Origin of the sequence: Providencia stuartii (genome assembly GCF_029277985.1) — a bacterium.
Taxonomy (GTDB): domain Bacteria; phylum Pseudomonadota; class Gammaproteobacteria; order Enterobacterales; family Enterobacteriaceae; genus Providencia; species Providencia zhejiangensis.
In genome coordinates, this window is the sequence record NZ_CP119546.1 from 634,386 (window position 1) to 749,728 (window position 115,343).

Consider the following 115,343-nt stretch of genomic DNA (forward strand, 5'->3'; position numbering starts at 1 on the left):
TCATCGAGTAAAGCAAGTAAGCTACTTCCTGCCACAGAGTGATCCTTAATTATCCAATTTAAGATGCATTTAATGTTAATTAGGCTGATATTGCGATAATTAGTTCATCTTTGGATAGGTAAATAAATCTGATTTGGAGAAAATTCATGAAAATGGTCAAACGGAATGTCGTGTCTTTTTAATTATGAATTTTTTATGACAATGGAACCTACTGATCAATTTTCTCTCTAATCATCTAACTTATCTGGTTTAGATTGATGTCGGATATTGTACTTTTAGTCAAATAATGACGGAAAGTGACCCATAGAGGCACTTTCGAATGGAATGGTTTAATAAGGTTATTACATGTCTTCTCAGCCGGTTTTGAGTATTGTTGTTGCCGTTTATAATGGTGAAAAATTTCTTCCTCATTTTTTTGATAGCTTGCTCGCGCAAAACTTAAGTCATTGGGAGCTGATCGTTGTTAATGATGGCTCCACAGATAACAGTGAAGAGGTGATACGCCAGTATCAAGCTAAATTCGCCTGCTTTAAATTACTCACACAAGAGAACCAAGGCGTTTCGGTGGCTCGTAATACAGGGATGGCTCAAGCTGTAGGGCAATACATCACTTTTCCTGACATTGATGATGAAATTAGCCCGAATATGTACGGTCGCCTGTTGGAAATCGCGCTCGCCGGCGATTTGGATGTAGCCACCTGTAATGGCACTTATATTTATACCAATGGAGACGCACCAAAGGCCATTTTCCCGCCTAATAAGGTTCCTTCTACTGGCATAATTAGTGGCCCAGAATGGCTAGAAATAGGCCTAAGTTCACGCAAGTTTTTGCATGTTACATGGTTAAATCTCTATCGTTTAGATTTAATCCGTCAACACAATTTCACGTTTGAACCTAAGCTACATCATCAGGATATTCCTTGGACGACGGAACTCTTGCTGGTGGCGAAGCGCGTTCAATTTATCAACGAACAGTATTATGAGTATTTAATTCATAACCAATCAGTTTCCCATTCCCTGACAGGGGATGAACGCTCTGTTCGCAAAATTAATACTTACTTGAAAATCATTGATATGTTACTCGACATATACAAGCGCTACCCAGAACAAGTCAAACAAGCCCCTTCCTGCTTGTGGCAAGTCGGTAAAGAAGGCCTCGGCATCACTCAAGCATTACTTTCCATTCAGTCACCTGAAATCCAACGTGATATGACACGGATGTTCTTTGAAAAAGGTTATTGGAACGTGATTTGGTCTCATGCAACGACGGTAAAATTAAAATGGCGGTTGATTCGTCGCTACAGCAAACTAAAAGCCATCGCTAAATAATTATTTAAAGGGGGATAGCGATATAAACTCCCCCTTGTCGATGCACTAACTTACTGATGAGACAAACGTTTTAGGGATTCAAAGAATAATTTCCATAAGCCATCATTATCTAATTGTGTCGCGACTTGTGTATGGCAATCACTGGGCAGTGGGTGTCGAAAATCAGTGACTGTCATGCCGGTGGTTAATGTGCCTTGTAGTTCAATATTCACAGGGGCTTTTTGCGTTTTAATTAATGTGGGATCAATAACATATGCAACAGCGCAGAGATCATGTACTGGCGCGTGCTGATTGGTACCACTGCGTTGACGATATCCGGCAGTGTAGAAGTTCAGCGAGTCCACGACAAACTGGCTGATTGGCGTATTGAGTGCGGCAATATCAGCCATGGTTTTATCCGTTGGTCTTGCTTGATGTGTTAAATCCAAACCAACCATAGTGAGGGGCCAGTGCTCATTAAACACAATGTGAGCAGCCTCAGGATCGATAGCGATATTAAATTCAGCAACCGCAGAACGGTTACCCGTATGATACCCACCTCCCATCAAAACAACTTCTTTGACGAGTTCAACGATTTCAGGCGCCTTTCTCACAGCAAGTGCAATGTTCGTTAGGCCACCAATAGGCACTAGAGTGATCGTTTTCGGTGGATGAGCTTTTAATGTTTCAATGATCAGATCCACGGCATGACGTTGATCAAGAGGAAGCGTCGATTCAGGAAGATGCGTGCCATCCAATCCACTTGTGCCGTGAACTTCGGGAGCATTTTGGATCTTGCGTACTAATGGGCGATGGCAGCCGGCAGCAATAGGAATGTGTTTAGCCCCCGCGAATTCTGTTATTGCTAAGGCGTTACGAGTGACTTTTTCTAACGTTTGATTACCCACGACAGTAGTGATAGCCAGTATATCGATATCAGGGTGTCCTAGGGCCAATAGGATTGCCATTGCATCATCATGGCCAGGATCACAATCTAAAATGATTTTCTTTTGTGTCATTTTCTCTCCTAAAGTCGGTAAGTCTACAGTGAATGGCGGATAAAATAATAAATCATAGTCTCAATAGCAGTAATTCAATAGGTTAGTCGTTTTAATTAAATGATTAACATAAAAAATTTAGGCGGGAAATTTTGTTGATACACCTAGAAATTATAGGGATAGAGATAAATAGTTGGTAACAAATTATTAATACTTTTGGACGATAGTGTGATTTAATTAACATATTAATAACAATAGAATTGAGTTGCTAGGGATAATATGGTTTTTATAGGCTTTGAGTTATGATTTTATCGCTTAGAGCTAATAGCTTATTAATAAGTTAATAACTTTGGAGGCAGAATGGAAAACTATCTGGATAAACTACCTGATGTGATTGATTCTGTTGCAACCAACCAGTTTTATCCCAATTTATTATCTTGGCTATCATCATTTATCGCCTTTGATAATGCGATTGTTTATTCCTTTGAAAAAAATGCCCCACCGCGTTTCCTTTCAAAAGTGGAAAAACGTAATAGTGATAGCGTAAACCGTATCTACCAGCGCGGCGCTTATCTTATGGATCCCTTCTATCAGGAGTTACAGAAAGGGGGCGGTTCACAAGTTTTAACATTACGGGAATTGGCTCCGAAAGGTTTCTATCATACAGATTATTATCTCAATTTTTACCGCAAAACGGGCTGGTGTGATGAAGCTGGGTTATTGCTAGAAATTACCCCAGATAGGCAGCTAGGTATCTTTTTTGGCAATGAAGATGAACCGTTTTTATCTGAAAAATCGACCCAAGCCCCCCTAAAAGAAGCTTTTGAAATCATTCGTAGTATGGCGAAACTGCATAAAGAAGTTTCACCGAATGATGTTTCTCATCATTATCGTTTAGCGGATATGCAGACTCATTTTGGTTTAACGCCAAGAGAGTGTGAAGTCGTTGAGTTGATCCTTGAAGGTAAAGGCTCCCCGCAAATTGCTGAATCGCTATTTATTAGCTTAGGTACGGTAAAAAACCATCGCAAAAACATTTATCAAAAGTTAGACATTCGTTCACAGGCTGAATTATTTAACTTGTTAATGAGCCATCATCATTATTCCTCTTATCGTCATCGTTTATGTTAAAAACTAGGCTCTAAATAGCACTAGATAATTTAAATTATTAATATCAAAACTAAACTTAATCAATTGATTTAAAAATATAAATATTGAATTTTTATTTTGTTGTTTATATCTAAATATTCTACCTGTGTCACAAATGTTAAATTGATGTTTCAAATGTCCCTAAAGGGCTATGTAAATGTTAATTCAAGGTTAAGATAATCAAGGTTATCGAAAGATACTAAACAGGGTATCCATTATGAATAACCAAGTAGAATCATTGACTTATTATGCTGCTACCAAAAAGTATGATCTCCGTTTTCCAACATTAAAAGAAGATCTTGATGTGGATGTCGTGATCATTGGTGGTGGGTTTTCCGGTATCCATACAGCGCTTGAGTTATGTGAAAAGGGCATTACTAATATTGCCATTTTAGAAGGGCGCTATTTGGGGTATGGCGGAACTGGGCGCAACGGCGGTCAAGTGATGGCAGGTATTGGCCATGATATTGATGCGATCAAAAAATATGTAGGGAAAGAAGGCTTAGAGACCATTTTTAAATTGAGCAATATGGGTGCAGGGATCATGCGCGACCGTATCGCTAAATATAATATTGATGCCGATTTTTGCAGTGGTTATGCCTATTTAGGTAGTAACAAACGCCAAGAAAAAACCCTACGTAGCTGGTTAAAAGATTTTAAAGCCGTTGATCCAGAGGAAGAAATTGAATTTTATGCAGGATCAGATCTGAAACAGATCATCGGTTCCGATGCCTACACTTGCGGTATAAAGCACATGGGCGGTGGTCATGTTCACTCGTTGAATCTGCTGTTAGGTGAAGCGAAGGCGGTTAGTGAAGTCTACGGTGCAAAAATTTTCGAAAACAGCCAAGTTCTTAATGTCGAATATGGGAACACCGTGACTGTGCGTACGGCAATGGGGACGGTGCGAGCTCAAAAAATGTTGTGGGCTTGTGACTCATTCCTTAACGGCCTTGAACCTACGATTTATCCAAAAACCATTAATACCTATGCTTATCAATTAATGACAGAAGAACTACCTGAAGAGTTAATTGAACGAATAAGTCCTATTCGTGGTGCTTATAGCGATATTCGTCCTGTCATTGATTACTATCGTGTGACCAAAGAAAACAGATTATTGTTTGGCAGTTCAACCCATTTCCTTGAGTACATTCCTTCTGATTTAAAAGCTTGGAATCGCAATTTGATGCTGAAAATTTTTCCATACTTGAAAGATGTCAAAATCGAATTGGCATGGGGTGGACCGATGGCATGTAGTGCTAACCTATTTCCACAAATAGGCTCATTGCCACAGCATAAAAACGTGTTTTATGCGCAAGGTTACTCAGGTTTTGGTGTAACACCGAGCCAGATCGTTTGTAAAGTGCTTGCTGAAGGCATGGTTGAAGGGTCAAGTCGTTATGACTTAATGAGTTCCATTCCTCATGCCAATATTATTGGTAAAGATAAACTTCGTAATGTCATTGTGTCATTGGCGAAAATTGCTCACCAAACTTCGGGTTACTGGCAAGGGCGCCGCTAATCTAAGTATTTCTGTATCATCTTGTTAATTTATAAAAAGGTAACGTCATGATTAGTCCATTATTACTAAATAAGCCACTACCAGAATTACTCAATATTGGCAGTGTTACGAACTTAGGCTCTGTCGTTGTTGAAGGTGACCCGCAAGCAAGCGTTGCGATGATTCATGGTGAACCAACAGATAATTTAACTTGCGGTATTTTCGCCTGTACCAAAGGTAAATTTAAAATGGTTTACCCATTTGATGAAATGGCTACCGTATACGAAGGTTCGGTTAAACTGACCGATGTAAAAACCGGAACAACTGTTGAATACCATAAAGGTGACTCTTGGTTTGCTGCTAAAGGCACTGAAGTCCTGTGGGAGATCACCGCTGAACGTTTTGTTAAGCATTACCTTGCTTGTGTAAATGCATAATTAACTTTTAAAGTGGAGTGATAACGATGAATAATTTAGCCCTATTACCGGAAGTAAGTGCGTTTTTACAACGCCAACATGGACATTTTATTAACGGCCAGCCAGTTTCCGGTGAGGAGGATGCCTTCTTTGACGTCGTTAACCCCGCCACAGAGCAAGTTATCGCTAAAGTGAAAGAAGGCACTAAGGCTGAAGTTGATAGTGCAATGGAAGCCGCTTATGCTGCTTTCCGCGGTGCTTGGGCGCAAACCACACCAATGGAAAGAGGTAATTGCCTAAATCGCTTAGCTGACTTGCTCGAAAAAAATCTTGAAGAGCTGGCTCAGCTTGAAAGTTTATGTTCAGGAAAAACCATTCAACTATCTCGTTTCCTTGAAATTGGCTCTTCTGCACAGTTTTTACGCTATTTCGCGGGTTGGGCAACCAAAATCAGCGGTGAAACACTGAATGTTTCTTTGCCGTCATTTAAAGGTGAACAATACCGAGCTTTCACGCAACGTGAGCCTGTTGGTGTGGTTGCAGGGATTATTCCATGGAACTTCTCTATTATGATTTCCATTTGGAAGCTGGCGGCGGCGCTGACTTGTGGCTGTACTATTGTGTTAAAGCCAAGTGAATTTACGCCATTAACGATGCTGAGAGTGGCTGAATTAGCCAAAGAAGCAGGCATTCCTGACGGTGTGATTAATATTATTAACGGTGGGGGACGTGAAGTTGGCCCAGCGTTGATTAGCCATCATTTATGTTCAAAAGTGACCTTTACTGGCTCTGTACCAACAGGCCTCGCTGTTGGTCGAGCTGCAATGGAAGGGAAGCTCACTCGTGTTACCTTAGAATTGGGTGGAAAAAATGGTGCAGCATTCCTCGCGGATTTGCCAGTTAACAAAATTGTTGATGGGATTATTGAAGCGGGATATTTAAACCAAGGACAAATTTGCGCGGCAGCTGAACGTTTTTATATTCCATCATCACTGATAGAAGAAGTGCTTGCTGAGTTAAAACAGCGTTTATCAACATTCAAAATTGGCTCTCCTTTAGATGAAACAACGGAAATGGGGCCTCTAGCTAATAAAGCGCATTATGAAAAGATTTTAGGCCTATTTGAAAAAGCTCGCCAAGAAGGTAATGAAATTATTTATGGTGGTCAGCCTATTGCTGGTACTGGTTACTTTGTACCACCAACGATTATTCGTGCAAATAGCCCTAATGATGCATTAATGAAAGAGGAAACATTTGGTCCAATTGGCACTTTCTTAAGCTATGACGATGAAGAAGAGCTAATTGAACAAATGAATAGTACACCATTTGGTTTAGCGGCAAGTCTGTGGACCAATGATCTCAGTAAGGCCATGCGAATGATTTCTCGTATCGAAGCCGGGACTGTTTGGGTCAATATGCATACGTTCCTTGATCCCGCAGTGCCCTTTGGCGGAGTCAAATCATCCGGCATTGGTCGCGAGTTTGGTAGTGCATTCATTGAATACTACACTGAATTGAAGTCAGTTATGGTACGTTATTGATTGTTAATGCTTTTATACTCAACACGTTTCTAATTAGGTAGGGGCAAAGGCTACATTGGGGTCATAAGTAGCGATTAGAATCGTGATTTAGAGTATTTTTATGTCGATTTTAGAGTGGTTAACCCAGCTTAGGCTGGGTTTTTTTTATCTCCCAAAAGTCAGGCGTAGATTTTCTAACATTAGCCTTAAAGGGAAGTTGAGACTCGGCTGGAGAAAACTATCAGTGGAGGTCGCTCATGAAAACCAGTGCTCCCTTAGCTTTTGTTATCTTTTCCTCTTGGTAACGTCGGTATCACAATCTCGCCAAGAGCGCCTGAACAACGTACATAACCCAGTGTTAGGTAGGGTACAGAATGCCCTTTAGATAGGTTAGAACGTTTTCTGATATTGATTGTGGGCCGATGCAAGATACCGTTTATCCATTCATTATTTTTAGTCTAAAGATAGATATCAAATCACCGTAAACTCATTTCAGTTTAAGTGCCACGTAAAAAAGCCACCTAGCAAGAGTGTGTTATCCGTGTGCAGGTAACCGATTTGAAGGTTATTTGTAACGGAATTCACTATTCACTCTCAAATGACCAACTCTCGATATGATTTTGCGTTGGTTTTTAGGGAACATTTTAAAATTAACACGAAAAGGGAGTTTACCTTTATTTACAAAAAGCCAATATGTGAGATACAAGATGTTTTAGTAGATAATGCTTTGGTGGTAGGGGTAAATAATCATAAAGACAATTAAAATGTTTATTTTTTAATTTTAAATATTATAAAAAACAATGGAACTCATTTTCGTTGTTTTTGCTTTTAATTATTTTATTTACGATAATGTTATTAAATTTGTTTTTATCTAAAAAATTATTTTGGCTAAAAACATGGAAAAGGAGTATGCGTATTTTTTAATGTTTTCATATGTAACAATTTATTTTAATAATGGCAGGTAAATATACGGATATTAATTTAATGGGATTATTAAAACATAAAGTAATCATTTAAAGTGTATTATCCGAAAAGTCTTTTTAATCATTTGCTTAGTTGTAAAAATCCAGTAGTTGTATTTATATTATTATTTAATTCACCGATCAAATGACGTCACTTGATAGATTTTGCCTATCGTAAGTGGTTTATTCGATCGAAATAAACTTCTTTAATCGAATATAGATAAGAGTTAGATTACATGCAAATAAAGAGTATTTAATTATCTAATGATTTATTTCTATTTAAGTTTTCATTTTTTTATTTTGATAAATACTTTCACTAGAGAGATTGTTTTATGGTTTCACAAGAAAAAGAACATTTTGGTGTGATTAACTCTGAAATTGGTGAGTTTATAAGAATGATTAGAATAAAAAAAGGGTTAACAGGTGCAGAGCTTGGTAAATTAATAGGTGTAAGTCAACAGCAAATATCACGGTATGAAAGAGGTTATAATACACTCTCATTATCAGATTTTACATTTATACTATCAGTGATGAATGTGTCATTGTTAGACTTTATTTCATATTCGTCATTCTTTAAGTCTGATGATTGTCATATAACGCCAAAAGATTATATGCTATGAAGTCATAGCCTATTTCTGTTTAAAGAATCTTTATAGCATAGGTGAAAGTTAAATTAAATTTAGCTGTATTGTCTTTCTAATATACCAAATTAACCTTTTAGCTTTATAGCTAATGGGGATGGACTTCGCTAATTTTTATGTATTAGAAAGTGTTTTATTTAAAACGCTTTCTAATACAGATATGTTTATCTGTGTTGAGTAATTAAATAGTCTTAATTTTATTATTCAATTTATAATTAAACTTAAAACATTGATAGGAAATAGTATGAAATTAAATAAAGCTATGGCTGTATTAGCAGCGGCTATGTTAACCACATCTTTCGCTTCACTTGCAGATGTTAACTCAGGAACCGTGACTTTTAAAGGTGAAGTTCGTGATACTCCTTGTAACCTAGATGCGGGCCAAGGCGGTACAGCAACGGTTGTTGATTTTGGCCAACTATCTCTAAGCCAATTAAATGCGGGCGATTCAAAATACAAAAATTTTGAATTGAACCTGAAAAATTGTTCTTTGACTTCTATTGACGATACAGATCCACAAAACCCAATCACAGTTACTAAGACTGCAACTATCACTTTTGATGGTGTTAGCAAAATTGCAGGTCAAAATCTTTTAGCAACATCAGGTAGCGCAGCAAACGTTGCAGTTGGTATCAAAGATATTACTTTTGGAACTCCTGCGGCACTGAACCTACGTGATGGTGATAATACATTGACTTATTCTGCTTTCGTTAAGAAGGCGGGTGCTAATGCTGTAACAGCAGGTGATTTCTCAACGATCTCTACTTTCGAAATCGCATACCAGTAAGTTATACAGGCTCCTTCACTATTAGGCGAAGGAGCCTATAATTTGAAAAATTAATACTATGAAAAGCTTGCTGATTATTACCCTGTTATTCTCACCTATTTTCAGTATGCCAGTCTTAGCTGCAATGAATTGGGGACAGGCAACAGTAAAAGGAGAGATACTCGCTTCTGGTTGCTCAATTCAATTGACGAGTAAAGACCAAATTATTGATTTTGGTGCCTATGCCTTAAGCAAGTTAGAAGAAAATAAGATAAAGAAACCATTTAAAATAATTTTAAAGAATTGCCAATTATCAAACTCTTACTTTAATGATGAAAAATCACCTGTACGAATAAAGTTTACGGGTCCAGCAACAAATAATTTTAATGGCTTTAAATTTAATGATGCCGATGGTTTAGCTATTTATATATTAAGTGGAAGCGATGTTGTTAAACCTAATCAATACTACCCAATTTATAACTTAAAAAGAATATCCGGGAAAACAAAATCGATTAATGAACAGCAACTAGACTTTTTATCTGAGGTTATTGTTGTTGATAAGCTAAAGCCTCAATTAGGAGAATTCTCAAGTATCATTACATTTGATATCGATTACTATTAATCTAATGAGTATTTATGATGTTATCAACAAAAGAAAAAATAACGATATTCATGGTATCGATGCTTTGTTTGACTAAAGTGTCTTACTCTGTAGAATTTAATACCGATATACTTGATAGCGAAGATAAAGCGAACATTGACGTCTCAAGATTTAAAAATCCTAATTTTATTCTACCGGGAACTTATTTCTTTAACATCATTATAAATAGTACTCAATTGACGCAGTCTACAGTTCCTATTCAAATTATTGGTGATAGTACAGATGCCTCGGTCAGTGATGTGTGCATTGATAAGTCATACATTAATAGCTTAGGTATTAAAGAAAAGTATATTGACCAATTAACCTATTGGAATGATGGGGCGTGCATTGATTTTTCGGCATTAAAAGGGGTCAGTGTCGTCCCTAATTTATCCGAAGGCACTGTGACGCTGAATATCCCACAATTATATCTCGAATATATGGATAATAACTGGTTACCCAAATCATTGTGGGATGAGGGTATCAGCGGGTTGTTATTAGATTATAATGCAAACTATCAATATAGTGATCGGGATAGCTTAAAGAATCAGATTGCTTCCATTAGTGGATATCTTGGCGCCAATATGGGTGCATGGCGCCTACGTAGTGAATACTATGGTAATTATCAAAAACAAAATTCCAATGGTAAAACATCGACAATACGTAATTTTTTATTTAATGCCATTTATTTATATAGAAACATAAAAGCCCTAGATTCAAAATTAGTGATTGGTGAGAGTACAACCCCCTCACAAATTCTAGAGCCAATTAAATTTACAGGATTATCCTTATTCACTAATGATTCTATGTTACCACCAAGGTTACGTGGATATGCACCAGAGATAACAGGTATAGCTAAAACGAATGCGCGAGTGGTCATTACACAACTCGGACGTGTCTTGTACGATGGAAATGTACCCGCTGGACCATTTAAGATTCAATCATTAAACAGTGGAACGCGTGGTGAGCTTAACGTAAAAATTATTGAGCAGGATGGTACTGAGCAACAATTTACAGTAAGTAGTTCGAATGTACCGTATTTAACGCGTCCGGGCACCACGCGATATAACGTATCTGCGGGGCAACCGACAAAAGTGGATCATTCGGTATATCGTGGTGTGTTCTTTTTTAGAGCAGAGGCTTCTCACGGTTTAAATAATAATTGGTCGTTAAACGGTGCAACAGATATTAGCCAAGGCTATCAACAGGTTTCATTAGGGGTTGGTCGCTTTATGAATCGGTTTGGTGCACTTTCGGTGAACATTACGCGTTCGTTCGCACAATTAGACCATGATAGTCCTTCAGGTAATTCATACAGTGTTAATTACTCGAAAACATTCGATGACTACGATATGGACTTAACTTTTGCAGGGTATCGATTTACGGATAGAAAATACTATACATTATCCCAATATTTAGACTTAAGAGATGATAGGGTTGTTGATAGCGAAAAAGAACGTTATCAAATAACGCTGTCTAAGCGCTTAGGTGAGTTTAATATAAATTTAAATTATCAATTGCAACAATATTGGGATAGAGGTCAAACTCATCAATATGGTCTTAATATAGGTAAAAGTATCAATCTTCCTTACTTAAAACTACAGGGAGGAAGTATTACATTGTCAGCAAATAGAAGCTATTATCAAAATAAATATGATGACCAAATTAGCTTAATGCTTTCTGTACCATTTGGTAAGCAGTTTTATACTTTTGATACAATGAAATATAACGATACTTATAATTCGCGTGTTTCAGTGTCTAATTTAACAGATGATAATGACTACTATAATATAAGTGCATCGACAAGCTACGGTAAAGATGCCAAAAAACAAAGTACACTTGCTGGAATGTATGATTTACCGACACGCTATGGATCTATCAATAGTAATATGTCTATCTCGGATAAAGGGGATAGTAGTTTAGGATTAGGGCTCAATGGTGGGGTGACATTGACGCAACATGGTGTAGCTTTACACAGTTCATCATATTCTTCTGCCTCAAGGCTAATGATAGACACAAATAATATTGCGGATGTTCCTTTAAATAATGGTACAACCGTGACGAATGGATTAGGTATTGGCGTTATTCCTAACATGACTAACTATTATAAAAATAGTTACAATGTGGATATGAGTAAATTACCCGATAATATTGAATCATCAAATACAATTTATGATATTGCATTAACGGAAGGCGCTATTGGATATAGAAAAATAAGTGCAGATAAAGGGTTTAAATTATTTGCAACGATTAAAATGTCTGATAACTCAGGGTCACCACCATTTGGTTCTCAGGTATTAAATGAAAAAGGGCGAGAGGTCGGAATTGTAAGTGATAATGGATTAGTTTGGTTAACAGCTGTTCAATCAGAAGAAAAGTTAAATATCAACTGGTCTAATCAAACACAATGTAGTACGACCTTACCAACCTTAGATAATGTAAATCAAATTATTTTAATTTGTGAGAAATAGAGAATTTTTATGAAATATAAATTATTGTTAATTCCACTATTATTTATAGCACATAACAGCATGGCCGCGGTTTCTCTTGATAGAACAAGAGCGATTGTAGAAGGGAGTTCTAATCCAGTTGTTATTAATATTGAGAATCAAAGTGATACTCTACCCTATTTAGCTCAGGCTTGGATTGATGATAAAAATGGTAATAAATTAACAACAGGGCCGTTAATTGCAACACCATTGGTTCAACGTTTGGAACCAAACGTCAAAAGTATGATTCGAATCTCGACGACGGATGTATCTAAGTTACCGAAAGATAGAGAGTCTGTTTATTACTTTAATTTAAGAGAGATCCCTCCTAAAAGTGATAAACCGAATGTGATGCAGGTCGCATTACAGTCAAGAATTAAATTATTCTATCGCCCAGAGGCAATTTTAGATAAGGCAAAAACCAATTGGGCTTTAGATTTAGAGTTACAATCTGTCAGTAATGGTTATGTGGTTAAAAATACATCACCTTTTTATTTGACCGTGATAGGCTTAGCCGGTGATAAAAATAAGTCAGAAAATGGCGCCTTTGATTCGTTTATGATCGAACCTTTTGGTTCTTATCAAGTCAAGACTGCTCATTTTCAAAAGCCTTATCTTACTTATATTAACGACTATGGCGGAAGACCAACAGTTTCATTTAACTGTAATGCATCTGTCTGTAAAGCTGATAAACAATAAATTTCAGAGCTAACAAAGTGAGAGTGCAATGAAGTATTTTTATTTAGTGTTTTACACTTTATTTATTTCATTTAGTAGCATGGCCACTCAGTATGAGGAAAATAATTATTTTCCTTCGAATGATGTGACATCTGCAATGAAGATGAATGAATTAAGTGGAAAACTGAATTTTAAAATAAGTTTAATGTACTCTCCGTGTGTCATTTTAGCTAATGAATATGTTGGAAGTTTCTTTTTTATTGAGTTAGATAAATGTTTGTTTAATGATAATAATATAAAAATTCCATTACAGGCAAAAGCGAAAGTGCTTGAAGGTAATCAGCAAGTGATGGCACCTCAGACGCTATTCTCGGGGAAAAATAATGTTTATCTACAGACTAAAAACATTAAGGGTAGAGCAGTGATTATGGAGCTAGACTATGATTAAAAAAATACTGGTCATATTACTTAGCTTGATGGTATCTCCCACTTTTGCCAGTGAATTGGTTATTAATTTTAATGGTAATTTAGTTGATAAGAAATGTGAAATTAAACAATCAGAGATAATAGTTCAATTTATACCTTATTCATTAGGCTATATTGAAGTCGGTGGCAATATCTCGGATAAAAAATCATTTTCAATTGAATTTCAAAATTGTACACCGACACTGATGAATAAGATTATAAAAATTTCATTAGATTCTACTAATGTCTATAGGCGAAATGGTGTTGATTATTTGAAAACGCAAGGTGGAACTGGTCTCATTGTCGGTCTAGAAAGCATGAGTGGAGAGCCTATATCATTTAATCAACCTTTAGAAGTACAGGTGACTAATGATAGTAAAGCAGAATTAGTTTTAAATGCTTTTTTAACTAAAGGTGATTTCGCTAAACCTGGCACTATTCATGGCACAGCAAGTGTTATGGTTAATTATAATTAATAAGAGGAAATAATATGATAAAGACAAGACGGTTACTCTTATTATTATTGTTTCTATCCAATTGGAGTCTTGCCGCTGATTTTAATAGCGGTCGTGCCGATGTCAGAATAAATATTAGTGCCACGATTGTTGCTCCGGTCTGTACCGTTTTAGGCAATAATAATCAATCACCCTTGTTTGTGAACTTTGATAACGTTGATTTTTCTGACGTAGAGAGTGGAACTGCTTATCAAGATATTCAACTTAAATATAGCTGCGCGGGTAGTTCAGTACCCGCTAATAAAGTGATGAACATATATTTATATCCGACAAAATATGGCACTTATACACAGGTAGGTAATAATGTCTTACGCACATCAAAGGAGGGATTAGGTATTTCGTTGACAAAAGAAAATACTAATCTTGATTTAAATAAATGGATCCCTTTTGGAAGTCATGAGCTAGAAGGCTCATTTATTCTTCGTGCATCGTTAATTACACCTGATAAATCACTATTAACTGAAGGTAGCTTTGACAGTACGGTGGCTATTTTGATGAGTTATTTATAAATCTGAATTAGGTCTTATGATGAAAAAAATTTTTTCTTTACTACCGGTCGTATTATTTGCTTTTTCAAATATTAGCTCCGCTGGAGACCCTGATGATTGGACTGTCATGGGATATAACGGCACTCAGTTTACCGCAAATACAACTTGGACGGGGGCTAATTTTAATGGTGTAAACTTAACGTTGAATGCCATTTTAAGTAGCTCTGGCGGAAGAATGACAGAATATGCTTGGGGGACTCGTGCCTGTGCTCCTTATGGTGGTTCTCCTAATTCAATTAACGTGCAGTATGTTATCGTACCCAATACCGTCAGGTATGTGGATCCTGTAACGCGGGAGGCATTTGATTTTAGAATTGTTTTACCTCAATCGTTGGGATCAATTTCGGGATATCCTAATACTCAATACGCCAAAATAGGTCAAAGTGCAGGTAATGTCGGGCGTGCAGTGTGCAATTCAGTACCTTATACGCCGATGGCTTTTAGTGGGCAAACGGCAGTAACGTTAATTAGTAATACAAATTTACCGATTAGAAATACACCGCATATTATTCAAGTGGATACAACTTTGTTTGGGGTAAGGAATCCGGAGGTACCTAGTAAATGGTTAAGTTCCGTTGCACTAATCCAGCCTAAAAACTCAGCAAGGTTAAACTTTTATGTCACAGTGGTGAATACTTGTCGAGTTGATAAAACGCAATTAGATTTTAATTTTGGTACATTACCTCAGTCATTAGCAGAAGGTAAAAATCTGACTAAAGCAATAACGGTGAGTTGTACTCATCCCGGTAATATTAAAGTGACTTACCGACCATCAAAACCCATTGATAGTGCTAATCCAACTCGTACTAGTTTAGATTTAGGTAATACGTCATCGGGTTGGTATGGTGAGTTATCCGTGGATAATAAAAAACAGTTGATTACCACTCTACAAGGCATTACAAATAAAACATTAGATATTGGTATGACATTAGGAAAAAATAGGGCTAATGCATCGGTAGGTAATATGAGTGGTGGTGGTGTATTAATCTTTGAGTATATTTAATTTGAATTGTGTTTGACGATGGTGAAAATCAAAGGATTGATTCTCACCATTTTTTATTGATATTAACATGTATAACGAGTCAGTATAAACGATATTTAATATATGCTTTTTTTATGATTCTCTTCATCTTTTGAGTTCACTCTCACCATTTTTAATTCTCAAAATCATAAACGCTAATAATAATGAAATTAATCGTTTGATTTCCTATATCAGCCTCGTAATTAATTAAATATTGATTGATTCTGTCTGTTCGATGAGTTCGTGAGTATGCGCCATGACTGAGTTGATAGAAAAACACAACTTATTTTATACGTATTTTGTTTGTTGAAATATTTTAGTTGTCCTCTTATGATGAACTATAATTTAAATAAAAGGATAAAGTTATTGAATGTGAAAATAAAATAAATCCGTATTTTCTCACTTGAATAGTGAGTTGAGAAACCGTGTTTCACGTCATCTATAAACGTTTAATAAAATGATTAAAGGTATAAGATGACCTCTGTTTTAAATATTCGATTGTTTTATTTTTGGGGATGTCGTTACTTATGATTAATGAATGAGTGAAGCCTTATTGGCGAAATGTTAGAGAGCGAGGGTATATGGAAACAGCCTTGAGCTTTGAAATCAGTGCTATGCCTAAAATAGATAATACATTAGAACGTTTGCTAAAAAATACTGAAGCGTTAACGCCCCTATTCTATACAGTGAATACTGAGATAGGTAAAACTGAATGGCGAGATACCTATAACACGTGTTGTCAATTAAAGAACCTTACTCATGTAAATGTTGTTCCTCATGTTGCGATTAATAATAAAGATGAATGTGAGTTATGTTTTATTATTGAAGAGTATTTAAAGAATGATATAACAGAATTGTTTGTCATTCGGGGTGATAGACACCGTTTTGATGAGAAACTCCCATTTAATTATGGCATAGAGCTTATTGATTTTATTCGGGGGCGATACCCTGAAGTAATGATAAAATCCAGTGTTTATCCTGATTATCACAAAGAAAGTATCACGCCTGAAAGGGAGATTGATTGGCTAAGAAAAAAATTGCAATTAGGCGTTACAGAGCTTATTAGTCAATTATGTTTGAATAAAAATGCATTTTCTTATATGAAAATGCAATTGGGGAATGATAGCCCTATTACGATATCAATGATGCCTATACTTAACTTTAGTTTTATCGAGTCGTTTTTGAAAAATAATGCGATCGATTATCCATTATGGATAAAGAAACACATAAGACCGAGTAATATTAATAACCATAGGGAATTTGGTATTCAGCTTACTCAATTTCTAATCGAAGAGTATATAAAAGAGAACAAGCGATTGCATTTTTTTACATTAAATAATGCAGAGATAGTCAAAAAGCTATTTGATAAATTGAGATGAGTTATCTGAATATCACTGACAGAGTGAACTACTTTTTCCAGCGAAATTAATATTGGTTTTATCCCGACAACCATAGGGGATGATAATCAGTTTTAATTTTATCCTTGTTAGGCTAATTCAGTATCAATGAGGGCATGATAATGTTAAAAGTCGATTACAATGCGTACCGTTCAATAAAAGGTTTTAATCGTAGAGTAAGGTTTTTAGTCATGCATTATACTGCTTTGAATTTTCAAGGTTCAGTTAATGCATTATCAGGAAATGCCGCTGTAAGTGCTCATTATTTAGTTCCCGACCCAACAGATAAAATGTATACAAATGCTGGATTTAAGGAGATGAGGGTCTTTAATTTAGTTGATGAAAATGAAAGAGCTTGGCACGCAGGCGTGAGTACATGGGCCGGTAGAACTAACTTGAACGATACTTCGATAGGTATTGAAATTGTCAATGAAGCTCAAGATAACAACGGGAATTTCCTTTTTCCGCCTTATAATGAAGTGCAGATTGAAGCAATCAAACAATTAGCATGCAATATTATCGAACGTTACCCTGATATTACTCCTACCAATATTGTCGGACATGCGGATATTGCACCTGATGGGCGTAAAAGTGATCCCGGTGCAGCGTTTCCTTGGAAACAACTTTATAATGCTGGAATTGGGGCTTGGTATGATGAGGCAACTAAATCTTGTTATATGCAGAAATATAACGGGGGATTACCAGCAAAAGCAGAAATTTTAGAGAAGCTAAAACGCTATGGGTATGACGTTTCAAAAGCGAATACAGATAATGGCTATAAAATGCTAATTCGCGCTTTTCAGCTTCACTTTAGACCAGAAAACTATGATGGTATTGCTGATGTTGAGACGGTTGCGATCCTTTATGCGCTAGTTGAAAAGTACTTCCCTTAATGTCATGGCGTTAGTTGAATAACAGGACTTTGCCTAATACTTCATTGAGTATGATTGTGAACGTATTTATTTAAGAATGAAATGCATTGGTGTTCAAGCCTATTTGCAGAGTAACGTAATTGGGGCGTTGCCAATGCATTTACTCCCATGTTGTATTATTAAATAAACAAATAATTGTGATGGTCAATGAATCAAATATATTGATTTTTCCATGAATTCATTAAGGGCTGTGTCTAAGCACTTACAGCATCTTTTCTTGGCGAATAATAAAACCGGATGAAACGAGTTCTGTACGGTTACTAACATTGGCTTTAGTGAAAATATTGCGTAAATGCGTTTTGACAGTAGATAGCGATACGCCAAGTTGTATGGCAATGCGCTTGTTACTTGCTCCTTCTCGTACTAAGTGAATGATTTCTTGTTCTTTCGGCGTATAAGAAACTAGCGAGTCAGGTAAAATATCAAATGTCATTAATTCAGCGACAGGTAGGATGGCGTTGAGTCGCATCACTTCTTGTTGTTGAAATGGCGTATCGCGTAAGACAGAAATGCCTGCAATAATTTTGTTTTTACGGCGAATAAATATTTCTGCCATGTCAGTGATGTTGTTGGGCTTCATGAAATCATTATAGAATTCTTGGCTTTGTTGTTTCATGTCCGGCGCCATTCTAACTAAACGCAGATCATCACCACGGAATTTATCAGGGTGTAACGGATCTAATTGATAAAAATGTTTCAAATAATCTTGATGCATACGAGAGCTGATCCCATAGAGCACATGGTTATCAGGTTGCCAAAGATCGTCCACCAAATAATAAACGGATGCTGAAACAGGAATAATATGAGCAATTGTGTTCAAGCAACAGTTAATCAATGTTCGCTGGTGGTAGCACAAAGAGGGTGTCTTCATCATATTCCCTTCCATAGTTGGTCCAATTATTATCATGCAATTAATTTTCGTTAACATAAAATAAACATGTTAATAACGTGAGCTTGATTACAATATTTGAACTTCATCGGTCATAAGCCAGTTCAACCAATTCGCCAATCAGTATATTTCGTTGATTGTTTATTAATATATTAATGAACACTCAGGTTGCTATTTATTGATATTTATTGGTTTATTCATTTTTGATGTCATTTACTCGGTACTTTTCGTATGTCTCCTCGAAATTATCCCTCCCTATGGGTATCGTCCTTTAGGACGATAGCGGCATGTTTATGCTTATTTCTATAGTTGCAATACAGTCACTCTATTTTTACAAAAAATTCACAATCTTGACTGCGTACTGAGAAAGAGAGGGAAGCAAAATGAATATGTCCTCAAAATTAACGTCACACATTGAAAAGGGGAAGGTGGGATTTCCAACCACTCTCGCTAGCTCTGTGGGCGTGATTATGGCAAGCCCTGTCATCTTAACGGTGACAAGCGGTTTCGGAATTGGTGGTGATACTTTTGCGCTAGCCGTGTTGCTGAGTTTTATCATGATGCAAGCCCAGTTGACGACATTTTCTGAAGCCGCGGCTATTTTGCCAACATCAGGTTCTGTTTACGATTATATTTCATGTGGTATGGGGCGTTTCTGGGCAATCACGGGGGCGTTATCGGCCTACTTGATTGTGCATGTCTTTGCAGGAACGGCTGAAACAATCTTGTCAGGGATCATGGCATTGGTGAATTTTGAGAGTCTCAATACCGTGATGGAAAGTAGTAATACATCTTGGATGGTTGGTGTCGGTTTAGTGATTACTTTTGGTTTGTTGAATGCATTTGGCATTGAAGCCTTTAGTAAAGTAGAAGTTGTTCTGACTTTTGCGATGTGGAGTACGTTGGTCATCTTTAGTATCAGCGGATTAATGATGCCTTTCCATGCTTCTGTTGAAGGGTGGTTTGGACTCGGTTTAAATGTTGCGGACCCGACATTAGTATTGAGCTTTGTTGGTATGGCAATGTTCATGTTTGTGGGTTGTGAGTTGGTGACACCAATGGCACCTGAAATTAAGAATTCAGCCAAAGTGATCCCTCGTGCTATGGCAACTGGATTATGTGGTGTCGCTTTCTGTATGTTCTTATTTGGTGCGGCCATGACTAATCAAGTTGAAAACGTTATTGTGGACCCTGCGAATAATATTAGTTTGTTAGAAACCCCAATGGCGATCCCTGCCTTTGCTGGTCAAGTCTTTGGTGATATTGGTAAATATTGGATTGGTATTGCGTTATTGTTAGCGGGTGGAGCAACGATTAATACCCTGATGGCGGCAGTGCCTCGTATTCTTTATGGTATGGCTCTTGATGGTGCATTACCGCGTATTTTTGCTTATCTGCACCCTCGTTTTAAGACACCGGTTTTTGGGATTTTGGTTGCGGTAATGATCCCTTGTTTACATACATTCGCAATTCAAGGTGATTTAGATAGGATCATTCCGCTCGTGCTAGCAGCCGTCTGTTCATGGGGAACCGCCTATTTATTAGTTACGATTTCGGTTATTTCACTGCGCATTCGTCGCCCTGATTTGCACCGTGCTTATCGTTCGCCGTTTTTCCCAATTCCACAAATTATTTCTAGTGTCGGGATTATTTTAGCGATCGTCTATATTACGCCACCAGGTATGAACAAGTCAGATGTGTATATTCCCTTTATTATTATGTTAGGGCTAACCGCAAGCTATGCTTTAATTTGGACCGTGTTTGTGCAAAAAGTGAATCCGTTTAAACCGGTTTCAGTTGAGCAGGTGTTATCCAGTACATTTACCGAAGAAGAGTTGAAGGGGGTGAAAGTTGAACCATTACGCAACCTCGCCTAAATGCTCTATTTGGCAACGTTTAAGTAAAAAACGTCTACCCGCTGGCTATCAACAAGGCTTAACACTGAATAGACTAGAGCGTGATATTTTACCGTATCAATGTGAATGGGGAGCTCCGGGGGAGCTCCTGATACATCCACACGGTGAACTGACTGTTCAAGTGACAGAACGCGTTAAAACGTTATTTATGGCTTTTATTGTATTTAGCCGCTTTTCTGTGACTGGGCATTGTGGTGAGGCTATCAATGCACAGATTTCGGTGAAAACCACGGGGAGTTTACGCCGTAAACATATTCACTTTGTCTCTAAAGATGAAGAAGGACAAAAACTCATTAGTTTATTGCAACAGTATCCGATCATTTCGCAAACGTTAGCCGAGCTCGATTTTAATGATTGTCATTTGCATATTCGTAATGGTGTTTGGTCTTGTGAGATAGAACCTTTTACCGCTTCAGAGCTGGTGTGCCGAATTCCTGCAACACGCCGCTATTTACGTTTAACGCCGGAACAAAGGCATCGTTTATTGAGTGTGTTGCAATTGTTCCACCAATTTATGGAAAAACATTATCTCAATCATTGAGTTTGAAATATTAATTTGATAGTAATGTTCGCTATTAAATTAGCTCTCAATGGAAGTTGATGTGAAATCGTTACCTTTAATTGGTTGTATTTTATTTTCGTCATCTGCGATGGCGGCGGTATCGGAGTGTATTCGTTTAGATGAATTATCTTCTTCTATTCAGGGTATTCATGATAGTGAAGGTCATAGCTGTTTATTCGTTGAAATTTCTGATAAACAGTATATCCGCCAAGAGGGGGATGGGATCTCAGATATCGTACTTACTGACAGTACTAAAACACCAATCCGTGTACTGCTGCAAAAAATGCCACACGCAGAGCCTCACTCCGTCTCTTATATTGTCCCTGCTCAGGGGCAATATTATCTCAATTTACAGGGCGCCCCTGCTCAGCCATGGAATCTTAAATTCAACTTATCGAATTACCAGCCTTTGGCGATTGAGGCAGAAAATAAAATTGATAGCCCTAAGTTACAGGCATTGATTGATAAACACCTGAAGGAGAAAACGACAGATGCTTTTTGGCGAGAGGTGAAAGAACAGGGAACCCCGCTCGTTGAGGAGTATAAGAAAGGGCAGCAGAAAGTCACTTTTTTATGGCGTGGAGCAAAAGCGAATGCTTATATTTTAGGTGCCCCTTCAGGTAACCATGAGACCATGGCTCATATACCGAATACGGATATTTGGTACCGCACTTTTATCGTGCCGAATGATACGTTATCGCAATATAAAATTGCGCCAGATGTGCCAAAAGTGACAGAAGGTGGGTTTGCGCAGCGCAAGGCAATTCTAGCAACAGCACAAGCGGATCCTTTCAACGCACAGGCGATCCCATCACTGCTAAATGATCGCTATAATCGTTTCTCATTATTGTCACTATCACCCGAAAAACGTCAATGTCACTTTGCTCAGATAGAAGGTCATCAACTTAATGGTCAATTGACATCATTTAGCTTCCACAGCAATGTGCTGAATAATGATCGACAAATTTATGTGTATCGCCCTAAGGCGGCCATGAAGCAACCTGCCGTATTCGTTTTGTTAGATGGGCAAATCTATCTACAAACATACAAAATGGCTGAATTTTTTGATAAGTGGATGTCAGAAGGAGCCATACCACCGATGTATGTGGTATTTGTCGATAGCATTAGCTCTGAGCGCAGAAATGTGGAGCTACCACCAAACGCTGAGTTCCCTGCTATGCTTGCTAAAGAGCTTATGCCTGTTTTAGCAACCAAAGGTATTCAAGCGCCTGCAAAATCCACCATTATTGCGGGGTCGAGTTATGGTGGTTTGGGGGCGACTTGGAATGCCCTGTCACATCCTGAATTATTCGGGAATGTCCTCAGTATGTCCGGTTCTTATTGGTGGGCACCTAAAGGCAAAGATCCTGAATGGCTAATCCGCGAAATCGAACAAATGTCGAAAAAACCGTTACGTTTTTATCTTGAGGCAGGGTTATTCGAACAGCGTGGTAGTTGGGGTGGGATAATCCAAAATCATTATCGATTATTGGATGTGTTAAAGCATAAAGGGTATCAAGTGGAGGCCGAAGAGCTTCCGAGTGGCCATGATTATGTTTCTTGGTGTGAAACCTTATATCAAGGGACTCGTTATTTGATGGCTGAACCACCGAAATAATAATGTCATCTATTAGTGATAGAAAATGCAAAAAGCAGTCTTTATTGGACTGCTTTTTTTGCATATTATGGCAATCGTCTTCTTTTCGACACAAAAGCGTCATTCAACTGTCATCTAGCAGGATTAGCATGCCAGTCATTATTTGAAGCAATTACATATTTAACTTCTTTTATTGGCAAGGAAATGATTATGATGAATCATTGCATGAAATCGATTCTAGCTGTAGCAGTAAGTTCAATAGTTTTTGGTAGTATTATTCCCGCCTCCGCATCCACGTCTAAAGATGATGCTGCTTTACAACACCGAGCTGCACAAGGTGATGTTACCCAATTTGGTGGTGCTCGTCGTTTAACCCAAGAACAAACAGATATTATGAAATCTGCGCTTCATAACGAGCAAGCGAAAAACGTGATTCTGTTTATTGGTGATGGTATGGGAGACTCTGAAATTACCGTCGCACGTAACTATGCAGAAGGCGCAGGTGGTTTCTTTAAAGGCATTGATGCATTGCCTATCACGGGTCAATATACTCACTATGCATTAAGTAAAAAAACACAAAAACCTGACTATGTTACCGACTCATCTGCTTCTGCAACGGCATGGTCTACTGGTGTAAAAACCTATAATGGCGCCTTAGGTGTCGATGTATTCGGTAAAGACCATGAAACCTTACTTGAGATTGCTAAACGTAATGGTAAAGCGACTGGTAATGTTACGACTTCTGAGTTGCAAGACGCGACACCTGCTGCACAATTTTCTCATGTGACAGGTCGTAAATGTTATGGACCTGAAGAAACGTCTGAAAAATGTGCAACCAATGCCTTAGAGAATGGTGGTCGTGGTTCAATCACTGAGCAACTACTGGTTACCCGCGCGGATGTCACGTTAGGGGGTGGTGCGAAGAGCTTTAAACAAGTTGCAAAAGCGGGTGATTACCAAGGTAAAACCTTAGAAGAGCAAGCAAAGGAACGTGGCTTTAATATTGTTCGTGATGCGAAATCCTTAGATGCAGTCACTGTTGCTAACCAAGACAAACCTGTTTTAGGCCTATTCCATGACGGTAATATGGCTGTTGCTTGGGAAGGCCCTAAAGCGACATATCATGGCAATATTGATAACCCGCCGCTTGAGTGTAAACCGAATTCTAAGTTAGATCCAAATGCGCCAACGTTGGCTCAAATGACTAAAAAAGCGATCGAGTTATTAGAAGTTAACCCTAATGGTTTCTTCTTACAGGTTGAGAGTGCTTCCATCGATAAAAAGAATCATAGCGCGAATCCATGTGGTCAAATTGGTGAAACAGTGGCGTTGGATGAGGCCGTACAGGTTGGTTTAGAGTTTGCGAAAAAACATGGGGACACACTAATTATTGTGACAGCTGACCATGCTCACTCTAGCCAAATTGTTCCTCAAGGCGTTAAAGCACCTGGCTTGACTCAAGCTCTGATTACAAAAGATGGTTCCGTCATGGTCGTTAACTACGGTAACTCTGAAACGGAGTCGCAGGAGCATACTGGCACTCAATTACGCGTTGCAGCATATGGCCCACATGCTGCTAACGTCATGGGATTGACTGACCAAACCGATTTGTTCTTTACCATGCGTGATGCCATGGGATTGAAACAATAAACCAACCCTGTAAGCTAAACCCTCTATGATAGGAAGTTGTAGAGGGTTTTTTATTTATTGTCTTATCTTCTTTCCCTCGATTTACGCTCTCTTACATTAACTGTTTTGCGTTAATTCATCGATTCAGGTATAAAAAATTATTAGGTGTTTGAGTTCGTTTGAGCTGATTATGAGAGATTAAACGGCTCTATCACCAATACAACGACTGAGTAATTTGTTGTTAACTTTTTGAAAAACAATAAAAACAAGGTATGATTGTACGATTTCATTTAATAAGATAATGTTTTTAGTTATCTAATTAGCTCATCCATCAAGAGTGAGGAAGGCTATTTTCTTCCGCTAAAAAACACTCATATAGTTTTTATCACCATTGTCTTAACTATAACAAATATCACGTCATAGGGTTTCAATGCTGGCACTTTTACATCTTTTATCATCTGTCGCATTGCTGGTTTGGGGGACTCATATTGTCCGTACCGGTATTATGCGGGTTTTTGGTGCTGATCTACGCCGAATTTTAGGGAAAAGCGTCAATCGAAGAACAAGCGCCTTTCTTTCTGGTGTAGGGGTCACCGCATTAGTTCAAAGCAGTAATGCAACAGCATTACTTGTGATCTCTTTTGTTTCTCAGGGGCTAATTTCATTAACGCCTGCAATGGTTATTATGCTTGGTGCCGATGTCGGGACGGCGTTAATGGCGAGGGTGTTAACTTTTGATCTCTCTTGGTTATCGCCTCTGTTAATTCTGGTCGGGGTATCAACCTTTTTGAGCCAGAAGAAAAATAGGGCGGGTCAAATTGGGCGCGTTGGTATTGGGTTAGGCTTAATTTTACTTGCACTACAGTTAATTGTGGCATCGGCAGAGCCGATTACTCATGCTGACGCAGTGAAAGCTATCTTTACCTCGTTGAGTGGCGATGTGGTTTTAGCGCTGCTGGTGGGCGCGCTATTTGCTATGGTGAGCTACTCCAGTTTAGCGGCTGTACTATTAACAGCCACGTTGAGTGCGACAGGCTTAGTACCACTCTACATTAGTTTAAGTATTGTCATTGGCTCCAATATAGGTAGTGGTTTACTCGCGATGATGAGTAGCCGCGGACAAAATGAGATCTCGCGGCAAGTTGTCCTTGGGAGCTTACTATTCAAATTAATTGGTTGTGCCGTCGTGCTACCTTGGGTTAAACCCATTGCACAATGGATTAGCCACTACGGCTTTAATGAAGCCGAAATCGTGATCTATTTTCACGTCTTTTATAACTTAGCTCGCTGTTTAGTCATGCTACCCTTTGTGGGTCCAATGGCGAGGCTATGTAATAAATTAATCCCTATTGTTCCGTCAATGGCGCAAGAAATAGCGCCTCGTTATTTAGATAAAAGCGCATTAGAAACCCCCTCACTTGCTATCGCCAATGCTGTACGAGAAACATTGCGTATGGGAGATGTGCTGGGTGTGATGTTACAGCGCTTTACCGATGTCTTGAATGGCAATAAGGAGCAAAAAAGGGAAATCAGCCGCTTGGAAGAAGAAGTGGATATGCTACATAGCAGCATTAAACTGTATCTCGCACAATTACAACAAAGTGAATTGAGTGAAGAAGATTCAAGGCGTTGGGCTGAAATTATTGATACCGCTTTCAATTTACAGCAATCTTCGACTATCATCCATCGCATGACATCGGAGCTAGTCAAAAAGTCCATTGATAATCGTCGCTCATTTTCTCATGAAGGCTATAAAGAATTGAATTCATTACTTGAGCGATTGCAAGCTAACTTAAATTTAGGGATGTCTGTTTTTGTTTCAGCCGATATTGATAATGCAAAACGTTTACGACGGGCAAAACATCGTTTCCGTCTTATTAACCAGCGTTTTGCTTACGCACATGTGGAAAGGTTGCATGAACAAAATATGCAAAGCTTAGATACTAGCAACTTACATGTGAGCCTACTTGGAGATATGAAACGGTTGAATTCATTATTTTGTGCTGTCGCCTACCATGCTTTAGAAGGTGTAGCAGAGAGTCGTAAAGAACAATTGAGTTTAGAAAATGAGAAAAATACGTGAGTTACAACGTGATGAAATTCCATCCGTTTGGTCAATTGATAGAACAGAATTAATCGAAAATCTCTATCTTCATCAAGATGGAAAGTTGGTGCTATCGGCACAACGTTTTGATATGAAAGGTTGGCCTGAAGGTGAGCCTGAAGCTTATACGCCACATTTACTCGAAAGTTATGATATTGGCGCAGTGTTTATTGGTGTATATGACCAAGATGAGCTAATCGCAGCGGCAAGCCTAGATAACGTCTGGCGTGGCGAAGAACATAATTTACTTCAGTTATCATTTTTGCACGTTAGCCATCGCTATCGAGGTGAAGGCTTAGGTGGAATGTTATTTAATCAATGTTGTGAGCTAGCGAAAGAGAAGGGAGCCGCTGGGTTGTATGTATCAGCAACACCTTCTGAAAATACAGTGCATTTTTACCAATATATGGGATGTAAGCTACTTGAACGGCCTGATCCTGAATTATTTGCGTTAGAACCTGAAGATATACATTTTGTGTATCTATTTGATGAATAAGTTATTTTAAGTTTCGATTAAACGTGTATCACTTCCTCAACAAAACGGTTGTTTTTTGTTAAAAACAAGATATGATTGATAATCATTATCATTTGTATTGTTGAGGTAGCTATGCCAATAAATGTAACAAAAAGCGCTTATTTACGCCGCTCTGCCGCAGGGTTATGGGGTGTTTTTGCGGTTATTTTGTTGAGCGTGATTTATCTACTCAGCAATATGGGGCTAAATAGCCTGAAAATTATCACTATCGTCACCATGCTGGCGACCGCGGCAATGTTGTTTAATCGAGGCTCGCGGCACTTATTAATTGTTCCTGCTGTTATTGCACTGTTATGTAGTTTGATTGCTTTGGTATTACAACATAATACTTAGTGATGGCGGATAAAAGAGGTGATGACAAAAGCGTTTGTTATTGCACGCAGATGAGTTAGATGGGCAATTTTGAGTCTTGGTGAACGATATTAACAGTGGTGCGAAAGGGGGGACTTGAACCCCCACGCCCGAAGGGCACTAACACCTGAAGCTAGCGCGTCTACCAATTCCGCCACCCTCGCAGGTACTGTCAATTCTCAGCTATTGTTGTTAAGTCTAATGTGGACCTTAAAACAGAGAGTCTATCTGGTGCGAAAGGGGGGACTTGAACCCCCACGTCCGAAGGACACTAACACCTGAAGCTAGCGCGTCTACCAATTCCGCCACCCTCGCAATATCAGACACTATCTTGTCGCAATAGCACGCAGCGGATTTTAGGCTAATTTTGCCATTCGTCAATAATTTTTTATTGCACTTTTATTTTTTTGATGTAAAAACGGCCAACAATTATTGATTGGCCGTAATGTAAAAAAAGCTTAATGTAATTAACGTTTAATCGCTTGGTAAACTTTAAATTTTCCTGTTTTTGCCAAAACCTCATGGCTACCAAAAGCCTTATCTAACATATCTGGATAAGGTAAAAAGGCATTAGCAACAATACGGAAACGCCCCCCTTTCTTTAGGTATTTTGGCGCTTGGTAAATGATATTTTCAGCCGCGCTATAGTTGGTATTTAAGCCATCATGGAATGGTGGATTGGAGATTATCCAATCAAATTTATCATGAATATCAGAGTAAGCGTCACTTGCAATCACTTTCCCCTTCAGTTGATTCGCTTGCAGTGTTGCAATAGAAGAACGAATAGCCGCGGCGCTAACATCACTTAGGGTCAGTGTAACATCTGGGTTGTGAGTACCCACTACAGCAGCTAATACGCCATTACCACAAGCGAGATCGAGAAGGTTACCGGTAATCGGTTCATTAAGTGTCGAAAGGAGTAAGTCACTACCAATATCTAATTCATTATGGCTGAATACACCAGGTAAAGCGTGAATTTGTACTTCTTCGACTTCATAGCGACGCCACCAACGTGCAATGTCAAAGTGTGTTGGGTGCTCTAATTCACCATAATAAAGTCCACAGCGTCTTGCCGAGTCAATTTTTTGTAATGTTGCAATACCTTCCATAATAGATTCGGCACTTTTTACGCCACTACGATTTTCCCCGACGATAAAAATCTGACTGCCCACTGCGAGGTGAGTACATAAATCATCGAGTTGAAAACAGGCTTCTTGTTTGTTTTTAGGCCAAAAGTAAATTAAGGTATTACAAGGTTGGATAAAATCCGCATCGGCAATAGCAGAAAATTGTGCATTTTCACCCATTAAGCGACTTAGGTTTTGCCAGTGATGATATTGGTTAGTGAGAACTCGTACACTCGCGGCTTCTAAGGTTGCAGCAAATTCATCTTGAATATCACCGGCTAAAATCACGTGTCGATCAGTAAAATGTTCAAGGTGGCGTTGGATAACTTCGCTAGCCGGTGTCAGTAGTGACATACTTTTTATCTCCTAAATACTCTTCATACGTCGAGCCGTCGCGTTGTTGACGCCTAGCTGCAATGCAAATGGTATATAAACTGAATTATTTTGCGCACACTTTATCAGAAAATGGGGAAATAGCATTGCTATGTTGGCGCTATTAATCCGCTTTGATAAGATGTGATTGTTAATATAGCGACTGGAATAAAATTAATGGCACGACGTGACAAGCTTTTAAATCAAATGGGTATCACTCAATGGGTAGTGAGAAACCCTGCTGTATTACGCGGTGAACGTGGTGTAAGAATTCCAGATTCGACTAAGCTTATTATTATTACTGATGAGAACCTCGATTTAAACAGCCTACTGTTAAAAGATATTTTTTTAGCGATGAAAGTGTATCCAACAGATGTGGTTTGTATTAATTCGGAGCAATTGGCGATGCTTCCAACACCAATAACAATAAATTGTTGGGTATTAGGCAGCCAATCTCATCCAGAAGGGTTAAAAACAACCTTTATTTCTCCTGTATTAGATGAGCTGGCAACCAGCAATAGCGCTAAACGGGCACTATGGGAGCAGATTTACCAGTATGACGAAAATTTCAGCACTAAAGCAGTCTGATCTTGCTACTGCGTTCTTAATTGAGAAGTTAAGTCATGATTTTCCTTGGACTGAACGTGTTTTTTATGGCAACCAAGGTGAAAAATATCATAACATAAAAATTTCCGTTAATAATCAGGTTGTTGGTTTTGCAATAACACAGTGTATCCTAGATGAGGCAACACTGTTTAATATTGCTATTCATCCTGATTATCAAGGGAAAGGTTATGGACGTCTTTTGATGGAACAACTGATCACCGATTTAGTTGATAAAGGTATTTTGACATTATGGCTTGAAGTTCGAGAGTCCAATGCAGCTGCATTGCGCCTATATGATAAATTAGGCTTTCATCAAGTTACGGTGCGTAAAGATTATTATCCTGCAAAACAAGGACGCGAAGACGCATTAATTTTGGCTTTAACTCTGTTTAATGACGAATAATTTAGAAGAAAGCTGACTTATTCAATAAAACCACGGCCTAATGGAGGTCGTGGTAAACAATCACTAATATTAGCTTTTCACAATCAGTGGGTCTTGGCTCACCATATTGTATTCAGTTCCTTTTCTGTAGCCAAAAATTCTTACTAATGTCCTGCGGTTATCTTTAACGATATCTCTAGAGTGTAGGCTTATTTTATTATTGATAACAATCATTCTGGATGGCTGTAGATCGACAGCATCAAACGCGAGCTTTTCGGTAATATGATTAAATTTAATGTAGGTATCTTTAATAAATGCTGAGGCGGTTGGGTTAACGGAAAAACGCTCCGGATTAAAGTTCATATTCAATTTTCCATCCTTGTTGAGTTCGAGTATGGGAACCTGTTTACCACCTAAGCTCTTGCCTTCACCGGCTGTTTTTGCTGGACGGAAATCAAAGCTATTAGTCGTTAATGCAATAATTTCTTCTAATGACAGCAGGGTGAGAGCGCGCTCAATAGAGATCACTTTTGTCGTTTCATATAAAGGATTCCATCGAGCGGTGAGTACAAGAGTCGATGGGGATGGAGAGTGCCCATCAACAACTTTGATTGCAGAATAATAAGGGTCTTCTGTATGAGGTACAATCGCCTTACCAGAATGTGAACTGGTATCAGGATCTTCATTCTGTAATTTTTCGGTACCGCCACCATAAAAATTAGCGACGATTCTAATAATATTTCCGACGTTCTCTTTGTCATACGCAAAGGTTGTTTCATTAAGGAGCGCTAAAATAATCTGTTGTTGTGAGGCTAATTTTAAAATTTCGATATCGGTTTCTAATTCTTGAAGCGTTGGAAATGCCAATTTATCTGGAATAGTTATTGGGCTTCCATCCATGTTAGTATGAATTAATCCCTCGAAAACTAAGTAAGGAATTTTTTCATCAATATAATCATTAATTAATTTTTTATCTTGCCCACTGAATAATGGTAATAATTGAACCGCAACTTCTTCCGCTGCGCCTTGGCTGCCTTTTGCTTGGGGACCGCCATTTAGCGCGAGTTGGCAGGATTTATCATGTAAGAAATTGGCTATTTCTGTTTTGAGAACGATGCGATTAAGGCGATTGTTTTCTGGCATGATCTTATTATTCCTATAATTAATTTTAATAAGTCAATAGAGATCTTATTGATAACGAAGACTATCCAAATCATTAATTAGGAAATAATAAAAAAATAATGATTTTTTGCGAGCGCTTAATGTATTAGTGATTAATAATAAAAAAAAACCACAACATTAACATTGTGGTTTTTTGTTCTCTGATGAGAAATATTATTCTGATAACTTTTCAGGGGGCGGTAAAATAGGTTGATTGAGTATGATTTTATTCTTTTTACGGTATTTTTTTTCTGCTTTTGCTATTTTGATTTCCTCATTAAGCCCTTTGTAAGTTGAATAGCACATGATGAGCATTAATATTGAAAGTGGAATGGCTGTAGCCACTAATGCCGATTGTAAGCCGGATAGACCACCTGTAATGATCAGCACAATCGCGATAGCTGCAATAATCACTCCCCAAATTGTTTTGGTGATATGAGTTGGGTTTGGGTTTCCATTTTCACTCACCATACCCAGAACAAAAACCGCTGAGTTTGCTGAAGTAATAAAAAACACCATGACTAAAACCATTGCCAGTATGCACAGGAAAGTACTCGCAGGAAAGTAATCTAAAAACTTGAAGAAGGCCGAAGTCACATCCGTTTTTACTGCCTCTGCTAACGCTTTTTGCCCCATATTTTGGATCAAATGGATTGCTGATCCTCCCATAACGGCAAACCAAGCAAATGAGCCAAGGACCGGAATGAATACCGCACCAATCATAAATTCTTTAATTGTGCGGCCTTTAGAAATACGCGCAACGAAGCTACCCACTAATGGTGCCCATGCAATCCACCAACCAAAGTAAAACAGAGTCCAGTTAGCGATCCACGTACCATCATTATAAGGTTCTGTGCGAAATGACATACTGACGAAATTTTGTGCGTAGTCACCAATACCTTGGAACAGTACTTTTAAGATGGTTTGTGTTGGGCCGGCAAATAAAATAAATCCCATCAATGCGAAAGCTAACAACATATTCAGGTTCGATAGGTGTTTGATGGCACCTTGTAAACCTGAAATTGTTGACGTGATATAAATAACGGTGACCACTGCAATGATCGCGATCTGTATCCAGATACTGACAGGCATTCCCCACAAGTAATTCATTCCGCTGTTAACTTGCAGTGTGCCAAAGCCTAGTGAGGTTGCAATCCCAATCACGATCGACAACACAACAATGACATCGACCCATTTACCGATAGACCCTTTGACTTTGTCGCCGATAAGCGGATAGAAAACAGAGCTAAGAGATGAAGGTAGTTTTTTCCTAAATTGAAAAAAAGCTAATGACACACCGACTAATGCATAGCACGCCCAAGCAGAAACTCCCCAGTGTAGATAGACATATTGCATGGCGGTTTTCGCCGCTTGTTCAGTATAGCCTGTTCCAATAGGTGGATTTATATAGTAGGAAACGGGTTCTGCCACTCCCCAAAATACGAGACTGATACCTATTGAAGCACTGAATAGCATGCCTATCCATGTTGCCGTACGGTATTCAGGGCGGTCATTATCATCACCGAGACGAATATGACCAAACTTTGAAAAACCAAGGTACATACAAAAGCTAAAAAAGATAAAGACGGCTCCGAGTATAAACCAACCTAAGTTGTTATAGATAAAACCCAGAGAGGAATTTGAAAATGCTTCGAGTTTGTCAGGTATAAACGCGCCTATGCTGATTAATAGCAGGCTAAAGGCGAGCGATACGTAAAATACAGATTTCTTATTATTCATCATACCTTTTCTCCAGTTGCTCACTTCTTTTTATGTCTTTTAATGAGAGTTGGTTGCAGGGAATGCTACTGTCGGTTTACAGAGAATATCCATGAAAACATTGTGAGGTCAACAATTAATTAACCTAACGTTAACAATATATTTGAGAGTGATTTTATTATCTTGTTGATTTTAAATGGTTAATAAAATTATTCGAGGAGAGGTGTAATATTTTGTTTGATCATTATTGAGATCTGGATTAACATCCTCAAAAAATAATGTTAACTATAAGTTTACATAAGTGAGGTAGTTATGAGCAATGCAAAAAAAGTCATTTCGATTAATGATCACCTTGATATTGATAATGCATGGACTATCCCTGCACGTTATTACACTTCCGATGACGTATTTGAATTCGAAAAAGAAAATATCTTTGCTAACTCTTGGGTGTGTGTCGCTCATTGTAGTGAAGTCAAAGAGAAAAATGCCTACATCACTCGTCAGTTGATTGGCGAAAGTCTTGTTATTGTTCGTGGGCGTGATGATGTTTTGCGTGGCTTCTATAATGTATGCCCACACCGCGGTCACCAATTGATCAGTGGTGAAAGCGGTAAAATGAAGAATGTGATCACTTGCCCTTATCACGCTTGGGCATTCAAATTAGATGGCCAGTTGGCTCATGCAACAAACTGCGAGAATGTTAATAATTTTGATGCAGATGCAATGACATTAAGTAGCTTCCATGTTGTTGAGCATGCAGGTTTTATTTATATCAACTTGACTGAAGGTGAACCTCAACCCATCGAGGAGCAATTACCTGGGTTAGCGGAGAAAATGGAAGAAGCCTGTTCAGTGATCCGTGATCTCAAGTTAGCTGCTCGTTTTGTCAGTCATACACCTGCTAACTGGAAAACGATTGTTGATAACTATATTGAGTGTTATCACTGCCCTACGAACCATGTGAGTTTCGCCAGTTCTGTTGACGTCAATGTGTACGAACACCAATTGAATGAGAACTGGACTGTACAAATTGGTAAAGCTAAGCCTTCTGAGTCTTCTTATCAGTTCGATGAATCGGTCGTTAATCCGCGTTTCTTCGGGTTTTGGATTTGGCCAAGCACCATGTTCAATATGCCTCCAGGTGGCGATTTCATGACCGTTATTTATGAATTCCCAGCCAATGCGGGTGAAACCTTACAACATTATGATATTTATTTCTTAAATGAAGAGCTGACGGAATATCAGAAAAATTTAATTGAATGGTATCGCACCGTTTTCCGTCCGGAAGATTTGCGTTTAGTTGAAAGCGTACAAAAAGGATTACGTTCTCGTGGTTATCGCGGACAAGGCCGGATCATGGCAGATAGGCAGCGTAGTGGCATCAGTGAACACGGCGTCGCGCACTTCCATAAGTTAATTGCGACTGCGCATACTGAGTAAAGCAGGCCGATCAGGGGAATAATACATGAATAGGTTAAGTAATCCCGCTTTGTTCCGTCAGTCCTGCTATATCAATGGTCAGTGGGTAGATAGCGCTAAAACGCTAACGGTCACAAACCCTGTAGATCAGTCTGTGCTGGGAACTATTCCCAGCCTTTCGGTTGAACAGGTCAATGATGCGATCATTCAAGCCCATGAAGGGATGCTCAGTTGGAGTAAACTGACAGCAAAACAGCGTTCTATTATTCTACATCGTTGGTTTACTTTAATAGAAGCTAACGTTGATGATTTAGGTTTGCTGATGACTTTAGAGCAGGGTAAACCTTTCAATGAGGCGAAAGGTGAAATTCGCTATGCGGCTTCATTTATAGAATGGTTTGCCGAGGAGGGGAAACGAGTTTATGGCGAGACGATCCCACAAACGGTCACGAGCAATCGAATTTTAACTATCAAGCAGCCTATTGGTGTGTGTAGTGCTATCACTCCGTGGAACTTTCCTGCGGCGATGATCACGCGTAAAGCTGCGCCTGCACTGGCTGCGGGGTGTAGCATGCTTATCAAGCCTGCTAGCGAAACGCCGTTTACGGCATTAGCCCTCGCTGAATTAGCAGCACAAGCGGGGATCCCTGCTGGTGTTTTTAATGTTGTTACAGGGGAGTCTCGTGTTTTAGGCGAATTACTCACACGGCACCCGTTAATCAGTAAATTCTCTTTTACCGGTTCAACACAGGTTGGGCGCCAGCTGTATGAGCAGTGTGCATCAACCATTAAAAAGACGTCCTTAGAATTGGGTGGGAATGCGCCGTTTATTGTGTTTGATGATGCTGATATCGATAAAGCTGTCAGTAGCGCAATACAGGCTAAGTTCCGTAATGGTGGGCAAACATGTGTTTGTGTGAATCGTTTCTATATCCATGATGCGATTTACGAACAGTTTCTCACAAAGTTTGTCGCTAAAGTGAGCCAGTTACGTGTTGGTAATGGCCTAGATGAAGGCACTGATATCGGGCCTATGATTACATCTCGTGCTATTGAAGGCATGCATGCATTAGTCGACGACGCTATCGCAAAAGGCGCACGGAAACTGACATTAGGTAATGAAATTGCCGAACAAGGTCATTTTATTAACCCGAAAGTATTGGTGGATGTTGATGATTCTATGGATATTGTGCATGAGGAAATCTTTGGTCCTATTGCTGCCATGATCCGTTTTCATGATGAAGATGAAGTTATTCGTCGAGCGAATGCGACGATCTATGGCTTGGCTGCTTATTTCTTTTCAAAAGATATTGGTCGTGTCTATCGTGTCGCTGAAAAGCTACAAAGTGGCATGGTTGGGATTAACACTGGCATGATCTCGAATGAGGTTGCACCGTTTGGTGGTGTTAAGCAGTCAGGTTTAGGCAAGGAGGGTTCTCGCTATGGTATTGAGGATTATCTCACCGTGAAATATTTGTGTATTGATATTGCTTAGCCAGTAATTAAGTGAAAGAGGGAATTGTGATGAGCCAGCAAAAAATTGCCGTGACGGTTAGCCGCATAGAGCAGCTCACCCCAACCATTAAGCTGTTCGAATTTGCGGCAAAAGATAGCGTGTTCGAACCTTTTAGTGCGGGAAGCCATATCACAGTACATATGAATGAAGAAAAGGGGCTAAAGCGTGCTTATTCATTAATCAGTGATCCTAATAACCCGCATCACTACTGTATCTCAGTATTGCGTGATGAGAACTCGAAAGGGGGCTCGGCGTATATGCACGAGCAACTGTTTGAGGGGGATTCACTATATTTATCGCCCGCTGAAAATTATTTCTCACTGGTCGGTGACAGTTCCTGTAAACATATCTTAATTGCTGGTGGAATTGGTATTACCCCATTTTTATCCTATTTATATGAATTAGAAAAAATGGGACTGGATTTTGAATTGCATTACTGTTTTCGCGATCAAAAGACGGCGGCGTTTGTGGAACTGCTTCAACAACGCATTGGAGAACGTCTTTATCTTTATGATAACAGTCAGGGCAAGCGTTTATCAGTAGAACAGTTGGTACAAGCACAGCCTGAGAATAGCCATATTTATGTTTGTGGGCCTGAAACCTTGATTAATGCGGTCATTGAACACGGTTATGCGCATTTAGGTGAATCTAAAGTACATTTCGAAAACTTTGGTGAAGTCGCTAGTGAAGGTGATGCATTTGAAGTTTATTTTCAACGTTCTGGTTTTAGCTTGATGATTAACGAAGGGACGTCAATCTTACAGGCAATCGAGGCAGATAAACGCATTCAGGTAGAGTGTATGTGCCGTAATGGTGTATGTGGGACTTGCGAAACGGCTATTTTAGAAGGGGAAGCGGATCATCGGGACCATTATCTTGACGATGATGAACGCGCACAGCAAAAGACCATGATGTTATGCGTTTCTCGCGCTAAAACTAAACGGCTAGTGTTAGATTTATAAGCTTTTTATCGACTAGGCAGCCCCAACATGGGGCTGTTTTCTATTATTTGAGCTGGAACATCAGAAAAGGTTGTTGTTCATTATCCAGATGATAAGCGGCGCTGATATATTTTCCTTGAAAATGAATATGATCACTGCCTTTATGATAGATGCCTTCTAGCCATGATTTGTGATTGATGGCTAATTGATAGAGTAAGCGTTGTAGCTCTAAATAATCGATATCCGTATTCTGACTTTCAAGATTACTGGCTAATATTTCACCTGCTTTATCCGTAAAGACGACCAGATGGTCAAAGTGGGCCAATAGCACATCAAAATAGCATTTGATTTTACGTAATCTGAGTTCAGTATTTTTACGTTCGGTATTATCAAGACTAATACCAACTAATTTAGTGACTTTACCATTGGGGCCTTTCACACCCGTTGCGCGCGATGTGATCCAGCGATATTGATCATCCCATGCAATTTTAAAATCCATCTCATGAGCACCGCCCTCGCGAATAATTTTTGAGTAACCACTCACGAGTTTATCTTTTGATTCTTGGTTCATTAGTGCCCAAAAGTCATCATTGGTGGTGATTTTGATGCCATAAACATCTTCAACATTATCAGAATAATTGAGTTCGCCCGTCAGTAAGTCCCACTCCCAAGTGACAATTTCGGTGGATTCTTGAAGATGTACTTCATTGATATTACGTGCAATTGTAGGATGGCTTGCTGCCGGTGCGTGGTTGACATAACCATACTTGAGCCATATTTTATCGACATTCAGCAACTGAGCTAATTTTTCAAGGTTGTTCTCATCAATCATACCGCCTTTTGTCCATTTATTGACGGCTGTCCGAGAAACACCTAGTGTTTCAGCGGCTTTTAACTGGCTCATTTTTTGTTGTTTCAATAAGGCCAGCAAACGTTGTCCAAATGTTTGCGTGTCTGTCATCGGCTCATGTCCACCTTTTATTGATTCATTCATCCTGAAATTGACTCGGTAAATGCTTTGATAAATATTGTTCTAAATTTTCAATAAAAACCCGTAAATTGGCGTTATTTCGCACTGTTCGTGAATAAACCGCGTACACGTCGGCAGGCTGACTCCATTGAGGCAGTACACGGATTAATTGTTCATTTTGGAGCTCTGGTAAGACACTCCATAGAGAGCGTAATAAGATGCCTTCACCACCAATACACCACTGTTTTGCAACGTCACCATTATTCACCATCAGCTTACTATTCGGCGTTACTGTCATACTTTCTGTTTGATGTTGTAGTTTCCACTGAGAAGGTGCCTGATTGCGTTCTTTAATCGTAATACAAAAATGTTGTTTTTCTAATTCTTGAGGGTGATTTGGGCAACGATATTTTTTTAAATAAGAGGGGGCAGCACAAAGAATACGTGTGTTTTTCGCAATACGTTTCGCGATGAAATGTTCAGGAATGATGCCGCCAATACAGATATCCAAGTCAATGTTTTCACTAATTATATCAATAGAACGATCAGTTAATGTCAGATCGATACCCAATAAGGGATAGTGAGCGCGTAATGACAAAATAAACGGGTTTAGGTAGGCGCTACCAAATCCAGTGCTACAACTTACTCTTAATTCACCGCGGATCTCTTCTCGACAAGCTTTTAGTTCATTGTGCATGTCATTGAGTTCTTGTAGGAGTATTTCTCCACTTTTCAGGACAATGCGTCCTTCATGGGTTAAATTGATTGAGCGAGCCGCACGGAGAAATAAAGGGTGCCCTAGATTTTCTTCGAGTAATTTGATGCGTTTAGAGACATAAGCGGGTGAAACAAGCAGTTGTTCTGCGGCCCGTGAAAAACTCATCAACCGAGCGACGGTCACAAAAACTTTAATGTCTTCCAATGCAGGTAGCTTGTTCATAGTTTGTAAACCCAAAGATTACACTTCGACGCTATACTTTATCACAGCAACTCATAAACTGGTGATCTTACTCGCTGATAAAATCACTGTTGTGGGAGATTCGTGCCATGTCACAATTTAATATTGCGGTCATTCCTGGGGATGGAATTGGAACTGAAGTTATTCCTGAAGGATTAAAAGTATTAGAAGCGGCTGCCAGTAAGCATCAAATCTCATTTAACTTTACCCATTTCGACTGGTCTTGTGAAACCTATCATCGCACAGGGCGTATGATGCCTGAAGATGGTTTAGAGCAATTAAAAAAATTTGATGCTATTTTTCTAGGGGCTGTAGGCTTTCCGGGGGTGCCTGACCATATTTCACTTTGGGGATTGTTATTGCCTATTCGCCGCGCATTTAACCAGTACGTTAATTTACGCCCCGTACGCCTATTTGAAGGAATTCAGTCGCCTTTAGCGGGTAAAAAACCGGGTGATATCGATTTTTATGTGGTACGTGAAAACGTGGAAGGCGAATACTCCGCTATTGGGGGAATTCAATATGAAGGCACGGAAGATGAAGTCGTATCCCAGCAAAGTATTTTTACCCGTAAAGGCACTGACCGGATATTAAAATATGCCTTTGAACTGGCACAATCACGGGAGAAAAAGCATTTAAGCTCAGCGACTAAGTCAAACGGTTTGTTTCACTCCATGCCGTATTGGGATAGTCGTTTCGCTGCGATGTCAAAACACTATCCTGACGTTAAAGTCGATCAGTTTCATATTGATATTTTTGCCGCGAATTTGGTGAGGATGCCTGAATTTTACGATGTGGTGGTTGGTTCCAACTTGTTTGGGGATATTTTGTCTGACTTAGGACCTGCTTGCACTGGCACAATTGCTATTGCACCTTCGGCGAATATTAACCCTGAAAAACTGTTCCCATCAATGTTTGAACCTGTTCATGGCTCAGCGCCGGATATTGCGGGTAAAAATATTGCTAATCCTATCGGGACGATTTGGGCCGCGGCGATGATGATGCAACATTTGGACTGCCCACACATGCACGATACCATCATGCATGCAGTGGAAACAGTGATAAAAGAGCGTCGCCATTTAACTCGAGATATGGGCGGTAGCGCGAGTACGCAACAACTCGGGCAAGCCATCGCTGAAATGATTTTAGCGAATTAGCCTTATCCTTATAATGTGGCTGAGCGTTATCGCACTATCTTGTTTACACCTGTTCACGTCAGCCTAGGGATTTGCCAACCTAGGTTGATGATGTCAGGCTTTGATTGTTTATAACCCCAAGATCTGAGAAAATAGCCGCCAATTTCGATTAACAAGACGGATTTGCTGAGCTAAGAGCCACCTATTGCCTCTCCTAATGCATGTACAAATCTGTATTCAGACAAAAAAGAACGGTTAAATGGCAGATCAGAATTTTCTACATGAAGTCAACGCGCGCAGGACATTTGCAATTATTTCCCACCCTGATGCCGCCCAGCCTTTCAACGCTTAAAATCACCTTTCATTGCACACCACAATCACATCTCTACGTACTGAATTTAAAGGCTTTTTGTCTTTTTCTCGTTTATTTGCTTTTCAATGATGTTCAAACGTAACCTCGGAAAGTGTGTACAAACTTGAGTACAAATTCCGTTTTAGAGGCCTTTGGCGAAAATTCCATGACACAAACCTGTCTGTAGGCCTTGTGGTTACTGGGTTTGACGTAAAAAGTACTACCGTTAAAAAGAGTCTCTTTTTTGGTAAATGTTTTCTTCTGTACCAAATTACAAAATTTAATGAGGGAGTTTATTGTTGGTGTAATTTTTGCTTTAGTGTTTGTTTTTGAAGATGCTTGAAGCGAACCAATACGGTTATTTCTAATTGAGATATCAGACTTACCTTCAAATTTAGTTGCTGTGTACACCATCATTTTGCACTTGTTTTTCGACTTGTGTGTACAAAATTTCCTGTAACTGTGTACAAACTTCCTCTTTGTTGCACTTATCTTCTGGCGATTTGACGCGAGTTCTTCTGTAGCCCTTGCTGTATAAGGGCTGAGCGACAAAAGTACTTAGGGAGTTTGATGCGTCAGTTCGCGATTATCAGGGAGAGTATCGCTCTTTTGTCGATGACAAAAATCTCCTTCTACTTATATGTAATTATGTATCAGGTCATGGCTTTTGATATGTAATGGCTAATCAAATTTGTGTTATTTGAGTTGCTGTGATATGTTTTTGTATATAATTATTCTTAAGTGATGCATTAAGGCGTATCGAAATGAGCTATGTAACAGAGCAGATACTAGAAAGTCTTCGAGAAGCTCGGGTACGAAAGGGGTTTAGCCAGAGAGAGTTAAGTGCTCGTTCGGGTGTGCCTCAAAGCCATATTTCGAAAATCGAGTCTGGCAGTGTTGATTTAAGAATATCCAGTTTGATTGCACTTGCCCGTGTACTAGACCTAGAGCTATTGGTTGCACCTAAAAAGTCTGTACCTGCCATCAAGTCGATCATTCGAAGTGGCCAAGGTATTAACGGCATCAGCGATGAGGGTGAGCCAATGTCGCCCGCGTATCAGTTAGAGGAAGACGACGATGACTAACCATGTCTCTACGCTCAACGTGTTGCTCTATGGTGAACCGATCGCAACGATTACCAACGTGGGTAATGACAGAACACTTTTTGCCTTTATGGATTCGTACATTAATGACGAATCGCGGCCTGTGTTAGGGCTTGGCTTTAAAGATTCGCTCGGTGGCCTGCTGACTAGCTTCAAACCTACCCAAACTAAGTTAACCCCGTTTTTCTCCAACCTTTTACCAGAAGAAACCATGCGTAATTACCTGGCTGAGCGTGCTGGTGTGAACCCAGCACGGGAGTTTTTTCTATTGTGGGTGCTAGGGCAGGATTTAGCTGGCGCGATCACGGTTGAACCGGCGGATGGTGAAGCGCTGCCACCTAATGTGCATCAAGGCATTGACGATGAAACGAAAATTGAAGCGCCGATGCGCTTCTCATTGGCGGGTGTGCAGTTGAAGTTTTCAGCCGTGCAACAGGCTAACGGCGGCTTGACCATTCCAGCAACTGGTAAAGGTGGCTCTTGGATTGTGAAGTTGCCGTCATCTCGATTTGACGCTGTGCCAGAAAATGAATATTCGATGATGGAACTGGCTCGCATGTTGGGGATGGATGTGCCAGAAACGCAGCTACTCCCGATTAACCAGATTGCTAATATTCCAGCAGGCATTGGCAAATATGGTGACAGTGCGTTTGTGATCAAGCGCTTTGATCGTGTTGATGGCCAAGCGATACACATTGAGGATTTTGCGCAAGTGTTTGGCGTCTATCCTCAAGATAAATACAAAAAAGCCAGTATGCGCAATATTGCTCAGGTTATCGGCATTGAAGGTAAAGACGAAGACATTGCAGAATTTACTCGCCGATTGGTGTTCAACACGCTAATTGGCAATGCCGATATGCATTTGAAGAATTGGTCTGTGATTTACAAAGATAAGCGCACTGCGTCTATTGCACCTGCTTATGACTTTGTTTCAACCATTCCTTATATCCCCGATGATAGTGCATCGCTGAAGGTGAGCCGTAGCAAGAAATTCAGCGATTTCACGCTGGATGAGATATCACACTTAGCGGCTAAAGCCATGTTGCCAGAAAAATTGGTGTTAGATACAGCCAAACAAACCGTAGCAGGCTTCCATGAGGTATGGGCGAAAGAAAAAGCGCATTTACCCCTTACTAAGTCAGTCATTGAAGCCATTGAAATGCACTTACGAAGCATACCGCTACGCTGAATACCTAGTAGCTAGAGCGTGCATATCGATAAAGATGGTTTAACTTAATGCGATTTTACGGCGCTTTTCGCCGTAAACTGGAAATTTGGTAAACTGCACAATGATACCGGTGTCATGATAAGGCTGATCTTCTGAACAAATCATGCATCTTTCTGACCATCAACTAGTGATGAATCAGGCGATGATAGCTTAACATTGATTTTCAGGAGAATGCAGATGACAGCAGTAGCGCACCAAGTAACCCCTTTTCTAACGTCTTACGAAGTTATGGCTCGTTACCACATTAGCTATACGACTCTCTGGCGAAGAATAAAAGATGGCAGCTTGCCGCAACCTCGCATCAACCGAAATACACGAAACAAGCTGTGGCACATTGAAGACTTGGAGGAGTATGAGAAGAAAGAGGACTGAGCCTCTTTCTTTTATTTTACTGTCCGAAACGCCAGTTGAATGGAAAGCCTGTCGGCTCGATGATGGTTTCTAGCTGTTGATACCAAACGTCGTAAGCATGACGCATTTCATCCAGGTACTGATATTGGTTGTAGATAGCATCCAACCCTTTTTTGCTGTGGCCAATCATCAACTCGGCAACTTCTTGCGTGGTGATGGCTGACATTCGCGTTCGCATCGTTCTGCGAAGATCATGCATAGACCAATGTTCCATCTCAACACCAAGCGATCTGCGAGCCCAGATTTTCACATTATTAGGAATAGTGGTATCAAAGCCATTTGTGGCAAGCTCTTCTTGTCCGTTCGCGGGAAACAAGTAGGTTGATTTGCTCATCTGCATCGCCAGTTCAATCAGCTCAATAGCTGGCTTAATCAATGGCCGCATGATCGGCGCTCCAATTTTCTCACCTTGTTTGCGGATCTCTATGGGCACTGTCCACATTGCAGATTGCAAGTCAAAGTGATGCTTTTCAGCTTGAATGAGTTCTCCCTTACGGCCTCCCAATAACAGAAGCAATTTTATGTAGATGCGATTCTTCTCAGTGATTTTTGACTCATGCAAATAGCGCCAAAGTATCCTGATCTCGTTGTCATTTAGCACCCGAGTTCGTTTGCCTTTCTTACCGCCAACCTTCTTTGCTGTGATCCCAGCAGCAGCGTTAATTTCCAAGATTTGTTCATCAATCAGCCAGTCATAGAATTTATGCAGTACAGACACTAGGCGCTCTGTGTTTGACGGAGACGACTCTGAAACCTCACGAAGACAGTTTCTTAAGGACAATTCATTGATGTCAGTTAATGGGTACTTGCCAAGTCTGGGCAGCAAATATATTTCACTGCTACGTTTTTGGAAGTGCCACGTTTTCTCCTTTAATCCTTGCTTACCGGCAGAGTCTATCCAGTCTCGAAAAATCGATTCGAAGCTTTGGTTGGCAGAATACTTAGCCCGTTCCTGCTGAAGGTAGAGCTTAGGGTTTCGGCCTTGATCAAGTACAGCCCTTAACCTATCCAGCTCATTCCTAGCTTCAGCAAGCTTCATAAGTGGGTAAGTACCTATGTCTACCCGCTGTTGCTTGCCATCGAAACGATAACGAAACTGAAAAACAATTTTGCCCTTGGGCGATACCCGAGCACTTAGCCCATCTCGGTCGGCTTTTACTACGGTTTCTTTTGCTTCTTTATTTAACCTGGCATCGAGCCAGCTAACTGATAACGCCATGTTATAAGCCCAGCCCTAGTTTTGATTTTAATGATTGTTTACGTGATTCTGCTTTGGGTTCTGGCGCTGTACTGACAGAAGTAATTTCACCATCTGGTGCATGGCCATCCACCGGTGCAGATGTCGTTGATATATTGGGTTGGCTCATGTGAATTAACCCAAAGGTGGCCAGCATCCGCAGACGCTCAGCGCGTTCCCGTGGCGGCGTCTTTTCCAATTCTTTGAGTAGTTCAGGGTGGCTCCCTGGGGGAATGTTGACGACAACTCTCATAATCAGGCCCCATAAAACCAGAAGCCTCGGACGTTCGCCAAAACAGACTGTTCCGGCACGATGATTTTGCTTCGTGAAAAAATCTCCTTGGCCGCTTCCTTATAAGCCAAGGCTCCACCTCCGGCGATCAATACCAAGTCCGCATTGATGCTTTCGTCGCGCATAGATTGGCGCATGGCTGTAAGAGCAACAGGCGCTACCTTTTTCATGGCAGCATTCAGATAAGGTGAAATATCGACTTTTTCTCCAAATAGCAGGACCTGCAAGTCGCCTGTTCTCATGGCTTTTTCAAGTCGATCCATACCTACTTTGGCACCGTGATCTTCTGAAATCAGCTTATCAATGGTTTCCAGTAGCACGGACATTGCCTGAAGGCTGGTTCCTGAAGAGCTGTAGCGAATTTCTCCGGCCTCAAGAGCAACCCAATCAACAGAAAAGAAGCCGGGGTCTATGACGACGACGCGACCTTCTTCAATCAAGCCCAAATCACCACCTGTTTGAACCAGATCCATATAGGCACCGGCAGGCTGCGGCAGCACTTTGACGTCATGAACGGTGATGCTGCGCTTTGGCGTCACTTGATGGACACCTTTTAAACGCTGTACAAGGTCAGACTTACGTTGTGGTTCATGAAACTGGGAAACCGGTAATCCAGTGACAACCAAATCGATGGACTCAGTTTCAGCCATTAACAAGGCGGCATGAAAAAGCGCCTTATAGGTTTTTGTGGTGGGATATTCTGGGTGAAGTTCCCGTTCCCAACCTTGAAGGCGTCCAGCAGGCACACCAGCGGCCCAACGCTCATTATCGACAGAGACATACAAACAAGTTTCATCATCGCCTCCACCGATACGCTCCGGCATACGATCCGCTGGACCGGCACCCGCAGGTAGAATAATGGTTTTCGGTTCACTACCTGATTGGCCAATTGCCAGCTTCAGGTTTGAGTAACCGATATCTACGCCTAGTACAAACATACTTATCTCCTGTGCACTCAAAGTGCTCTAACGGTTTTCAATCAACCGCGCTGTTCACGCTTGGGCATTTCCAAGTGCTCTGGCGGTTCACTCAAATGTCATTATCAGGATTCGGTGCACTGGCGGTGGGCAGAAAGGTGACAAATCCTTTCATCTATCTGCCTATTGCATTTTCGCAAAAGTATGAGAATAGGCTCTGTTTGGCGGTGGATGACTGAGCCAAAAAAATCGAGACGCCAAACGTCGTTTGCATTCTGGCCTGAACTCGCCAAACGGTTTGTATCTTCATGGCGATACGTCTTTTCAGGCATTTATATGTGAAATCGGGCTGTATCCCTTGTCAGGTATGGGATTGCGCGAGTTGATTTATATCGAGACGCCAAACAGTGATTGTTACGGCAGTTTTACGTTTGGCGTTTCGATCCAAAAGCCAAACGGATAGTAGTTTTGGCTTTTGGGGTTAATTGGATGGGGAAATTGGTTTGGTAGAAATCGTCAATGAACAATGGAAATCAGAAGTATCAAATTTATTGCAGCAAGAAACGGACAGGCTAAAAGCGCTGGCAAGAGCTGAAGTTGATGACTTTTGGGTTACCCATTACAAGGTTCGTGAGAATGAGCCCTTTAAAGACTGGGGGCTGCTTGGTGTCCGTATCAGAGACTTTAAGTATGGCTTTGGCATAGAGTGGTACATCAACAGCTTTCACGGTCAACGAGGTAAGCGCGTAGTCTTTAGTAAAGGACTGCGTATCTCAAAGACGAAGCTGAGATACTCATTTTTGGACTGCCAAGGTTTGGCCAAAGAATGGGAGTTAGCGCTGGCTATGGAGAAAGAGGAATTTTTCAGTGATATTCGACGCCAGGTTGATAAGCTCAACATGCTGCGTCGCAGAGTGAATGCCTACTGAGTTAACTGCGCTACTTAACTCGCGGTAATTGGTCCCAGCGTGTTGTATAAGCGGGAGATAAATGCTCTCGCTTCATCGACCAATCTTTCTTCGTACCTTGTCCAGCAAAGAAAACCTTTCCGGCACCGCTTTGGTTAATGGTGTCCAATACAGACATTAACTGCTGGCTATTAGAGCGGGTCGATACGTCATCGAATAGTCCTGGTTGAAACATACCAGGATCGTAAAAGTCAGACAGCATGACGCCCGCTTTGGCATAACGAAAACCATCCTTCCAAATCCGCTTGAGTAAGTGATTGGCCAGCTCGATAAAGTCCCGCGTATCGCAACTGGGGATCAGCAACTCACCCGATGCAGAGTTGCTGTACTGCGGCTCGTTGTCCTTAAAGGGGCTGGTACGTATAAACACGGTCATCACTTTGGCTTGCTGCTGTTCTTTGCGAAGCTTCTCCGTGGCGCGGGTTGCGTATTCGCATATGGCTTCACGTAAGAATTCAAAGTGCGTCACTTTTACGCCAAATGAACGGCTACAGACAATTTGTTTCTTAGTTGGCGGGATCTCTTCAAGTTCAATGCACGACTCACCATTGAGCTCTCTGACGGTTCTCTCTAAAACCACCGAAAACTGGTCTCTGATGGCTCTAGGTGAGGCATTGGCTAGGTCTAAGGCTGTAGTGATACCCAACGCATTTAATCGCTTAGAAAGCCGCCTACCAACGCCCCAAACATCATCAACCGGGACTAATGCGAGCAATCGACGTTGCCGATCTGGATTGGTCAGGTCTACAACCCCTTGAGTAGCGGGATATTTCTTAGCGGCATGGTTAGCCAGCTTGGCGAGTGTTTTAGTCGGTGCAATGCCTACACAGACGCTGATCCCAATCCAGTGACCTATGCGCTCTCGCACTTGTTGTCCGAACTCGACAAGAGATATGGCAGACTCAATACCGGTTAAGTCCAAAAACGCTTCGTCAATCGAGTAAACCTCTACTCGTGGTGCCATCTCTTCCAAAGTGCGCATCACTCGACTGCTCAAATCTGCGTACAGCGCATAGTTGGACGAGAATGCCAAAATACCATGGCGCTGCATTTCAGCTTTGATCTGAAAGACGGGTACGCCCATTTTAATACCGAGTGACTTAGCTTCACGTGACCGTGCAACCACGCAGCCGTCGTTATTGGACAGCACCACAACCGGTGTATCTTTTAAATCAGGACGAAACAGCTTCTCACAACTGGCGTAAAAGTTGTTGCAGTCCACCAAGGCAAATACAGGCATGGGATCGTCACGACTTACGGCGCATGTTTCGCACCACATTGGTGACCACACCAAATATCTCTAACTCTGTCCCTTCAGGAATATGAATGGGCTCATACGCCTGGTTTCTTGGGATCAGCTTTACGCACGGCCTTAGTTGAAGTTCCTTTACCGTGAGTTCACCATGGATTCCCGCGATGACAATGTCACCGTGTTCTGCTTGGACAGAGCGATCAACCACCAAAATATCATCTGGGTGAATCCCAGCATCAATCATTGAATCACCTTCAACACGCACAAAGAATGTTGCAGCTGGTCGCTTGATGCACAGCTCGTTGAGGTCGAGCGTTTGCTCAACATAATCCTGCGCTGGTGAGGGAAAACCAGCAGAAACACGTTCCATGAACAATGGAATACGAAGGCGCTTGGCTTTGATGAAGGCAAGTACGCCGCTACGGCCTATCAGCGAGACACTCATGACGAACCTCGAAAAAATAGAATTAATACTGTTTGTTTATACAGTATCTAATGCTATGCTGATTTCTACAAGTAAAATTGTAGGTAAAACTGGTGTTGTTCGAGTAAGACGCTGTGTTGTCGGTGATTTATTTTTTGTGTTGAAAAACTAGATGTGGGGATAGCTCGCCCTCGTCAAAGCCTGCAAGGCTTGGACAATACTGCTTCTGCCTACTGCTCTTGTTTCTGTTACTGATCCTGTTACTGCTACTGGTTAACGCATGGGTCAAGTAACCGTCAGACAAGGCTTGTTGAACCCTTTGCAAAGGGTTTAAAAACAGTTAGTAAAATTCTGCTTCGTATTGAATTTACTGGCTTAAAGCGAAGTCAGGAGCATCTTTAAAATGCTCAGTCGAACTCAGTTCAAGCCTTTTTCAACCGTTTGAAAAGGGGTTGGCTAAGCCATACGTAAAGGGTATCGGTAAGGGTTACCTAAACGGTTTGGCTAAGGCTTTCTGAAAGGCTTAGCCAAAGCCTTCATACATGGGTTCACCCAGTAGAAAGATTAAAAAAACGCTGAGGTATCCAAGGTGCATTTTGTACAACCTGTGGCACAGTGAAATAACCCAAAGCGAACAACAGAATTGAAGAGGAACCATCAATGACAAGAGCCCCTGCGCCATTTCCGCTAGAGCGCCTCGCGGATATCCCAGAAAGACCAGAAGATTTTAGATTGCTGGAACGCATTCCTTTAACGCGTGAGCCGCAGTCCTGGCCACTTGAACTTTCTCCTATGGTCGGTGATGAACAGCCGATGGTGCTGCTCGATACAGAGACAACCGGACTGTCTGCCGATGACGAGTCCATTATTGAGCTTGGTATGGTTAAGGTGCTTTACAGCCCCTCTGCTCAGCGGATTGTGTCGATTGTTGATGTGATCAGCCTGTATGAAGATCCCGGCAAGCCAATCCCCGAGCTGATTACCGAATTAACCGGTATCACTGATGAGATGGTGCAAGGCCAGCGCATTGATGATGCTCTGGTAGCGAGTTGGTTATCCGATGATCCGCTGGTGGTTGCACACAATGCGCAGTTTGATCGTCCTTTCTTTGAAAAGCGGTTTGCCGCATTAGGCCATCTATCTTGGGCCTGTTCAGCTAGCGGCATAGATTGGAAAGCACTGGGCTTTGAAAGTCGGAAACTTGAGTACCTGCTGCTTCGCTTAGGTTGGTTCTATGAAGGACACCGAGCTGCAACCGATTGTTTGGCGATGGCCTGGTTGTTTCAATTGTTGCCCGAGTCCGTTGCAAACTTGTTGTCTGAAGCAGACAGGCGAACTGTGTTAGTTCGTGCGTTTGGTGCGCCGTTTGACGTAAAGGACTATTTAAAAGAGCGTGGTTACCGCTGGCATGACGGTGTTAAAGGTGCCAACAAACATTGGTGGCGCGAAATCAGCGAAGACGAGTTGCCGCAGGAACAAACTTACCTGGATGATTTGTATCATCGTGGCTCAGAACATGCCCACTATGACTACAAAGATGCCCGCAATCGATTTAAAGCTTTGTCATAGCCCCTTGCATATTTGAAAACCTCTGGAAAATGGAAAGTGAACTTATGGTTTAACCAACAAGAGGAATCTTTCCATGTACCAAGACACCTACATTGAATACTGGGGCGAAATCTTCGTCTCTGCCCGCATCATTGAATTTGGCATCACGTTCGAGCGCTTTCTTAAAGATCCATGGAAGCATTTGATGTCCTGTGGCCAAGAGTCTGCCCCAGACGCGATTGCTGAAGGGATGCTCCCATTGCTACCAGCCCAGGCAGAAGTTGCTAGGCGTGTTCGAGAGAATGAATTGCGTCAGTTGGCATTCCAGCGTGAGCTTCTATCAAGGCCAGAAAAGAAACATTCGAACAATATCAAGCCAATTTTTATAGCCAACAAGACGACTTGTTGATACTATGAAACCTAATGAAAAACAGTAGGTTGCTTGATGGCATTCAATCGATGGCTTCCTAGTTTTAGATGATTAGGGCTTGTCCCAAATGGATTGAGAGGTTGACAGTGCAAGACAACACTGGACTTGAAGAGCTTAGCCAAGCACAGAGAGAACGACTCGCTCATATTGATTTCACTTTGTTATTTAAAGGTGAAGCTGGGCGGAGTTATTTAACCGAGCGCTTTAGCGTAGCGCCGTCTGTGGCAACACAAGATTTTGCGCGGTACAAAGCGTTGGCTCCTAACAACGTTATGTATGACGAAAAGCGCAGAGTGCACTTGAAGACGAGCACATTCCAGCCGTTGTTTGATTATGACATTGTTCGAACGCTTGCGACGATAAGCCAAGGGTTCGGTGATGGCTTTCTTGGCAAGGTTAGGCCACCTATGGCTTGTGAAGCACCATTTCATCTCAATAAGCCGAAATTGGAAGTGGTAGCGGCGGTTAGTGAAGCCATACATAAACGCGCGGTGATTAATATTGAGTACACCTCATTGTCGAGTGGTCATGGGAGCAGGCAAATAGTTCCTCATACCTTGATTGACAATGGCTTGAGATGGCATGTCCGAGCATTCGATAGAAAGCATAGAGAATTTAGGGATTTTGTGTTAACCAGAATAAGTGAAGTTGAGTTGTTAGAAGATGAGGTTAACGACGAAGTTGAGACTCTTCAGTGGGATAAGCAATGGAACCGAATCGTTGAACTAGAGCTGATACCTCATCCAAAACTAGCACATCCAGAAGCTGTATTGATAGACTACGCAATGGAAAACAATAGGTTGCGTGTAGAGATAAGAGCTGCGTTCGCTGGATATTTACTGCGTTTATGGAATATCGATTGTTCAAAGAATAGCAAGAGCAATGGGCGAGAGTTCCATTTAGCACTTAAAAATCCAGAAGCACTATACGGCGTTGACAATGCTGCACTCGCTCCTGGATATAGCGAATCGTGAGATGAATTTATGAATATAAAAGAATATTTAGGCGATCTTATCGGAAGCAGTTTATTGATAACTGAATCTAGAATAATCGCAGAATCGCTACTGAAAAAACTTCCAGAAGATGAGTGGAAGTCGCTGATCGTTGAGCAAAATGTTCTTCAGAAAAAATCCGGTCAGACGGCTATTCGTTATGCCAGAACAATCCGTTGGCGTATTGAAGGCCTGGGTGATGAGTTTATGACTGATCTTTTAACCGCGAGTGAACGTGCCTATGTCCAAATGCTGATGATGTCATTACTCATTCATTCTCCGGTTGTCGCTGATTTTATGCGACATACCTTAGCCGAGGCTCGTCGCACCTATAAACCCGCTTTAACCGCTGATGCATGGTCTGAGTTTTATGACACGAGAGTGCGGGCATATGCCGAACTTGGCGGTTTTTCTGACTCAACTGTCAAAAAAATGGGTAACAACGCAATTAAGGCATTGGTTGATAGTGGCTACCTGAGTGATAGCAGGACAAAGAAAATACAACCTGTTTACCTAATGCCAGAAGTTAAAGACTGGTTAGTTCGTCTGGGCCGGGAAGATTTGATTGAGGTCATGGAGTGCACAATATGAAGGCTCTCCAGACCAGGCTTGATCTTATACAGGAACGAATTGAAAGCCCTAAGTTTTTGAAAAACGATGGCTTGGGCAATGAAATTGGATTTTGGGTATTTGACTATCCAGCCAAGTATGAACTGCTTGTACGAGAGCACCTTAAGCACGTTGACGAAAAACTCAACAAGCGTGGTTACCGCTTTGTCCATCTCAATATTTTTGAAGTCTTGATAGATATGCTTGAGGAGCGAGGCCTTTTCGACCGAGCTTGCCAGCGTGAATTGCAAGTCGGTGTTGATGGTCTTCGAAAAACACTAGCCGGGCCTCTGAGCCAAGAGAAAGTGGCAAGGTATATCGCGGACAAATATAAGCCATCAGAACTTGAGTTTGTGTTGCTGTCAGGCTTAGGCAGTGCGTGGCCTCTTGTCCGAGGACATGAGTTACTTAGTGCTCTGCAAGACGTGATGGGGAGCACGCCATTAGTGCTTTTCTATCCGGGTGAATATAGCGGAAGGGATTTGCATCCTTTTGGCATGATCGAATCTAAAAACTACTATCGCGCCTTCAAACTTGTGCCTGAAGACGGTAAAAAAATTTAAGAGCAGGGAGCCTCCCGAATGAAAATTGAACAGATTTTTTCCAAGAAGTTGACGCGTGACATTAATGGCGTTGTTAAAGCGGAACAAAAAGACAATGACAGTGTGTATGTCGAGCTTGATGAGTATGTTGTTACCCGAGAGTTAGATAGACACTTTCGTGCATTTTTTGAGGCTTACGTCCCATCAGTGACGCAAAGCCACGGTGATATGTCAGGTAAAATTGGTGTGTGGATTTCTGGCTTCTTTGGCTCGGGTAAATCGCACTTCCTGAAAATTTTATCTTATTTGCTTGAGAATAAATCTGTTGAAAAAGATGGCCAAGGCCGACAAGCGTTTGAGTTTTTCAAAGACAAAATCAACGACGCCATGCTGTTGGCGGACATCCAAAAAGCGGTTACCAAAGACACTGATGTTATTCTTTTTAACATCGATTCGCGAGCCAATACGGACGACCGAGAAAATGCCATTCTTAAGGTTTTCCTCAAAGTCTTTAATGAGCGTGTAGGATACTGCGCTGACTTTCCTCATATTGCGCACTTAGAACGCGAGCTTGATAAACGTAATCAATACGCATCTTTCAAGGACAAATTTGCTGAGTTGACTCAATCAACTTGGGAAAAGGAGCGTGACGCCTATGACTTCTATCGAGACGAACTTTCAGAAGCACTCGCTCATGCCAGTGAGCAATCATTAGAGTCTGCCAAAGCGTGGGTTGAGCAGGTTGAAAACAATTTCCCGCTAGATATCCGAAACTTCTGTAAGTGGGTTAATGAATACTTAGATCGCACTGGGGATCGTAACCTTCTTTTCTTAGTCGATGAAGTCGGTCAGTTTATCGGTAAGAACACACAAATGATGTTGAAGCTTCAGACCATTACTGAAGATCTTGGCACATATTGTGGTGGCAGAGCTTGGGTCGTTGTTACCTCTCAGGCAGACATTGATGCTGCCATTGGTGGTATGGATAAGAGTGATGGCGAGGACTTCTCTAAAATTCAAGGGCGTTTTAGTACCCGCTTACAGCTGTCGAGCTCGAATACCTCGGAAGTTATTCAAAAGCGATTGTTGTCCAAAACGGAAGAAGCTCGTACATACCTCATCGATGTCTTTGCTGAAAAGGGCGACATTCTTCGTAACCAGCTGACATTTGATAAAACGACAACCGCGTCTCTAAAGGGCTACACCGACGCTCCGTCTTTCGTGGACAACTATCCGTTTGTGCCTTACCACTACACGCTGGTTCAAAAAGTGTTTGAGTCAATTCGAACAAAAGGCGCGACGGGTAAGCACTTAGCCATGGGTGAGCGTTCATTACTTGATGCTTTCCAATCAGCTGCAAAACAGATGAAGGACTCTGGCCTTGATGTGTTAATCCCGTTTTATAGTTTCTATGCACCGATTGAAAGCTTTTTGGAGCCAGCGGTTAAGCGAACGATTGACCAAGCCTGTGAGTTGGATTCCTTAACAGAATTCGATGGCAAGATCCTAAAAACGCTTTTCTTGATCCGTTATGTGGACGTTGTCAAAAGCACACTAGACAACCTTGTGACGCTGTCAATTGATCGAATCGATGCCGATAAAATTGCGCTGCGTAAACAAATTGAAGAGAGCTTGAATCGTCTTGAACGCCAATTGCTGATTGCGCGTAATGGTGATGAGTTTATCTTCCTGACCAACGAAGAAAAAGAGATCGAAAACGAGATCCGTCACACTGACGTTGAAATGTCAGAGGTCTCGAGCAAGCTTTCAGCCATCGTATTTGACGGTATTTTGAAAGGTAATCGTACCTATCGATACCCGATTAATAAGCAAGACTTTGCGGTGAGCCGTTTTTGCAATGGTCATCCAAAAGATGGCACCACGCTGGAAGACCTAGTCATTAAAGTCATTTCACCTTTGGATTCGCACTTTGAAAATTACGCCCACGATCAAGCGTGCCTCAATCATACGCTTGAGGCTGATGGGTGCGTGCTCGTCAAGCTGGGCGAACATAAGCGTCTTTGGGATGAGCTGACAACCTTTATAAAAACTGACCGATTCTTAAAACAAAATTCAGGACAGCGACCAGAGCAAGAACACCTTCTCCGCGAAAAGCAGATGGAAAATATGGAGCGTGAAAAACGCTTAAGAACGGATTTTGAAGCTTTGTTTGCCGAGGCTGACGTTTACGCGATCGGCACAAAACTGCCGAAGAAATCAGCAACGCCAAGTGCCATCGTCGAAGAAGCATACAAATACGTTATCGAAAATACCTTCGCTAAATTGAACATGCTCAAGGCAACGCCTGGTGAAGTTTTGCGTGAGCTACAGGCCGTTCTTGTTGCTGATGATATTGCTCAGATTGGACTGGATCTTCAAGCGGATGAATGTAACCCAGAAGCTACGCGTGAGGTTGAGCAGTACGTAACGCTAAAAGTCGAGCGTAATGAGCCTGTTTACTTACGTGACATCGTTGCCCACTTCGGCAAGCGCCCGTATGGCTGGCCAGCCAATGAAATCTTATTGCTCACTGCAAGGCTGGGCTTGGCTGGAAAGTTATCTTTTAGTACCCAAGGCACAGATCTGGCGTTGAAAAAAGCTTACGAGCCGTTTACCAGCGTGCGTAAACGCGGTGAGATCCGTGTACATAAAATCAGGCAACATGACGAGCGCCAAATCAAAAAGGCTGCTGGTCTTGTTAAAGAGATCTTTTCAAAAACCTTTACCGGCTCTGGTGAAAAGGAGCTCTACGAATTAGTGCGCGATGAATTACTGGCTTGGAATGAAAAGCTTAAATCATTCAGAACCAAGTCACAGACAGGCCATTTCCCAGGTAAATCTCAAATTGACGAGGGTCTTGCATTGGTCGCGGGTATTCTTGAGCAAACTTCAAGCTTCGCCCTTATCACCCGATTCTTAGAAGACGCTGATGCCCTTGAAGAGTTTGCTGAGGACTTTGAGGATCTTGATGACTTCTACAATAGCCAATTTCAAACTTGGCAAGCCCTTGCTGGCGCATTGAACGAGAAGTTTAAGGCCAATAGACCTGCGTTAGAAAAAGACAGTGAAGCATTAAAAGCGCTCACTGAATTAGAACGCATTTACAATATGCCCTCACCGTATGAGCAGCTGCGCCACATTAATCCGCTTATCGAGCAGGTGGCAAAAGTTAACTCAACATTGGTTGAAGAAAAACGCACTCATGCCTTAGAGCGTGTTGATCTGCGCATCGGACGTGTAAAAGAAGCGCTAGCTGAAGCTCATGCACCGTCTGAATTACAGAACCAAGCACTGCGCCCGTTACAAATGTGCAGACAGCGCATTGAAGCAACCTCTTCAATACCACAAATTATCAGTGAGCAAACTGAAGCGGAAGGTTACGAGGACGAAGCTTATGAGTTGCTGAATGGCTTTATCGAAGATCAACGCAAAAAAGCTGAAGCTGAGCGAAGACGTCGTGAACTCGAACAGCAGACACGCGAAGAGGAAGCAGCGAAAGCCGGTAAAGCAGCTCCAGCACCTGAGCCAGCCTCTGAACCAGTGCAGCCACAGCCGGTTGCAAAACGTACCGTAACGATTAACTCAACCGATGCCATGGCTAAGTCAGTAACAACCGGATTCATTGAAAGTGAAGCCGAAGTTGATGCCTATCTTGCCGCTTTAAGAGAGCAGCTGATTGCTGCGGTCAAAGCTGGCGACCGAGTAAGAATTAAGTAAGAGGCAACGGATAGCTATGTATCAAGCGGGTGGAACAATAAGATCATTACTCGACAAGGTTGCTGAGCAGGAATACCTGTTACCGGCCATCCAGCGAGAAGAACCGCATTACAACCCGCAAGCAGCGTAGAGACAGAATAAGAGGCACAAGATCATATGAATACGAACAACATTAAAAAATACGCACCAAAAGCGCGCCGCGAATTTATGGATGCGGTAGCGAAACGATTAAATACCTTTGGTATCACCGCGAATAAAAAGGGCGAGCTACAAATTACAGAAGCGAATCTACAAGGTTCTGTGCTTCAAATCGCCGGTAACAGTTTTGACGGTAAACTGGCGGAGCCCAGAAAACGCATAGTGGCCAGAAGCCAGAAACTTGGATATGCACAACTTATTGAACAAGTAGCTTATACCTGGTTCAACCGTCTGTGTGCTATTCGCTATATGGAAATCCATGACTATCTAGGCCACGGTTTCCGTGTTTTGTCGCACCCAGACAACCCTAAAGGCTTTGAAATTATCGACCATGCGCAAGATGCTGCGGATGAACTCGGGTTAGATAGAGCTCGCATTATCGAACTCAAGCTTGCGGGCAACAAAGACGAAGAGCTGTATCGTGAACTGCTGTTGGGCCAGTGCCATAAGCTTCATGAGGCGATGCCTTTCTTATTTGATGCATTGGATGATGAAACAGAGCTTCTGCTACCAGATAACCTAATGCGTACCGACTCCATTCTGCGTGGATTGGTAGACGGCATCCCTGAAGAGGACTGGCAACAAGTCGAAGTGATTGGCTGGCTATACCAATTCTACATTTCTGAAAAGAAAGATCAGGTAATGGGTAAGGTGGTCAAAAGTGAAGACATCCCTGCCGCTACTCAGCTATTTACACCTAACTGGATTGTAAAGTACCTGGTACAAAACTCAGTCGGTCGTCAATGGCTGCAAACCTACCCAGACTCTGCCATTAAAAGCCAGATGGAATACTACATTGAGCCTGCGCAGCAATCTGACGAAGTTAACCAACAGCTAAAGGCTATTACGCCAGAAACTATTGAACCTGAAACCATCAAAGTACTTGACCCCGCTTGTGGTTCGGGCCACATATTGATTGAAGCCTATAACGTGCTAAAAGCCATCTACGAAGAGCGTGGTTTCCGCTCACGTGATATTCCAAAGATGATCCTGGAGAACAACCTCTACGGCCTAGACATAGATGATCGTGCAGCACAGCTATCTGGCTTTGCGCTGATGATGATGGCGAGAGATGACGACAAGCGTATTTTTACCCGTAATGTGCGACTCAATGTACTGTCATTGCAGGAAAGTAACCATATTGATCTGCCGACCTTATGGAAAGCACTCAACCTATCGGGAAGTTGGCAAAACGGCACATCACAAGGCTTGTTCTCAGATGAAGAACAAGATTTAAGCTCGTTCAATGCAGACAACCGCTACCAACTGTTGACGCGAACATTGGCAAGATTTACTCAAGCCAAGACCTTTGGTTCTTTGATTGATGTTCCAAGCGATGAGTATGAGCAGCTAAAAGAGCTATTGAGCACGCTTGTAGAGCTTCAAGAGTCAGGCGACTCAATGCAAAAGCCAGCAGCGAAGCAATTGATAGAATTTGTTCATCAGTCATTGGTACTGTCGATTCGTTACGATGCGGTTATTGCTAATCCTCCCTATATGGGAGCAAAAGGAATGAATGCAGATTTGAAAGAGTTTGCTAAGAAACAATACCCAAATAGTAAATCAGACTTGTTTGCCATTTTTATGGAGCGAGCATTTAAATTGCTTTCTCAATATGGATTTAATGCTCAAATAAATATGCAGTCATGGATGTTTTTGTCAAGTTATGAGCAGCTAAGAAGCAATTTATTGGAAGACCATACATTTATTACAATGGCGCATTTAGGTGCTCGGGCTTTTGGTCAAATCAGTGGTGAGGTTGTTCAAACTACCGCATGGATTATTCGAAATAAGCACATTAAGAAATACCAGCCTACTTTTTACAGGCTTATTGAAGGCAATGAGGAAGAAAAACAAAAAGCATTATTAAGTCGAGATTTTGAATTTTCAATTACAAAACAAGATGATTTTAAAAGGATTCCGGGAAGCCCGATTGCTTATTGGGTGTCAGATAATGCAAAAATAAGCTTCTCTTGGGGAACATTGGTAAGCTGTAACTATGAGTTAATTCAAGGAATGATAACTGGGAACAATGAGCAGTTTGTCAGGTCATGGGTCGAGATATCAAAGAGTAAGTTTAGCTATTTTTCCAATAATACTGATTGCTGGGTTCCGTACAATAAAGGCGGCGAAGCACGGAAGTGGTATGGAAATCATGAGCTTGTTGTTGACTGGAGAGATGAAGGACTATCATTTACCAGAAATCGTGGAACTAACAGTCACTTGTACTTTAGAGAGTACGCTTCTTGGAGCTACTTAAATTCAGGATTTCCTGCTGCAAGACTATACCCAGATGGCTTTCTATGGGATGTTCATGGCTCTGGTGCGTTCCCTCTAAATGGAGTTAATCCTAAAAAGCTAGTGGCATTACTTTGTTCAAAAGTTGGAGCCTATTTGCTATCAGTTCTTAACCCAACGATGAGCTTCCAAGTCGAAAATATATCCGCATTACCTTGGAATGAAGAAAAACTGGAAGGTATTAGCACTTGTGATTTAGAAGAGGCTGTAAAAATAAGTAAAGAAGATTGGGATTCTCATGAGGTTTCTTGGGCATTCTGTAATTTGAAAATTGTTTCTATAGATAATAACTCAAAGAAAGTTGAAGAATCAGTTGATGCGGTATTTTCTTACTGGGAACAAAAAACGCAAACTTTAAGGCTTATCGAAGAACGTATAAATACATCACTCATTAAAATCTATAACCTTGAGAGTGAACTCAGCCCAGATGTTCCACTTGAATCTGTCACTCTTACTTGGAATCCTGCTTATGTATACGGCCCGAAAAAAGTAAATGAAGAAATTATGAAGCAACATGTTTCGGGCACCATGACAGAGCTAGTTTCGTACTCAATCGGCAATATGATGGGGCGCTACTCTCTTGACAGAGAAGGGTTAATATACGCTCACTCTGCTAACGAAGGATTCGACAAACTCGTTGCAGAAGAAGTTTATAAAACCTTCCCAGCTGATGAAGATGGAATCATTCCGTTAACTGACCAAGAATGGTTCAAAGACGACGCAACCAATCGTTTCCGTGAGTTTGTCCAAGTTGTTTGGGGTGAGGAATACTTACAAGAAAACCTCGATTTTGTCGCTGAATCACTGTGCTTAAACGCCATAAAACCAAAAAAATCTGAATCAGCACTGGAGACGATTCGCCGTTATTTATCGACTCAGTTCTATAAAGATCACCTGAAGACTTACAAAAAGCGCCCTATTTATTGGCTGTTTAGCTCAGGCAAACAGAAGGCTTTTGAGTGCTTGGTGTATTTGCATCGTTACAACGAGGGCACGCTTTCTCGTATGCGTACCGAGTATGTTACCCCGTTACTCGGCAAATACGATGCGTATGCAGAGCAGCTTGAGAAGCAGATTGAAACGGCCGACTCGACCAGTGAAGCGAACCGCTTCAAGAAAGAGTTGGATGCCTTAATCAAGAAACAGGTCGAACTACGAGAGTTTGATGATAAGCTAAAACACTACGCCGATATGCGTATTTCACTGGATCTGGATGATGGCGTGAAAGTGAATTACGGCAAGTTTGGTGATCTGTTGGCTGATGTTAAGGCCATTACCGGTTCGGCCCCGGAGGTTAACTAATGCAGATTAGCGAACTGGCACAAGGTGTCGCTGCCAAGCTCGAACAAAGCCGCATTGTGTTTTGGTACGACCCAGAGCAAAGCTTTACTGAAGAGCTTGAGCATTTAGCTAATTCTTTATCGCTTGCAAAAGAATCAGGTGATAAAGCGGCAGATATAACTGCCAGAGTTCTGCCAAATGATTTGACTATCCTCAATATGGGCAATGAGTCCGTATTGGCAGTGAAAAAACGTATTGAAGTGGATGAGCGTGAAGCTAAATTCCTTATCTATTTTCCAAGCGCTGAGCCAGAGCCTGACCGCGATTGGTTGCTGGACGTGCGTTTGTATAGCGAGCAGTTTTTTGCTGATCACAGCTCAATGTTGCTTAATGAGCTGGGTATTCCGAAAATGGCGCTTCGCACGTACATTCGTAAGCGCCAGAGTTTTTTTGCCAATAAACAGCGCATAGCCGGTTTAAAAAAGTGGGTGACTGAGAACGAAGACGAACTGTCGTTAGACAGGAAGATGATGGCAGTGGTTGTAAAAGCTGATTCTGCGTCTTTGTCGGACATTCTGCTTGGGTTACTACGCGAGTATGCGGCTTATATCGAAGATGAAAGCCTTGGCCAACCTTTATGGAGCCAGCTAAGTAAGTTTGATCTTGAGACCTCACTCTGGGCCTATCTGAGTGAGGGTTTTGGTTATACAGTCGAAGAGCCAACCTTCTCAGACTTCGTGTTGAAATTATTCTGTACTGAATTCTGGAGCCAAATTGAAGGTGTTGAACGCGATTGGTTGCTTAACAATGTTCTAAAAAGCGCTTCAGGCCGGGCAACAGCCTTGGCGTTTATGGTGAGCTGGCGCGACAGCCGCTCTTTCGCCGCTTACTACGAAAGCATCTCTAAGGTGCTAAGCCAACAGTTGGAAATTTCGGCTCGTGCTGGCCAGTACCATCCGGTTGAGCTTATCGAATGCGAAACGTTCGAAGCTGTGGAGCAGGCCATAATCCGTGGTTTAGTTCGTGATTTGCTCGATAGCAGTAAAGCGCTAGACCGAGTTCAGTTTGATACGGTCTTATCAAGACGTCTTGCTAGCCATTGGACATTATCACGCAAAGAATATTTCGCAATTTATGAAGCTATCCGCAACGCTGAAGAGTTAATGCACTTGCGAAATCGCTATGTGGATGGGTTCCACTTTGATAACGCGAAAGCAATGTACGACGCCTATACCACAGACATTTATCGCTTTGACCAGGCTTACCGTTTGTTCAATGAACATGTGCACTCTGTATTGAGTAAAGGTGCGGACATACTGCGTCAGCTCGACGACGAAGTCGAAAGCATTTATACCAACTGGTACTTATATGAGCTTGGCCTTGCCTGGGATCGTCACTTGGCCAATGAGAAATTACTTGAAAAGTGGCAGATTTCTGGCGTACCGCACCAGTATAACTTCTATGAAAAAGAAGTTCGCACACGACTGAGTCTGAAACAGACAAAACGCGTGTTTGTGATCATCTCTGATGCCCTGCGTTTTGAAATTGCGAATGAGCTTGGCGCTATCATTAACAACGAGAAGCGATTTAAGGCTGAGGTGTCTACGCAGTTGGGCGTTTTGCCGAGTTATACCCAACTTGGGATGGCGGCATTATTGCCTCATAAGGCGCTCAGTTACCAGCCAGAGCAAGGCACGGCTGTTTATGTGGATGGTATTTCTTCACAGGGTTTAGACAACCGCAACGCCATCCTACAGAAGGTAGGTGGTATGGCAGTGAGTTCTAAGGAACTGATGAGCTGGAGTAACCAGGAGGGGCGTGACAAGGTTCGAGACGTAGAAGTCGTTTATATCTATCACGATACCATTGATGCGATTGGTGATAAGGCTGCAACTGAAGAAAAAACGTTTGAAGCCTGTCGTAGTGCCATTGAAGAGCTAAAAGACCTCGTTGGGCGGGTCATCAACCGTCTAAACGGCAGCCGAGTTGTGATCACCGCTGACCATGGCTTCCTCTTCCAACAAAAAGCACTTGCAGCGGCTGACAAAACCTCGTTGAAAACCAAACCTGCTGGCGCGATAGAAGCCAAGAAACGTTATATCGTTGGTAATAACTTGCCTTCAGATGAAGCCTGTTGGAAAGGCTCAATAAACGATACGGCTCATGGCTCTAGTGGCTCTTCATATCAGGCAGAGTTCCTACTTCCAAAAGCGGCTCAACGCTTCCACTTCGTTGGTGGTGCCAAGTTTGTGCACGGCGGAGCGATGCTACAGGAAGTCTGTGTACCGGTACTGCATGTGCGCGAGCTACAAAAAGAACAAGCAGCAAAACATGAGAAACAACCGGTAGGTGTTGTAGCAGCCACTCAGCCCATTAAATTAGTAAACAATATCGACAAGGTCAGATTTATTCAGACAGACCCTGTAGGCGAGCGTTTTGTCGCACGGTTGTTGGATGTCTATATCGTCGATGCACAAGGTAATGAAGTCTCCAGTCGTGAAACGATTAACTTTGATAGCGTGAGTAAAGTGATGGATGAGCGTACTCGCGAAGCTAGGTTAAAGCTTATTGGCTCTCAGTTCGACAGGAACGCTCAATACACGTTAGTTCTTGAGAATGCGGAAATGAGAACGCGTTATAGCCAATACGCGGTAACCATTGATTTGGCATTCCAAGATGATTTTTTCTAAGGGTAAATATATATGAACGGTAACAACGACAAAGATTTGATTGACCATCAAGGCCAATCCGAAGAGTGGATTGGTGCAGAGCATGAAACTCCCGCAAATGTTACGCAGAACATATATGTTGCCAATATGCAAGTGAACGTAGATGAGGCTGGTGTCGAACCAGAAGCGCCTAGTGAGGTTATTCCCTCAGATATTTCCATGTCTGAAAGGGAGATTCGTGACATGAAAAATTCAGATCTCGATGGGTTGCTAAATCTGCACTTTAAAGGCCGTGTCGTTCGAAAAGATCTGACAAAGCAATTGAAAGAAGGCGCTAACGTCCCTGTTTACGTGCTGGAGTATTTACTAGGGATGTATTGTGCGTCCGATGACGACGAAGTTGTAATGCAAGGCCTTGAGAATGTGAAAAAAATCTTGGCTGAGAACTATGTCCGACCTGATGAAGCGGAGAAAGTGAAGTCACTTATCCGTGAACGCGGCACGTTTAAAATCATCGACAAAGTAAGCGTTAAGCTTAATCAGAAAAAAGACGTCTATGAAGCTGCGTTGTCTAACCTGGGGATCAAGGATGCCCTTGTACCGACCAAAATTGTACAAGACAACGAAAAATTATTAACTGGCGGTATCTGGTGCATTATTACCGTGCAGTATTTCTTTGAGGAAGGTCAGAAGACATCACCTTTCTCCATTATGAGTTTAAAACCGATACAAATGCCGTCCATGAACATGGATGAGGTGTTTTCAACCAGAAGACATTTTAGTACCGATCAGTGGATGGATGTGTTGCTTCGTTCCGTGGGTATGGAGCCAACCAACTTAGAGCATCGGGTGAAGTGGCATCTTATTACTCGCATGATCCCATTCGTTGAAAACAACTACAACGTTTGTGAGCTCGGACCAAGAGGGACAGGTAAAAGCCATGTCTACAAAGAGTGCTCGCCAAACTCATTGCTTATCTCGGGTGGACAAACAACGGTGGCGAACTTGTTCTATAACATGAGCTCGCGCCAAGTTGGGTTGGTCGGAATGTGGGATGTTGTCGCCTTTGATGAAGTAGCGGGTATTCACTTTAAAGACAAAGACGGCGTCCAAATAATGAAAGATTATATGGCGTCAGGGTCTTTTGCCCGTGGCCGTGATTCAATCGAAGCGAAGGCTTCCATGGTATTCGTCGGTAACATCAATCAAAGCGTTGAGACACTGGTGAAGACCAGTCATCTGTTGGCACCTTTTCCTGATGCCATGATTGACACTGCTTTTTTTGACCGTTTCCATTCCTATATTCCTGGATGGGAAATACCGAAGATGCGTCCTGAGTTTTTCACCAATAGTTACGGATTAATCACAGACTATCTTGCTGAATACATGCGTGAAATGCGCAAAAGAAGTTTTGCGGATGCGATCGATAAGTTCTTCAAACTCGGTAATAACCTTAATCAGCGTGATGTCATTGCTGTACGCAGAACGGTTTCGGGCTTGTTAAAGCTACTACACCCCGACGCACAGTACACAAAAGATGATGTAAGAGCCTGCCTGACCTATGCGCTGGAAACTAGACGTAGAGTCAAAGAGCAATTGAAAAAGCTTGGCGGAATGGAATTTTTTGATGTGCACTTTAGCTACATCGATAATGAGTCATTAGAAGAATTCTTCGTCAATGTACCAGAACAAGGTGGTAGCAAGCTAATTCCTGAAGGCTTACCTCGCGCTGGTGTTGTGCACTTAGTTACTCAGGGAAGCACTGGGCAGCTTGGGTTATATCGCTATGAAACCCAGATGATGGCTGGTTCTGGTAAACACTCAGTGTCTGGCCTTGGTTCGAATACCGCAGCGAAAGAAGCTGTGCGTGTTGGCTTTGATTATTTCAAAGGTAACCTGAATAGAATCAGTGCGTCGGCGAAGTTTTCTGATCATGAGTATCACCTTCATGTTGTTGAGCTCCACAATACGGGGCCAAGTACAAAGTCATCGCTCGTTGCATTGATTGCGTTCTGTTCAATTCTGATGAACCGACCGATTCAAGAGCAGATGGTTGTTTTGGGTGAGATGACTTTAGGTGGTGTTATAAATCCTGTTCAAGATCTTGCAGGCAGTCTTCAGTTAGCTATGGACAGTGGTGCAAAGCGTATTTTGCTCCCAATGGCCTCAGCCTCAGATATTCCAACAGTTCCTGCTGAGTTGTTTTCAAAATTCCAGATCAGCTTTTATGCAGATCCCGTCGATGCCGTGTTTAAGGCGCTTGGGGTTAATTGATTAGGTGTCGTTTGACGCGCCATTTTGTGGAGTAATTACAGGTATGTTTACCAAAGCTCGTTTCTTTAAATGTGCATTGCAGGTAAATCCGGCAGGATACATAAAATATCGTGGGCAACAGCAGACCATCACGGAAGATGAATATAACCAAAATCTGCTTGCGGCATCACTGGAAGCGGGCATAGAGGTCATTGGATTAGCTGATCATGGTTCAGTAGATGGTGTTGATAAAATCCGCAATCTTTTTGTTGAGAATGGGATTGTTGTTTTCCCCGGCTTTGAGATTGCGTCAAGTGAGAAAATTCACTTTGTTTGTCTGTTTGATGAAAACAAAACTTCGCAAGAACTTGAACGGATTTTGGGGCGTCTAGATTTACTTGATCCAGAGGATGGTATATTGCCGACCAACCTCACAGCAATTCAGCTGATTGATAAAGTGAATGAGATAGGTGGATTTATCTTTGCAGCACACTGCATAAATGATGATGGTGTGCTCAGTCGAAAGATGAACCATGTATGGAAACATGAAGGGTTGATGGCAGCTCAGATACCAGGCGACAAGTCGATTGAAGATCTTAAAGGAATAGAAAATGATTTCTACCGTAAGATCTTCCTCAACAAAGATCCTAACTATAAGCGCGAGCGCGAAATGGCTGCTATTAACTCCTCAGACGTTGCAAAACCAGAGGATATCAAAGCATCGGGTGCTTCTTGTTTGATTAAAATGACCAACCCTTGCTTTGCTTCCTTTAAGCAAGCCTTTTTAGATGCAGGTTCGAGGGTTCGTTTGAACTCAGATAAGCCAGAAAGCTATGCTTCGGCAATTGAGCGTATTCGATTTGTTGGTGGTTATCTGGATAGCGTCGATATTGAACTATCGGACCATCTCAATGCTGTGATTGGTGGTCGTGGAACTGGTAAGTCAACCTTGTTGGAATGTATTCGCTATGCTTTCGGATTAGAACCTAAAACACCTAACGCAATCAAACAGCACAAAAGTGTCATTGATACTAACCTTGGGAAAGAACGAGGTTTAGTTGAAATTACGTTGCGTTCATCAGTTATGCACGGTCGCAGATTCAAAGTAAGCCGAAAACACGGTAGTGATCCGGTAGTGGTTGACTCCCATGGAAATATATCCCCCTATCTTCCAACGGATATTTTGCCTGGTATAGAGCTTTACGGGCAAAACGAAATCTATGAAATGACACGAGATGAACAAAGTCGTAATCAGCTCATCGAACGTTTTCTTGAGGGCGAACATGAGAAGTTTGATGCAGATATCGCTGACGTTTTAGCAAAGTTAAAAGATAATCGAGAATCCATCAAGCGAGTCCTAGGTCAGAAAGATGACATTGAAGCAGAGATCGAGCGCTTACCTAAGTTATTGGATCAGGCAAAACAGTATCAAGCATTAGGTATTGATGAAAAGCTGGAGCTTATTCCTAAACTTGAAAAAGAAAAACAGTTGAATGATCAGATTGGTGAGGATGTTGCAAGCGTCCAACTGGCTATCGATGCGCTCAAAAACAGTTTGCCAGATACTTTGTATTTAAGTGATACCAATTTGGATGGCTTACCTCATGCTGAGCTCTTGAAGCAGCAGCGTGAAGTTTTGAATGCCCTGAAAACGGGCGTTCAGCAGACATTAATACAGTTAGAACAGCTAACTTTAAATGCAAATCAACAATTGTTACCGGTCAAGCAATCTTTATCAGAAAAGCAGCAACTTGAAGAGCAAAAACTTGAGTTGGCTTTTAAGGATATACCTGCAAGCCAGGGTAAAACTGGCCGACAAATTGGTGCTGAATATCAGACTCTGTTAAAACAAATTGAGCAGATACGCCCTAAACAAACCACCTTGCAAGATCGCCAGACACAAATTGACGAATTGTACAACTCGCGAAAGAAGCTGCTTCTGGAGTTAGAACAACATACAAGTGCGCGTGCGAGTAGTATTACTAAATCTGTTAAAAGGTTAACAAGAAAACTGGAGCAGAAGGTACGGCTCACCCTACAGCCAGAAGGTGGCCGCCAAGAACTTGTGAATTTTCTGACTGGGTGCAATTTAGAGGGGGTTGGGCCTAAACGTCTCGCCTGGGTATTAGAAGGTAACTTCTCTCCAAGCAGTTTAGCCTCGACTATCCGTCAAGGAGAGTCGGAGCTAGGACGAAAGTTTGGCATATCAGGCACTGTTGTTTCAGCTTTAATTCGTCTTTCAGAAGTAAAACTAATGGAACTGGAAGAATTGCAGTTACCGGATACCATGGCGATTGAGTTAAATGTGACTCATGGAGAACGAGAAGCTGTATTTAGGTCAATTGATGAATTATCGACGGGACAGCAGTGCACTGCTGTTTTGCACTTATTGCTGTTAGATAATCAAGACCCATTAATCCTTGATCAACCTGAAGATAATTTGGATAACGCATTTATAGCTGAGAGGATAGTCGCAGAACTACGTAGGGCTAAACTGAGTCGTCAGTTTCTATTTGCAACACATAATGCCAATATTCCGGTTTTCGGTGATGCTGAATGGATTGGCGTTTTGAGCGTAGAAGATAATAAAGGGCTAATTCTTCCAGAACAACAAGGTGCGATCGATGTTCCCAATGTTCAGGCTTTAGCCGCAGATATATTAGAGGGCGGGAAAAGTGCATTCAATCAGCGTCGTGAGAAATATGGATTCGTGTAAAGCACTATTTTGGTATTAATCACTAAGAATCAGGTTCCGCACCTTTTTGAAACCGTGAAATTAGCTCGTATGTTATTCTTCTACATGAATTATCAATCTATCTAGCCATCAAGCTCAGAGTTGAACCTTCACACTATCGTGTCGGAGGTTCACTATGTTCAAAAACCTATTTTTTCAAACCAAAGCACTACCAGAACTGTCATCTCAACTGGATGCAGACATTCCACGCTATCCGCCATTTCTGAAGGGGTTGCCTGCTGCGTCACCCGAGGATTTGCAGTCCACACAAGACGAGCTAATTGCCAAACTGCGCCAGGTACTTGGCTTCAACCAGCGTGATTTTCAAAGGTTAATTCAGCCCTGTATTGATCATCTGGCTGCTTATGTCCACTTGCTGCCAGCATCTGAGCATCATCATCACAGTGGTGCTGGTGGTTTATTACGTCATTCGTTGGAAGTTGCTTTCTGGGCGGCACAAGCAGCTGAAGGGATCATCTTTGTTGCCAGTGGCACACCGGTTGAGAAAAAAGAGCTAGAGCCAAGGTGGCGTGTCGCGGCGGCTCTTGGCGGTTTGTTCCATGATATTGGTAAGCCTGTTTCAGATTTGTCCATCACAGACGAAGATGGACGCTATCAGTGGAACCCTTTTTTAGAAACCTTATCCCAGTGGACCACTAATAACAGCATTGAACGCTATTTCATTCGTTGGCGCGACGGACGGTGCAAGCGGCACGAGCAATTTTCAATTCTGGTTTTAAACCGGGTGATGACACCTGAGTTGCTCGCCTGGTTAACCCAGCCGGGCCCTGAGATTTTGCAAGCCATGCTGGAGGCAATTGGCAATACTGATCTCGAGCATGTCCTGTCTAAATTGGTCATTGAAGCTGACCAAACCAGTGTCCAGCGAGACCTGAAAGCTCAACGAATTTCCGTTGACGACAATGCCCTTGGTGTCCCAGTCGAACGCTATCTACTTGATGCCATGAGGCGATTACTTGCCAGTTCCCAGTGGCTGGTCAATCAGCGAGACGCCAGAGTCTGGTTACGAAAATCGAATCAATCAACCCATCTTTACCTGGTTTGGAAAAGCGCGGCTAAGGACATCATTGAGCTGTTGGCCAAAGACAAGATACCTGGCATTCCAAGAGATCCCGATACCCTTGCGGACATCCTTATTGAGCGAGGATTGGCCACTAAATCCGCCTCGAATGAGCGATATGAAAGCCTTGCCCCTGAAGTGCTGATCAAAGACGACAAGCCCATCTGGTTACCCATGCTGCATATATCTGAGGCCGATTTATTGTTCAGCTCGAATGTACCAAGTAGTGTGAGACTGTTTAGCAAATCTGAGTGGGAAGCAACACGGCAAACACAAGCAGAGCCACAGAGTCGCTCCAGTGAGCATTCAGACTTGCCTGAAGCGTCATCATCAATCGAACATAGAAAATCGGATGAGTCACCATCGACAAACTCGTCCGAACAAGATGATGAACTTCGTCTTGCCAGTGATGTTAATAACCCCCAGGCAACTGAAAATGCTCCAGGTGATGGATGTGAAAAGCCTAACAATTCATATGATGGCGCTATCTCAAATAACGTAAACCAGCACGATGCAGAAGCATTGAATCTGCCTGAATCTTTGGCATGGCTCCCAGAGGCCAGTAGCGCGCTGGTTGTGGTTGGTGAACAGATACTGATCCGCTATCCCGATGCCGTAAGACCTTGGTGTGCTCCCCGAAAACTGCTTGCTGAACTCAGTCGATTAGATTGGCTTGAACTAGATCCCGCAAACCCGACACGTAAGGCCAGAACTATTACTACGAAAGATGGCGTTCAGGAGCAAGGGTTGCTGCTGAAAATATCGATTTCTAAAGGGCTTACTGCACTGATTGACCTTCCCAAACAAGACGCAGAACCGGCGGCAGCAATTCAGAACGAAGAGGCTTCACCGCGACCGAGTCGAACTGAGACAACCAATGTCCAAGCAAAAGAACCCGCCACAAGAACGGAGCGAAAGCAAAAGCCGATTGCGGCCAATGCGAACTCAAGTACCGACCCCAAACACGCGCAGCGGCAACAGATGGTTAATTTTGTGAAAGATTTGCCCATCTTACTGACCGATGGTGATTACCCAGACGTGGATCATAGTGCCGATGGTATTCGCGTCACGATTCAAACCTTACGCCAAGTCGCCAATGAGCATGGTATTCCAGCCGGACAGCTGCTTCGGGGGATCTCGGCCAGTGACCAATGCCAGTTTGATGAGGGGGAAACGGTTCTGTTTACCGCTCACGCTAAGCGTTAATCCATTTGAAATTAATCGGATTGCAAACGGTTATTTTGCGGAGCATGAATGAAAGAAAACGCATACGAGATGCCTTGGCGCACGAATTATGAAGCCATGGCAGCAGCAGGTTGGCTGGTTGGGGCCACTGGGGCGATTGCCGCAGAAATGCTGAGTGAGCTACCACCTGAGCCATTTTGGTGGATGACAGGGATTTCCTCGGGCATGGCGTTGTATCGCCTGCCTGAGGCTTACCGTCTTTATAAGTTGCAGAAGGGGCTAAAAGGCAAACCTTTGGCTTTTATGGAGCTGTCGCATTTGCAAAAAGTGATGGCAAAACATCCTGATGAATTGTGGTTAGGTTATGGCTTTGAGTGGGACCAACGTCATGCCCAACGCGCTTATGAAATCCTAAAGCGGGATAAGCAAACCTTGCTTAACCAAGGTCACGGCAAGCAAATGGGGTCGACCTGGATTCATGGTGTCGAGCCCAAAGAAGAAGATGTGTACCTGCCAGTTGGTCACACTGAGGGGCACACCTTAATTGTCGGCACCACCGGTGCGGGAAAAACACGATGCTTTGATGCGATGATCACTCAGGCCATTTTGCGCAATGAAGCCGTGATTATTATTGACCCCAAGGGAGACAAAGAACTTAAGGATAATGCCCAGCGAGCCTGTATTGCCGCCGGTAGTCCTGAGCGCTTTGTGTATTTTCATCCGGGGTTTCCAGAGCATTCGGTACGGCTTAATCCCCTGAGGAACTTTAACCGGGGTACTGAAATCGCCAGCCGAATTGCGGCATTAATACCATCTGAAACCGGTGCTGATCCATTTAAAGCTTTTGGCCAAATGGCACTGAATAACATCGTGCAAGGTTTGTTGCTTACTTCACAGCGTCCTGATCTGAAAACACTGAGACGATTCTTGGAAGGTGGCCCAGAAGGCTTGGTAGTAAAAGCCGTTACGGCTTGGGGGGAGCAGGTGTATCCGAACTTTAGTGTGGAGATCAAGCGCTTTACCGAAAAGGCCAATACCTTGGCTAAACAAGCCATGGCGATGCTGCTTTTCTACTACGAACGCATTCAGCCCGTTGCCGCCAATACCGATTTAGAGGGGCTATTGAGCATGTTTGAGCATGATAGAACCCACTATTCTAAGATGGTGGCTTCACTGATGCCGGTGCTCAATATGCTCACCTCAAGTGAATTAGGCCCACTGTTATCACCGATTGCAAACGATGTGGATGACAGCCGGTTAATTACGGATTCTGGTCGAATTATCAACAATGCCCAAGTGGCGTATATCGGCTTGGATTCATTAACCGACGCCATGGTTGGCAGCGCCATTGGTTCGTTGCTTTTATCGGATCTCACTGCTGTGGCCGGTGACCGCTATAACTATGGTGTTGAAAATCGCCCCGTAAATATCTTCATCGATGAGGCTGCTGAAGTCGTAAACGATCCCTTCATTCAACTGCTCAACAAAGGCCGTGGCGCAAAAATGCGTTGTGTGATTGCTACTCAGACATTTGCTGACTTTGCCGCTCGTACAGGCAGTGAAGCTAAGGCTCGCCAGGTGTTAGGTAACATCAACAACTTGATAGCCCTTCGGGTGATGGACGCCGAAACGCAGCAGTACATTACTGACAATCTGCCTAAGACTCGGTTGCAGTACATCATGCAAACTCAAGGTATGTCGTCCAACTCGGACAGCCCCGCGTTGTTTACCGGCAATCATGGCGAACGCTTGATGGAAGAAGAAGGCGATATGTTTCCACCGCAATTATTAGGCCAGCTCCCAAACCTAGAGTACATCGCCAAGCTCTCAGGTGGCCGCGTGATCAAAGGTCGCATTCCTATTTTAACCAGCTCTACACAAGCAGTATAAGGAGTCTCTATGCATCATTCTGTTTGTCTGAAAATGACAACACTTACCAGTAAAGAAATGCTCGCTCAGTGGCAGCAACATAACCCCCAGTTCAAGGAAGCCTTAAGACTGCTTGAAACCGACTGGCCTCATGCTTTGGCCTCGGTGTATTGCTTGGCGGACTATTTAACGGATGCGTTCACGTTAGATGGCCACTCCATCTTTGATTTGTGCCTGTGTAATGGCTTGGGCAGTTATGAAGAAGTCAGTTGTGATGATGACAGTGTACGACTGTGGCATTTCATTGAGGCACTGACCTGGACTGCCGCCAGTGCTTTAACTGGGATTCGCCTGCGTGATCCTGACCATTTCGAGTGGGCCGCCGTGGATGGTGTGTATTTCCACACCTGGATTCGTAATCGTCCAAATCGGATGGCGTATTTGGCTGAAGGACGTATTGATGTGCGTTATGTCAGTGGCCATACGACGACAAAGCGGCTTCAACAAGTGATTAAAGCCCGGATTATGACGCCAACCGTTGCAGCCATGCTGGCGCGAGTAGAAGAGGATGTTTGGCATGAGCAAGCATAAGTCGGTTTGGCTACTGTGTCTGGCACTGATGCTAGAGATTATTGCCATTGGCGTATTAGTGCCCGGTGATTGGACTGGCCGGGTCATTAGTAAAGAGAAGCAGATGATCCAAAATCAATTGGGAACTCAAACAAGCTATTGGATTGGTCAAACTAGCCATCGCTGGTATCAGTCATGGATTGTGGATACGCAGATGGAGCAATCTGTACGTGATTTTTTAATCCCCACTGAAGAACAGCGACTTCGTTCTAAAGGGATGGAGAACATGGGAGGCTTTTGGTTTGTCTGGGTAGAAGACCGTATTCAGGCATTTTTTGATGTGCTGTACCAAGTGTTCACTCGATTTGCTTTGCTGATGGTCTGGTTGCCCTTTGCGCTTATTCTCATGTTACCGGCGCTGTGGGACGGCTTGATGACCTGGAAGATTAAGAAAACAACCTTTGATTTTTCGAGCCCAATCATTCACCGCTACAGCATGATTATCCTGGGCTCAGGTGTCATTTTGCTGTTTATGGGATTGTTCGCCCCGCTGGCTATTCCACCGGTGGTGTTACCGTCGCTGATCATCGGTTTGGCATTGATGGCGGGGTTGGCGTTAAGCCACTTGCAGAAGAAGATATGAGGCCTGTCAGGCCTCATCTTGTAGAGCTAAAATCTCACGCCTACGGTATTGCCGTTCTCGTCTTCAGCAGGCAAATGGTAAGTATCAATAAGGTGGCCTTGAAGCCAAATATATTGAGGCATCCAAAAAGAGTACTGTCGTATAAGAGCCAATACTTCTTTTAACGGTTTGTTTGCATGAGGCTCGGCAAGACGGAAGTACATGAATGAGCAATAATCTCGAAAATACTCATGAAGCTCTGAATCCGATATCGTTTCTTTTAGCGGTCTGTTTTGTTCGTCGTCCTCATCAGGGGAATTGGCATAAATTTCAAATAGCTGCTTTTCAGTGAGCATCTCCAAGAAGTGGTCTTCAATTAAGACCCCATCACTGGTATCGACATCCATACCATCTTTGACATCAAAAGCCATGACACATCCAGAAGATAATGCCACTTCTGATGGTTTCAGTACGTCATTAGCTTGTACAACCTGATTCCAATGATTAAAACCAGCAGTTACTGCAATTTCATCGAGTGCTTGAGTGTGTGGAATAGATTTTTCACGTTTAAGCTTTCGTGCTTTTTGCTTTAAACGTTCAACCGTGGCAGAGGAAATGATTTTAGTAATTTGCATTGAGTTTCTCCTATTAGCGAATACGGCGCCCACTGCCGAGGTCGCAGAAAAAACCTAAGCAAAAAATAAATTTGATATGCATGTCGTCCCGTCCGGGTTTGCTAAAGTGGGCAGCTGGTCTCGACACGACCAATATCCCCATCATATCAACCGCATCAAAAAGATCAATTGTTAGTATTGTCTGAGTAGAACCCTCAAAACCTTCAAGAATTCGGCATCTAGCTGACCACTGAACCTGCCAATCCCAAGGCATTCTTCACTTCTCAATTCAAACAACGAGGAGTGACTATGGAACCTGTAAATATTCCATCCTATATCGATCACCCGCCGCACTTCCTGCTTTGGAGTGCCGATGAGATGGCTCCCATTCTGTTGGGGCTAGTGATCGGCATTTTTACCGGTAATGCCTTGGTTTTATGCCTATTGGGGTTGGTGACAACCAAGCTCTATCGGCGTTTTCGTGATGGTCGCCCAGATGGTTTTATTCTTCACGCCATCTACTGGGCTGGACTGTTGCCAACCAAAGCCAAGACGATCCCTAACCCATTTATCAGGAGCTATCTGCCGTGAAGTTCGACGTGTTTTTAAAATCATGGCAAGGCACGCAATTAGAGAACCGATGGCAACGGTTCCTGATTGTAGTGCTGGTGCTATCTAATTTGCTGCTTGCGGTAGCGGCATTTTCTCGCAATACCGTGGTAGCTATTCAACCACCAACCTTGTCTGAAACGGCTGAAGTGTCACGAAACCAAGCCACTCAACCTTACCTTGAATCCTGGGGACTTTACCTGGCTGAGCTTATGGGCAACGTGACGCCGGGTAATGTGTCTTTCATCCGGGTTGCCATTGAGCCGCTACTTTCTCCAGTGGTGTACCAGCAAGTGGTCGATGCACTGGAAATTCAGGCAAGGCAAATCCGCGAAGACCGAGTCACGCTCAAATTCCAACCCAGACAAGTGGAGTATGAGTATGAAACCGGCCATGTCTTTGTGACCGGTTATTCCTTGGTTTCTGGGCCATCTGGAGATGAGCAGCGCCAAACTCGCACCTATGAGTTTGATATCGATATTGAGCAATACCGTCCAAAACTTAGCTGGATGGATACGTATGAGGGGCAAGCTAGAACGAAGCGAGTTCGTGAAAAGTTGACCCAAGAGCAAAACCGGAGGGTGAATGATGCGAACCAAAATTAGTCGATGGATGACACCAAGCTTAATCGCAATGAGCTTGAGTGGCGTTCTGTTATCACAAGCGTCGTATGCAGACGTGGAATTGCCGATTGTGCCAGCCAGTGTGATGAAGCAGTCTGCTACTGCAAATCCACCGGTTCAAAGCAATTCGGTTGCAGCGGATACGCCAACAACGCTACTGATGACACCGGGGGTTAATGAACTGATCCCTGTAGCACTTGGTCATCTGAATCGAATTGTGACGCCGTTTGAATCGCCTCAGGTGAGAACAACCAGTGATGCTCAGACGCAAATCAAGGGGAATGTTGTATATGTAGCCACGGACAAAGAATCACCGGTTTCACTTTACATCACACCGCCTGGTCAGGAAGCGCCCGCATTATCAGTCACCTTAGTACCTCGTCGTATTCCACCGCGTGAAATCACCTTAGCTATTGATGGTCAGCAGTGGCCTATTAAGGGCGTCGTGAACCGAAAAGCCGCCACTTGGGAAACGGCTCAACCATACGTCGATAGCTTACGTGACTTACTCAGAAGCCTTGCATTAAATGAGTTACCACAAGGCTATGACATCCGTTTAGCTGGCCAAACTGACACAAGCCCGAAATGTTTTCAGCCGGGCTTAAAGTTTGGTTTTAAGCAGGGGCAAATTGTGACGGGACATTACTTCACAGTCTATGTAGGACTGGTTGAAAGCTTTGCCGATGAGCCGATAGAAGCCAGTGAAATAGCCTGTCATGCACCAGATATAGTGGCAAGCGCTTACTGGCCTCGCAATATCTTATTGCCGGGTGAAAAGACTGAGTTGTATGTGGTTGTTCGCAATCATCGTGAAGAACCAGTGGAAAGTCAGCGACCTTCGCTTTTTGTGGGAGGTAAGTAACGATGAAAGCACAATGGGAACAAATGAGCCCGAACATGAAGCGGGGTCTATCGGTTGCTGGTATTGCTGGTGGTCTGATCCTTATGGTGATGGTGTTTTCACCTAATCCTGACGATGGCTCAAGCAGTCGGAACCGGCAGGAAACGATCCGGCACATTCTTACGGATACCAATACTCGTGATGTTGGGGTCGATAGTTTGGCTGCGAACGTAAAACTACTCAGTGAGCGCAATGAACAGTTACGTCGTGAAGTTGAGCGCTTGCGTCGTGACGTCGATTCAGGACGGCTAAGCCCAGGTTCGCCTTCTATACCAAGTGAGGTCAATGCGGAGCTGGCCCGCCTTAGAGCGGAACTTGATGATGTTCGCGCAGGAGGTGATGCAGCAGTTGAAGGCACAAATAGCCGTTTTGAAGTGCCTTTATCTGCCATGGAATTACCCAAAGACGAAAAGCCTCTGCCGTCTAACCCAGACGACTATTTTGCCAATGCGCCGCTGCCTGATCCGCTCTATCAGCAGCCAGCCAATGGCCAAGGTACACGAGCACGAGATGTTCCATTGCCGCCAATCACGATTCGTATGATAGAGCCTGAAGTGGTTGCTGAACCAGAGGTTGCTGTGCAAGAAGCGCCGCCTTTGTATCTACCGGCGGGCAGCATCATCTCAGGTACTTTGATCACCGGTTTGGATGCACCTACTCACGAGTCCGCAAGACGCGAGCCTTTTCCTGCATTGCTGAGGATTCAAAAGGAAGCCATTTTACCCAACCGATTTAGAGCGGATATCAAAGAGTGTTTCTTGATCGCCGCAGGTTACGGTGATTTGAGCTCTGAGCGTGCTTATTTGCGAGGCGAGACCATTTCATGTGTGAGAGAAGATGGTGGCGTCATTGAAACGCGACTGGATTCTTATGCCGTGGGTGAAGACGGCAAAGCTGGTATTCGTGGCCGATTAGTGTCGAAACAAGGCCAGCTGGTGGCCAAATCGATGATGGCCGGATTCCTTCAGGGCTTGGCTGGCGCATTTGATGTGAATCCTGTACCAACGATTCAGACGGGTAATGCCGGTGATACTCAGCTGTACCAGCAAGTCATGAGCCAAGAAGCATTACAAGGCGCTGCGATTAAAGGCACAGGTAAAGCATTGGATCGAGTGGCCAAGTTCTATTTGGACATGGCTGAAAATATGTTCCCAGTCATAGAGGTAGACGCTGCAAGGAAAATTGAAGTCATAGTCACTCGTGGGGCCTCGTTGTCATTGGCCACTTCACAAGGGGTAGGTGCAAGAAGATGAAAAAATCCTGCATGTTGCTAACCGATCGAAGTCCGTTTCAGAGAATAAGATGTGTATCCAGAGGAGAGTTAACCATGACGACATCAATGCAGAACAACCCAAAGCACCAGTCAAAACAGTGGTCTAAAGCTGGATTACTTTTATTGGCAGTCGGCTCAACCTTATTGTCTGGCTGTAGTTCATTGGGTCTTGGGAGTAGTGAATATGGTTGCCCAGGTATGCCTGACGGTGTGCGCTGTTTATCCGCTCGTGAAGTCTATGAGCTTACCAGTAATGGCGCTGCACCCAAGACGATTGATGCTGTGGCGACTCGAATTGGTTCTCCCTCGGGGTATTCACAATCTGATTTAGAGACAGGACTGCTGAGCCATCCAGCATTACCTGAGACGCAGCAATCTGCACCTATTCGCATTCCTTCAAGGGTGATGCGAATTTGGATTGCGCCTTGGGAGGATGACCGTGGAGATCTGAATTTATCCAGCTACGTGTTTACCGAAATTGAACCGCGCCGGTGGGATATTGGGGTGTCAGCACCTCGAACGGTTTCGCCAGTGCTACGTCCACTTCAGACTCAAAGCGATTCTGCCTTAGCGGGAGCTGATGGTAAGCGCGATAACTTGAGTATCTACGGAGAAACTAACGAATGACAAATGCAGTTCGCAGCATTCAGACTCAGCGCCTAATGACCATTGGTGCGCTTGGTTTAATGGCGTTAATGATTTCGGAGCCCTCATTTGCGGGCACCGGTGGTGATGCTTTCACTGATGTGTGGGATACTCTAAAAGATTGGACCCAAGGTACTTTGGGACGGATCGTAGCGGGAGCCATGGTTCTGGTGGGTATTGTGGGCGGTATCGCTCGCCAAAGCTTGATGGCTTTTGCCTTGGGCATTGGTGGCGGTATGGGTCTCTACAACACACCAACCGTCGTTGAAAGTGTTATGTCTGCAACTTTACCTGTCGTTGCCAGCACTCAAGAAGTCATTGGCACAACAGTTCCAGCAATCAGCGCCGTCTTACTGGGCACCTGAATGTGAGCTATATTAGGCAGTTCACTTAAGGCAATCAAACTTAGGTCTACACAACATCGGGTTATTGGTGATGTTGTGTAGACCTTTTCATTTCAGCGACGCCACATTAACGAACTTGGTTTACATTATTTGGTATATTAATACCTAAAGTGTTAAAATTCCTATCGTAATAAACTATATGGTTTATACTGTTCGTGATATTCATACTTTGGGTGTTAAAATGTCATCTAAAATAAACTGGCTTATTGCTCATACTTCTCCTGGTGCGCTAGTACTTCAGCAATGGCTGACTGAAAACGGCGTGAGCTACTCGTTGGCTCAAAAGTACGCGCAGAACGGTTGGCTGAAGAAGCTTAGTTCTGGTGTGTACTATCGTCCAAATGCGCAGGGCGATATAAAGCCAACTTGGGTTGATGCCATTCAAGCATTGGATGTGCAATTGGGCGTTTCAGTTCATTTGGCTGGATTGAGCAGCTTAACTCACCAAGGACTGAGTCACTATTTACAGCTGAACAAAGAGCAAGTTTGGATTTGCGTTAAAAACAAGTCGTCCTTACCGAAATGGTTTCGTGAATTCCCTTATCAGAATTGGTTTTACTGTGGAAACCATAAGCTTGAAGTGAATCCCGAGAAGGATTTGAAAAGGATCACGGTTAAAGAGAAAGAACTCACTGTCAGCTGTGCAGAACTTGCTGCCTATGAAGTGGTAGATGCGATTGGAAAGCTGATTTCATTTGAGCATGTCGCAGAATTATTTCAGGGTTTAGTCAATCTTAGCCCTAGAAAAGTACAAGATATTCTTGAACGAAGCAGCTCTGTTCAGGCAAACCGAATATTTCTATTTCTGGGTCGATACTACGATCACCAGTGGGTCAATCGCATAGATGAAACAAGAATTAAATTGGGTGCAGGAAAGCGGCAGGTTGTCGAAAAAGGACGTTTTGATGAGCGATATCAAATCACAGTGCCAGAGATATTAAGCGTCAAAAAAGGTGAACAACATAATGGATAAAGATAGCCCATATTACAAACAGGTTTCCTTGCTCATAAGACTGCTTCCTGTGGTAGCAACAGAGACGGTTTTTGCACTTAAAGGTGGCACCGCCATTAATTTATTTGTGAGAGATTTTCCTCGGTTATCTGTAGATATTGATCTTGCTTATCTTCCACTTGAACCAAGAAATGAGGCTTTGATTAATGTCAGGGCTGCATTGCAGCGCATTACAGACAGAATCAATACTCAACCAGATATCAGAGCGGCATTTCAGGATAATAAAGCTGATGAACTGAGAATCGTTGTATCAAGTCCGGTTGCGACGATCAAAATTGAAGTGTCGCCCGTCGCCAGAGGTACATTGCATAGTGCAGAAATAATGCCAGTTCAAGAGTCTGTTGAAGACGAGTTTGGTTATGCTGAGATTCAGGTAGTCAGTCTTCCCGATCTGTATGGTGGAAAATTGTGTGCTGCAATGGATCGCCAACATCCTCGCGACTTATTTGATGTGCGTATGTTACTTGGCAGTGAAGGGATTTCGAGAGAGATTTTGGTGGGTTTTTTAACCTATACATTAAGTCACCCTCAGCCTATTAATGAAGTCATGTCGCCAAACTGGCAGCATCTGAATGAGAAATTTCAGGCAGAATTTGACGGAATGACTTTTGAAAAAGTTGAATGCGAAGACTTAGCCTCTGTTAGGCCCATGATGTTAATTGAACTGCAAAAACATTTCACAGAAAGGGATCATGCTTTCCTTATGTCATTCAAAAGAGGGCAACCTGACTGGGCATTGTTTGACTATCCTAATGCAGCAGACTTGCCAGCGATTCGTTGGAAGTTGCAGAACATTAACAAATTGGCAAAGAATCAAGCAAAACATCAAGAGCAATTAGATAAATTGAAGCAAGTGCTTGATGATTGGCTTGTTAACGCAAACGCCGAGTAATTCGTTTATAACAAACCTCAACGAGCTATAAGCCCCCTAGTTAGATTGCGATTTCTTCAATCTATCTAACCGAGTCCACATAGGACAACTGCATAGACTGGAGCCTCGATTTACATTAACGAGGACTCCTCATGCGAAAACTATCTCCAATTATTCTGGCGCTTGCGCTGTCTCCTTTGGTTCAAGCTGAACCAGTGTCTGAAGTGTCGCCCGTTGGCAAAATTGACGGCATGGTTTCTTTGCCGGTCACGGGTATGAAAGCGGTTGAAAGCAATGGCCGTATTGTTTTCATGTCAGACAGTGGCCGGTTCGTCATTGATGGCACGCTCTATGATGCCTGGTCGAAAAAGCCGCTTACTAGCCTTGAAGAAATTCGAGAAGCAGGAAACACGCTGGACTTAAGTCGTCTTGGCTTAAAAATGGATGATTTGAACCCACTGACGCTGGGCGAAGGCAAAAAGAAAGTGGTGGTCTTTGTTGATCCACGATGCCCGCACTGCCATGAGCTTTTGAAACAAGCTTTACCGCTAACCAAAGAATACACCTTCCAAATACTCCCTGTGCCAGTGCTTGGTCCTGATTCAGAGCGTCAGGTTCGCCAGCTTGGCTGTGCGCGTGACAAAAAAGCGGCCACCGATGCATTGCTCAATGGTCGAATTAGTAACTTAGAGCAGGATGATACCTGCAACTTAGAGCCAATGCAGCGTACCTTGGTGACGGCTCAAATCCTGGGCATTCAAGGTGTGCCTTTCATCGTCGCCAATGATGGTCGCATCAGCCGAGGCCGTCCTTATGATCTTTCTGCTTGGTTGGAGGGGCGTTAATGAAAGCCTCTCTGTATTCAGGGCAACGCGCTTCAGAGCTATTGCCAGTATTGGCCTATTCAGACGATGAGCAACTGTTTTTCATGGAAGACCAAAGTGTTGGCTTTGGTTTTCTATGTGACCCATTGCCGGGTGGTGATGAGTCTGTTGCAGACAGGGTTAATGTTCTTCTCAACAACGACTGGCCAAAAGACACTTTGCTGCAATTTGGCCTGTACGCCTCGCCTGATATTCAAACCGACCTTCAGCGCATGATGGGCTTAAGGCATCGTCAATCCGACCCATTGCTCAGGGCGTCGATACGCAAACGTGCGGATTTCCTCGATGGGGGCACGGTTCGACCAATAGAGGAATCGACCCAGACACAGGTACGCAACTTTCAACTGATCGTCACCTGCAAATTGCCTTTGGAAAGTCCTATACCGACTGAGCGTGAATTAAGTCGAGCATCCGCGCTTCGAGCTTCTTTCTCGCAGGCGCTGGCAACAGTTGGTTTTCGAGTTAATGAGATGACTGACCGAAATTGGCTCGCAGCATTAAGTGCGCAGCTTAACTGGGGAAAAGATGCTTCTTGGCGTAATCCATCACCAGTCCGCAGTGAGGCTGATAAACCACTTCGAGAGCAAGTGTTGGATTATGACCGAGCTATCAAGGTGGATAGCCAAGGTCTGATGCTGGGCGATTACCGAGTCAAAACCCTATCGTTTAAGCGCCTGCCTGAGCGGATCTGGTTTGGTCATGCCGCAAGTTTTGCGGGCGATATGATGACGGGTAGTCGCGGTTTACGCGGCAGCTTTTTACTGAATGTCACCATTCACTTTCCTTCAGCCGAGGCGATGCGATCTCGTCTAGAGACGAAGCGTCAATGGGCGGTCAATCAGGCCTATGGCCCGATGCTCAAGTTTGTGCCGGTGCTTGCAGCCAAGAAAAAGGGATTTGATGTTCTTTTTGAAGCCTTGCAAGAAGGTGATCGTCCTATTCGGGCAAACATGACCTTAACGCTGTTTTCACCAACTGAAGAAGCGTCCATCAGCTCTGTTTCAAATGCTCGAACTTATTTCAAAGAACTCGGATTTGAGCTGATGGAAGACAAGTACTTCTGTTTGCCCATTTTTCTGAATGCCCTGCCATTTGGTGCCGACCGCCAGGCGATGAACGACTTGTTTCGATTCAAGACCATGGCGACACGACATGTGATCCCACTGTTGCCTTTGTTTGCAGATTGGAAAGGCACGGGCACGCCAGTGATTAACTTTGTTTCCCGTAATGGCCAGATCATGAGTGTGTCCCTTTATGACTCGGGCAGTAATTACAACTGTTGCATCGCGGCGCAATCGGGATCGGGCAAGTCTTTCCTGGTGAACGAAATCATCTCCTCCTACCTATCAGAAGGCGGGCAATGCTGGGTGATTGATGTTGGCCGCTCTTATGAAAAGCTGTGTGAAGTCTATGACGGTGAGTTCTTACAGTTCGGGCGGGACAGTGGCATTTGCTTGAATCCGTTTGAAATCGTTGAGGACTATGACGAAGAAGCGGATGTGTTGGTTGGGTTATTGGCCGCAATGGCCGCACCTACGCAGTCATTAACCGATTTTCAGATGGCCAACCTAAAGCGTCAGACCCGTGAACTGTGGGAGAAAAAAGGTCGTGCCATGTTGGTTGATGATGTGGCAGAGGCCTTAAAAAATCATGAAGACCGTCGTGTGCAAGACGTGGGTGAGCAGCTCTATCCGTTTACGACACAGGGCGAATATGGCCGCTTCTTTAATGGCCACAACAATATTCGCTTCAAAAACCGATTCACCGTTCTGGAGTTAGAAGAGCTCAAGGGGCGTAAGCATCTACAACAAGTGGTGTTGCTTCAGCTTATCTACCAAATCCAACAAGAGATGTACTTAGGTGAGCGGGATCGTCGCAAGATTGTGTTCATTGACGAAGCCTGGGATCTGCTGACTCAAGGTGATGTCGGTAAGTTCATCGAGACGGGTTACCGTCGATTTCGAAAATATGGCGGCAGCGCTGTAACGGTAACGCAGTCGGTCAACGATTTGTATGACAGCCCTACAGGTAAAGCCATCGCTGAAAACTCGGCCAATATGTACCTGCTTGGTCAAAAAGCCGAAACCATCAACGCGCTCAAAAAAGAAGGCCGTTTGCCATTAGGTGAAGGCGGCTACGAATACCTAAAAACGGTTCATACCGTCACGGGTGTCTATTCCGAAATTTTCTTTATTACCGAGATGGGCACCGGGATTGGCCGCCTCATCGTCGATCCGTTTCACAAGCTGTTGTACTCGTCCCGTGCAGAAGATGTAAACGCGATTAAGCAGTTAACGCGCAAAGGCCTTTCTGTTGCTGATGCCATCTCTCAGTTGTTGAAGGAGCGAGGCTATGAATAAGTCCACGCTTTGGCCATTTATGGCCTCTATTACTTTGTCTATTGCAGGCAGCGGTTTAATGACCAGCTGGCTTTTAATGAAAACACTCGAACCCATCCACAGCCAGTTGGCGTTAAGTACGCCCATTGCAGTCGTGGATTTTGGGGAGGCGGTGTTGTCACTGGGCCCCAATGCCAGCGAACAAGACATCGAATCCAGGTTGCTTCAGACCAATCAGCAAATTGAAAAATTAAAAGCAGCCGGTTTTATCGTGCTGGATGCCCAAGCGGTGGTGGGTGCTGATGATTCCGTATTTGTGCCAGTAGGCTCAAAGGAGGTGTCTCATGCAGATACTCCGTAAAAGAATGCCTTGGCGGCCATACCTCATCCGGTTGACTGTTCTTGCGTTAATCATGGCCTTGGTAGGCACCTACGCCATGATGCGCTACCGAATAGGTATTGATACCCAGCAAGAGCGCTGCCTGCCTGATACCACGGTGTATCTGATTGACCTATGGAATAAAGAGCCCGTTAAGGATGGTTTGTATGCCTTCCACTCAAAAGGACTCGCTCCGTTATATAACGACGGTACTCGGATGCTGAAACGCCTAACAGGGATGCCTGGGGATGAAGTCAATGTGACGCCTGAGCATGTGCTGGTGAACGGTGCTGAAGTTTCTACCGGCATGGCATTAGCCCAGCGTCTTGGTGCGGCGGAATCACAATTTAGCCGCTCATTGACGCTGCAAGAAAACGAATATTGGTTTTCCGGCGAGGCTGCTACGAGTTTCGACTCCCGCTATTGGAATGCCGTTAAGCGCGAGCAGATTGTTGGTCGCGCTTGGCCGCTTTGGTAGGAGGTGGAAGATGAGAAGACTATGCCTCTTATTTTTGTTGGTTGCGCCATTGGCTTTTAGTCAAGTGTCCTGGGCACAAGAGCCTTATCCGTTGTCTGACGAGGACAAAAAGATCGTCGAAATGAGCCGCAGCATTTTACAAAGTGCTGTGGATGGTTCATCTGAATTTATCGAGCCTTTTTCACCGATTGAACAACCTAAGTCGCTCAAACACAACGATGAATGGTTGATATTTGCGTCGTCCTCACTGGGGGATTCCTCACTGATGCAGCTATTTAAAGAGGCCAGTGCTACCGGCGCTATTGTGTTGTTTCGGGGAATTCCTGAAGGAAAGACCTTGGGGGCGGCTATCCGTGATTGGCATACCCTGATGGCGGGACTTGATCCTGTTCCTCAGGTTCGAATCGATCCGAAAGCCTTTGTGCACTGGCGGGTGACTAGCGTGCCTGCCATTTTCCGCATAGAAGATGACAAGGTGACTGCAAGTGCACTAGGGGTTTACAGCAAGGACTGGTTGCAACGTCAAATTGAAACAGGCAATACCGGATCTTTGGGTCAACGCGGTCCGATTCATTCCATTTTAGAACCGGATTTGATGCAAGTGGCGATGCAGCGTTTACAGTCGCTTGACCTGGGCGCGTTAAAGAAAAAAGCCATTGAGCGTTTCTGGTCTCGCCAAACTTTCACTGACTTACCCAAAGCCACGCAGTATCGGATAAGAATGGTTGATCCAACCATCGTCATGAAGCGGCCACTATTGGATGCCAATGGCCGAACATTGATCCCAGCAGGAACGCGTATTAACCCGCTAAAAGCCTTGCCATTTACTCAGCAGCTCGTGGTGTTTAATGCGTCGAACGCTGAAGAAGTGGACGCAGTAGCGCATTGGCTTGAGGGCCAAGATAGGACGCTGCGCCGCATTACGCTTATCACCACGCAGCTCGACCGTGCTCAAGGTTGGAATAGCCTCAATGCGCTCGAAAAGACATTGGACAGTCCGGTTTATCTTCTCAATGCCTCGCTAAAGCAGCGCTTTGATTTGCAAGTCACCCCATCGTTTGTTCAAGCAAAGGGACTCGCGTTTGAAATAGAAGAAATTCCAGCAAAGGAGCTTGTTCATGAAAAAGCTCAATAATACGTATCGTCTGTTGCGGACTCTCGTTGTAATGTTTGTCCTTGGCGCATCTATTCCTGCAAAAGCCGAACTGACCTGCCCAGACGCGGGGTTATTGTCCGGCAAGTTGCTGACGGATGTTTGCTGGTCATGCATTTTTCCTATCCGAGTTGCGGGTCTTCCTCTTGGCTCTGGCAGTGTCCCAAGCGGCGCATCAAACAAGTCATTTTGCTTATGTGAAGACAACTTAGGTGTGCCAAGGCCAGGTATTGTTACCAGCATGTGGGAGCCAGCGCGTCTGATTGAACTAGTCAGAACGCCAGGTTGTTCGCCTTCACTGGGAGGGATTCGTTTACCGTTAGGTGATAGGCGATTGCAAGGTGGTCATGGTGAAGGTGAATACGATACCGGTGATCTTGCTTTCTACCATTACCATTATTACGCCTTTCCGCTTTTGGTCATGCTCGATTTGTTCATGGATGGCAATTGCAATGCCGATGGTTACATGGACTTTGACTTGATGTATTTGTCGGAATTGGACCCAACATGGCTGAACGATGAACTGGCCTTTTTTACTCAGCCTGAAGCGGCTGCCGTTGCCAATCCATTGGCTATATCTGCTTGTACCGCTGACGCTGCTTCATCAACGCTTGGTAAACCCATCGACCAGTTGTTTTGGTGTGCTGGCAGTTGGGGCCATCTCTACCCGTTATCTGGCCACACCTTAGCCTTTGGCTCATTAGCAGAAAACACCAGCCATTTAGCGGCGCGTGCAATCGCGGCTCAACACAGGCGTGGTCTTGCTAGGCGAACAATGGGGAACAGTGCGCTATGCCGACCTGTTATCGAACCCATGCTGCCGAAATCCCAATACAAGATGAGTATGTTCTTCCCAGTACCGGAAACTGAAAGTGCGCATGTCATCGGTGAAAGCACCATGAAATGGGGAGAGTGGCGAACGATCCCCGGTGCCGGTGAAGATGCGCTCTACATTTTGTGGCGCTGGCAAGACTGCTGTAACTCGGGAGGTTAACCATGAAACCAACACTTTTTACCCGAGTTTTAGCGGGTATTTTATCAATCACTATGGCGTGCCTGCCCTTACATGGTGTGGCCGCTGATGTGCAGCGCCAATCCGGCCTAAGCGGACAACAAGAAGGTAAGCAATTGCTGCAAAACTGGACGATGCCCGCACTCAATGGCAATACATTGTCGGTGCCGAATGGCAGTGGTAATGAGTCCATTAACTTGCAAGAGCTTTTCCCTGGTATGGATCAGGGCTCATTGGATGTCTTAACGGGCGTTTATGGCTCTGATGCCAGCATGAATCAATTGGGGACACAGCGCCAAGAGAGCATGGCATCCGAAAGTGGCGCTACGGGTGAAGCATTTCGTTCGCTACAGCAAATCAAAGACAGGTCTCGGCCAGATATGGTCAATGATCCGCTTTGGGCATTAACTGATGCGGTTCAAACTGACCCCAATCTATTAACCCAAAGCTTCCCCGGCTGTGAGTCTCAAGGTGAAGGCAGCCCAAATTACCAGCAATGTGACAGGCTCAATACAGCGGTTAACAGCTGCACTATTACTCACGATTACACGGCAGGCATTATTGAGCATGTTTCTGGACCGATGAACCTTCGCTCTTGTGGTGAGGGGTGTCTTGAAGTTTGGATTGGACGAATTGGCGACAACTACTGGAGTGGCCGTTGTAAAGTGTTTGAACAGGCCATCACACTCAAAGTCGTGAACCCCGATGCGATTACCTCAGCCGTTCTTGAGTACGCTAAATGGGATGACTACATGCAAGTTTGGCTTGGCGATCAGAAAGTCTGGTCTGGGCCGAACAATAACTTTCCACCAGAAACGTCAGGTCGCTGCGAGCTCAGTACCAGTTGGGAGCGCAATCCAAATACCGATCTCACTGCCAGGCTAAAAGCGGTAGAACCCGGTTTAGAAGTGCCGGTAAAAATTCGCGTATCGGTTACGGGTAGTGGTGAGGGGTATGCACGCATCAAGGTGCGCTTTGATCCAACCAAGGTGGTGATGAATGATAGTTGGTCGCCACAATCCTGTATCGAACAAGCAGCGGATATCCCGACGAAGTTTTCAGACTACAGCATTCAATGCACGGATCAGCCTTCTTCAACCAACGGATGTACGGTGGTCAATGGTGTTTCAGTTTGTGAGTCCTATTTTGCCCCAAGCCCAGTGGCTGGCATATCGCCTTTGTGTCGTCGTGTGCAAGTGAGTGTGGATGATGAAAGCTATAAAGGGATTGAAAATCAGGCCTGCCAAGTGCTTGAAGCGAATCCTTCCTGTGGATTCATGTCGTCAGAATGTGCCGAGACCAATGATAAAGGTGAATGCACTCGTTTTACCGATACCTATGACTGTGGATTGCAAACCAGCGATCCAAAGTGTGTGGTATCCAATCTTATGCCGAGTAGTTTTGAAGCCTGTGAGCCTACTCAGACGATCACGCCATTTACTGAAACCAAGCATGTACCCGATTACCAGGTGTGCGAGAAGATCAGCACGCTTACTCAGTGTCAGTTAGAGCGACGTGTATCCGCTGAAACCCATCAACAAAGCTGGTCCATTGAGCGTGGTTGCTTTAGCTCCGAAACGCTCAGTTTTGTTCCACAGCACAGCAGTACTATGCAAACTGGAAACGCTACGCTGAGGATTTTTGATAATCAAAATACTGAGATAAAAATCACCGAGTCGCCATCCAAGGCAAATGGCTGGAAAACGACACTCTCATTGACGGGCAATAAGGAGACGGTGACTGAGACGAAACCGTCCATTAAATACCCTGAAATGACCTGTCCAAAAGGAACCTTGGTTGGCTCATTGTGTAAAGTCGTCAATGGTTCGATTATTTCGTGGCATGAACCCCAGGAGGTCACTCGTTCCAGATGCGATTCCGGCTGGAACAAAGTCGATTTCGACACTTGCAGCCGAGAAGTTCAGAAGTGTTTGGCTCCTGCGAAACTGAGTGCTTCCTTGACCTTCTCCGGCAAGTACTTAGAGCAAGACGTTGTTCATCAATCAAGTGATCCGGGCATAGACCAATGCTTGATGCAAACGGATCAGTTTACTGCGGTGCAGTGGCAGTGTTTGGATACGGGCACAAAACGAATCGACGGGTTAACGGTTGGTAGTAGCGAGTTGGCGAAGCTTGGAAGTCTTTATCCGGCTGTTGTTTCGTCTCCTGCTCATTTAACCAGTCGTGGCAGCTCTGATGGACTGGGGCTCTCATGCTGGAGGGCAAAAGCGACCTATAATGCCTCGACTGCTCACCCAGAGTTCAACATGGGCAGCTCAGATAGCTGGGTAGATGCCAATGGTAATACACAAACCATCGTCAATAACGGACAAAACACGACCACCAATACGTGTGCCGCGCTAGAGCAAAATCCGGCCTGCCAGTACGTCAGAACCGAATGTACTGAGGGCGGGGCTGGTCATGAAGGCTTCTGTTATATCCAAAGTTTGGTGTATGACTGCGGACAAAGCGTTGAAGTGCAAAACGCTCGAATGGAAACTCAATACAACTGTGAGGGGCCAGTTCGCTGTATGGGCACAGATTGTTTAGAGCCAGAGTCAATCAAGCAGGCTAACTTTGCAGAGGCCGCTGCGATGCTTAATGCGGCGCAGTTTATGACCAATGATATGTCATGCACAGGAGCTGATGGCCAAGATAACGTCGAGTGTACGGTCTTTAAAGGTAATGCTGGCCAGTGCAAAAAAGCCGTTGGCGGCATAGTGGATTGCTGTGAAAAGCCAAGTGGCGTGTCGCTATCGGATTACATCACGATGATAGTTGCGGTCAACAAGCTTGATACGGCAGTCATGGCCATGAATCCGTCTTCGGCAATCTATGGTTCGTGGAATACGCTCAGGGAACCAATCACCAGTACCTGGAGTGCGGTTAAAGAGCCTTTTGTGTCTGCATGGGACTCTCTCATGGGGGCTGGGCCATCAACGGCTGCTGGCGCGGGAGCGGAGCAAGCTGCGACTGGCTTTATGCAGGTGTTGACCAACAAAACGGCTGAGTGGGTAGGCTCTACGTTTGGTTCGGGGGCGCAATCGGCACTGTTTAGTAACGTTGGTGGTGCGGTTGGAGCCGATGGTGTCGTTTCGGGTGGTAACTTTGCCCTGGGGGGCGCTGCGGGCGCGGTTCTGAGTACGGTTATGACGGCCTACATGATTTATTCAGTCACTATGATCCTCATTCAGCTTATCTGGAAATGTGAGCAGAGCGAGTTTGAAATGAACGCCAAGCGGGTATTGAAGAGTTGCCACTATGTAGGCTCTTACTGCAAGTCTAAGTTCTTAGGTGCCTGTGTTGAAAAACGGCAGTCATATTGCTGTTTTACTTCGCCACTTTCACGGATCATTCAAGAACAAGTACGCCCTCAATTGGGCCTTGGTTGGGGCAGTGCCAAGTCACCAAACTGTGAAGGTTTGACCGCGAGTCAGTTAAACCAGGTAGATTGGAGCCAAGTCAATCTCGATGAATGGATAGGTATCTTGTCGATAACAGGCAACCTACCCGAAGTACCGTCACTGGATCTGGAACGACTCACAGGCTCAGGAAGTACGCTAAACGTTGATGGAAATCGTCAGAGTGCCGCAGATAGAGCCATTGAACGGCTAAACGGAATGGATGCCCAGAAACTTCGCCAGGAGGCAACGGAAGAAGTCTCGGGGAACAATTAGAATAAATTGCTCCGTTAGCCCCGTTTTGCAGGACTAATGGAGCAGAAAAAATAATCAATATGCATTTATGTAACTGCGACAAATTTGCAAAAATGTGTTTGTAGTAGTTTCGATAAATAGAGTTGGACATCGGACAGATAGCTATGAGCGAGGAACTGACGTGGCCAACCAAAATCGACCAACCCAGCTAAGCCACTTTTCTCAATATCTTCATTTTTAATTCATACATATTTGGGCTTGGATACCTCAAATATGTATGCAAACGTTCTGTATTGTAAAATGTCATGCTAAGCTCGAAAGCACGATTGAACACCTTGGTGTCGAGATTGAAGATGTACTAAGGATTTCAGATAGTTGTGACGGATGATTCAATGCCAACGGATTAAGTTGTAAATATTCATGGCAGACGTTTGTGTCCCCAACGCTATATCTTTCACACAAATATGAGAAGTGTATTTATGACTATTCAGCAAATTAAAGTTGGCAGTGTTCCTGATATTATTGAGCTAACACCAAACTCCAATGAGCAAAGTGATTCTTATCCTTTTATCCTATCAACGAATACTTCATGGGGAGAACAGGGTTCTAAAATATCAATAGAGAAATTACGCCAAAATATTGAGCCTTGGTTAACAGCACTTTTTCAATCCGAACATTTAAATCTATTGATCGGTGCGGGTTTAAGTACGTCTATTCAAATGTCGGCTACAGGCGTGCCACCCGTTGGAATGGGGTGGATCAGTGATCTAGCGGTCTGTCAAAGCGAAATAAATGAATTCGCTACAAAAGCTGCCAAATCGGCTGGTCGCGCACAAGGAAATATAGAAGATCAAATTAGAGCTATTAATGAACTTATCAAAGGTCTTGAAATTTTAACAGTGTTGGATAGCCCGCAACCTGAAAACCCCCCGGCTCCATATGCAGCCTATAGAGACCTAAAAGCTGATTTAGCTGCAATTAAGGGGGAATTGTCTCGATGTCTAGGTGAGTTTTCAAAATCTGTCAGTACAGGAGAACACTTAATTAAAAGTGCTGAAAAAAAACGAAAAGAGGAAACTTTCAATTATCTTGTGAGTTTCTTAATGAGCTTTGCAAGTAGAACCGCTACACGCGACAGATTGCATATTTTTACAACGAACTATGACCGAATTATCGAGGTTGGTGCTGAACTTGCTGGTTTAAGACTCATAGACCGTTTTGTTGGAAGTATTGCTCCCGTTTTTAGATCCTCAAGATTAGAAGTTGATTATCACTATAACCCTCCGGGAATACGTGGTGAACCAAGATATTTGGAAGGAGTGGCACGTTTTACCAAACTTCACGGTTCTCTAGATTGGCACGAACAAGATGGTGCGATTAGGCGCTTTGGCCTACCTTTTGGAGCTCGCTCTGTTGAACCGTTTCTAGAAGCAGAGGGGCACGAAAGCGATAGTTATGAACAACTTATGATTTACCCTAATTCAGTCAAAGATAGAGAAACCGCTGAGTACCCCTATGTAGAGTTATTTAGAGACTTAGCAGCAGCGACTAGCCGTCCAAACAGTACATTAGTCACGTATGGCTATAGCTTTGGTGATGAGCATATAAACAGAGTAATTGAAGATATGCTTACCGTTCCATCTACCCATCTAGTCATCATTGCTTTCGGAGATCCGCTAGAAAGAATTATGAACTTCATTGGTAAAAGTGGAAGAAAAGCTCAAATCACTTTACTAATGGGTGACCATTTGGGGGATCTAAAAACTTTGGTTGATAACTATCTACCTAAACCAGCCATAGATAAAGCATCAATAAAGATGGCCGAATTACTAAAACAGCGAGGCTTTATCCAGTCAGAACACTCAGGTAATGCAACTACCACCGAGGTAACATCATGAGTTACTTGCCTATAGAAAGACTGGAACAGTTACGAATCGGAACCGTTGGTTTTGTATCGCCTAGTGAAATTAGAGTTTCCTTAGAAATTGATTCCCCAGACTCAGTCTCTCTTCAAGGAGGCTCACCTCGCAACTTTCCTCGAATCAACAGTTATGTGCTTATAAACAGTGATGATGGATTTCTAGTTGGTCAAGTTGAGTGGATCGCAGTAGAACACTCGCCATACCCCAAAAGAAGAGGCTTGCAAGATTTTGGCTTGATAGACTTACCTTTTCCTCTAAAAAAGCTCAGTATCAACCCCGTTGGTACATTGAGAAGCGATAGAAAAAACGATGGTTTCAAATTCACCAGAGGAACAGATGCATTTCCTTCAGTTGGTGATTCAGTGCTTTTACCTACTGACCAACAATTAAACTCAATAATCGAATCAGGTGAAAACAGAAGGGTTAAAATAGGAGATAGTCCTCTAGCTAACAATGCAGAAATAAAAATCGACCCCGATAAGCTTTTTGGGCGACATATAGCTGTTTTAGGCAACACAGGTAGTGGTAAATCTTGCTCTGTGGCGGGACTAATTCAATGGTCACTGGACGCAGTTTTACAACAGGGCCAAACTCCGAACGCTCGATTTATAATACTTGATCCTAACGGGGAGTACAGCCGAGCATTTGGTCCAAAGTCAAAATATAAGGGGAATTTATTGCGCGTAGAGGCTAACTCTGATTATGGTGAGTTAGAACTTAAAGTACCATCATGGCTATGGAACAGTTCAGAATGGGGGGCGTTCACTCAGGCAAGTTCAAAAGTTCAACTCCCATTACTACGACGAGCTTTGAGGGCGATGAGAAATGATGTGTTGTCAGAAGATGATGTGACAATTCAAGCAAAACATTTTTGCGGAATACTTTTAGTTTCAATAAGGCAACTAGCAAGTCAAGGGCAGATATATGTGAATGGTGGTCATGCCAAAGGCTTAGTTGAAAGTTTAACGTCATGGGAAACTAGCCTCATAACATTAAACGAAAAAATCCACAACCAACCTTTCAATAGTGTAATAAGCACGATAAATACTTACCTATCTTCCAGAAGAGGAGCACAGTGGCCTGCTAAGCCTGAAGTCAGTGATACTGATAAGTTGATTTCTGAGTTAAAAGAAGCTCATGTTGCACTTGGTGGTGATGAACAAGAACTTCTCCCGAAAAGTGAAGATACGCCTATTCGCTTTGAAGGTGATGACTTCGTCGCCTATCTCGAAGCTTTAGCACAAGAAACGGGAACTGAGCAGTTCATGGAATTTCTTTTGACTCGAATTCGCACAATGCTAGGTGACACCCGAATTAGTGCAGTTACTAAAGATTCTGAGGAACCAATAAGTTTAACTGATTGGCTAGATACTTTTCTTGGGAAGGATACTCATGGTGCTATCACTGTTATCGACCTATCACTAGTTCCCAATGAAATTATCCATCTTGTAACAGCAGTAATCTCTAGAGTGACTTTTGAAGCTCTTCAACGATATCGGAAGATGAATGGAAAACCATTACCAACAGTAATGGTTGCAGAGGAAGCTCATACATTTATCAAACGATACAAAGAAGAAAGTGAGAGTCAATCAGTTTCTGATGTGTGCTGCAAAGTATTTGAAAAAATCGCTCGCGAAGGGCGTAAATTTGGTTTGGGACTAGTAGTATCATCCCAACGACCTTCTGAGTTATCTCCTACTGTTCTTTCTCAATGTAATACTTTTTTACTGCACAGAATTAGCAATGATAGAGACCAAGAACAAGTTCATAGGCTTGTTCCCGATAACATGAGGGGACTATTAAGAGAGCTACCATCGCTACCATCTCGACATGCAATTTTACTCGGATGGGCTTCAGAACTACCGGTGTTAGTTCGAATGAAAGAACTTAGTGAAGAGCAAAGGCCTCAGTCTGATGATCCTGACTTTTGGGACGTATGGTCTAACTCCACAGGTGAGCCTCGTGAAGTAAACTGGCAGCCAATCGTTGAAGAATGGCAAAACAGAGATTAATTTACCAGCCAAATTAGCGCCAAATAGATGCTTAACAATACGAATAAGATTAACTTTCTATGGCGCATTTGTTCCAAAGCGATGAGTGGCGTGAACTATTAGTGGTGTGCGAATCAATAGGCTATTACGCTAATTTCGATAAACGGGTACTTTCCAAAGTGACTTAGGGTTCCTTTCTGACAATTTATTAAATGCATAGATATTAACGACGCTATACGAGAGAAATTTGGGGGAATTACGATTGATTGAAAATTCGACTTAATTCGACAAAGCTGATGATGGTTCAAAAGCGAGTCAGATCCGAACGTCCACTTTGGCAGTTGCCGACTATCAGATTAATTTTAGTAATGTTAATCTGATTTTCGCTAAAAGAACCTTGTCCAACAAGTTTGTCTCAGCTAGTTTCAATTAACAGCTATTTGACACATGGCAGTTAGAGTTACCTTGAATAGTTTTAATCTTAAAATCACGCACTTTTTCCCATTCGTCAACAGGGTCCATTCTTGACCAAGCTTCAAATAGCTGAGTTTGTTGCCTACTGAGTCTTAGGCCGTATTGATCTCGCATGTAGAAATAAATTCTAGCAATATCACCCTGACGGTTAGCTGGTGGTTCTGCTCGACGGTCTTTGAAATCAACTTCGAAATCACATTGACCATAGGATCTTGGTTCATTCGGAATCATGCCAAATCGAAAATTTGATCTATCCCCATTGAGTTCTCCTACAGATGGTACAAGGTTATGGAGATCCGACACCATTTTAGAAAACTCAGCATCATTCTTTTCACAGTTCCGACGACCACCATTTTGCCAGCATTGGCGTTGATGGCCAATTTCCCAAGCTGAGACAACGTGCTCCCACTCTAAGCGTTCTCCTCGTTTCGGTTGCTTCCTTGGTTCATATCCGCAAGATGCAGCATCAATCGCACCATCATTGTTATAGCTACATCCACAGTAAAACGTACTCTGGTTGTCTTGGTAAATTTCTCGGGCAAATCGTTTTGCCTGGCTGAACGATGTTGGGTGTTCTGCAAATGCAGGGATAGCGAACAACGCTATTAAGAAGGTAACGAGAAAATTAGTTCTATTCATGTAAATTGGCCAAAAATGACAGTTAAATTCATTTTAATGATTTTGATAGAAAATACAGCAAGATGAAGAGCCCCTTCAAGAGGGGCAGTGTGATGGGAGCCTAGCTGGCTAGTTGGAGGGGGTATCTGTTTCCTCTTCAGTGATATCGTCATCGGTTGAAGGCACCGCTTGCTCAACTTCTGCTTCTTTACCCTTAGCTTGGGCTGATTTTCGTGCACGAATTTCGATATCAATAATGCGCCGAGCAAGTTTGATGATGCGCTGTTGCCATGCGTAGTTGCCATCAACACGTTGCTTGTTGCTAAGCACGCTAGATAACCAGAGGGTGTCCATTGAGATCATCAATGCATCGAGTTTGCGCACTAAGCCAACAAACTGGCCAACCTGAGGCGAGCTTATTTTTGCGTTGAAGGTAATCGGGTCGGTGTAGTCAGGTACTTCATCGATGCCGTTGGACTCCATCAGTTTGTCCAAACGAGCTTGTTCGCTGTCTACCGCTTTAGCGCAATCCTCGATCAACTGGCTAATGATCTGTTCCACTTCATCAATTTCGTTCTCATCGCCAATGATGCGCAGGATGACATCGATTCCGTAAAGCGCACTGACCGTCCGTCTAAAAACACGGTCAACGACACGTTGTGCCTGTAAGCTGTTAATTGTGAATGATTGTTCAAAGATGGGTTTTGAGTAATTGGGTTTTGCTTGGGCCATAAGTTTGCTCCTGATATGACAATAATCAGTCCCTAGCCTAATCCTCTGTGAGGTAATGGCCTTTCAGCTAGGTGGAAGAATTGAGCATCTTTCTAACTATCCTGTCTGGATAAGACGGTTACACTGACTATCAAATATTGCTGATCTGTTTCAGTAATATCTGCGCCTGAGAGCATGAGCTCAAAGGAAGCCCGCCGCTGAGTATTCTCAGTGGTACTAAGAGGTAGCTAGCCTCCTTAAACAAATAGCCTGCATGTTTACATGCTCAACCATGCGTTCCTTACGGTTCGCCTTTTCACCACCCAACTGGGGGAGTTTTCCCCAGTTGGGGGTGACTCCTTCAAAACCAACATAAGGAGTCACCAATGGAATATATCTTCGGATTTATTATCCAAATCGCAGGCATTATGTTGCTTGCAAAACTGAGCTGGTCGCTTTTGCGATTGCTTGCTCGTCAAAGCGTGCGTCCGTTTCGATTTGTACTTATTCAAATTAAGCGATTGCTCACACCAACACTAAAACGTCGTCCAATGGCAGTGCCTAAAGCTCCTGGTATGCCCCGTTTGACATCTGCGTTTTACAAAGAGCCACATCCGTACGACATGGCTTTACTCGAAATACCAACCTATCTGCGTCGTCAGTCTTCTTTGCCCAGCCGGGCAGAAGCGACTGTGTGCACAGAGTTCAACTAAGACAAGGAGAACATCATGAAAAACCAAGTAACACTCATAGGCTACGTTGGCTCTGAGCCAGAGACGCGAGCCTATCCATCAGGTGATTTGGTGACCAGCATTTCGCTGGCCACTTCTGAGAAATGGCGCGACCGGCAATCCAATGAGCTCAAAGAGCATACGGAATGGCATCGGGTCGTTTTTCGAGATCGTGGTGGATTTAAGTTAGGGCTAAGGGCAAAAGATTTAATCCAAAAAGGAGCGAAGCTTTTTGTTCAAGGGCCTCAGCGCACGCGATCATGGGAGAAAGATGGCACTAAGCATCGATTGACCGAAGTGGACGCGGACGAGTTTCTGCTTCTTGATAGTGTGAACAGAGCATCTGAGCCATCATCGGCGGATGATGCAGGCTCCCAAACTAATTGGGCACAAACTTATCCTGAACCAGATTTTTAACCGAGCGAAAACGCTTTAACCCAGCCGGGAGTACTTTCCCGTCAGGGTCAGACTCCCACTTTGATTGTCGGAGTCCACAATGGAAAAACCAAAGCTAATCCAACGCTTTGCTGAGCGCTTTAGTGTCGATCCAAACAAGTTGTTCGATACCCTAAAAGCAACAGCATTCAAGCAACGTGACGGTAGTGCACCGACCAATGAGCAGATGATGGCGCTCTTGGTGGTTGCAGATCAGTACGGCTTGAACCCTTTCACCAAAGAGATTTTTGCGTTCCCTGATAAACAAGCTGGAATTATTCCAGTGGTAGGTGTCGATGGATGGTCTCGCATCATCAATCAACACGACCAGTTTGATGGCATGGAGTTCAAGACTTCAGAAACCAAAGTCTCACTGGATGGCGCGAAAGAATGCCCTGAATGGATGGAATGCATTATCTATCGGCGGGACCGTTCGCACCCAGTCAAAATCACTGAGTATCTGGATGAAGTCTATCGACCGCCTTTTGAGGGTAACGGCAAAAATGGCCCTTACCGTGTAGATGGTCCATGGCAGACGCACACTAAGCGAATGCTAAGACATAAATCCATGATCCAGTGTTCCCGCATTGCGTTTGGCTTTGTGGGAATTTTCGATCAAGACGAAGCGGAGCGAATTATCGAAGGCCAAGCAACACACGTTGTTGAGCCATCGTTGATTCCACCCGAGCAAGTTGATGATCGAACCCGAGGGCTTGTTTACAAGCTTATCGAGCGGGCGGAAGCTTCAAACGCTTGGAATAGTGCATTGGAATATGCCAATGAACATTTTCAAGGTGTTGAACTGACGTTTGCGAAACAAGAAATATTTAATGCACAGCAACAAGCAGCCAAAGCGCTCACACAGCCTTTAGGTTCTTAGCGCCACGCATTCATTTTACGAACCCTGGCGGGATTATTCTCCCGTCAGGGGGAAGGTCTCGTCTTTTTTTTTGGAGATCTTCCATGACTAAATCAGCCTCACTTTTTCGCTTGGTATTGGTTGTTGCCCTTGTCGTAGGTTCGATTCAAGCCGGTAAAGCGGCAATTGATTCGGTTCAAGCAAGTGTTGTTCAGCACCAAACAGCGTTAGCACAAGCTGCAAAGTAACCACTTAACCCTGAAGGGGAGTTCTCTCCTTCGGGGGAGTCTCCCCTCAAAGGAGGCAATATGAAGGTTATCGACCTATCACAGCGTACTCCTGCATGGCACCAGTGGCGCATTGCAGGGGTTACGGCATCTGAAGCCCCAATTATTATGGGGCGTTCACCCTACAAAACACCTTGGCGATTATGGGCAGAAAAAACCGGATTCGTATTACCGGAAGACCTGTCGAATAATCCTAATGTGCTTCGCGGTATTCGGTTGGAGCCTCAAGCAAGGCGAGCATTTGAGAATGCGCATAATGACTTTCTTCTGCCGTTATGTGCAGAAGCCGATCATAACGCAATCTTTCGAGCCAGCTTTGATGGCATCAACGATGCGGGCGAACCCGTTGAACTGAAATGTCCTTGCCAGTCAGTTTTTGAGGATGTGCAAGCTCACCGAGAACAAAGCGAGGCGTACCAGTTGTATTGGGTGCAAGTACAGCATCAAATACTGGTCGCCAATAGCACGCGTGGTTGGTTGGTATTCTATTTTGAGGATCAACTGATTGAGTTTGAAATACAACGAGACGCTGCGTTCTTAACTGAATTGCAAGAAACAGCGCTTCAGTTTTGGGAGTTAGTTCAAACTAAAAAAGAACCGTCAAAATGCCCTGAGCAAGATTGTTTTGTTCCCAAGGGTGAAGCCCAATACCGCTGGACATCGCTGTCTCGGCAGTATTGCTCAGCACATGCCGAAGTGGTTCGACTGGAAAATCACATTAAATCTTTGAAAGAGGAAATGCGAGAAGCTCAGTCGAAATTGGTCGCTATGATGGGTAACTACGCTCATGCCGACTATGCTGGGGTCAAACTCAGCCGCTACATGATGGCAGGTACGGTGGACTATAAGCAATTGGCCACCGATAAATTAGGCGAGCTGGATGAACAGGTTTTAGCCGCTTACCGAAAAGCGCCACAAGAGCGGTTGCGCATTAGCACCAATAAGCCAGAGCAGCCCGTTGAAACACCAATCAAAATCAGTCTTGAGCAAGAAAACTTGGTTCTGCCAGGTGACTCGCCGAGCTCATTTTACTTTTAACGTTCACTTGGAGCCGATTTCGGCTCCTTTCTCATGCGCTTATATCGAGTGCATCAGAAAGCAGTTTCACTCGTAGCCAATGCTGGGTACGAATGATAGAGCGAGCTGAACTCTTACATACACAGCCATACCACAATCAACACTCCACCCGACGGGGACTTCAGTCCCTGTTGGGGCATGGGGCCTCGTCAAAACAGATGAGGTTTACCATGACTGAACAATCCCCATTTTTGGTTCAAGTGAATCAAGCGTTTAATGTTCCGGCTCCTGATGCTTTCGTTCTGGAAGGATTTGGTGCCGACACTACCCATCCAAACATTCCCGTTCGCAAGGACGAGTATGTTTTTAGAAAAGAAGACTTACGTGACGTATTGGCGTTCTTGTCTAACCCCGACGGTGACGGTTTGTATATTACAGGCCCCACGGGATGCGGTAAGACCTCGCTAATTTGCCAAGTTGCTTCTCGATTGAATTGGCCTGTTCAGCAAATTACTGCACATGGTCGATTGGAGTTGTCCGATCTTATTGGTCACCACACGCTGGTTAATGGCAACATGACCTTTGTGTATGGACCGTTAGCACTGGCTGTAAAGCATGGCCATTTGCTGATCATTAATGAAATGGATCTTGCTGAGCCTGCTGAACTGGCTGGACTCAATGACATTTTGGAAGGTGCCCCGTTGGTCATCGCACAAAATGGCGGAGAGATCATCATGCCACATACCAAGTTTCGTTTTATCGCAACCGGCAACAGTGCGGGCAGCGGTGACCAAACGGGCTTGTATCAAGGTGTGCTCCAACAGAATTTGGCTTTTCTTGATCGCTTTAGAATCATCGAAGCGACCTATGCAGAGCCTTCTGTAGAGGAAGCCATTCTGGAGAACGTTGCGCCTGGCTTGCCAGAAGTCTTTCGCCAAAAAATGGTGAAAGTGGCTGGTGACATCCGTCGTCTTTTTATTGGGGGTACGGATGGCGGTGCAGAGCTTAGTATCACCATGTCCACTCGGACTTTGGTGCGCTGGGCAAAGTTAACACTTGCTTTTAAAGGCGCTCCTAACGCAGTGGAGTATGCACTGGTTCGGTCTTTGACGGCTCGTGCTGAGTTGGAGCAACGTGAAGCCATTCACCGTATTGCCGCTGATGTTTTCGGTGACCACTGGGAGGATTGATGATGGAAAAGTGCTTTGCTCTTTACCGTTACAGTCATTCTGATGGGACAGCCAAAGAATGGGCCATTTACGTTGGATCAGACACCCAGGAGATTGAAGTTCGGTTTGGAAAAGCTGGTCAATTGTCGCAGCAGCGATTGATTGATTCGACTGATCCTAACGCTGAAGCAGACCGACGAATCAATGAGAAAATCAACAAGGGTTATCGATTGGTTGGACAAGTCGGCATTGATCATCAAGGGCGGCCATTTGAACTCTCAAATGCGCTAGATAGCGTCGCGTGCGCCAATAACGTCAGTTGGGAGTTTCGTACTCGCAAGGACGTCAATGGCCAAATCTCGCTGGCGCAAAAAGCGTTGTTCGATATGGCAAAGCTGCTTGAAGCCTATGGCTTGGCTGTTATTGATGATAACCAGGTCAGGATTGGAGAATGGTCATTAGGGTTTTGCAAAAGCAGATTACCTAGTACCAATCAAATCAGCATGGTGTCAGGTGAAGGCGCTGGCATTGTTAACACGGATGATGGCCCATGGCCATTGTTGCTGTTACTGGCCTTTAAGCGTCAATTACCACCTCTGTGTTCGCTCACAGTAGCGAGTCCTGAAGGGATAGAAGTATCCGACCAATTGAAGTTGGAAAAAGATGTATTGAGGCTATTAGGTAGTGATTTAGAGCGGGTTCGCCCGATTGCTGAAGCACTGGACTTAATGCCTGTGAAAATCGATCTCAACCAATCGTCGCCTGATTCGCAAAATTACTATTTCTGATAGTGGTATTGCCATTAGCGCGTCAACTACTACCACCCAAACGGGGGCCATTGCTCCTGTTGGGAGTGGTGCGTCCCCATCTCGCATGAGGATGCACTATGAGTATTCAAACCCTCGACAAACTTTTGATTTGTCACATCGACTGTTCCATCTGGAGCGGTAGAAAAAAACTAAGGCCTGAAGATTTCAGACTAGCCAATGGCAGCCAACTTCCACCGAAGGATGTTGCCAGCTTAGGGAGTAAAAAAATTTGCGACCCTGAGGCATTGGCGAACTTTGAAAGGCTTAAGAAAGAAGCGCAGCGCTTGTGTGAGCAAGTCGGTGTGCGGTTTTTAGGTGGCTATGCCGTCCCTGAGGACCGAATTGATCAGATTGTTCCAGAGCTTGACCGGATCGGTCAGGAGTTTGCGCAGTGCAAGCAGTTGTTCTTGGACAACTATGATCAGGTGACGTTTGACTGGGTTGCAAAACACCCGGAATTTGCAGATGCAATCCGGCGTGCGCTGTCACCCATTGAAGATGTGGAACAACGGCTTCAGTTCGATTATGCCATCTATCGAATGCAACCGGCTGAACAAGCTGGTGGCTTAGATGACAAGGTCAATGGCATGGGACACACCCTCTTTAGGGAGGTGGCTCGTGATGCCAATGAACTGTTTGAGCGTTCCGTTGCAGGTAAGAATCAAATCAGCCAGCGAGCCCTTAATCCTCTGAAGCGGTTAAGAGACAAGTTGGATGGTTTGTCATTCCTGGATCATCGAGTCCAGCCGATGGTCGAAGCGATGGACAATTTATTTGTTCGTCTGCCGAAGACCGGCCCTGTGACAGACAATCTCTATCACGAACTGATGGCGACCATTTTAATTTTGTCTGATCCAGACAAGATGAGAATGCACGGTGAAGGTCAATTGGATATCAGACAACTGATGCCCAAACCTGAACCTAAACCCGCACAGCCAGTATCTGCTCAGCCAGATAACTTATGTGCAATACCACAACCAACCGTCAGACCAAACCTTGGTTCGACTGTACCAAACTCATTTTATTTTTAACGTCCTTGAGGGCATGTCGCCCTAAAGGGCGCATGTCCTCTGAACTATGTAAGAGGAAATTATGCAATCAACCATCCATAACCCCAGCCAACTGAAGCAGTTTGAAGCACATTTTCGTGGTGTGACTGATGCGGTTGAAAGTGAATCGATACCAGAAGTGGCGTGTTGTCGAACGTTAGTACAACGGTCGTACTCAACACATAGTGTCGTGATCCCAAAGAACCCTGTGCTGATCGCAGATGCGGACGCACAAGGAGCTTGGGTAACGGCCATGGTGTTTGTTCCAAACATGGCATTGCAGCAAACCGCTTTTGAGCGGGCCTGGCTGCAATATCAACACGAGGTGTCTACTCAGTTACAAGACCAGTACGGTCTGACATTGGATGACATCATGAGTTTAGATCAGCTTAAAACGTCATTTGAGCAGCACGAGAATCCAGCTCAATTGGTGGCTTGGTTAGGTCAAAAATACGACCTGGATAAGCTAAAAGCACTGGTTTAAACACTTACATTCCCAGCGGGGAAACGCTCCCGCTGAGGGAGTATTCCCCCTAATGATTAGGAGACTTCCATGAATCATCCATTAAAAAACGCACTGCCAATCGTTGCCGCCGCTTACGGCGAAAAGTTTGGTGTGAAGGTGCTTATTCAAGGACAAGATGCGTTTACCGATGGTGAGCGGATTGTGATCCCAACAGCAAACCCAGACGACCCACACTATCAACAGATAGCTTGGGGTTATCTGGCTCATGAAGCGGCGCATATTCGGCATACCAATTTTGACATGGTGAAGAAGGCGTCGTCTAAGCCGATCCGTAAGGCACTTCTCAATATTATTGAGGATGTGCGCATTGAAAACGAATTGGCAAAGGATTACCCCGGAACCCGGCGCAGTATTTCGCAAGTGATTGAATACATGGTGGACACACAGCAAATGTGTGTACCTGAACAGCCTGAGCCTGCATCTAACTTGCAAGCCTGGTTGTTGTTTCGCTTGAGATGCTATTTTCTGGGCCAGAAAGCGCTGACGCCTTTGTATCAAGCTGTTGATGAAAGAGTGAGACAACTCTTTCCTGCCGCAGCGATGAGCCGGTTAAGCGCCATGCTGACAGCAGTGCCTAGCCTGGCATCTACAGGTGAAGTGCTGAAACTTGTCGATGCCATCGTTGCCATGTTGGAAGAAGAATCTCGTCCACCACAGGATGAGTCTGATGCTGATGGCGGTGATGACATTGGACAAGATGCGAGTAATGACAGCAATAACAGTAGTGACAGTCAAACCCCGGAAGCAGACTCGTCTGCAATGGGGGATGCTGCTGAAACGGGGGATTCAGATAACTCTGATCAAGCTGACAATTTGCGACAAGCCTTAGAGGCCAGTGCCGCTCAGTTTGAACCCGATACCTTTGCCCAAGTGGCAGAAGTGTTGTCGGAACAAGCTGAAGGACATCAGGGCGTCACTCCACTCAGTTTGCCCCAAGCAGAGCAGGCTATGTTGGGTGATGAGGCCATTTTGACCTTATCGGCGTCTGAGTCCGCTCAAATTCGAGCCAGGCTTAGGGGAATGGTTCAGTCCAGTCAGGACAATCGGAATCATGCCAAACGGCACGGTCTTCGAGTTGCAACCCATCGTCTTGCTGCCTCACAAGCAGGTGAATCGAGATTGTTTATTCAAAGGCAGCCGCGCATTGCGCCTAATGCTGCTGTGCACTTGCTTGTCGATATATCGGGCTCAATGGGTAAGCCCATTGGCGAAGGTAATCGCAAGTACTTTTATGTTGCCAATGAAGCCGCTTTGGCTTTGGCCATGGCATTGGAAGGTATACCGGGTGTTGTACCTGCGGTCAGTTATTTTCCTGGTATTCATCAGGAAGTTTCTATCGCGTTATTGCCCAAGCAATCGGTTCGACATCGGGCCGCCTGTTTTGACCAAAAACCACGAGGTTGTACGCCTATGGCACAAGCGATGTGGTTTGCGGCAAACAGTTTGTTAGCACAAAAACAGAAGCGAAAGCTAATGATAGTGCTAACGGATGGTGACCCAGATGATTGGGCTGCTACGCATGACATTGTTGACAGGTGCAGACGCAGTGGCTTTGAGCTACTGGGGATCGGGATTCAAACACGCAGTGTTGAGAGATTCTTTCCACAAAGCATCGTGATTAACGACGTCAAAGATCTAAAGCGTGAGTTATTTGAAGTAACACAACAACTGTTAATTCAGTAACCACATCAATTTTACCACCCTGCGGGGACGATTCCGTCCCCGTCTGGGCATGGGTTCGTCTCCGCTTTTTTTGGGAGACTCCTATGAAAAACAGAAAGTTCTTAGCTGGCGAAGAAGCCGGTACTTATATCGTTCCTGAGCAAGTGACTGAAGCGGATATCTTAGATATGGCGCTCAAGCTTGCCCGTGGTCGATTGAGTAAAGGTCGCAAAATTGAACAGCCATCGTCGGCGTTCTCATACCTGCAAACACTGATGCACGAGTATGAGCACGAAGTCTTTGGTGTGCTGTTTCTTGATACAAAGCATCGCGTTATTCGATTTGAAGAGCTATTCAAAGGCACTTTAGATGCGGCGAGCGTGTATCCAAGGGAAGTAACAAAACGAGCGCTAGAACTTAATGCGGCAGCAGTGATACTGGTTCATAACCATCCATCGGGTGATCCTGAACCCAGTGAAGCTGATAAACGCATCACTCATCGACTCCGTGACGCCTTGTCACTTGTTGATATTCGAACGCTTGACCATGTCGTGGTCGCATCCGAGGGCTGCGTTTCGCTTGCCGAACGCGGTTATCTTTAATGAATGGGCGCATTGCCCATTCTCCTTCATCACAAAAGCAGTCCCATCAACACACGTCATCACAGCTCGAATTTCTATTTGAGTTTGATGATGCCCCAGTCACTTGGTCTGACACGGAAATCTGGCAGTTACGCGAAGGCATTCTTTTGGATGCGATCCGTGTGTTGCTGGACGGTCGTGTCAGCACTCGGTTGCGCAAGGATGTGTTGTCGTGGATTCAAAATGACGAATTAACGCCATTTTGCTTTCGTGTTTGCGCGATGGCTGCGGTTGTCGATCCTGATGTGCTTCGTGAGTCCATCATGTGGCTATTAAGACGACATGGTATCCAGCTTGACTAACGCTCCTGTATTAACCGAACGGCTAATGCAGGACCTAAGCTGACTTTTGCCACCTGTGGTAGGAGTCGGCATTTTATTTAAGGAGGTTATATGGCGTTACCTTTACAGATTGAAACAGTGAGGCCATATCTTAATGGCCAATGGCTTCAAATACTGGCGGCGTTGGTGCCAGAACTTGATGCCGCTATTGCTCGAAAAGGCCGTCATGTGGCTTGTCCTGTTCATGGCGGTCGTGATGGCTTTAGGCTGTTCAAAGATGCTGAATATACCGGTGGTGGCGTTTGTAATACCTGCGGTATCTTTCATGATGGTTTTGAACTGTTGTCTTGGATTAATGGATGGAACTTTGCTCAGTCTATTGAAGCAATCGGCCAGGTTCTTTGTATTCAACCCGGACAAATACAAGCCCCTATTCGGCCAATACCGAGTAACGCAGTTGATTGGAAGGCTAGAAAGCAGGACGAGGACAAAGCGATTATCCATCGCTTGAATCAAACCTGGGGAGAAACGTTTTCTCTTGCAGATACTCGTGCGCAACCAGTTTGGAACTACATGCATCGTCGTGGCATTGTTACCCGGCTTAGTCCTGAATGGGATTCGGTGCTGAGGTTTCATCCAAACTTGCCTTACCATGATGAAGATGGCCTGTTTATCGATAGCTACCCAGCGCTGCTAGGTAAAATCGTTACTCAGCAAGGGCGTTCGGCCACGTTTCATCGGATCTACCTAAGTGAAGATGGATTCAAAGCGCCGGTTGAAAAGCCTAAAAAGATGATGCCGATACCAAGTGACAGAACAATCACTGGTGGTGCCATTCCTATAGGTGAGCCTGGTGAAGTACTAGGTGTTTCTGAAGGTATAGAAACGGCTTTAGCGGTTACCAGAGCAACGGGGCAAACATGTTGGTCGGTTGTGAATGCAACGCTACTGGCTAGGTTTGAACCACCAAGTAATGTGAAAATGCTGTACATCTGGGCAGATCACGATCTCTCTGAGACCGGCCTGAATGCAGCGAATGAACTCAAGAAAAAAGCCTGGAAAAAAGGCATTCTGACACAAGTCTTGATCCCTCCTATACCAACGTCACTCGGCGTGAAAAGTTGGGATTGGAATGATGTGCTGAATGTTTACGGTGCCATGGGCTTTCCTAAAGTTCATATCTGATCCAAGGGGCTTCGGCCCCTTTTTTTGCGCCTTGCATATTTGAAAAAACATGGAGAATGAAAAATAGATAACCAATAGGAGAAACAAACATGATGGTATTAACCCTGTTAACAAAGCAGATTGATGGTGAGTTTAAGGTTTACTGGAAGACCGGACTTCGAAGAGGTGGTGAGCTAAAGGTCGATTTAGGTGAGCAATACGACAAGCTACCTGAGCAGCAAAAGCCAATTGCAGCTGAGCTTTATGCTATTCATCACCTACTGTCAGTGAAAGAGGTGATGGGGAGTAACCGAAGCGGTAATGGGCTTCAAATCCGAGTCAGTAAAGGAGCTATCAAAAAGTTACAGAAACAACGCTCAACTCAGCATTCACTTTACAGCCTGACTAGGTTTTTGCTCACTCGATACCAGGAAGCACAGATCTCGGTAGAGAAGCGGGACGATTGGCTCTCACATTCCTTCGAAGAATACAGCGTCGATAATGCTACAGTGAGAGAAATCGATGAGGTCATCAACGTTCCGAATATTGGGCCTGTCGTGGTGACTCGTCACGCGCTAGAACGATTTGTGGAACGGCTTTCAGACGGCGTACCTAAGCATCCTTGGAAGGCTTTGACTTCAAGGTTATTTAGCTCATCATTGACAAAAGCAATTTTGCCTGAAAAGGTAGCTCTTCATAAGAACCAAAAATATAGTAACAAAGCTGATATTTGGCGGCACAGTAACAGTGATTTGCATTTTGTGGTCGTTCCGTCAGGAGCGATGAAGACTTTGGTTACTGTTTACAGGCTAAATGAGTCTCTCACAAAAGCGCAAAATGAATTCAAGATGTGTGTCCGATAATCCAGTAACAAGGGAATAAATGAAAAGTAGACTGAAAAACCTATATAAATATCTTATTGAGAACAGGAAGCATGAAGTCAATGGATGGCACAAAGCCTATCGTGACTTTTACAGTCAGGTCGCTCAAATCCGTGAGCGAATCACATCTGGAGAAGGCTTGTCTCAAAATGATGAAGCCTTTCTGAAGCAGTTACTCTATGAGAAGAGCAACGGTATCGCTTCTCGCGGACAGTCAGTGTTGAGCAATGACAACTTCCAGTCATTCATTAAAAACAAGAATTTCATATCCGCATTAGAAAAATTTATATTGATTCCAAACAGTGAAAACTTCACGATTTTTTCTGATTCGTGGTCTAACCAAGGTAAATCCAACAACCCTGTTCTCGTTAATCGAGTGGCAGCAGCTTGTACGCTCGAAGTCTCCACAACGGTTGATTCCGGTAAATTTAATCAGGTTTTTAGTTGGCTTATACGCGAAGGAATAATTCCAGCATACCCAGCAGAAGAAAATCAAAGTTGGTTTGCTAAAAACATTTTTCTATTAAAGAGCATCAAAAGCGAGTTTGATAATGAGCTTCGGGAAGGTAAAACTGATGAGTTTTATCTTAGTCAGTTTGTTTGGGTGCTTTACGAGAATTTGTCAAACCCATTCAGTTTAAAGAAGCAGATTGTTAAATACGGTGCGCCGGGGACAGGGAAAACTTATCAAGCTCGCCTGCAAACTTCGCTCTTGTTTGACATCTGGAAAGAGGAATTTGCTCCCTACAGCCGTCTCACACATGCAAGTCAGATTGAGTTGGTTCAATTTCATCCTTCTTTCAGTTATGAAGACTTTATGGAAGGGCTACGTCCTGTTTTGGACAGTGATGGGAACTCTCAATTAACGTTGCAAAATGGTGTTTTTAAAGAGTTTTGCCGAAGCGCTGGTAAGTGGGAAATCGATGTGTATGGGCTTGGACTTACTCAGAAGTGGGAGTCTCTTACTATCAAGGAACTTCTCCCGTTTAGAGAAAAGTTATCAGGCGAGCATTGGCAGGATATTTTCGAAATATCAGATATATCCAAGCTTGTATCGGAAGCAGTACCACCATTTTTCTTTATAATTGATGAGGTAAACCGAGCTGAGTTGTCTCGCGTTTTTGGTGAGTTAATGTACTGTCTGGAATACCGAGGCACTAGAGGTTGCGTTAAAACCCAATATTCCAATCTGAACAATGAACATACTGGTATGCTTAAGGACGCACAAGGGTATTTGTTCTTCATCCCAACAAACATCTATCTTATTGGAACGATGAACACGATAGACAGAAGTGTCGAAAGTTTTGACTTCGCTTTGCGTCGAAGATTCCGTTGGGAAGAAGTGGTGCCTGATATGGCGCTATTGAAATACCATTTGAACCAATTTTGCAAAGCTTGGCTGCCCTTGGTGGATAACCTTGAACGCTTGAATGAATTGATAGCTAAAGAACCTTTGCTTGGTAATGATTACCAAATTGGTCATGCCTATTTGATGGACTTGAAGTATGCAACCAGCCTTACAGTTTCGGAGGTACGAGAGCGTGTATGGGATGATTGTATTCGTCCGTTATTACAGGAGTATCTTCGTGGAACAGGTAAGGAGACTGAACTGATTAGCTCCTTCGGAAAGGCATTTGGGGTTTAAACTGTGTGGCTTTTCGATATCATTAAGAACGGCACACTGGTCGATAACCAGTCCTATTTTGTCAGCGAAGGCATTTTGACAAATAGACGTTTAGGAAAGTCGATAACCCTTAGTGCCAAATCAAAAGGACAATGGACCTATCCTCATAACGACGAGTCTGCAATTTGGCACTTTTTGAATTCGGTATCTCGTGATGTCGAAAAAACGCTGAATGATAATATTTCCGATGCTTTAATACTCTTCAATGATGAAGATTACGAACACAATACAGATGGCGGTTTCATCGGTGTCTCTGGTACGGATGCAAGAAATTTTAATCTCGACACGGGCAATCTAATCGGATTTGTTAAGCGAGGAGATTACTCTCTGAAGATCAGCTCACGTTTTGGTGATGCTTTCCTTCAATACATCATTGCAGATGCCGATGGATTTCTCGAATTAGAAAACATTGGAGGAGAAAGTCACGCAGACGGTTACGAGTGGCTTTTAGCATATCTATGGAACATTAAGTTTAAGAGAGCATACCGCCTGGGCTTGCCAAAGACTTATATTACAAGAAATGATCGTATTTCCCGCGTAAGGGGAACTATAAATGCTACAGATTATTTCCAGAATAAGTCATCTGGAAAATATTTATGCTCGTACCGAGAGCACAGCTACGACAGCCCTGCAACTTCACTTTTTATAAAAGCTTATGAAGCAGTCGCACATTACTCATTTTGTCACCAAACACGAAATATCTATAGTGCATTTCTGACTGCCAATCAGGGGATTAAAAGGTCACAGCAAGAAATTTTGAGGACTTCTCATTTCACCAACCCTTTCTACAATGATTATAACGTGCTCATTGACTTATCTAAGCAAGTCATTGACCGGAAGGGCTCTGATTTTGATTCGCAGCAGGATTCGAGTGCTTTCTTTTTCGATATTTCGATGTTGTTTGAATATTTCATTCGTAAGCTCATTAAGCGAGATGGGCTACGCCTGCTAGGTAAGTTCGAGCAACGTCAGCAAATAGCATCTGGTGCTCTCAGTGGTTATATGAGAAAACTTGAACCTGATCTTGTTATAGAAATCGATGAGAGTTTATTCGTATTTGATGTGAAGTATAAAGCATTTGATTCACAATTTGGGGTGAAGCGTGAAGATCTTTTTCAGCTACATACTTACATAGGGCAGTATGGAAATGTTGCCGCAATCAAGGGATGTGGATTTATTTACCCTATATCAGAAGAACGATGGGCTTCACTTAACCTTGAAAAAACACAGGGTGTGATTTCAGATATTATTCACCAGCAAGGACAAGAGATACCGTTCCATGTGCTTTTTCTAAAAATCCCTGAAGATACGTATATTGATTTTAATAGGAAAATGAAAGAGCAGTGCAGCATTTTTATTAATGCCCTTTATTCTAAGGTTTTTAATCGGTGACGTTTTTTTGTGGAGAAAGGCCATTGTTCAACGAAATGTCATTTTTTTGAAGTCGAGATTGTTTATTGAGTTGGGTATCAGTTTTATATCATAGGCATTATCGAGATAGTGACAAGTCAGCTGAGTTGGGTTGACAGTTCCCTATAGTCAGAAACACACACAATTCCTTCATCTATCTGGCCAATGGCACTGGCGGGGATCTTTAGCATGTTAGCTCTGTGAAATTTTCTGGAGCTGACAATGAGAACCCCTTTGTTACCTTGGTTCATCCTATGGGTGACCATCCCAATCATTATTTTCTTTCTATTCATCTTGCCCGCCCATGCTAGTGATGGGCAATTCTATCAGCGTGGCCAGGAAGGCTGGTTTTGGTATCAGGTCATTCCTGAGCCAGCGGAGGCTGAAGAGCTTATTAAGCCGGAATCTGGTGCGGCAGAGTCGATTCAGAGCGAGCTGAAGCCCTTCAGTGCTGCCTGGTTTCGTGAGCACATGCAGTCGTTCATGGACAAGGCAATTGATGAGCCTACGAATGAGAACGTCAGAGCCTATCTGTACCTCCAGCGCGTCATGATGGATAAGGGCTCACAGTTTGCTGATGTTAGTCAGCAGGTGGTCATGGGTGATCCAGTTTTGGATGAAATCAGTCGCAGACCCTTGGCGACCTATGCTGCCAATCGGATGGATCGAGAAGCTGGCGCTCAACGGGATGTTGCTTTAGGTGAGGTAGCAAAACGGGCTGGCTTGTTCTTCTTCTATCGTTCGGATTGCCCTTATTGCCACGCTCAAGCGCCTATCATCGAATCAATGGCTTTAAACTACGGTTTCGAGGTATTTGCTATTGCTGTCGATGGCTTGCCTTTACCGGGTGGAGAGTTTCCCAATTTCAAAGTCGATTCAGGACAAGCTCAATCATTGTCCGTTACGACTGTCCCTGCCGTGTTCTTAGTTGATCCACCTAATGTCATCACTCCCATTGGTCAGGGTGCAATGAGCCTTGATGAGCTCAATAATCGAATTATTCTCGCAGCCCATCAAGCCGGTTGGATTGACGATCAAACTTACTATGCCACCAGACCTGTTCAACCCGGCGTGTCACTCGCGATGTCAGCCCAAGAGCTTAACGAAAAGATATTACAGGACCCTGAGTTCCTTGTTCGCTATCTGCGTGCACAAGGAGGGTTATAACGATGAAAAAAGTAATCCGAGTATCGCTAATCGCCTGTGCGATTGGTTTTTCATCTATGAGCCAAGCAAGCTTGCAACAGGAGATGAACCAGTTGTTTGGTTCAATGACCAACACCACTGCGCCAGGTGTATTCGAGAGTCAGCGGCGTGGCGTTATATCTGGTGGAAGCGTTGTTGTCCGTAACAGAATCATGAACGAGAACCTCGTCTCTATGGTGCCTCCGTCATTCCAAGCCGGTTGTGGTGGCATTGATATGTTCGCGGGAAGTTTGTCATTTGTTAACGCGGATCAGTTTGTTCAATTACTTCGCTCTGTTGCTGCAAACGCCAAGGGGTACGCATTCCAATTGGCGCTCAGTGCTATGTGTGAGAAATGCTCCCAGCACATGGAGACACTGCAAAAGAAAATCCAGCAGTTGAACGAGTATTTTGGCAATTCCTGTCAAATGGCTCAGGGAGTCGTGAACGATACCCTGGCCGCTTTTGGTAAAAAGGGGCAAACAGAAGCCAGTATGTTGAGCTCACTTAAAGGGGCTGGAGACGTTTTTACCAGTTGGAGTGAGTCCAATGGTAAGAACCCATATGAGAATGCTTCGAGTGTCGCGGCATCTGATGTGAACAAAACGATTAAAGGCAACTTGGTTTGGCGAGCACTGAAACGTCACTCGGCATCAAGCTGGTTTGCATCTGGGGATGACCGTTTTCTTGAAGCGGTTATGTCCGTGACGGGCTCGATCATCGTTGGTGATCTAGCTAATGCGGCTGATGGTCAAGGTAAAGCCCCAAAACTGACCAGACTGAATGGCAATAAAGTGACTATTGAGCATCTAATTCATGGCGGTAACGTCGCTATGTACCGATGTGACACAGTGACACAAGACGGCTGTCTAAATCCGACAATCACTAACGTGACCCTAGCCGGGTTATCAACTCAGGTCGAAAATTTACTTCTTGGTACAGGTTCTAGTAACGGCATTATTTTTAAGTTTGCTCGAAATACTGGGGCAGCTAGCACCACCGAAAAGGCTTTTATGACCTCGGCTCCTGCAAGCATTGGCGGCATGATTCGAACACTTTCTGCATTAAATGAAGGGGCTGCTAGGTCGTTTGCTTCAAGAGCTGCGCCATTTATTGCTGTTGAGATGGCCCGAGCATTGGTTGAAGACATGCTCAATGCAGCTAGAAGTACCTCCGGTGTGGAAGATCATGCCTATGCGAAGTTATTAACGGAAGACCTTGAACGTGCACGTCGCCAAATCAATGAGGAGTACGCTGCGTTGCAGCGAAGATACGGCTCAGAGCAAGAGTTGCTGGCACATTTTAACCAGGTGATTCAGACCATTCGCAAACAGCGTTATTACACCGTTAAATCTACGGCACTGGGGGAATAGGTCATGTGGGAGATCTATTCCATCGGGGATTCGGCATTTTTAGAGCAGGTCCTGAACGCTGTCGCGATGATAACTGGTACAGGCGACTTTACTTCAATGGTTCGCATTGGCTTGCTCATTGGGGTATTGATGGTCTCTGTTCAGGCCTTAATGCAAGGCGGTCGTGGGATTAACTTTCAACACGTTTTAGTCTCATGGCTAGTCTTTGCAACCATGTTTGGACCCAGTACCCGAGTGAGCATTGAGGATGCGTACACGGGACAAGTTCGAGTGGTTGATAATGTGCCCATCGGTGTTGCTGCCGCAGGTAGTACGATTTCGACTGTTGGCTTTCAAATCACGCGATTGTTTGAAACGGCGTTCTCAACTCCCGCCATGACGGAATACGGCTTTGCATCCAGTTTACAGTCACTGATTAAAGTGAGAAAACAGGTGATGGATCGCTCTGGTTTGGGTGATGCAAATCGTGTCGCCGGTTCGGACATCGAGCAATCGTGGTTTAACTACATCAAAGAGTGCACCTTGATTGGTATCGACATTGGCCAAAAGAATCTAGATCAGGTGCTGAGTGATCCTAACCCGATGACTGCGATTAGGTTTGATTCGCGCATTTATGGCACTCGAATCATGCTCAGTGGTAGCAGTAGCGATCTGGACTGCACCGACGCTTACAGCCAACTGAAACTCATGACAGAATCAACCTTCATTCCAAGGCTTAAACAGGTTCTGTCGGCCTCATTGGGGACTTCGTCAGCAACGGACACTGATGACGTGATCCGAAATGCACTGAATAATCTTGGTTTGGCTTCGGTTAACACCCAAGAGTACATGAGCGCGTCAGTGCTTTTGCCTATTTATGAGCAAAGCGTGACGGGCAAGTATATGGATGATCAAGCTTTCACCGCAGCCGTTATGGTTAACCAAGCGATTGAGCAGCGCAATACGCAATGGGCGGCGGAGCAGACCTTGTTCCAAAGTATCGTTCGTCCGATGATGACGTTTTTTGAGGGTTTCATTTACGCCATCACCCCATTGATGGCCTTTGTGATAGCCCTTGGCCAAATCGGGATGCGAATGGCCGGGAAGTACTTGTTAATCCTGCTTTGGATTCAACTTTGGATGCCTGTCATGGCCATCATTAACCTGTATATTCATTTAACCGTTGCAGGGAAAATGTCGGCTCTTGATGCCTTTGCAGGTACAGAAGTGCCATCTTTTGCTGGGATGATGCAGATGGATTCAGTGCTGCAAACCTGGATAGCTACTGGTGGCATGTTGGCGTCGAGTGTTCCGGCTATTTCGCTCATGCTCGTTTATGGCTCAGCAATAACCGCTACCCACTTGGCTGGGCGTCTTCAAAACGGTGATGCCATTGATGAAAAGCTGGCTAGTCCAGATGTCGCGAAAAATGCCCCGGTAATGCAATCACAGTCAATGTTCCAAAATTCAGCCCTTACGGGTTCTGCTATGACCGGCGCGTCAAACCTACTAAGCAGTTTCTCTGTCGGAAACGCAGTGGGGTCAATGGTCGGCTCTGCAAAAGAATCCATGACTCAGGCAACTCAAGCCTTTAGCCGTCAGGTTGGCAATACCATGAGTCGAACTTTTGGTGAAAAGCTAAGTTACGACAATCTATCTTCAGTTGGACGTCAAATCGGTTCTTCTAATTCCGCATCTAGCGCCGTTGTTAATCAGGTCACTGATGACCTTCAAACACGGTATGGTTTCGGAGACGATAAAAAAGACGCTGTACGTGGCTTGGTATCGGGCGTGCTATCGGGAGGCCTAAGGATCGGTGGCGATGGAACTATTACTAATCCCGGTGAGAAAGAAGTTGCTGATAAGGGCTTTCTTGGAAGGCTTCTTGGTACTGGCGGCAATGATTCTCCACAGGGCAACTTGCCAGGAGTCGATAAGCCAGACTCATCTCGTGTACCAAAACTATCAAGGGTACGAGCAGGCTTGGATTTAGGTGGTAACTTTAGTGGCCAAGTTGAGTCATCAGAGGGCAGTTCTCGATCTACGACCGCAAATACGCTCACTGGGGAGATGCAAAGCTTGGCATCAAGTGATTCACGACGTGCTGAGTTTCGCGATGCGATGGTTAAGGACCTTTCAGATTCAAGACGCTCTGGCGTTGAGATGTCGTTGTCTAATCAAGACTATCAGTCACTTCAGAGTTCAGCACAAGACGTTATCACGGCATCAAACCGCTTTAGTGAGCTTGATCAGGCCAGCTACAGTCTATCAGGACAAAGGAACACGGATGGTGCGACGTTAACTCGATTAGCAGCGGATAATCCTGAAGTCATGGATTATTTAGGTCGCTATATGAACCAGCATGTTGAAGCAGGTAACCGATTACGTGAAAACCTTCCAATGTATCAGCGCTTGCTACCTGATGATAATCAGGCGTATGTGGCCGCAGCTATGGAGTCTTTAACCTATAGCAACTCCTCGACGCCCGCTGAACGAGACAATGACTATCAAGCAGCAATGACTGTTATGGCCATGGCTACCGGAGCCGATTTACGATCTATTCAGCCACGCTCTAATGAAAGCTTGTCATCAACTGCACCTACTTTTGGTGGCACTCAAAGCCAAGTTGAATCCGGTGTTCTGGGAGGCTATGGGGATGCTGCAACAGTTCAAACGCAGTTCAATTCGGCTCAATCCGCTTACCAAACCAATCTTTCTGGTGTAGATGGACAGCTGAATGCGCATCAGCAACAAGCCCAGCAGGCCGTAGCTTCTGACACAAGTACCTATCAATCTGGACTAAACAGTGAAGCTGGCTCTCAGTGGCGATCTCGCATTATGGCTGATGATAGCGGAGTCTCTGGTGCTGAAATGTTCTTCAACAGCGCCAGTGCTATTGGTGATTTCAGTGGTAAGCATACTGATGCAGCACTACATACCTTGAATCATTTTGGCGAAGACTATGAGAGTTACAAGGAGAAAGCCCTTGCAGAACCTGGCTCACGAGGTTTCTT

The 115,343-nt window shown here is 43.6% G+C and carries 100 protein-coding genes and 2 tRNA genes (2 of these 102 cut by a window edge); 83 read left to right on the forward strand and 19 right to left on the reverse strand.

Annotation, left to right across the window (positions count from 1 at the left end; all coding sequences use genetic code 11):
• Positions 1-35, reverse strand: partial view of a DUF808 domain-containing protein gene (locus P2E05_RS02695; RefSeq protein ID WP_163860656.1) — the beginning only. 892 nt of this gene lie to the left of the window's left edge; the window shows 35 of its 927 coding nt (coding positions 1-35); the start codon lies at positions 33-35; its stop codon lies off the left edge, out of view.
• Between the two features lie 310 nt (positions 36-345).
• On the opposite strand from P2E05_RS02695, the gene P2E05_RS02700 reads away from it, so the two are divergent.
• Complete coding sequence (locus tag P2E05_RS02700; protein WP_154624925.1) at positions 346-1,329, forward strand: glycosyltransferase; 984 nt, start codon at positions 346-348, stop codon at positions 1,327-1,329.
• A 50-nt stretch (positions 1,330-1,379) separates the two neighbouring features.
• Here P2E05_RS02700 and P2E05_RS02705 read toward each other — a convergent pair whose 3' ends face one another.
• Positions 1,380-2,327 (reverse strand): nucleoside hydrolase, encoded by a 948-nt coding sequence (locus tag P2E05_RS02705; protein WP_154624924.1) that lies wholly within the window; start codon positions 2,325-2,327, stop codon positions 1,380-1,382.
• 339 nt (positions 2,328-2,666) lie between these two features.
• Between P2E05_RS02705 and P2E05_RS02710 the strand changes: the two genes are divergently transcribed.
• The 15 genes from P2E05_RS02710 to P2E05_RS02780 all read left to right on the forward strand — a co-directional run bounded on the left by P2E05_RS02710 (position 2,667) and on the right by P2E05_RS02780 (position 17,907).
• Positions 2,667-3,437, forward strand: coding sequence for a helix-turn-helix transcriptional regulator (locus tag P2E05_RS02710; RefSeq protein ID WP_163860657.1), 771 nt, complete (start codon positions 2,667-2,669; stop codon positions 3,435-3,437).
• Positions 3,438-3,672: 235 nt separating this feature from the next.
• Positions 3,673-4,977 carry an NAD(P)/FAD-dependent oxidoreductase gene (locus P2E05_RS02715; protein ID WP_163860658.1) on the forward strand — a complete coding sequence of 435 codons (1,305 nt, stop codon included), beginning with the start codon at positions 3,673-3,675 and terminating at the stop codon, positions 4,975-4,977.
• 47 nt (positions 4,978-5,024) lie between these two features.
• A complete protein-coding gene (locus P2E05_RS02720) occupies positions 5,025-5,393 on the forward strand; it encodes a cupin domain-containing protein (protein WP_154622586.1) in 369 nt (122 codons plus the stop codon).
• A gap of 26 nt (positions 5,394-5,419) precedes the next feature.
• Positions 5,420-6,913 carry an aldehyde dehydrogenase family protein gene (locus P2E05_RS02725; RefSeq protein WP_272657688.1) on the forward strand — a complete coding sequence of 498 codons (1,494 nt, stop codon included), beginning with the start codon at positions 5,420-5,422 and terminating at the stop codon, positions 6,911-6,913.
• A gap of 1,273 nt (positions 6,914-8,186) precedes the next feature.
• Entirely contained in the window at positions 8,187-8,474 is a 288-nt protein-coding gene (locus P2E05_RS02730; protein ID WP_154635553.1) for a helix-turn-helix domain-containing protein, read from the forward strand.
• 265 nt (positions 8,475-8,739) lie between these two features.
• The gene (locus P2E05_RS02735; RefSeq protein WP_154635552.1) at positions 8,740-9,282 is read left to right on the forward strand and encodes a fimbrial protein; all 543 of its coding nucleotides are present in this window, start codon (positions 8,740-8,742) and stop codon (positions 9,280-9,282) included.
• A gap of 58 nt (positions 9,283-9,340) precedes the next feature.
• Positions 9,341-9,883, forward strand: coding sequence for a fimbrial protein (locus P2E05_RS02740; RefSeq protein WP_154635551.1), 543 nt, complete (start codon positions 9,341-9,343; stop codon positions 9,881-9,883).
• Positions 9,884-9,897: 14 nt separating this feature from the next.
• Complete coding sequence (locus tag P2E05_RS02745; RefSeq protein ID WP_154623695.1) at positions 9,898-12,372, forward strand: fimbria/pilus outer membrane usher protein; 2,475 nt, start codon at positions 9,898-9,900, stop codon at positions 12,370-12,372.
• Between the two features lie 9 nt (positions 12,373-12,381).
• Entirely contained in the window at positions 12,382-13,089 is a 708-nt protein-coding gene (locus tag P2E05_RS02750) for a fimbrial biogenesis chaperone (RefSeq protein WP_154623694.1), read from the forward strand.
• Between the two features lie 28 nt (positions 13,090-13,117).
• Positions 13,118-13,516, forward strand: coding sequence for a hypothetical protein (locus P2E05_RS02755; RefSeq protein WP_196713769.1), 399 nt, complete (start codon positions 13,118-13,120; stop codon positions 13,514-13,516).
• Complete coding sequence (locus P2E05_RS02760; RefSeq protein WP_154623692.1) at positions 13,509-14,009, forward strand: fimbrial protein; 501 nt, start codon at positions 13,509-13,511, stop codon at positions 14,007-14,009. Before P2E05_RS02755 ends, P2E05_RS02760 begins: the two co-directional genes overlap by 8 nt.
• Before the next feature lie 14 nt (positions 14,010-14,023).
• A complete protein-coding gene (locus tag P2E05_RS02765; RefSeq protein WP_154623691.1) occupies positions 14,024-14,557 on the forward strand; it encodes a fimbrial protein in 534 nt (177 codons plus the stop codon).
• A gap of 16 nt (positions 14,558-14,573) precedes the next feature.
• Positions 14,574-15,599 (forward strand): hypothetical protein, encoded by a 1,026-nt coding sequence (locus tag P2E05_RS02770; RefSeq protein WP_154623690.1) that lies wholly within the window; start codon positions 14,574-14,576, stop codon positions 15,597-15,599.
• Between the two features lie 599 nt (positions 15,600-16,198).
• Positions 16,199-16,996 (forward strand): methylenetetrahydrofolate reductase, encoded by a 798-nt coding sequence (locus tag P2E05_RS02775; RefSeq protein WP_154622785.1) that lies wholly within the window; start codon positions 16,199-16,201, stop codon positions 16,994-16,996.
• Between the two features lie 140 nt (positions 16,997-17,136).
• Positions 17,137-17,907, forward strand: a complete 771-nt coding sequence (locus P2E05_RS02780; RefSeq protein ID WP_272657686.1) for an N-acetylmuramoyl-L-alanine amidase — start codon at positions 17,137-17,139, stop codon at positions 17,905-17,907.
• A 241-nt stretch (positions 17,908-18,148) separates the two neighbouring features.
• Here P2E05_RS02780 and P2E05_RS02785 read toward each other — a convergent pair whose 3' ends face one another.
• Positions 18,149-18,820: a LuxR family transcriptional regulator gene (locus P2E05_RS02785; RefSeq protein ID WP_154622783.1), complete on the reverse strand. Its 672-nt coding sequence runs from the start codon at positions 18,818-18,820 to the stop codon at positions 18,149-18,151.
• A gap of 398 nt (positions 18,821-19,218) precedes the next feature.
• Here P2E05_RS02785 and P2E05_RS02790 point away from each other — a divergent pair, with 398 nt between their 5' ends.
• The 7 genes from P2E05_RS02790 (at position 19,219) to P2E05_RS02820 (ending at position 27,511) form a co-directional block, all read left to right on the forward strand.
• A complete protein-coding gene (locus P2E05_RS02790) occupies positions 19,219-20,712 on the forward strand; it encodes an APC family permease (RefSeq protein ID WP_154622782.1) in 1,494 nt (497 codons plus the stop codon).
• On the forward strand, positions 20,687-21,292 hold the full coding sequence (locus tag P2E05_RS02795; RefSeq protein ID WP_154622781.1) for a DUF3156 family protein: 606 nt from the start codon (positions 20,687-20,689) through the stop codon (positions 21,290-21,292). The genes P2E05_RS02790 and P2E05_RS02795 overlap by 26 nt, the downstream gene beginning before the upstream one ends.
• 61 nt (positions 21,293-21,353) lie before the next feature.
• Positions 21,354-22,931, forward strand: coding sequence for an alpha/beta hydrolase-fold protein (locus P2E05_RS02800; protein WP_247047389.1), 1,578 nt, complete (start codon positions 21,354-21,356; stop codon positions 22,929-22,931).
• 189 nt (positions 22,932-23,120) lie between these two features.
• A complete protein-coding gene (phoA, locus tag P2E05_RS02805; RefSeq protein WP_154622779.1) occupies positions 23,121-24,560 on the forward strand; it encodes an alkaline phosphatase in 1,440 nt (479 codons plus the stop codon).
• Between the two features lie 409 nt (positions 24,561-24,969).
• Complete coding sequence (locus P2E05_RS02810; RefSeq protein ID WP_154622778.1) at positions 24,970-26,622, forward strand: Na/Pi cotransporter family protein; 1,653 nt, start codon at positions 24,970-24,972, stop codon at positions 26,620-26,622.
• On the forward strand, positions 26,606-27,139 hold the full coding sequence (locus P2E05_RS02815) for a GNAT family N-acetyltransferase (protein WP_276123002.1): 534 nt from the start codon (positions 26,606-26,608) through the stop codon (positions 27,137-27,139). Before P2E05_RS02810 ends, P2E05_RS02815 begins: the two co-directional genes overlap by 17 nt.
• A gap of 111 nt (positions 27,140-27,250) precedes the next feature.
• Positions 27,251-27,511, forward strand: coding sequence for a DUF1435 family protein (locus P2E05_RS02820; RefSeq protein ID WP_154622776.1), 261 nt, complete (start codon positions 27,251-27,253; stop codon positions 27,509-27,511).
• A 96-nt stretch (positions 27,512-27,607) separates the two neighbouring features.
• Here P2E05_RS02820 and P2E05_RS02825 read toward each other — a convergent pair.
• From P2E05_RS02825 to rsmC, 3 genes are all read right to left on the reverse strand, one after another.
• A tRNA-Leu gene (locus tag P2E05_RS02825) sits at positions 27,608-27,693 on the reverse strand.
• Between the two features lie 65 nt (positions 27,694-27,758).
• Positions 27,759-27,844 (reverse strand) — tRNA-Leu (locus P2E05_RS02830).
• A gap of 152 nt (positions 27,845-27,996) precedes the next feature.
• Positions 27,997-29,010 (reverse strand): 16S rRNA (guanine(1207)-N(2))-methyltransferase RsmC, encoded by a 1,014-nt coding sequence (gene rsmC, locus P2E05_RS02835; protein WP_272657683.1) that lies wholly within the window; start codon positions 29,008-29,010, stop codon positions 27,997-27,999.
• A 195-nt stretch (positions 29,011-29,205) separates the two neighbouring features.
• Here rsmC and P2E05_RS02840 point away from each other — a divergent pair, with 195 nt between their 5' ends.
• Together P2E05_RS02840 and rimI are read left to right on the forward strand one after the other, a co-directional pair.
• Positions 29,206-29,616, forward strand: coding sequence for a DNA polymerase III subunit psi (locus tag P2E05_RS02840; RefSeq protein WP_154622774.1), 411 nt, complete (start codon positions 29,206-29,208; stop codon positions 29,614-29,616).
• Positions 29,585-30,037: a ribosomal protein S18-alanine N-acetyltransferase gene (gene rimI, locus P2E05_RS02845; RefSeq protein WP_163860664.1), complete on the forward strand. Its 453-nt coding sequence runs from the start codon at positions 29,585-29,587 to the stop codon at positions 30,035-30,037. The genes P2E05_RS02840 and rimI overlap by 32 nt, the downstream gene beginning before the upstream one ends.
• A gap of 69 nt (positions 30,038-30,106) precedes the next feature.
• On the opposite strand, the gene P2E05_RS02850 is transcribed toward rimI, so the two are convergent.
• Both P2E05_RS02850 and P2E05_RS02855 read right to left on the reverse strand, forming a co-directional pair.
• The gene (locus tag P2E05_RS02850; RefSeq protein WP_272657682.1) at positions 30,107-31,159 is read right to left on the reverse strand and encodes a hypothetical protein; all 1,053 of its coding nucleotides are present in this window, start codon (positions 31,157-31,159) and stop codon (positions 30,107-30,109) included.
• 192 nt (positions 31,160-31,351) lie between these two features.
• A complete protein-coding gene (locus P2E05_RS02855; RefSeq protein WP_272657681.1) occupies positions 31,352-32,920 on the reverse strand; it encodes a BCCT family transporter in 1,569 nt (522 codons plus the stop codon).
• Between the two features lie 288 nt (positions 32,921-33,208).
• On the opposite strand from P2E05_RS02855, the gene P2E05_RS02860 reads away from it, so the two are divergent.
• The 3 genes from P2E05_RS02860 to P2E05_RS02870 are packed head-to-tail and all read left to right on the forward strand — an operon-like array spanning position 33,209 to position 36,793.
• Positions 33,209-34,336, forward strand: coding sequence for an aromatic ring-hydroxylating oxygenase subunit alpha (locus P2E05_RS02860; protein ID WP_154622171.1), 1,128 nt, complete (start codon positions 33,209-33,211; stop codon positions 34,334-34,336).
• Positions 34,337-34,361: 25 nt separating this feature from the next.
• On the forward strand, positions 34,362-35,810 hold the full coding sequence (locus P2E05_RS02865) for an NAD-dependent succinate-semialdehyde dehydrogenase (RefSeq protein WP_154622170.1): 1,449 nt from the start codon (positions 34,362-34,364) through the stop codon (positions 35,808-35,810).
• A 29-nt stretch (positions 35,811-35,839) separates the two neighbouring features.
• Positions 35,840-36,793 (forward strand): PDR/VanB family oxidoreductase, encoded by a 954-nt coding sequence (locus tag P2E05_RS02870; protein ID WP_163860667.1) that lies wholly within the window; start codon positions 35,840-35,842, stop codon positions 36,791-36,793.
• A 43-nt stretch (positions 36,794-36,836) separates the two neighbouring features.
• On the opposite strand, the gene P2E05_RS02875 is transcribed toward P2E05_RS02870, so the two are convergent.
• Both P2E05_RS02875 and P2E05_RS02880 read right to left on the reverse strand, forming a co-directional pair.
• Positions 36,837-37,733, reverse strand: a complete 897-nt coding sequence (locus P2E05_RS02875; protein WP_247046969.1) for a helix-turn-helix domain-containing protein — start codon at positions 37,731-37,733, stop codon at positions 36,837-36,839.
• A gap of 25 nt (positions 37,734-37,758) precedes the next feature.
• Positions 37,759-38,682: a LysR substrate-binding domain-containing protein gene (locus tag P2E05_RS02880; RefSeq protein ID WP_154622167.1), complete on the reverse strand. Its 924-nt coding sequence runs from the start codon at positions 38,680-38,682 to the stop codon at positions 37,759-37,761.
• Between the two features lie 107 nt (positions 38,683-38,789).
• Between P2E05_RS02880 and P2E05_RS02885 the strand changes: the two genes are divergently transcribed.
• From P2E05_RS02885 to P2E05_RS21585, 4 genes are all read left to right on the forward strand, one after another.
• Positions 38,790-39,857 (forward strand): tartrate dehydrogenase, encoded by a 1,068-nt coding sequence (locus P2E05_RS02885; protein ID WP_272657679.1) that lies wholly within the window; start codon positions 38,790-38,792, stop codon positions 39,855-39,857.
• A 1,095-nt stretch (positions 39,858-40,952) separates the two neighbouring features.
• Positions 40,953-41,273, forward strand: coding sequence for a helix-turn-helix domain-containing protein (locus P2E05_RS02890; protein WP_000122829.1), 321 nt, complete (start codon positions 40,953-40,955; stop codon positions 41,271-41,273).
• Positions 41,266-42,480, forward strand: coding sequence for a type II toxin-antitoxin system HipA family toxin (locus P2E05_RS02895; RefSeq protein ID WP_004249310.1), 1,215 nt, complete (start codon positions 41,266-41,268; stop codon positions 42,478-42,480). The genes P2E05_RS02890 and P2E05_RS02895 overlap by 8 nt, the downstream gene beginning before the upstream one ends.
• Positions 42,481-42,696: 216 nt before the next feature.
• Positions 42,697-42,891 carry a helix-turn-helix transcriptional regulator gene (locus tag P2E05_RS21585; RefSeq protein ID WP_000127614.1) on the forward strand — a complete coding sequence of 65 codons (195 nt, stop codon included), beginning with the start codon at positions 42,697-42,699 and terminating at the stop codon, positions 42,889-42,891.
• 16 nt (positions 42,892-42,907) lie between these two features.
• Here the strand turns inward: P2E05_RS21585 and P2E05_RS02900 are convergent, their stop codons facing one another.
• The 3 genes from P2E05_RS02900 to P2E05_RS02910 are packed head-to-tail and all read right to left on the reverse strand — an operon-like array spanning position 42,908 to position 45,397.
• Positions 42,908-44,149, reverse strand: a complete 1,242-nt coding sequence (locus P2E05_RS02900) for a tyrosine-type recombinase/integrase (RefSeq protein WP_004249312.1) — start codon at positions 44,147-44,149, stop codon at positions 42,908-42,910.
• Position 44,150: 1 nt separating this feature from the next.
• Entirely contained in the window at positions 44,151-44,420 is a 270-nt protein-coding gene (locus tag P2E05_RS21590; RefSeq protein ID WP_004249313.1) for a hypothetical protein, read from the reverse strand.
• Positions 44,421-44,422: 2 nt separating this feature from the next.
• Positions 44,423-45,397, reverse strand: coding sequence for a ParM/StbA family protein (locus P2E05_RS02910; protein WP_000497807.1), 975 nt, complete (start codon positions 45,395-45,397; stop codon positions 44,423-44,425).
• 464 nt (positions 45,398-45,861) lie between these two features.
• Between P2E05_RS02910 and mobI the strand changes: the two genes are divergently transcribed.
• A complete protein-coding gene (mobI, locus tag P2E05_RS02915; protein ID WP_008305549.1) occupies positions 45,862-46,305 on the forward strand; it encodes a conjugative transfer protein MobI(A/C) in 444 nt (147 codons plus the stop codon).
• A 10-nt stretch (positions 46,306-46,315) separates the two neighbouring features.
• Here the strand turns inward: mobI and umuC are convergent, their stop codons facing one another.
• Together umuC and umuD are read right to left on the reverse strand one after the other, a co-directional pair.
• Entirely contained in the window at positions 46,316-47,584 is a 1,269-nt protein-coding gene (gene umuC, locus P2E05_RS02920) for a translesion error-prone DNA polymerase V subunit UmuC (RefSeq protein WP_036973679.1), read from the reverse strand.
• A gap of 7 nt (positions 47,585-47,591) precedes the next feature.
• Positions 47,592-48,041: a translesion error-prone DNA polymerase V autoproteolytic subunit gene (gene umuD / locus P2E05_RS02925; RefSeq protein ID WP_004249334.1), complete on the reverse strand. Its 450-nt coding sequence runs from the start codon at positions 48,039-48,041 to the stop codon at positions 47,592-47,594.
• Positions 48,042-48,680: 639 nt separating this feature from the next.
• Between umuD and P2E05_RS02930 the strand changes: the two genes are divergently transcribed.
• From P2E05_RS02930 to P2E05_RS02995, 14 genes are all read left to right on the forward strand, one after another.
• Positions 48,681-49,589, forward strand: coding sequence for a 3'-5' exonuclease (locus tag P2E05_RS02930; RefSeq protein ID WP_004249335.1), 909 nt, complete (start codon positions 48,681-48,683; stop codon positions 49,587-49,589).
• A gap of 73 nt (positions 49,590-49,662) precedes the next feature.
• Positions 49,663-49,977 (forward strand): hypothetical protein, encoded by a 315-nt coding sequence (locus tag P2E05_RS02935; protein WP_004249337.1) that lies wholly within the window; start codon positions 49,663-49,665, stop codon positions 49,975-49,977.
• Between the two features lie 68 nt (positions 49,978-50,045).
• Complete coding sequence (locus tag P2E05_RS02940) at positions 50,046-50,972, forward strand: WYL domain-containing protein (RefSeq protein WP_156868342.1); 927 nt, start codon at positions 50,046-50,048, stop codon at positions 50,970-50,972.
• 9 nt (positions 50,973-50,981) lie between these two features.
• A complete protein-coding gene (locus tag P2E05_RS02945; RefSeq protein WP_004249340.1) occupies positions 50,982-51,581 on the forward strand; it encodes a DUF1819 family protein in 600 nt (199 codons plus the stop codon).
• Positions 51,578-52,162: a DUF1788 domain-containing protein gene (locus P2E05_RS02950; protein WP_004249341.1), complete on the forward strand. Its 585-nt coding sequence runs from the start codon at positions 51,578-51,580 to the stop codon at positions 52,160-52,162. Before P2E05_RS02945 ends, P2E05_RS02950 begins: the two co-directional genes overlap by 4 nt.
• A gap of 18 nt (positions 52,163-52,180) precedes the next feature.
• Positions 52,181-55,858 (forward strand): BREX system P-loop protein BrxC, encoded by a 3,678-nt coding sequence (brxC, locus tag P2E05_RS02955; protein WP_004249342.1) that lies wholly within the window; start codon positions 52,181-52,183, stop codon positions 55,856-55,858.
• Between the two features lie 156 nt (positions 55,859-56,014).
• Positions 56,015-59,656 (forward strand): BREX-1 system adenine-specific DNA-methyltransferase PglX, encoded by a 3,642-nt coding sequence (pglX, locus tag P2E05_RS02960; RefSeq protein WP_004249344.1) that lies wholly within the window; start codon positions 56,015-56,017, stop codon positions 59,654-59,656.
• Positions 59,656-62,325, forward strand: a complete 2,670-nt coding sequence (pglZ, locus tag P2E05_RS02965) for a BREX-1 system phosphatase PglZ type A (protein WP_004249345.1) — start codon at positions 59,656-59,658, stop codon at positions 62,323-62,325. Before pglX ends, pglZ begins: the two co-directional genes overlap by 1 nt.
• A 198-nt stretch (positions 62,326-62,523) precedes the next feature.
• Positions 62,524-64,578 carry a protease Lon-related BREX system protein BrxL gene (gene brxL / locus P2E05_RS02970; RefSeq protein ID WP_212637590.1) on the forward strand — a complete coding sequence of 685 codons (2,055 nt, stop codon included), beginning with the start codon at positions 62,524-62,526 and terminating at the stop codon, positions 64,576-64,578.
• Positions 64,579-64,621: 43 nt separating this feature from the next.
• Positions 64,622-67,273: a TrlF family AAA-like ATPase gene (locus tag P2E05_RS02975; RefSeq protein WP_276123003.1), complete on the forward strand. Its 2,652-nt coding sequence runs from the start codon at positions 64,622-64,624 to the stop codon at positions 67,271-67,273.
• A gap of 154 nt (positions 67,274-67,427) precedes the next feature.
• Positions 67,428-69,578 carry a MobH family relaxase gene (gene mobH / locus P2E05_RS02980; protein WP_004249348.1) on the forward strand — a complete coding sequence of 717 codons (2,151 nt, stop codon included), beginning with the start codon at positions 67,428-67,430 and terminating at the stop codon, positions 69,576-69,578.
• A gap of 48 nt (positions 69,579-69,626) precedes the next feature.
• Entirely contained in the window at positions 69,627-71,447 is a 1,821-nt protein-coding gene (gene traD / locus P2E05_RS02985; RefSeq protein WP_109023850.1) for a conjugative transfer system coupling protein TraD, read from the forward strand.
• Between the two features lie 9 nt (positions 71,448-71,456).
• A complete protein-coding gene (locus P2E05_RS02990; protein WP_004249350.1) occupies positions 71,457-72,017 on the forward strand; it encodes a hypothetical protein in 561 nt (186 codons plus the stop codon).
• Entirely contained in the window at positions 72,004-72,639 is a 636-nt protein-coding gene (locus P2E05_RS02995; RefSeq protein WP_004249351.1) for a DUF4400 domain-containing protein, read from the forward strand. The genes P2E05_RS02990 and P2E05_RS02995 overlap by 14 nt, the downstream gene beginning before the upstream one ends.
• A 26-nt stretch (positions 72,640-72,665) precedes the next feature.
• Here P2E05_RS02995 and P2E05_RS03000 read toward each other — a convergent pair whose 3' ends face one another.
• Positions 72,666-73,253, reverse strand: coding sequence for a hypothetical protein (locus tag P2E05_RS03000; protein ID WP_004249352.1), 588 nt, complete (start codon positions 73,251-73,253; stop codon positions 72,666-72,668).
• A 13-nt stretch (positions 73,254-73,266) separates the two neighbouring features.
• Positions 73,267-73,506, reverse strand: coding sequence for a hypothetical protein (locus P2E05_RS21595; protein ID WP_004249353.1), 240 nt, complete (start codon positions 73,504-73,506; stop codon positions 73,267-73,269).
• Positions 73,507-73,541: 35 nt separating this feature from the next.
• On the opposite strand from P2E05_RS21595, the gene traL reads away from it, so the two are divergent.
• From traL to P2E05_RS03085, 17 genes are all read left to right on the forward strand, one after another.
• Positions 73,542-73,823: a type IV conjugative transfer system protein TraL gene (traL, locus tag P2E05_RS03005; protein WP_004249354.1), complete on the forward strand. Its 282-nt coding sequence runs from the start codon at positions 73,542-73,544 to the stop codon at positions 73,821-73,823.
• Positions 73,820-74,446 (forward strand): TraE/TraK family type IV conjugative transfer system protein, encoded by a 627-nt coding sequence (locus P2E05_RS03010; RefSeq protein ID WP_004249355.1) that lies wholly within the window; start codon positions 73,820-73,822, stop codon positions 74,444-74,446. The genes traL and P2E05_RS03010 overlap by 4 nt, the downstream gene beginning before the upstream one ends.
• The gene (locus P2E05_RS03015) at positions 74,427-75,326 is read left to right on the forward strand and encodes a TraK domain-containing protein (RefSeq protein WP_346727916.1); all 900 of its coding nucleotides are present in this window, start codon (positions 74,427-74,429) and stop codon (positions 75,324-75,326) included. The genes P2E05_RS03010 and P2E05_RS03015 overlap by 20 nt, the downstream gene beginning before the upstream one ends.
• A 2-nt stretch (positions 75,327-75,328) precedes the next feature.
• On the forward strand, positions 75,329-76,618 hold the full coding sequence (locus P2E05_RS03020) for a TraB/VirB10 family protein (protein WP_004249357.1): 1,290 nt from the start codon (positions 75,329-75,331) through the stop codon (positions 76,616-76,618).
• 74 nt (positions 76,619-76,692) lie between these two features.
• Positions 76,693-77,265 (forward strand): type IV conjugative transfer system lipoprotein TraV, encoded by a 573-nt coding sequence (traV, locus tag P2E05_RS21600; RefSeq protein ID WP_004249358.1) that lies wholly within the window; start codon positions 76,693-76,695, stop codon positions 77,263-77,265.
• Complete coding sequence (gene traA, locus P2E05_RS03030) at positions 77,262-77,648, forward strand: TraA family conjugative transfer protein (RefSeq protein WP_004249359.1); 387 nt, start codon at positions 77,262-77,264, stop codon at positions 77,646-77,648. The genes traV and traA overlap by 4 nt, the downstream gene beginning before the upstream one ends.
• A gap of 220 nt (positions 77,649-77,868) precedes the next feature.
• Positions 77,869-78,660, forward strand: a complete 792-nt coding sequence (locus P2E05_RS03035) for a type IV toxin-antitoxin system AbiEi family antitoxin (protein WP_036973704.1) — start codon at positions 77,869-77,871, stop codon at positions 78,658-78,660.
• Complete coding sequence (locus P2E05_RS03040) at positions 78,653-79,591, forward strand: nucleotidyl transferase AbiEii/AbiGii toxin family protein (protein ID WP_276123004.1); 939 nt, start codon at positions 78,653-78,655, stop codon at positions 79,589-79,591. Before P2E05_RS03035 ends, P2E05_RS03040 begins: the two co-directional genes overlap by 8 nt.
• Before the next feature lie 131 nt (positions 79,592-79,722).
• Positions 79,723-80,415 (forward strand): DsbC family protein, encoded by a 693-nt coding sequence (locus P2E05_RS03045; protein WP_004249363.1) that lies wholly within the window; start codon positions 79,723-79,725, stop codon positions 80,413-80,415.
• On the forward strand, positions 80,415-82,814 hold the full coding sequence (traC, locus tag P2E05_RS03050; RefSeq protein WP_004249365.1) for a type IV secretion system protein TraC: 2,400 nt from the start codon (positions 80,415-80,417) through the stop codon (positions 82,812-82,814). The genes P2E05_RS03045 and traC overlap by 1 nt, the downstream gene beginning before the upstream one ends.
• The gene (locus P2E05_RS03055) at positions 82,807-83,154 is read left to right on the forward strand and encodes a hypothetical protein (protein WP_004249366.1); all 348 of its coding nucleotides are present in this window, start codon (positions 82,807-82,809) and stop codon (positions 83,152-83,154) included. The genes traC and P2E05_RS03055 overlap by 8 nt, the downstream gene beginning before the upstream one ends.
• Positions 83,138-83,650: a S26 family signal peptidase gene (locus tag P2E05_RS03060; protein ID WP_004249367.1), complete on the forward strand. Its 513-nt coding sequence runs from the start codon at positions 83,138-83,140 to the stop codon at positions 83,648-83,650. Before P2E05_RS03055 ends, P2E05_RS03060 begins: the two co-directional genes overlap by 17 nt.
• 10 nt (positions 83,651-83,660) lie before the next feature.
• Positions 83,661-84,785: a TrbC family F-type conjugative pilus assembly protein gene (locus tag P2E05_RS03065; protein WP_004249368.1), complete on the forward strand. Its 1,125-nt coding sequence runs from the start codon at positions 83,661-83,663 to the stop codon at positions 84,783-84,785.
• Positions 84,769-85,797, forward strand: a complete 1,029-nt coding sequence (locus P2E05_RS03070; protein WP_004249369.1) for a TraU family protein — start codon at positions 84,769-84,771, stop codon at positions 85,795-85,797. Before P2E05_RS03065 ends, P2E05_RS03070 begins: the two co-directional genes overlap by 17 nt.
• 2 nt (positions 85,798-85,799) lie before the next feature.
• A complete protein-coding gene (gene traN / locus P2E05_RS03075) occupies positions 85,800-89,492 on the forward strand; it encodes a conjugal transfer protein TraN (RefSeq protein WP_004249370.1) in 3,693 nt (1,230 codons plus the stop codon).
• 458 nt (positions 89,493-89,950) lie between these two features.
• Positions 89,951-91,369 (forward strand): SIR2 family protein, encoded by a 1,419-nt coding sequence (locus tag P2E05_RS21605; protein WP_004249371.1) that lies wholly within the window; start codon positions 89,951-89,953, stop codon positions 91,367-91,369.
• Complete coding sequence (locus P2E05_RS03085) at positions 91,366-93,405, forward strand: ATP-binding protein (RefSeq protein WP_004249372.1); 2,040 nt, start codon at positions 91,366-91,368, stop codon at positions 93,403-93,405. Before P2E05_RS21605 ends, P2E05_RS03085 begins: the two co-directional genes overlap by 4 nt.
• A gap of 408 nt (positions 93,406-93,813) precedes the next feature.
• Here the strand turns inward: P2E05_RS03085 and P2E05_RS03090 are convergent, their stop codons facing one another.
• Together P2E05_RS03090 and P2E05_RS03095 are read right to left on the reverse strand one after the other, a co-directional pair.
• Positions 93,814-94,497, reverse strand: a complete 684-nt coding sequence (locus P2E05_RS03090) for an endonuclease (protein ID WP_004249373.1) — start codon at positions 94,495-94,497, stop codon at positions 93,814-93,816.
• 108 nt (positions 94,498-94,605) lie between these two features.
• A complete protein-coding gene (locus tag P2E05_RS03095; RefSeq protein WP_004249374.1) occupies positions 94,606-95,208 on the reverse strand; it encodes a hypothetical protein in 603 nt (200 codons plus the stop codon).
• A 365-nt stretch (positions 95,209-95,573) separates the two neighbouring features.
• Here P2E05_RS03095 and P2E05_RS03100 point away from each other — a divergent pair, with 365 nt between their 5' ends.
• The 19 genes from P2E05_RS03100 to P2E05_RS03190 all read left to right on the forward strand — a co-directional run.
• Positions 95,574-95,900 (forward strand): hypothetical protein, encoded by a 327-nt coding sequence (locus tag P2E05_RS03100; protein ID WP_004249377.1) that lies wholly within the window; start codon positions 95,574-95,576, stop codon positions 95,898-95,900.
• 15 nt (positions 95,901-95,915) lie between these two features.
• Positions 95,916-96,335: a single-stranded DNA-binding protein gene (locus tag P2E05_RS03105; RefSeq protein ID WP_004249378.1), complete on the forward strand. Its 420-nt coding sequence runs from the start codon at positions 95,916-95,918 to the stop codon at positions 96,333-96,335.
• 79 nt (positions 96,336-96,414) lie between these two features.
• Positions 96,415-97,233, forward strand: a complete 819-nt coding sequence (gene bet / locus P2E05_RS03110) for a phage recombination protein Bet (RefSeq protein ID WP_004249379.1) — start codon at positions 96,415-96,417, stop codon at positions 97,231-97,233.
• An 83-nt stretch (positions 97,234-97,316) separates the two neighbouring features.
• A complete protein-coding gene (locus P2E05_RS03115; RefSeq protein ID WP_000167275.1) occupies positions 97,317-97,460 on the forward strand; it encodes a hypothetical protein in 144 nt (47 codons plus the stop codon).
• Between the two features lie 60 nt (positions 97,461-97,520).
• Positions 97,521-98,537, forward strand: a complete 1,017-nt coding sequence (locus tag P2E05_RS03120) for a YqaJ viral recombinase family protein (RefSeq protein ID WP_004249381.1) — start codon at positions 97,521-97,523, stop codon at positions 98,535-98,537.
• Positions 98,538-98,746: 209 nt separating this feature from the next.
• Complete coding sequence (locus tag P2E05_RS03125; RefSeq protein ID WP_004249382.1) at positions 98,747-99,706, forward strand: AAA family ATPase; 960 nt, start codon at positions 98,747-98,749, stop codon at positions 99,704-99,706.
• Positions 99,706-100,473 (forward strand): hypothetical protein, encoded by a 768-nt coding sequence (locus tag P2E05_RS03130; RefSeq protein WP_004249383.1) that lies wholly within the window; start codon positions 99,706-99,708, stop codon positions 100,471-100,473. Before P2E05_RS03125 ends, P2E05_RS03130 begins: the two co-directional genes overlap by 1 nt.
• Positions 100,474-100,571: 98 nt before the next feature.
• Positions 100,572-101,525, forward strand: a complete 954-nt coding sequence (locus P2E05_RS03135; RefSeq protein ID WP_004249385.1) for a DUF3150 domain-containing protein — start codon at positions 100,572-100,574, stop codon at positions 101,523-101,525.
• Positions 101,526-101,586: 61 nt separating this feature from the next.
• Entirely contained in the window at positions 101,587-102,027 is a 441-nt protein-coding gene (locus P2E05_RS03140) for a hypothetical protein (protein WP_004249386.1), read from the forward strand.
• A 69-nt stretch (positions 102,028-102,096) separates the two neighbouring features.
• Positions 102,097-103,752: a VWA domain-containing protein gene (locus P2E05_RS03145; RefSeq protein WP_004249387.1), complete on the forward strand. Its 1,656-nt coding sequence runs from the start codon at positions 102,097-102,099 to the stop codon at positions 103,750-103,752.
• Positions 103,753-103,835: 83 nt separating this feature from the next.
• Entirely contained in the window at positions 103,836-104,333 is a 498-nt protein-coding gene (gene radC, locus P2E05_RS03150) for a RadC family protein (protein WP_000797298.1), read from the forward strand.
• On the forward strand, positions 104,333-104,674 hold the full coding sequence (locus P2E05_RS03155; protein WP_024008818.1) for a hypothetical protein: 342 nt from the start codon (positions 104,333-104,335) through the stop codon (positions 104,672-104,674). The genes radC and P2E05_RS03155 overlap by 1 nt, the downstream gene beginning before the upstream one ends.
• Positions 104,675-104,764: 90 nt before the next feature.
• Complete coding sequence (locus tag P2E05_RS03160) at positions 104,765-105,838, forward strand: DUF7146 domain-containing protein (protein ID WP_004249390.1); 1,074 nt, start codon at positions 104,765-104,767, stop codon at positions 105,836-105,838.
• Between the two features lie 89 nt (positions 105,839-105,927).
• Positions 105,928-106,680 (forward strand): hypothetical protein, encoded by a 753-nt coding sequence (locus tag P2E05_RS03165; RefSeq protein ID WP_004249391.1) that lies wholly within the window; start codon positions 105,928-105,930, stop codon positions 106,678-106,680.
• 19 nt (positions 106,681-106,699) lie between these two features.
• Complete coding sequence (locus tag P2E05_RS03170) at positions 106,700-108,343, forward strand: McrB family protein (protein WP_004249392.1); 1,644 nt, start codon at positions 106,700-106,702, stop codon at positions 108,341-108,343.
• 3 nt (positions 108,344-108,346) lie between these two features.
• On the forward strand, positions 108,347-109,774 hold the full coding sequence (locus P2E05_RS03175) for a 5-methylcytosine restriction system specificity protein McrC (protein WP_004249393.1): 1,428 nt from the start codon (positions 108,347-108,349) through the stop codon (positions 109,772-109,774).
• A 240-nt stretch (positions 109,775-110,014) separates the two neighbouring features.
• Positions 110,015-110,959: a thioredoxin family protein gene (locus tag P2E05_RS03180; protein WP_004249394.1), complete on the forward strand. Its 945-nt coding sequence runs from the start codon at positions 110,015-110,017 to the stop codon at positions 110,957-110,959.
• 2 nt (positions 110,960-110,961) lie between these two features.
• Positions 110,962-112,350: a conjugal transfer protein TraH gene (locus P2E05_RS03185; protein WP_004249395.1), complete on the forward strand. Its 1,389-nt coding sequence runs from the start codon at positions 110,962-110,964 to the stop codon at positions 112,348-112,350.
• 3 nt (positions 112,351-112,353) lie between these two features.
• Positions 112,354-115,343, forward strand: partial view of a conjugal transfer protein TraG N-terminal domain-containing protein gene (locus P2E05_RS03190; protein WP_004249396.1) — the 5' portion only. It continues 580 nt past the right edge of the window; only the first 2,990 of its 3,570 coding nucleotides appear in the window; the start codon lies at positions 112,354-112,356; the stop codon falls past the right edge of the window.

Bases quoted from the DNA above. Each gene is read 5' to 3' on its own strand.
- P2E05_RS02700 (WP_154624925.1), top strand. From the start codon at position 346: ATGTCTTCTCAGCCGGTTTTGAGTATTGTTGTTGCCGTTTATAATGGT.
- P2E05_RS02705 (WP_154624924.1), bottom strand. From the start codon at position 2,327: ATGACACAAAAGAAAATCATTTTAGATTGTGATCCTGGCCATGATGAT.
- P2E05_RS02710 (WP_163860657.1), top strand. From the start codon at position 2,667: ATGGAAAACTATCTGGATAAACTACCTGATGTGATTGATTCTGTTGCA.
- P2E05_RS02715 (WP_163860658.1), top strand. From the start codon at position 3,673: ATGAATAACCAAGTAGAATCATTGACTTATTATGCTGCTACCAAAAAG.
- P2E05_RS02720 (WP_154622586.1), top strand. From the start codon at position 5,025: ATGATTAGTCCATTATTACTAAATAAGCCACTACCAGAATTACTCAAT.
- P2E05_RS02725 (WP_272657688.1), top strand. From the start codon at position 5,420: ATGAATAATTTAGCCCTATTACCGGAAGTAAGTGCGTTTTTACAACGC.
- P2E05_RS02730 (WP_154635553.1), top strand. From the start codon at position 8,187: ATGGTTTCACAAGAAAAAGAACATTTTGGTGTGATTAACTCTGAAATT.
- P2E05_RS02735 (WP_154635552.1), top strand. From the start codon at position 8,740: ATGAAATTAAATAAAGCTATGGCTGTATTAGCAGCGGCTATGTTAACC.
- P2E05_RS02740 (WP_154635551.1), top strand. From the start codon at position 9,341: ATGAAAAGCTTGCTGATTATTACCCTGTTATTCTCACCTATTTTCAGT.
- P2E05_RS02745 (WP_154623695.1), top strand. From the start codon at position 9,898: ATGATGTTATCAACAAAAGAAAAAATAACGATATTCATGGTATCGATG.
- P2E05_RS02750 (WP_154623694.1), top strand. From the start codon at position 12,382: ATGAAATATAAATTATTGTTAATTCCACTATTATTTATAGCACATAAC.
- P2E05_RS02755 (WP_196713769.1), top strand. From the start codon at position 13,118: ATGAAGTATTTTTATTTAGTGTTTTACACTTTATTTATTTCATTTAGT.
- P2E05_RS02760 (WP_154623692.1), top strand. From the start codon at position 13,509: ATGATTAAAAAAATACTGGTCATATTACTTAGCTTGATGGTATCTCCC.
- P2E05_RS02765 (WP_154623691.1), top strand. From the start codon at position 14,024: ATGATAAAGACAAGACGGTTACTCTTATTATTATTGTTTCTATCCAAT.
- P2E05_RS02770 (WP_154623690.1), top strand. From the start codon at position 14,574: ATGATGAAAAAAATTTTTTCTTTACTACCGGTCGTATTATTTGCTTTT.
- P2E05_RS02775 (WP_154622785.1), top strand. From the start codon at position 16,199: ATGGAAACAGCCTTGAGCTTTGAAATCAGTGCTATGCCTAAAATAGAT.
- P2E05_RS02780 (WP_272657686.1), top strand. From the start codon at position 17,137: ATGTTAAAAGTCGATTACAATGCGTACCGTTCAATAAAAGGTTTTAAT.
- P2E05_RS02785 (WP_154622783.1), bottom strand. From the start codon at position 18,820: ATGATGAAGACACCCTCTTTGTGCTACCACCAGCGAACATTGATTAAC.
- P2E05_RS02790 (WP_154622782.1), top strand. From the start codon at position 19,219: ATGAATATGTCCTCAAAATTAACGTCACACATTGAAAAGGGGAAGGTG.
- phoA (WP_154622779.1), top strand. From the start codon at position 23,121: ATGATGAATCATTGCATGAAATCGATTCTAGCTGTAGCAGTAAGTTCA.
- P2E05_RS02810 (WP_154622778.1), top strand. From the start codon at position 24,970: ATGCTGGCACTTTTACATCTTTTATCATCTGTCGCATTGCTGGTTTGG.
- P2E05_RS02815 (WP_276123002.1), top strand. From the start codon at position 26,606: ATGAGAAAAATACGTGAGTTACAACGTGATGAAATTCCATCCGTTTGG.
- P2E05_RS02820 (WP_154622776.1), top strand. From the start codon at position 27,251: ATGCCAATAAATGTAACAAAAAGCGCTTATTTACGCCGCTCTGCCGCA.
- rsmC (WP_272657683.1), bottom strand. From the start codon at position 29,010: ATGTCACTACTGACACCGGCTAGCGAAGTTATCCAACGCCACCTTGAA.
- P2E05_RS02840 (WP_154622774.1), top strand. From the start codon at position 29,206: ATGGCACGACGTGACAAGCTTTTAAATCAAATGGGTATCACTCAATGG.
- rimI (WP_163860664.1), top strand. From the start codon at position 29,585: ATGACGAAAATTTCAGCACTAAAGCAGTCTGATCTTGCTACTGCGTTC.
- P2E05_RS02850 (WP_272657682.1), bottom strand. From the start codon at position 31,159: ATGCCAGAAAACAATCGCCTTAATCGCATCGTTCTCAAAACAGAAATA.
- P2E05_RS02855 (WP_272657681.1), bottom strand. From the start codon at position 32,920: ATGATGAATAATAAGAAATCTGTATTTTACGTATCGCTCGCCTTTAGC.
- P2E05_RS02860 (WP_154622171.1), top strand. From the start codon at position 33,209: ATGAGCAATGCAAAAAAAGTCATTTCGATTAATGATCACCTTGATATT.
- P2E05_RS02865 (WP_154622170.1), top strand. From the start codon at position 34,362: ATGAATAGGTTAAGTAATCCCGCTTTGTTCCGTCAGTCCTGCTATATC.
- P2E05_RS02870 (WP_163860667.1), top strand. From the start codon at position 35,840: ATGAGCCAGCAAAAAATTGCCGTGACGGTTAGCCGCATAGAGCAGCTC.
- P2E05_RS02875 (WP_247046969.1), bottom strand. From the start codon at position 37,733: ATGACAGACACGCAAACATTTGGACAACGTTTGCTGGCCTTATTGAAA.
- P2E05_RS02880 (WP_154622167.1), bottom strand. From the start codon at position 38,682: ATGAACAAGCTACCTGCATTGGAAGACATTAAAGTTTTTGTGACCGTC.
- P2E05_RS02885 (WP_272657679.1), top strand. From the start codon at position 38,790: ATGTCACAATTTAATATTGCGGTCATTCCTGGGGATGGAATTGGAACT.
- P2E05_RS02890 (WP_000122829.1), top strand. From the start codon at position 40,953: ATGAGCTATGTAACAGAGCAGATACTAGAAAGTCTTCGAGAAGCTCGG.
- P2E05_RS02895 (WP_004249310.1), top strand. From the start codon at position 41,266: ATGACTAACCATGTCTCTACGCTCAACGTGTTGCTCTATGGTGAACCG.
- P2E05_RS21585 (WP_000127614.1), top strand. From the start codon at position 42,697: ATGACAGCAGTAGCGCACCAAGTAACCCCTTTTCTAACGTCTTACGAA.
- P2E05_RS02900 (WP_004249312.1), bottom strand. From the start codon at position 44,149: ATGGCGTTATCAGTTAGCTGGCTCGATGCCAGGTTAAATAAAGAAGCA.
- P2E05_RS21590 (WP_004249313.1), bottom strand. From the start codon at position 44,420: ATGAGAGTTGTCGTCAACATTCCCCCAGGGAGCCACCCTGAACTACTC.
- P2E05_RS02910 (WP_000497807.1), bottom strand. From the start codon at position 45,397: ATGTTTGTACTAGGCGTAGATATCGGTTACTCAAACCTGAAGCTGGCA.
- umuC (WP_036973679.1), bottom strand. From the start codon at position 47,584: ATGCCTGTATTTGCCTTGGTGGACTGCAACAACTTTTACGCCAGTTGT.
- umuD (WP_004249334.1), bottom strand. From the start codon at position 48,041: ATGAGTGTCTCGCTGATAGGCCGTAGCGGCGTACTTGCCTTCATCAAA.
- P2E05_RS02930 (WP_004249335.1), top strand. From the start codon at position 48,681: ATGACAAGAGCCCCTGCGCCATTTCCGCTAGAGCGCCTCGCGGATATC.
- P2E05_RS02935 (WP_004249337.1), top strand. From the start codon at position 49,663: ATGTACCAAGACACCTACATTGAATACTGGGGCGAAATCTTCGTCTCT.
- P2E05_RS02940 (WP_156868342.1), top strand. From the start codon at position 50,046: ATGATTAGGGCTTGTCCCAAATGGATTGAGAGGTTGACAGTGCAAGAC.
- P2E05_RS02945 (WP_004249340.1), top strand. From the start codon at position 50,982: ATGAATATAAAAGAATATTTAGGCGATCTTATCGGAAGCAGTTTATTG.
- P2E05_RS02950 (WP_004249341.1), top strand. From the start codon at position 51,578: ATGAAGGCTCTCCAGACCAGGCTTGATCTTATACAGGAACGAATTGAA.
- brxC (WP_004249342.1), top strand. From the start codon at position 52,181: ATGAAAATTGAACAGATTTTTTCCAAGAAGTTGACGCGTGACATTAAT.
- pglX (WP_004249344.1), top strand. From the start codon at position 56,015: ATGAATACGAACAACATTAAAAAATACGCACCAAAAGCGCGCCGCGAA.
- pglZ (WP_004249345.1), top strand. From the start codon at position 59,656: ATGCAGATTAGCGAACTGGCACAAGGTGTCGCTGCCAAGCTCGAACAA.
- brxL (WP_212637590.1), top strand. From the start codon at position 62,524: ATGTCTGAAAGGGAGATTCGTGACATGAAAAATTCAGATCTCGATGGG.
- P2E05_RS02975 (WP_276123003.1), top strand. From the start codon at position 64,622: ATGTTTACCAAAGCTCGTTTCTTTAAATGTGCATTGCAGGTAAATCCG.
- mobH (WP_004249348.1), top strand. From the start codon at position 67,428: ATGTTCAAAAACCTATTTTTTCAAACCAAAGCACTACCAGAACTGTCA.
- traD (WP_109023850.1), top strand. From the start codon at position 69,627: ATGAAAGAAAACGCATACGAGATGCCTTGGCGCACGAATTATGAAGCC.
- P2E05_RS02990 (WP_004249350.1), top strand. From the start codon at position 71,457: ATGCATCATTCTGTTTGTCTGAAAATGACAACACTTACCAGTAAAGAA.
- P2E05_RS02995 (WP_004249351.1), top strand. From the start codon at position 72,004: ATGAGCAAGCATAAGTCGGTTTGGCTACTGTGTCTGGCACTGATGCTA.
- P2E05_RS03000 (WP_004249352.1), bottom strand. From the start codon at position 73,253: ATGCAAATTACTAAAATCATTTCCTCTGCCACGGTTGAACGTTTAAAG.
- P2E05_RS21595 (WP_004249353.1), bottom strand. From the start codon at position 73,506: ATGCCTTGGGATTGGCAGGTTCAGTGGTCAGCTAGATGCCGAATTCTT.
- traL (WP_004249354.1), top strand. From the start codon at position 73,542: ATGGAACCTGTAAATATTCCATCCTATATCGATCACCCGCCGCACTTC.
- P2E05_RS03015 (WP_346727916.1), top strand. From the start codon at position 74,427: ATGATGCGAACCAAAATTAGTCGATGGATGACACCAAGCTTAATCGCA.
- P2E05_RS03020 (WP_004249357.1), top strand. From the start codon at position 75,329: ATGAAAGCACAATGGGAACAAATGAGCCCGAACATGAAGCGGGGTCTA.
- traV (WP_004249358.1), top strand. From the start codon at position 76,693: ATGACGACATCAATGCAGAACAACCCAAAGCACCAGTCAAAACAGTGG.
- traA (WP_004249359.1), top strand. From the start codon at position 77,262: ATGACAAATGCAGTTCGCAGCATTCAGACTCAGCGCCTAATGACCATT.
- P2E05_RS03035 (WP_036973704.1), top strand. From the start codon at position 77,869: ATGTCATCTAAAATAAACTGGCTTATTGCTCATACTTCTCCTGGTGCG.
- P2E05_RS03040 (WP_276123004.1), top strand. From the start codon at position 78,653: ATGGATAAAGATAGCCCATATTACAAACAGGTTTCCTTGCTCATAAGA.
- P2E05_RS03045 (WP_004249363.1), top strand. From the start codon at position 79,723: ATGCGAAAACTATCTCCAATTATTCTGGCGCTTGCGCTGTCTCCTTTG.
- traC (WP_004249365.1), top strand. From the start codon at position 80,415: ATGAAAGCCTCTCTGTATTCAGGGCAACGCGCTTCAGAGCTATTGCCA.
- P2E05_RS03055 (WP_004249366.1), top strand. From the start codon at position 82,807: ATGAATAAGTCCACGCTTTGGCCATTTATGGCCTCTATTACTTTGTCT.
- P2E05_RS03060 (WP_004249367.1), top strand. From the start codon at position 83,138: ATGCAGATACTCCGTAAAAGAATGCCTTGGCGGCCATACCTCATCCGG.
- P2E05_RS03065 (WP_004249368.1), top strand. From the start codon at position 83,661: ATGAGAAGACTATGCCTCTTATTTTTGTTGGTTGCGCCATTGGCTTTT.
- P2E05_RS03070 (WP_004249369.1), top strand. From the start codon at position 84,769: ATGAAAAAGCTCAATAATACGTATCGTCTGTTGCGGACTCTCGTTGTA.
- traN (WP_004249370.1), top strand. From the start codon at position 85,800: ATGAAACCAACACTTTTTACCCGAGTTTTAGCGGGTATTTTATCAATC.
- P2E05_RS21605 (WP_004249371.1), top strand. From the start codon at position 89,951: ATGACTATTCAGCAAATTAAAGTTGGCAGTGTTCCTGATATTATTGAG.
- P2E05_RS03085 (WP_004249372.1), top strand. From the start codon at position 91,366: ATGAGTTACTTGCCTATAGAAAGACTGGAACAGTTACGAATCGGAACC.
- P2E05_RS03090 (WP_004249373.1), bottom strand. From the start codon at position 94,497: ATGAATAGAACTAATTTTCTCGTTACCTTCTTAATAGCGTTGTTCGCT.
- P2E05_RS03095 (WP_004249374.1), bottom strand. From the start codon at position 95,208: ATGGCCCAAGCAAAACCCAATTACTCAAAACCCATCTTTGAACAATCA.
- P2E05_RS03100 (WP_004249377.1), top strand. From the start codon at position 95,574: ATGGAATATATCTTCGGATTTATTATCCAAATCGCAGGCATTATGTTG.
- P2E05_RS03105 (WP_004249378.1), top strand. From the start codon at position 95,916: ATGAAAAACCAAGTAACACTCATAGGCTACGTTGGCTCTGAGCCAGAG.
- bet (WP_004249379.1), top strand. From the start codon at position 96,415: ATGGAAAAACCAAAGCTAATCCAACGCTTTGCTGAGCGCTTTAGTGTC.
- P2E05_RS03115 (WP_000167275.1), top strand. From the start codon at position 97,317: ATGACTAAATCAGCCTCACTTTTTCGCTTGGTATTGGTTGTTGCCCTT.
- P2E05_RS03120 (WP_004249381.1), top strand. From the start codon at position 97,521: ATGAAGGTTATCGACCTATCACAGCGTACTCCTGCATGGCACCAGTGG.
- P2E05_RS03125 (WP_004249382.1), top strand. From the start codon at position 98,747: ATGACTGAACAATCCCCATTTTTGGTTCAAGTGAATCAAGCGTTTAAT.
- P2E05_RS03130 (WP_004249383.1), top strand. From the start codon at position 99,706: ATGATGGAAAAGTGCTTTGCTCTTTACCGTTACAGTCATTCTGATGGG.
- P2E05_RS03135 (WP_004249385.1), top strand. From the start codon at position 100,572: ATGAGTATTCAAACCCTCGACAAACTTTTGATTTGTCACATCGACTGT.
- P2E05_RS03140 (WP_004249386.1), top strand. From the start codon at position 101,587: ATGCAATCAACCATCCATAACCCCAGCCAACTGAAGCAGTTTGAAGCA.
- P2E05_RS03145 (WP_004249387.1), top strand. From the start codon at position 102,097: ATGAATCATCCATTAAAAAACGCACTGCCAATCGTTGCCGCCGCTTAC.
- radC (WP_000797298.1), top strand. From the start codon at position 103,836: ATGAAAAACAGAAAGTTCTTAGCTGGCGAAGAAGCCGGTACTTATATC.
- P2E05_RS03155 (WP_024008818.1), top strand. From the start codon at position 104,333: ATGAATGGGCGCATTGCCCATTCTCCTTCATCACAAAAGCAGTCCCAT.
- P2E05_RS03160 (WP_004249390.1), top strand. From the start codon at position 104,765: ATGGCGTTACCTTTACAGATTGAAACAGTGAGGCCATATCTTAATGGC.
- P2E05_RS03165 (WP_004249391.1), top strand. From the start codon at position 105,928: ATGATGGTATTAACCCTGTTAACAAAGCAGATTGATGGTGAGTTTAAG.
- P2E05_RS03170 (WP_004249392.1), top strand. From the start codon at position 106,700: ATGAAAAGTAGACTGAAAAACCTATATAAATATCTTATTGAGAACAGG.
- P2E05_RS03180 (WP_004249394.1), top strand. From the start codon at position 110,015: ATGAGAACCCCTTTGTTACCTTGGTTCATCCTATGGGTGACCATCCCA.
- P2E05_RS03185 (WP_004249395.1), top strand. From the start codon at position 110,962: ATGAAAAAAGTAATCCGAGTATCGCTAATCGCCTGTGCGATTGGTTTT.